General features: G+C 70.4%; 78 protein-coding genes and 3 pseudogenes. 38 read left to right on the forward strand and 43 right to left on the reverse strand.

All coding sequences use genetic code 11. From position 1 onward, the window contains the following. Together ACWD68_RS26815 and ACWD68_RS26820 are read left to right on the forward strand one after the other, a co-directional pair. A partial coding sequence (locus ACWD68_RS26815) for an AAA domain-containing protein (protein WP_451809017.1) occupies nt 1-3209 on the forward strand: 3209 nt, incomplete at its 5' end. Nucleotides 3210-3398: 189 nt separating this feature from the next. Further along, nucleotides 3399-3577 (forward strand): annotated as a pseudogene (locus ACWD68_RS26820) (IS256 family transposase); the annotation flags it as partial. Nucleotides 3578-3608: 31 nt separating this feature from the next. Here ACWD68_RS26820 and ACWD68_RS26825 read toward each other — a convergent pair. Next, a complete protein-coding gene (locus ACWD68_RS26825; RefSeq protein ID WP_451809018.1) occupies nt 3609-8912 on the reverse strand; it encodes a sacsin N-terminal ATP-binding-like domain-containing protein in 5304 nt (1767 codons plus the stop codon). 185 nt (nt 8913-9097) lie between these two features. Here ACWD68_RS26825 and ACWD68_RS26830 point away from each other — a divergent pair, with 185 nt between their 5' ends. Further along, entirely contained in the window at nt 9098-9781 is a 684-nt protein-coding gene (locus ACWD68_RS26830) for an NADP-dependent oxidoreductase (RefSeq protein WP_451809086.1), read from the forward strand. A gap of 66 nt (nt 9782-9847) precedes the next feature. Beyond that, nucleotides 9848-10267 carry a pyridoxamine 5'-phosphate oxidase family protein gene (locus tag ACWD68_RS26835; protein ID WP_451809019.1) on the forward strand — a complete coding sequence of 140 codons (420 nt, stop codon included), beginning with the start codon at nt 9848-9850 and terminating at the stop codon, nt 10265-10267. Between the two features lie 9 nt (nt 10268-10276). Here the strand turns inward: ACWD68_RS26835 and ACWD68_RS26840 are convergent, their stop codons facing one another. The 8 genes from ACWD68_RS26840 to ACWD68_RS26875 form a co-directional block, all read right to left on the reverse strand. Further along, nucleotides 10277-11263, reverse strand: coding sequence for an aldo/keto reductase (locus ACWD68_RS26840; RefSeq protein ID WP_451809020.1), 987 nt, complete (start codon nt 11261-11263; stop codon nt 10277-10279). 20 nt (nt 11264-11283) lie between these two features. Beyond that, nucleotides 11284-12246 (reverse strand): amidohydrolase family protein, encoded by a 963-nt coding sequence (locus tag ACWD68_RS26845; protein WP_451809021.1) that lies wholly within the window; start codon nt 12244-12246, stop codon nt 11284-11286. 54 nt (nt 12247-12300) lie between these two features. Then, nucleotides 12301-13887 (reverse strand): Na+/H+ antiporter, encoded by a 1587-nt coding sequence (locus ACWD68_RS26850; protein ID WP_451809022.1) that lies wholly within the window; start codon nt 13885-13887, stop codon nt 12301-12303. A gap of 67 nt (nt 13888-13954) precedes the next feature. Next, nucleotides 13955-14326 carry a DUF2255 family protein gene (locus ACWD68_RS26855; protein ID WP_451809023.1) on the reverse strand — a complete coding sequence of 124 codons (372 nt, stop codon included), beginning with the start codon at nt 14324-14326 and terminating at the stop codon, nt 13955-13957. Nucleotides 14327-14371: 45 nt separating this feature from the next. Beyond that, nucleotides 14372-14797 carry a nuclear transport factor 2 family protein gene (locus ACWD68_RS26860; RefSeq protein WP_451809024.1) on the reverse strand — a complete coding sequence of 142 codons (426 nt, stop codon included), beginning with the start codon at nt 14795-14797 and terminating at the stop codon, nt 14372-14374. 23 nt (nt 14798-14820) lie between these two features. Beyond that, nucleotides 14821-15837: a zinc-dependent alcohol dehydrogenase family protein gene (locus ACWD68_RS26865; protein ID WP_451809025.1), complete on the reverse strand. Its 1017-nt coding sequence runs from the start codon at nt 15835-15837 to the stop codon at nt 14821-14823. Between the two features lie 36 nt (nt 15838-15873). Then, nucleotides 15874-16281, reverse strand: a complete 408-nt coding sequence (locus ACWD68_RS26870; protein WP_451809026.1) for a (R)-mandelonitrile lyase — start codon at nt 16279-16281, stop codon at nt 15874-15876. 89 nt (nt 16282-16370) lie between these two features. Continuing rightward, complete coding sequence (locus ACWD68_RS26875; protein WP_451809027.1) at nt 16371-16709, reverse strand: carboxymuconolactone decarboxylase family protein; 339 nt, start codon at nt 16707-16709, stop codon at nt 16371-16373. A 459-nt stretch (nt 16710-17168) separates the two neighbouring features. Here ACWD68_RS26875 and ACWD68_RS26880 point away from each other — a divergent pair, with 459 nt between their 5' ends. Both ACWD68_RS26880 and ACWD68_RS26885 read left to right on the forward strand, forming a co-directional pair. Further along, nucleotides 17169-18038, forward strand: a complete 870-nt coding sequence (locus ACWD68_RS26880) for a helix-turn-helix domain-containing protein (protein ID WP_451809028.1) — start codon at nt 17169-17171, stop codon at nt 18036-18038. Nucleotides 18039-18142: 104 nt separating this feature from the next. Then, entirely contained in the window at nt 18143-19009 is an 867-nt protein-coding gene (locus ACWD68_RS26885) for a helix-turn-helix domain-containing protein (protein WP_451809029.1), read from the forward strand. Between the two features lie 121 nt (nt 19010-19130). Here the strand turns inward: ACWD68_RS26885 and ACWD68_RS26890 are convergent, their stop codons facing one another. Further along, nucleotides 19131-19484 (reverse strand): GDSL-type esterase/lipase family protein, encoded by a 354-nt coding sequence (locus tag ACWD68_RS26890; RefSeq protein ID WP_451809030.1) that lies wholly within the window; start codon nt 19482-19484, stop codon nt 19131-19133. Nucleotides 19485-19549: 65 nt separating this feature from the next. Between ACWD68_RS26890 and ACWD68_RS26895 the strand changes: the two genes are divergently transcribed. The 3 genes from ACWD68_RS26895 (at nt 19550) to ACWD68_RS26905 (ending at nt 22378) form a co-directional block, all read left to right on the forward strand. Then, nucleotides 19550-19756, forward strand: coding sequence for a hypothetical protein (locus ACWD68_RS26895; protein WP_451809031.1), 207 nt, complete (start codon nt 19550-19552; stop codon nt 19754-19756). A 61-nt stretch (nt 19757-19817) separates the two neighbouring features. After that, nucleotides 19818-20807 carry an aldo/keto reductase gene (locus tag ACWD68_RS26900; protein ID WP_451809032.1) on the forward strand — a complete coding sequence of 330 codons (990 nt, stop codon included), beginning with the start codon at nt 19818-19820 and terminating at the stop codon, nt 20805-20807. A gap of 608 nt (nt 20808-21415) precedes the next feature. Beyond that, nucleotides 21416-22378: an SDR family NAD(P)-dependent oxidoreductase gene (locus tag ACWD68_RS26905; RefSeq protein ID WP_451809033.1), complete on the forward strand. Its 963-nt coding sequence runs from the start codon at nt 21416-21418 to the stop codon at nt 22376-22378. A gap of 97 nt (nt 22379-22475) precedes the next feature. Here ACWD68_RS26905 and ACWD68_RS26910 read toward each other — a convergent pair whose 3' ends face one another. From ACWD68_RS26910 to ACWD68_RS26940, 7 genes are all read right to left on the reverse strand, one after another. Continuing rightward, nucleotides 22476-23408 (reverse strand): NADP-dependent oxidoreductase, encoded by a 933-nt coding sequence (locus tag ACWD68_RS26910; protein WP_451809034.1) that lies wholly within the window; start codon nt 23406-23408, stop codon nt 22476-22478. 178 nt (nt 23409-23586) lie between these two features. Further along, a complete protein-coding gene (locus tag ACWD68_RS26915; protein ID WP_451809035.1) occupies nt 23587-24456 on the reverse strand; it encodes a helix-turn-helix domain-containing protein in 870 nt (289 codons plus the stop codon). Between the two features lie 312 nt (nt 24457-24768). Next, nucleotides 24769-25212, reverse strand: a complete 444-nt coding sequence (locus ACWD68_RS26920) for a PPOX class F420-dependent oxidoreductase (protein ID WP_451809036.1) — start codon at nt 25210-25212, stop codon at nt 24769-24771. Between the two features lie 495 nt (nt 25213-25707). Then, nucleotides 25708-26406 carry a type 1 glutamine amidotransferase domain-containing protein gene (locus tag ACWD68_RS26925; RefSeq protein WP_451809037.1) on the reverse strand — a complete coding sequence of 233 codons (699 nt, stop codon included), beginning with the start codon at nt 26404-26406 and terminating at the stop codon, nt 25708-25710. Nucleotides 26407-26431: 25 nt separating this feature from the next. Further along, complete coding sequence (locus ACWD68_RS26930) at nt 26432-26824, reverse strand: nuclear transport factor 2 family protein (RefSeq protein WP_451809038.1); 393 nt, start codon at nt 26822-26824, stop codon at nt 26432-26434. Between the two features lie 53 nt (nt 26825-26877). Continuing rightward, on the reverse strand, nt 26878-27477 hold the full coding sequence (locus tag ACWD68_RS26935; protein WP_451809039.1) for a flavodoxin family protein: 600 nt from the start codon (nt 27475-27477) through the stop codon (nt 26878-26880). A gap of 36 nt (nt 27478-27513) precedes the next feature. Further along, on the reverse strand, nt 27514-28425 hold the full coding sequence (locus ACWD68_RS26940) for an alpha/beta hydrolase (protein WP_355491052.1): 912 nt from the start codon (nt 28423-28425) through the stop codon (nt 27514-27516). Between the two features lie 178 nt (nt 28426-28603). Between ACWD68_RS26940 and ACWD68_RS26945 the strand changes: the two genes are divergently transcribed. Then, nucleotides 28604-29032, forward strand: coding sequence for a MarR family winged helix-turn-helix transcriptional regulator (locus tag ACWD68_RS26945; RefSeq protein ID WP_451809040.1), 429 nt, complete (start codon nt 28604-28606; stop codon nt 29030-29032). Nucleotides 29033-29089: 57 nt separating this feature from the next. Here ACWD68_RS26945 and ACWD68_RS26950 read toward each other — a convergent pair whose 3' ends face one another. Continuing rightward, on the reverse strand, nt 29090-29254 hold the full coding sequence (locus tag ACWD68_RS26950; RefSeq protein ID WP_451809041.1) for a hypothetical protein: 165 nt from the start codon (nt 29252-29254) through the stop codon (nt 29090-29092). Between the two features lie 641 nt (nt 29255-29895). Between ACWD68_RS26950 and ACWD68_RS26955 the strand changes: the two genes are divergently transcribed. The 3 genes from ACWD68_RS26955 to ACWD68_RS26965 are packed head-to-tail and all read left to right on the forward strand — an operon-like array spanning nt 29896 to nt 32164. After that, the gene (locus ACWD68_RS26955) at nt 29896-30960 is read left to right on the forward strand and encodes an aromatic ring-hydroxylating dioxygenase subunit alpha (RefSeq protein WP_451809042.1); all 1065 of its coding nucleotides are present in this window, start codon (nt 29896-29898) and stop codon (nt 30958-30960) included. After that, a complete protein-coding gene (locus ACWD68_RS26960; protein WP_451809092.1) occupies nt 30957-31232 on the forward strand; it encodes a hypothetical protein in 276 nt (91 codons plus the stop codon). Before ACWD68_RS26955 ends, ACWD68_RS26960 begins: the two co-directional genes overlap by 4 nt. Beyond that, the gene (locus ACWD68_RS26965; RefSeq protein WP_451809043.1) at nt 31229-32164 is read left to right on the forward strand and encodes a PDR/VanB family oxidoreductase; all 936 of its coding nucleotides are present in this window, start codon (nt 31229-31231) and stop codon (nt 32162-32164) included. Before ACWD68_RS26960 ends, ACWD68_RS26965 begins: the two co-directional genes overlap by 4 nt. On the opposite strand, the gene ACWD68_RS26970 is transcribed toward ACWD68_RS26965, so the two are convergent. After that, nucleotides 32115-32930: an IclR family transcriptional regulator domain-containing protein gene (locus tag ACWD68_RS26970; RefSeq protein ID WP_451809044.1), complete on the reverse strand. Its 816-nt coding sequence runs from the start codon at nt 32928-32930 to the stop codon at nt 32115-32117. The genes ACWD68_RS26965 and ACWD68_RS26970 overlap by 50 nt on opposite strands. Before the next feature lie 186 nt (nt 32931-33116). Between ACWD68_RS26970 and ACWD68_RS26975 the strand changes: the two genes are divergently transcribed. Genes ACWD68_RS26975 through ACWD68_RS26990 form a run of 4 tightly spaced genes read left to right on the forward strand, consistent with a single transcriptional unit; the run spans nt 33117 to nt 36542 of the window. Next, on the forward strand, nt 33117-34088 hold the full coding sequence (locus ACWD68_RS26975) for an ABC transporter substrate-binding protein (protein WP_451809045.1): 972 nt from the start codon (nt 33117-33119) through the stop codon (nt 34086-34088). Further along, a complete protein-coding gene (locus ACWD68_RS26980; RefSeq protein ID WP_451809046.1) occupies nt 34085-34894 on the forward strand; it encodes an ABC transporter permease in 810 nt (269 codons plus the stop codon). Before ACWD68_RS26975 ends, ACWD68_RS26980 begins: the two co-directional genes overlap by 4 nt. Before the next feature lie 56 nt (nt 34895-34950). Then, complete coding sequence (locus ACWD68_RS26985; RefSeq protein WP_451809087.1) at nt 34951-35709, forward strand: ABC transporter permease; 759 nt, start codon at nt 34951-34953, stop codon at nt 35707-35709. 20 nt (nt 35710-35729) lie between these two features. After that, nucleotides 35730-36542 carry an ABC transporter ATP-binding protein gene (locus ACWD68_RS26990; protein ID WP_451809047.1) on the forward strand — a complete coding sequence of 271 codons (813 nt, stop codon included), beginning with the start codon at nt 35730-35732 and terminating at the stop codon, nt 36540-36542. An 87-nt stretch (nt 36543-36629) separates the two neighbouring features. On the opposite strand, the gene ACWD68_RS26995 is transcribed toward ACWD68_RS26990, so the two are convergent. From ACWD68_RS26995 to ACWD68_RS27045, 11 genes are all read right to left on the reverse strand, one after another. Next, nucleotides 36630-38231 (reverse strand): glycoside hydrolase family 13 protein, encoded by a 1602-nt coding sequence (locus tag ACWD68_RS26995; protein ID WP_451809048.1) that lies wholly within the window; start codon nt 38229-38231, stop codon nt 36630-36632. 39 nt (nt 38232-38270) lie between these two features. Beyond that, nucleotides 38271-39146 (reverse strand): carbohydrate ABC transporter permease, encoded by an 876-nt coding sequence (locus ACWD68_RS27000; RefSeq protein ID WP_451809049.1) that lies wholly within the window; start codon nt 39144-39146, stop codon nt 38271-38273. Continuing rightward, the gene (locus ACWD68_RS27005; protein ID WP_451809050.1) at nt 39143-40114 is read right to left on the reverse strand and encodes a carbohydrate ABC transporter permease; all 972 of its coding nucleotides are present in this window, start codon (nt 40112-40114) and stop codon (nt 39143-39145) included. Before ACWD68_RS27005 ends, ACWD68_RS27000 begins: the two co-directional genes overlap by 4 nt. Before the next feature lie 8 nt (nt 40115-40122). Then, nucleotides 40123-41472 carry an extracellular solute-binding protein gene (locus ACWD68_RS27010; RefSeq protein WP_451809051.1) on the reverse strand — a complete coding sequence of 450 codons (1350 nt, stop codon included), beginning with the start codon at nt 41470-41472 and terminating at the stop codon, nt 40123-40125. Between the two features lie 164 nt (nt 41473-41636). Continuing rightward, nucleotides 41637-42635: a LacI family DNA-binding transcriptional regulator gene (locus ACWD68_RS27015; protein ID WP_451809052.1), complete on the reverse strand. Its 999-nt coding sequence runs from the start codon at nt 42633-42635 to the stop codon at nt 41637-41639. A gap of 78 nt (nt 42636-42713) precedes the next feature. Continuing rightward, nucleotides 42714-43403 (reverse strand): GntR family transcriptional regulator, encoded by a 690-nt coding sequence (locus tag ACWD68_RS27020; protein ID WP_451809053.1) that lies wholly within the window; start codon nt 43401-43403, stop codon nt 42714-42716. A 104-nt stretch (nt 43404-43507) separates the two neighbouring features. Further along, nucleotides 43508-44509, reverse strand: coding sequence for a proline racemase family protein (locus ACWD68_RS27025; protein ID WP_451809054.1), 1002 nt, complete (start codon nt 44507-44509; stop codon nt 43508-43510). Nucleotides 44510-44555: 46 nt separating this feature from the next. Beyond that, nucleotides 44556-45455: a dihydrodipicolinate synthase family protein gene (locus ACWD68_RS27030; protein ID WP_451809055.1), complete on the reverse strand. Its 900-nt coding sequence runs from the start codon at nt 45453-45455 to the stop codon at nt 44556-44558. Nucleotides 45456-45592: 137 nt separating this feature from the next. Beyond that, nucleotides 45593-47182: an FAD/NAD(P)-dependent oxidoreductase gene (locus tag ACWD68_RS27035; RefSeq protein ID WP_451809056.1), complete on the reverse strand. Its 1590-nt coding sequence runs from the start codon at nt 47180-47182 to the stop codon at nt 45593-45595. Continuing rightward, nucleotides 47175-47474 carry a (2Fe-2S)-binding protein gene (locus ACWD68_RS27040; protein ID WP_385700107.1) on the reverse strand — a complete coding sequence of 100 codons (300 nt, stop codon included), beginning with the start codon at nt 47472-47474 and terminating at the stop codon, nt 47175-47177. The genes ACWD68_RS27035 and ACWD68_RS27040 overlap by 8 nt, the downstream gene beginning before the upstream one ends. Beyond that, nucleotides 47471-48622 carry an NAD(P)/FAD-dependent oxidoreductase gene (locus ACWD68_RS27045; RefSeq protein ID WP_451809057.1) on the reverse strand — a complete coding sequence of 384 codons (1152 nt, stop codon included), beginning with the start codon at nt 48620-48622 and terminating at the stop codon, nt 47471-47473. Before ACWD68_RS27045 ends, ACWD68_RS27040 begins: the two co-directional genes overlap by 4 nt. A 137-nt stretch (nt 48623-48759) precedes the next feature. On the opposite strand from ACWD68_RS27045, the gene ACWD68_RS27050 reads away from it, so the two are divergent. Next, the gene (locus tag ACWD68_RS27050; protein ID WP_451809058.1) at nt 48760-50169 is read left to right on the forward strand and encodes an aminopeptidase P family protein; all 1410 of its coding nucleotides are present in this window, start codon (nt 48760-48762) and stop codon (nt 50167-50169) included. A gap of 234 nt (nt 50170-50403) precedes the next feature. Here the strand turns inward: ACWD68_RS27050 and ACWD68_RS27055 are convergent, their stop codons facing one another. From ACWD68_RS27055 to ACWD68_RS27070, 4 genes are read right to left on the reverse strand one after another with little or no spacing between them, the layout of a single operon-like run. Then, nucleotides 50404-51219 (reverse strand): ABC transporter permease, encoded by an 816-nt coding sequence (locus ACWD68_RS27055; RefSeq protein ID WP_451809059.1) that lies wholly within the window; start codon nt 51217-51219, stop codon nt 50404-50406. A 10-nt stretch (nt 51220-51229) separates the two neighbouring features. Continuing rightward, entirely contained in the window at nt 51230-52120 is an 891-nt protein-coding gene (locus ACWD68_RS27060) for an ABC transporter permease (RefSeq protein ID WP_451809060.1), read from the reverse strand. 7 nt (nt 52121-52127) lie between these two features. Further along, nucleotides 52128-53336, reverse strand: a complete 1209-nt coding sequence (locus tag ACWD68_RS27065) for an ABC transporter substrate-binding protein (RefSeq protein WP_451809061.1) — start codon at nt 53334-53336, stop codon at nt 52128-52130. Nucleotides 53337-53362: 26 nt separating this feature from the next. Beyond that, on the reverse strand, nt 53363-54400 hold the full coding sequence (locus tag ACWD68_RS27070) for an ABC transporter ATP-binding protein (RefSeq protein ID WP_451809062.1): 1038 nt from the start codon (nt 54398-54400) through the stop codon (nt 53363-53365). Between the two features lie 122 nt (nt 54401-54522). Here ACWD68_RS27070 and ACWD68_RS27075 point away from each other — a divergent pair, with 122 nt between their 5' ends. Beyond that, nucleotides 54523-55341, forward strand: a complete 819-nt coding sequence (locus ACWD68_RS27075) for a FadR/GntR family transcriptional regulator (protein WP_451809063.1) — start codon at nt 54523-54525, stop codon at nt 55339-55341. Further along, nucleotides 55298-56077, forward strand: a complete 780-nt coding sequence (locus tag ACWD68_RS27080; RefSeq protein ID WP_451809064.1) for a cache domain-containing protein — start codon at nt 55298-55300, stop codon at nt 56075-56077. The genes ACWD68_RS27075 and ACWD68_RS27080 overlap by 44 nt, the downstream gene beginning before the upstream one ends. Nucleotides 56078-56099: 22 nt before the next feature. On the opposite strand, the gene ACWD68_RS27085 is transcribed toward ACWD68_RS27080, so the two are convergent. Beyond that, entirely contained in the window at nt 56100-56759 is a 660-nt protein-coding gene (locus tag ACWD68_RS27085; protein ID WP_451809065.1) for an MmyB family transcriptional regulator, read from the reverse strand. A 270-nt stretch (nt 56760-57029) separates the two neighbouring features. On the opposite strand from ACWD68_RS27085, the gene ACWD68_RS27090 reads away from it, so the two are divergent. The 3 genes from ACWD68_RS27090 to ACWD68_RS27100 are packed head-to-tail and all read left to right on the forward strand — an operon-like array spanning nt 57030 to nt 59489. Beyond that, the gene (locus ACWD68_RS27090) at nt 57030-57686 is read left to right on the forward strand and encodes a helix-turn-helix domain-containing protein (RefSeq protein ID WP_451809066.1); all 657 of its coding nucleotides are present in this window, start codon (nt 57030-57032) and stop codon (nt 57684-57686) included. Between the two features lie 32 nt (nt 57687-57718). Further along, nucleotides 57719-58249 carry a toxin-antitoxin system, toxin component gene (locus tag ACWD68_RS27095; RefSeq protein WP_451809088.1) on the forward strand — a complete coding sequence of 177 codons (531 nt, stop codon included), beginning with the start codon at nt 57719-57721 and terminating at the stop codon, nt 58247-58249. A gap of 13 nt (nt 58250-58262) precedes the next feature. Next, nucleotides 58263-59489 (forward strand): MAB_1171c family putative transporter, encoded by a 1227-nt coding sequence (locus ACWD68_RS27100; protein WP_451809067.1) that lies wholly within the window; start codon nt 58263-58265, stop codon nt 59487-59489. Between the two features lie 292 nt (nt 59490-59781). Here the strand turns inward: ACWD68_RS27100 and ACWD68_RS27105 are convergent, their stop codons facing one another. Continuing rightward, on the reverse strand, nt 59782-60783 hold the full coding sequence (locus tag ACWD68_RS27105; RefSeq protein WP_451809089.1) for an alpha/beta fold hydrolase: 1002 nt from the start codon (nt 60781-60783) through the stop codon (nt 59782-59784). A gap of 295 nt (nt 60784-61078) precedes the next feature. Here ACWD68_RS27105 and ACWD68_RS27110 point away from each other — a divergent pair, with 295 nt between their 5' ends. Continuing rightward, a complete protein-coding gene (locus ACWD68_RS27110; protein WP_451809068.1) occupies nt 61079-61315 on the forward strand; it encodes a hypothetical protein in 237 nt (78 codons plus the stop codon). A 205-nt stretch (nt 61316-61520) separates the two neighbouring features. On the opposite strand, the gene ACWD68_RS27115 is transcribed toward ACWD68_RS27110, so the two are convergent. From ACWD68_RS27115 to ACWD68_RS27130, 4 genes are all read right to left on the reverse strand, one after another. Further along, a complete protein-coding gene (locus ACWD68_RS27115) occupies nt 61521-61820 on the reverse strand; it encodes a hypothetical protein (protein WP_451809069.1) in 300 nt (99 codons plus the stop codon). Nucleotides 61821-62087: 267 nt separating this feature from the next. Beyond that, nucleotides 62088-62837 carry a GNAT family N-acetyltransferase gene (locus ACWD68_RS27120; RefSeq protein WP_451809090.1) on the reverse strand — a complete coding sequence of 250 codons (750 nt, stop codon included), beginning with the start codon at nt 62835-62837 and terminating at the stop codon, nt 62088-62090. Nucleotides 62838-62936: 99 nt separating this feature from the next. Continuing rightward, nucleotides 62937-63650, reverse strand: coding sequence for a 4'-phosphopantetheinyl transferase family protein (locus tag ACWD68_RS27125; RefSeq protein WP_451809070.1), 714 nt, complete (start codon nt 63648-63650; stop codon nt 62937-62939). Further along, complete coding sequence (locus tag ACWD68_RS27130) at nt 63598-64506, reverse strand: metallophosphoesterase family protein (RefSeq protein ID WP_451809071.1); 909 nt, start codon at nt 64504-64506, stop codon at nt 63598-63600. The genes ACWD68_RS27125 and ACWD68_RS27130 overlap by 53 nt, the downstream gene beginning before the upstream one ends. 256 nt (nt 64507-64762) lie before the next feature. Between ACWD68_RS27130 and ACWD68_RS27135 the strand changes: the two genes are divergently transcribed. From ACWD68_RS27135 to ACWD68_RS27145, 3 genes are all read left to right on the forward strand, one after another. Beyond that, nucleotides 64763-65968 carry an ATP-grasp domain-containing protein gene (locus tag ACWD68_RS27135; RefSeq protein ID WP_451809072.1) on the forward strand — a complete coding sequence of 402 codons (1206 nt, stop codon included), beginning with the start codon at nt 64763-64765 and terminating at the stop codon, nt 65966-65968. A gap of 148 nt (nt 65969-66116) precedes the next feature. Beyond that, nucleotides 66117-67805: a carbohydrate binding domain-containing protein gene (locus ACWD68_RS27140; protein ID WP_451809073.1), complete on the forward strand. Its 1689-nt coding sequence runs from the start codon at nt 66117-66119 to the stop codon at nt 67803-67805. Nucleotides 67806-67900: 95 nt separating this feature from the next. Further along, nucleotides 67901-68983 carry a pyridoxal-phosphate dependent enzyme gene (locus tag ACWD68_RS27145; protein WP_451809074.1) on the forward strand — a complete coding sequence of 361 codons (1083 nt, stop codon included), beginning with the start codon at nt 67901-67903 and terminating at the stop codon, nt 68981-68983. A gap of 133 nt (nt 68984-69116) precedes the next feature. Here ACWD68_RS27145 and ACWD68_RS27150 read toward each other — a convergent pair whose 3' ends face one another. Beyond that, nucleotides 69117-70457: a 6-phospho-beta-glucosidase gene (locus ACWD68_RS27150; RefSeq protein WP_451809075.1), complete on the reverse strand. Its 1341-nt coding sequence runs from the start codon at nt 70455-70457 to the stop codon at nt 69117-69119. 626 nt (nt 70458-71083) lie between these two features. Between ACWD68_RS27150 and ACWD68_RS27155 the strand changes: the two genes are divergently transcribed. From ACWD68_RS27155 to ACWD68_RS27170, 4 genes are all read left to right on the forward strand, one after another. Then, on the forward strand, nt 71084-71851 hold the full coding sequence (locus tag ACWD68_RS27155; protein WP_451809076.1) for an IclR family transcriptional regulator: 768 nt from the start codon (nt 71084-71086) through the stop codon (nt 71849-71851). Nucleotides 71852-72040: 189 nt separating this feature from the next. Further along, nucleotides 72041-73315, forward strand: coding sequence for a sensor histidine kinase (locus ACWD68_RS27160; RefSeq protein ID WP_451809077.1), 1275 nt, complete (start codon nt 72041-72043; stop codon nt 73313-73315). Then, nucleotides 73312-73980, forward strand: a complete 669-nt coding sequence (locus tag ACWD68_RS27165; RefSeq protein WP_451809078.1) for a response regulator — start codon at nt 73312-73314, stop codon at nt 73978-73980. The genes ACWD68_RS27160 and ACWD68_RS27165 overlap by 4 nt, the downstream gene beginning before the upstream one ends. Before the next feature lie 135 nt (nt 73981-74115). Further along, nucleotides 74116-76236 carry an MMPL family transporter gene (locus ACWD68_RS27170; protein WP_451809079.1) on the forward strand — a complete coding sequence of 707 codons (2121 nt, stop codon included), beginning with the start codon at nt 74116-74118 and terminating at the stop codon, nt 76234-76236. A gap of 254 nt (nt 76237-76490) precedes the next feature. On the opposite strand, the gene ACWD68_RS27175 is transcribed toward ACWD68_RS27170, so the two are convergent. Continuing rightward, on the reverse strand, nt 76491-79172 hold the full coding sequence (locus tag ACWD68_RS27175; RefSeq protein ID WP_451809091.1) for an FAD/NAD(P)-binding protein: 2682 nt from the start codon (nt 79170-79172) through the stop codon (nt 76491-76493). Nucleotides 79173-79501: 329 nt separating this feature from the next. On the opposite strand from ACWD68_RS27175, the pseudogene ACWD68_RS27180 reads away from it, so the two are divergent. Together ACWD68_RS27180 and ACWD68_RS27185 are read left to right on the forward strand one after the other, a co-directional pair. Beyond that, nucleotides 79502-80798, forward strand: a pseudogene (locus ACWD68_RS27180) (L,D-transpeptidase). A gap of 241 nt (nt 80799-81039) precedes the next feature. Further along, nucleotides 81040-82446 carry a glycoside hydrolase family 16 protein gene (locus tag ACWD68_RS27185; RefSeq protein WP_451809080.1) on the forward strand — a complete coding sequence of 469 codons (1407 nt, stop codon included), beginning with the start codon at nt 81040-81042 and terminating at the stop codon, nt 82444-82446. 190 nt (nt 82447-82636) lie between these two features. Here ACWD68_RS27185 and ACWD68_RS27190 read toward each other — a convergent pair whose 3' ends face one another. Continuing rightward, nucleotides 82637-83545 carry a helix-turn-helix domain-containing protein gene (locus tag ACWD68_RS27190; protein ID WP_451809081.1) on the reverse strand — a complete coding sequence of 303 codons (909 nt, stop codon included), beginning with the start codon at nt 83543-83545 and terminating at the stop codon, nt 82637-82639. A 145-nt stretch (nt 83546-83690) separates the two neighbouring features. Between ACWD68_RS27190 and tkt the strand changes: the two genes are divergently transcribed. From tkt to ACWD68_RS27215, 5 genes and pseudogenes are all read left to right on the forward strand, one after another. Then, nucleotides 83691-85766: a transketolase gene (tkt, locus tag ACWD68_RS27195; protein ID WP_451809082.1), complete on the forward strand. Its 2076-nt coding sequence runs from the start codon at nt 83691-83693 to the stop codon at nt 85764-85766. Between the two features lie 19 nt (nt 85767-85785). Then, a complete protein-coding gene (gene tal / locus ACWD68_RS27200) occupies nt 85786-86931 on the forward strand; it encodes a transaldolase (RefSeq protein WP_451809083.1) in 1146 nt (381 codons plus the stop codon). After that, nucleotides 86928-88586, forward strand: coding sequence for a glucose-6-phosphate dehydrogenase (gene zwf / locus ACWD68_RS27205; RefSeq protein ID WP_451809084.1), 1659 nt, complete (start codon nt 86928-86930; stop codon nt 88584-88586). Before tal ends, zwf begins: the two co-directional genes overlap by 4 nt. After that, the gene (opcA, locus tag ACWD68_RS27210; protein WP_451809085.1) at nt 88583-89518 is read left to right on the forward strand and encodes a glucose-6-phosphate dehydrogenase assembly protein OpcA; all 936 of its coding nucleotides are present in this window, start codon (nt 88583-88585) and stop codon (nt 89516-89518) included. Before zwf ends, opcA begins: the two co-directional genes overlap by 4 nt. Then, nucleotides 89511-89824, forward strand: a pseudogene (locus tag ACWD68_RS27215) (glucose-6-phosphate isomerase); the annotation flags it as partial. The gene opcA and the pseudogene ACWD68_RS27215, both read left to right, overlap by 8 nt.

Raw genomic sequence — 89824 nt, forward strand, 5'->3', positions numbered from 1 at the left:
GCCGACCAGGCGACGGCCGAACCAACGAACCTGAACACCCGTCAACCCGCTCTGACCAGCTGATCGGCGACTCCCGAGCAACGGGGGAACCTCAGCTCGACAGTCTGCGGCTCGCCGGGCCGGAAGACAGGTCCATCGAGAAGGACGGCTACAGCGTCTCCGAAACCGTGCAGAACGGATCCCTGCTCACCCTGCGCGTGGCTGAGTTCGCCGACATCGCCGACCCGCACCTGTGGATGCTGAAACAGCCTCCCACCTTCCTCGTGGAAGCCCTGCGCGACGGCATCGCCGGTCTGGGCGAGCACCCGCTTGCCGCCGCCCTGGCCGCCCGTACCATCGGCGGGGCACCGGCACACGAGCCGGACCCGCCCGGTTTCCACTCCGCCCAGGCCGACGCCTACCGGGCCTGCCTGGGTGAGGGCGTCCAGCTGGTGTGGGGGCCTCCGGGGACCGGTAAGACGACGGTCCTCAAACGCGCCATCGGAGACCTGATCGCGCGGGGCGAGCGGGTGCTGCTGGTCTCGGCGACCAATGTCGCAGTGGACAACGCCCTGCTGGGAGTGGTGCGGGAGAAGCGCCACGGCCATGGTGAGATCGTCCGGGTGGGCCCGCCTCACCTGAAAGAGGTCGCGGAGGACGCCTCGGTGTCTCTGCCGCTCATGGTCCGGGCACGATTAGCGGAGACGGCCGAGCGCCGCAGCGCCGTTGAGGCCGAACTGGTCTCGATCCGCAACCGGGCCGGCCAACTGGCAGCTCTGGACACGACGCTCGCCAGGTTCGACGCTTTCGCGTACTTCGCCGCGCTGAAGCTGTTGCGCACGCCGGGCCAGGACCACACGTCCGCACTGGCTCGTAGCGACGCGGCCGACGACCGGCACGCGCAAACCGTGCGCGCAGCGGCCGCGGCTATGGCCGCGGCCAGGACGGTGTCCGACCGTGCTGAGGCCGCGGAGCCCTCACGCGAGCTGTGGCAAGAGGTGGACCAGCTCTCCGACGAGGCTGACAGAGTCCGGCAGGCCGCTGAACACCGAGAAGCCGATGTCCTGCTCGCGGACGAAGAGTGCCGGCCACTGCGACATCACCTGAAGCAGTGGGAATCGAAGGGGTCAATGGCGCGGTGGCGCGCCCGGGAGACGATCGCCGCTCTCCAAGAGGAACTGCACGACGCCGAGAAGCGAGCGGAGACAGCTCGCGAGGAGTCCTTGAACGCCCGCCGCACCGCGAACGCCCGCATCGCGGTACTTGATGCCCGCATCACGGCGCTGTCCGACTCGGCCCCCCTCAGCAGGCAACAGATCGTTCACCTCGACGCCGAAGCCGGAGCCGCACGGGCCGCGAGCGAGCAGGCACAACAGCTCTGTGTCATAGCCGAGCAGGAGAGGAACCGGGCAAACAAGGCGGCTGTCGCAGCGCAGCAGGCACAGACGCTCGTCGACCGGGCCGCCATGAAAGACTGGCCGGCGCAACACAACCGGGCCGAACAGCTACGTCCGGTCGCTGCCGCTGACAGCTCCCGCCGCCCGCAGCTGGAGCAGCAGTACCAGGACGTTCAGGAGGAATACGAGCGGCTGGCCCGCAATGCCCAGGGCGAGATCATCAAGAGCGCGAAGCTGGTTGCCACCACTCTGGCCCGTTTCCGTACCAACCGGGCAGTATTCGAGGGCCCTTATGACGTCGTCCTGGTCGACGAGGCCGGCGCGGCCACACTCCCCGAAGTGCTCCTGGCCACTGGCAAAGCCGGTAGGGCTGCCGTACTGCTTGGTGACTTCATGCAGCTGGGCCCGGTCATTCCGAGTGGACTCAAGGAACAAGAACGCGACGACATCAAGCGGTGGCTGCTCCCCGATGTCTTCCAGCACTGCGGCATCTTCGAACCTGCGGATGCGCAGGCGCATCCGGCGTGCGTCACCCTCACCGAGCAGCACAGGTTCGGCCCCGCTGTGATGAAGCTGGCCAACAGCCTCGCGTACGGCGGGATGCTGCGCGGGAGCGCCCAAGCGCGCCCGGAACGGCCCGACAGCGATCCCGAGATCGTGCTGATCGACACCGACGGCCTAGACGAGCTTGCCCGGCCACACCTGACCGGCAGCCGCAAAGGGTGGTGGCCGGCCGGCTCTCTCATCGCCCGAGCGCTGGTGGAACTGCACCACGAGCAAGGCGAGGACGCAGGGATCGTCACCCCGTACGGGGTCCAGGCCGAGGCCACCCTGGAGGCACTACGCGACGTCGAAGGCTCAGGGCGCCGTCCGCTGGCCGAAGTCGGGACGGCGCACAAGTTCCAAGGCCGGGAGTTCGACGTCGTCATCTTCGACACCGTGGAAGGCGGTGCAGGCAGCCGCGAGCTATGGATGGCTCTCGCCCACCGGCAGCCCGACGCCGACGAGTGGAGACGCAACGGTGTCCGCCTGTTCAACGTCGCCGTCACCCGCGTCAGGACCCGCCTGTACATCATCGCGAGCGGGGAACGCGTCAGCGGAGCACGACCAGGAACGGTACTGGCCGAACTCGCAGCCATGATCGGCACGCGCGGCGTCCGCGTGCTCCACGCCAAGAACCTGATCACCCCGCCACACACGCCACCCACCCTCCGCGGCGAGTTCGGCATCGCACTGGCCGAAGTCCTCAGCCGCCACGTTGAAGTGACGGCCATCGACGACGAACGTGACTTCTTTCGCACCTTCAGCGCCGAGATCCGACAGGCAAAGCAGTCCCTCTGGCTCTGGGCGCCCTGGGTAGCCAACCGAATCCGTTCCCTGCTGCCCGAGCTGAAGGCAGCAACCGACCGCGGCGTACGCATCACGGTGTTCATCCGTGACGACACCGACCAGCTCCAGAAGAAAGACAGCAACCAGGCACTCATCGGAGACCTGCGTACCGTCGCCCAGACCGTTGTCCCCGTGTATGTCATGCACCAGAAGATCGCGGTAGTCGACGAGCGCACAGTCATGCTCGGCAGCCTCAACGCACTCTCGCAGAGCAACACACGTGAGGTCATGCTGACCATGCGAGGCGCCTACTTCGCCCGCAAGCTGCTCGCACACGAACACGCGGAAACCTTCGCCCGGCCCCCGAAGTGCGGTCGATGCAAAGGCACAGAAATCGAAATCCGGCGCTGGAAACACAAATGGGTCTGGCGCTGCTATGCAACCACATGCAAGACCAGTCCGTCAGGCAACACGAACGCCTGGACCCGCGACATCCGGTTGTAGAGGGCTCATCAACAGATGCGCAGGCCGACGCTACGGGGGATGCAGACACCCCACAACGTACGGGGTCAACACCGCCACCGAGTGGCACTGCTCAGCTCAGGCGTTGTCGGCGTCTCTTGAACCGTGGTTCTGGATCACATTGGGGCTGCAAAACATTCGGTGCAACTCCCGATCATGGAAAATGCATCGATGACCAGCGACAACACGACCAAGGCTGAACCTGTCGAGCCGTCTGAGACAGTGCTGGCGAAGCCCGTGGACCCCAGCTGATCGACGAGCTGGGGGTCCGGGCTCAAGCTCAGAGCCTTCAACTGACCGGCGAGGGCGGGCTGCTCCAACAACTGCCCAAGCGGCTCCTGGAGTCAGCTCGGCCTCGTTCGCCTACAGAGAAGGTTTCGGTCACCCCGGCGGTAGTTCGAACCGCAGACGCATGGCCGTGCCGACGAGGCGGTAGCCAGCGAGGCCGGGAGCGCTGAACGGGTTGGGAAGGGGCGTTATGCGTCGGTGGGTGCTGTCGAGGACGTGGGTGACGTAGACGATGGTGTAGGTCTCGTCCGGGCGGAGGTGACTGGCTCGTTCGACTTCGGACTCGCCGAGTTCGAACTCGCCCCGGTCCCCGGTCGAGGCCTTCACCTCGTACAGGAGGGTGCGATCGCCGTCGTGGATCAGGAAGTCGTAGCCGAGGCTGTCGTCGCCCGAGCCGTCGGCGAGGACGTGCTGGCGTAGCCCGGACTTCCAGGATTCTTCGCGGGGGACGCCGTACTGCCGCTCCAGCCAGGCGGCCACGGCCACCTCTCCGGCGAGTCCGACGGCCCTGTCCCTCTGGGGGTCCCGGGGGACGGCCTGGTATCCCCCGCCACGACCGGCGACCGCGGAGGTGGTTCGTTGTCTCGGGAGGGCGGGTGCCGACGGTGTCCCGGGCTGTGGGGAGGCAGCGAGTTGGTCGGGGGTGAGGTCGGCGGCGACCTGTCGGGCAAGGTCGCGCAGGTGGTCGGGGCCGATCGGAAGGGCACGGCCGTTCAGGAGAAGTGACGGGCCCGACGGCGCGGCAGGGAGCGAGGTGCTACCGACGGGCGGGCTCGGCGGGAGGGGCGCGGGTTCGTGCAGGCCGAGGTCGGCCGCCCGGTCCGTGGCGGGCATGTCCGCGGGCCAGTGACCGTGGGTCTGGAGCCAGGCGATGAGCGTGCGGGTGCCGATCGGCTCGAAGTCGAGCAGGCCTTCGGCGTCCATCGCCGACGCGACCTCGGTGGCCGACGGCAGGGAGGGGATCTCGCGGCCCTGGCGTTTCAGCCAGGCTTCGATGCGGACACGCAGGCGGGGAAGGCGCGCGTGGATGGTGTCGACGCAGTCCTCGTGGATCTCGGCCACCGTGCGCGGGTGGTGCTGCCGGGCCGGTGTCGGGGGCAGGTGCGTGACCGTCCATTCCTCGGCGTGGGCGTCGAGGAGGTCAGCAGGAAGGTCCCAGTGTTCGAGTCCCCACCGGGGGTCCGGCTCCAGTTCGGGGAGCGAGCGCAGCCGAACGTACTCCGTGAGGGGGGCGCCCGCCTTGTGCGTGGCCACGTAGGCGTCACGGACGCGGTCGGCCATTCGGGCCCGGTTCTGCTGCGACCAGGCCTGGAACTGGCGTTGGTGGGTCTCCGCGTTGTCGACGGTCAGCAGACCCAGTGTCTGCCAAGCCTGGTTGGCCTCGGCCAGGGGCACTCCCAGTGCGGACAGCATCCGCTGCCAGTCGGCCTCCTCCACGAGTCCCAGCAACTGGTCGGCGCGGTCGACATCGAGCCGGGTGACCAGCCAGTCGTGGAGTTCGCCGCGATCGTGCAGGGCCTCCTGTCCGCGTTGCAGTTCCTCGGCGAGGGCGAGGTCAACGCAGGCGAGAAGGGGGACGAGTCGGGCGCTGCCGGAGCGGATCGAGGCACGGTCGGCGAGCACCGCCTCCAGGCGCTGTTGCGGGATGGCGAGCACGGAGGCAATGTCCGCCTCGGTGACGTCCGCGACGGTCCGGTCAAGCCGGTTCAGTGCGATGAACGCCAGCTGTACCGCCGTGCTCAGGTAGGGGGCGCCGATCAGGGTACTCAGGGCGGTCGCGGCTACCTCCAGCACATGCCAGTCGGAGCGCTGCCCTGCGCACACCACGACGAGGCGGGGTTCGTCCGGATCGTCGTGGAGGAGGGAGCGGTCATCGCCGGAGGCGTCGAGGGCGTGCCCGGCGATATGGGTGACCGCGGTCCGCGCCACGACGACGCCACAGGATCGAAGCCGTTGCCTGACGCGGCGCGCCGCGGGGACCGTGGCGCGGGAGGACCGCTCCTCGTCGAACTCGACCAGGGCGACCATGAGGGTCTCCAGCCAGGGCCCGGCCAGGGCGAGCAGCGGTACTCGGGGTGCGTCGGCGATCGGCAGCTGGTCGACCCGGACGTCGAGTTCTGCTTCGCTCGTCGGCCGGATCACGAAACGGCCGTGCGCCTCCAGGTGCTCGTGGACGCGCTGGCCCAGAGCCCGGTCGTCGACCGGAAGGACGGGCAGGGGTGCCTGGTCGAGCAGCCTTCGCTGTTGGGTGCCGCGGATGTCGGCCACGTAGACCGGCTCCGGCTCGGAGTCAGCTGCCAGGACATCCAGTGTCCCGGCCCGGCTCACAAGGAGCTCGGGGAAGATCCCGGACCGCCACCCGCTGCCGAACCGGTCCGGAGGAAGGAGGTCCGCCCATGCCTGTTCGTAGGCCCTCCGCAGCAGATGCCCAAGGCTTCCCTGCCGTAGCCGGGGCGCACGGCGGAGCAGGGCGGGCAGGTGGCGGAGCCGGTCCGCGGCGGTCTCGGGATCGTCCCAGCGGCGTACGCCGAGCAGCTCCAGGCGTTTGAGCACGCGGTCCGACTGTCGTCTGCGCAGCACGGCGGAAGCGACGGTGAGGAAGGCGGGCGGCGCCTCCCCCGAGGCCCACCACCACGCATGGCCGGCAGTGGTGAAACCGGGGTGGTCTTCGTCGTCACCCGTCTGGGGAATCCACGGCACTCGGCTCAGGAAGGCCGCCAGCGGGGTGGGCCACGGTGTGCCCTTCTGATCCGAGCCGCCCGCGAAGCGGAACTCAAGTGCCTCGGGGGCCCAAGTGTCCAGGCCGTGGACAATCAGTTCGGCGTAGAGCCGACGGCTCTCATCGTCGAACGCGGCGTACTCCCGCTGGCCGGGGAGAACGGCCACCCTCTTGCGGGTCGGGCGGTACTCGACGGTCAGGTAGAGATCGTCGCGGCGCTTGGGCCAGCGCTGGGCCGTCGACTGCCATTGGGCCCGCTCATCCGGGTCCAGGTTCAGAGCCCACAGTCCGGGAAAGAGGGAGGGGCGGTTGAGATACTGCCCCTTCACCGCCTGGGACGTTGCCACGTAGGTCGGTAGCAGGCCGTGGCGGACGCCCTGCTGTTCGAGGAAGCGCCGCAAGGTCTGCGCGTCGGTGCGAGTGCCCGCACAGATGTCCTGGGCGGGGCGGACGACCCGGTCGGCTGCGGCGACAAGGTCACGGGAGACAGCTTCGGTACGGTCGAAGAAGCGGACCAGTGCCCGGTCGATCCCGCCGTGCCCGCCTGTCCAGCCATCTCCGAACATGGCCTCCGTGGCGGGCACCCAGGTCTTGCGGCCCGGCACCAACAGCCCCTTGATCACGGGCCGCTTGCCGTGCCGGTCCACGGAGGACGCCCATATGGCGCAGGCGAACAGGAGGTGCTCGCGCAGGGCCTCGTCGTCCTCACGGACCTTGCGCATGGCGTCGCCCAGCACTTCCAGCAGGGCTTTCGGGCTGTAATCCCGTACCAGCCCCTGTTCCTCCAGCCAGGTACGACCGCGGGAGCGCCGGCTGGTCTTCCGTCCCGCCCAAGCGATCTCCGTGTGGACGAAGGAGATGCTCTTCGCGAGTCCAGGTGGTAGGGCGGGCAGCGCGGCCGACGGGCCGTCCGAACGGCGGAAGAACACCCCGGGATCGCCGGCCGGAGCCCGCTTCCCGTCGACCGTGAGGACGATTTTCCTCCCCTTCAGTTCCTCGCCGGTGCGGGCGAAGCAGACCGAGAGGTCGTGGTAGTAGTCCGCCCACTTTCCGGCGTCGAACTCCCCCTGGGCGAGGGCCGTGGCTACGCTCTCCGCCCAGCCGGCGAGCACGCTGACAGGCGGGACGAGACCCAGTCCACGGGCCGTACCCAGCGCCGCCAGCCGCTCGGCGCGCCGGGGATGGACTTGTGGGTCGATGACGTGCCGGACCCCAGCGGCAGCCACGGCCTGCGGTGTCAACACGCGAGCCTGGTCGGGGCCGCGCCACAAGTAGCCGCAGCGGTACGCGGTGCGGGTGCCCGCGGGGTGCAGTACCGGCATGAACGGAACGTCGTCGAACTCACGGTCCTGTGCCTTGAAGGCCAGCTCCAGGCGCCGAACCTGGTCGTGTTCCCAGCACATCAGATCAATGAGGGTGCCTGCGGGCAGCACGACGCGTCCCTCATCGACCAATGCGGTCGCCCGTGCGCAGGCCTCGGCCGCGGTGTCGAGTAGCAGGTCATTCCATTGCGTGGACTCCGCCATGGTGCGTCGGCTCACGTCCGTGTGGAATGGCGCGTTGACGAACCCGCGTACCGGGCAGGTCCGTTGTGTCCCCATGGGCAGGAACGTGTAGAGCCTGCCGCGCTCCAGAGGGTCGCCCGCGGGTACCGCCACGCTGACCACGGCCGAGCTTTCTAGTGCCTGCCAGCCGTCCTTCAGCGGTCCGGATCCCAGGCCGGCGGCGATGGCTTCGCGTGCGCGCTCGCTGTCCACTGCGGCCGTCACCATGATCAGGCGGGTGCGACGGCGTAGCGTGATCTGCTGGATCTTCAGGTCACGAGAGGTGAAGAGGGTGTCCACCTTGCGTGTGTAGACGCTGGGGCGCCCCCGGCCGCCCACCCGGTGCGTGACGGTCACTTTGCCGAGGCGGTCCAGGAAGAGTTCGAACGGCGCCCCGTCATCGGTCAGTTCCCGCAGCTGACGTACCGCTTCCAGCCTCGCCTCGGCGGACCGCAGCGGGAGCCGGACCACGGTCACCATTCCCCGTCGGCGGAAAGGAGCCACCGCAGCCGGGACGTCGTCCACCGGCACCGGGACCTTCAACGATGACAGGTTCGCGCGCAGTTGGTCGGCAGCCTCCGGGTGGCCGGGCGCGACCTGGTCCGCCAACCAGTCGAAGTCGTCGTCCCGGGCAAAGCGGAAGCAGAACCCGTCGAAGGCCTTGGACGCGGAGCCCGTGACGCTGTACATCTCTGGGGCGGAGGTGAGCTGAAGCACGCTCTTGAAGCCGACCCCCTTGTGGCCGATACCCTCATCGGGTCGCTTGCTCGACAGGCCGATGCTGCACAACGCCTCGAAGTTCTTGTACCCGAGAGGCCTTCCGCCGTTCGCCACGTAGAGGACGCCGTGTTCGCCCTCTTCCTCGTCGAGGACGATCTCGACGCGGCCATCGCCGTGCCGGGCGCGGTGCGCGTCGTGGGCGTTCTGAAGGAGTTCGACCAGCACGCGCCCCTTGTACTCAGGAGAGAGCATCTGTTCGGTGACTTCTTTGAGTTCGCGAGCGGCACGGCGCCCGCGCTTCAGGTCGGCGAGACACCCCTCGGCCTCCATGACCGCCGTCGCTACGACCCGCTTGCGCCTGGCCGAACCGCCGCGACCCGTGGACCGCCTTGCTCGCTTCTGTCCGTCGGTCACTCTTCCCCCGGAAGCCTTCTGATAACTACTCTTCCCGACGATAGGGGTGACCACTGACATTCGGACGCACAACCCGAAGCACGGTGGTCGGCGAGGAGTCATCACCCCACCGACCAGTACGAACGCCGGTGCTGAAGGAGTGGCAGCCGGTTGCCGTGAAGGCGTACAGCACACCCCAGGCGAAGATCTCCGTGCGACCCGCGGTGCCGTCCCGGTGGTACCCGGGGCTCTGGACCGACACCGGAGCCTCTGCCGAGTACGCCCTGGCCTCGGACTTCGCGGCCAAGCCGGCCGGCCTGGACTGGGAGACGGCCGCCGCGCTGCCGGTGGCTGTGGAGACCTCCGACCGCGTGCTGGGCGAACTCGCGGTGGGCCCGGGTGAGACCCTGCTGATCCATGGAGCCGCGGGCGTGGTCGGCTCCGTCGGCGTCCAGATCGCCGTGGCCCGCGGAGTCACCGTGATCGGTACGGCGTCCGAGGCCAACCACGACTTCCTGCGCTCACTCGGCGCGATCCCCGTGGCCTACGGGGACGGCCTCGCCGACCGGGTCCGCGCGGTCGCCCCGCAGGGCGTCGACGCCGTCTACGACGTCGCCGGCATCGACGCTCTGGACGTCTCCGTGGAGCTGCGCGGCGGCACCACGGACCGCATCGTCACCACCAACGACTCGCGGGCCTTCGAGGTGGGCATCACCTTCTCCATCGGCGGCCGACGGTTCGGGCCGCAACTCGCCGACTACGCCCGCCAGGCCGCCGACGGTCGGCTGCGCGTGCGCGTGGACCGGAGCTTCCCGCTCGCCGACGCCGCCAGGGCGCACGAGCTGAGCGCGTCCGGCCATGCGCACGGCAAGGTGCTCCTGCGACCTTAGAGAAAGCTCCGATCTTCGACATCGGCTCCGTGGACGTCAGCGACAACCTGCGAACTGGAGATCGACATGAGCAGGTTCACCGCGCAGGAAGCCGCCTACCTGCGGGAGCACTTCCTGGGGCGGCTCGCCACGGCGGGCAGTTCCGGCAAGCCCCATGTGGTGCCGATCAGGTACCACTTCGATCCTGAGCAGGAGGTGATCAAGATCGGTCGGCGTGTGCTCGAAGGGAGTGGGCAGGAACGGCTGTACGTGCGTCACCTCACGGCCAACCCGCAGGCGGCACTGGTGGTCGACGACGTGGCGGACGGGCAGACCTGGCAGCCGCGCGGGATCCTCGTCAAGGGAACCACCGTGCTGCACACGGAGGGCGGGGAGGTACTGGGACCGGGGTTCGGTCCGAACTGGGTGGAAGTGGTACCCGACTTCGTCACGTCCTGGGGCGTCGGCGCACCCGCAGTCCCGCCCACCGCCTCCGACGAAAGTTGAGCAGGTCCCCTACTTGTCCACCAGCGACATGTGGTGCTCGTTGTAACGGTCTCCCTTGACCCCGATCCGGCCTGCGAGTTCGTTGAGGTCCGACAGTTCGTCTGCGGAGAGCGGGACGCGCGTGGCGCCGGCGTTCTCCTCTATGCGCGCGGTGCGCCGGGTTCCGGGGATCGGCACGATCGACGGATGCTGGGCGAGCAGCCAGGCGAGGGCCACCATCCCCGGTGTGGCGTGCTTCGCCTGCGCGAGGGTGGCGACGTGCTCGACGAGTGCCTGGTTCGCCGCCCGGTTCTCGGCCGTGAACCGAGGAATGGTGGTGCGGACGTCGTCGGCCGCGAACGGCGTCGAGGCATCCACCGCCCCGGTCAGGAACCCCTTGCCCAGCGGGCTGAAGGGCACGAATCCGATGCCGAGCGCCACGCACGTCGGAAGGACCTCCGGCTCGGGATCCCGGGTCCACAACGAGTACTCGCTCTGCACCGCCGTCACGGGGTGGACCGAGTGGGCACGTCGGATGGTCTGGGCACTGGCCTCCGAAAGCCCGAAGCAGCGGACCTTGCCTTCCTGCACGAGTTCGCCCACGGTGCCCGCGACGTCCTCGATGGGCACCTCCGGGTCGACGCGATGCTGGTAGAACAGGTCGAGCCTCTCGACTCCCAGCCGCTTGAGGGAGGCCGCCGCGACGGAGCGGATCTGCTCGGGCCGGCTGTTCAGTCCGACGCTCGCACCGTCCTCGATGCGGAATCCGAACTTGGTGGCGATGACCACGTCGTCGCGCACCGGGGCCAGGGCCTCTCCGACGAGTTCCTCGTTGACGTAGGGGCCGTAGACCTCCGCAGTGTCGAAGAACGTGACCCCCAGATCGACGGCTCCGCGGAGCACGGCGATCATGTCGTTCCGGTCACCGGGGTTCGGGCCGTAACTCTGGGACATGCCCATGGCGCCGAGGCCGATGGCGGAGACGCGGAGGTCGCGTCCTAGGGTTCGCGTGTGCATGCTTCCTCCTTGTGGATGTTTCACCGTGGGGGCGCCTGCGCGAACAGGCGCAAGGCGTTCGCTGTGGTGAGCGAGCGCCACGTGGCGCCTTCCGTGGGCGGCTCGGCCGCGTCGATCGCCGCGATGTGGGCATCGGCAAGCGGCGCCGGCGTCCAGCAGTAGTCACTGCCGAAGAGCACGCGGTCGGGGCCGACCAGCTTCAGCAAGGCCGGAACCTGGCGTGGGAAGGCCGTACCCGCCAAGTCGTAATACAGGGCGCCCAGTTGTTGAACGGCGTCGCGCGGGGGCGCCTGATGCGAAGGCACGAAGAGCCGCATGAACTCGTTGATGCGGTCGGCCAGGACCGGGACCGCGCCACCGCAGTGCGGGACGATCACCCGCATGTCCGGGTGACGGGTCAGGACGCCCGCCATCACCAGGTCCGTGACGGTGCGGGCCGTGTCGAAGATGTACTCGACCATCGGACGCGGCCTTCCGAGAGCGGACTGCTCCCAGCACACGGGTGAGGTGGGGTGCAGGAAGACCACGGCTCCCCGGCGGTCCAGCTCCGCGAACACCGGCGCGAGACGTTCGTCGCCCAGATACACCCCATGGGTGTGAGTCAGCAACGCCACGCCGTCGGCGCCCAGTTCGTCGAAGGCGAAGGCGATCTCCTCCAACGCGCCGTCTACGTCCGGCAGCGGAAGCGACACGAAGTTGCCGAATCGGCCCCGGTGGTCCCGCGCCACATTGGCGCTGTATTCGTTGACACGCCGGGCAAGGACACGGGCCGCCTTGTCGTCACCGAAGTGCACGCCGGGAGAGGACAGGGAGAGCATCGCGGTCCGGATGCCGTTGCGGTCCATCAGATCGAGGTGATCTCGCACAGACCATGATGGCCAGCCGCCCATGCCGTCGGGATGGGCATGGCCCGCCGCAGTCGCCTGCTCGACGTAGAAGTCGGGCAGGAGGTGGGCGTGGACGTCGATGAGGCCGGAGGTCATGGCAGCGGGTTCCTTCTCGTGGCTTGGGTCGTCGAGACCAGGTGGTCGCTGCGCCTACTCCACCTGCTCGGCTCCGGCCAGCCGGACCTCTTCGTTGTCCAGGGCGGCCTGGAGCCGGCGGAGCACGGTGTCGTCGATCCGCGACTCGTCCCTCAGGCGGACGACGGTCGCGCGCTTCGTGGAGATGAGGGCGAGGCGGAGGTCGGTGTAGTGGCGGTTGTGGAGCAGGGCGGGATCGTCGTCGGTGCCCGCGCCCCTTGCTCGTACGGTCGCCAGGTTGGCCTCGTACTCCTGGCGCAGCCACTCCGCGACCTTGGGGGTGGTGCCCAGTGCGGCCGCGAGTTGGGGAAGCGCCTTGATGGCCTCCTCGGTCGCCGTGGTCTCGGCGAGGATCTGCTCCTCGTCGACGGAGGTGTCGCGGGGCAGCCGGGCCCAGCGCACCACGCCCGGCAGCAGCAGACCCTGCACCACCAGGGTCACCACGATGACGCCGGAGGTGACGAAGACGATGAAGGCGCGGTCCGGGAAGGGCGCTCCGGAGTCGAGGGTCTCGGGCACGGAGAGGGCCACGGCCAGAGACACCGCGCCACGGAACCCCGCGAGCCCGCTGACGACACGTGCCCGGTCGCTCATTCTCCGCAGCCGTTGCTCGGGACGCCGGTCGATCGCGCGGACCAGGTAGGCGGAGGAGAACAGGAACGCGAACCGGACCGCGACGAGGACCGCGCTGACCGCCCCGATCGCGATGAGGGCGTCCGTGAGGTCGGACCGGCTCAGGTGGTGCAGTGCGTACTGCAGTTCCACTCCCACCAGGACGAACAGGGCGCCGTTGATGATGAACGTGGCCAGCGGCCAGAAGGCCAGTGCCTGGCGGCGGTGCTCGGCGCGGATGAGGCCGGGTGCCACCTGGGCCATGATCAGGCCGCTCACCACGACCGCGAGGACACCGGAGGCGTGGATCAACTCGGCCAGCAGATACGCCGTGAACGGGGCGAGGATCATGACCAGATTGCCGAGCAGGGGATCGTCCAGCCGTCGGCGCAGGTTCATGTTGACCCAGGCGACCGCGACGCCGACCGCGGCCCCACCGCCGTACGCCAGCAGGAACAGCGCGCCCACATGCGGAAGGGTGAGGTGCTCCTCGCCCACGGTGATACCGACCGCCAGGCCGAAGATCACCAGCGCGGTGCCGTCGTTGACGAGGCTCTCCGCACGCAGGACCGTGATCTGACGGCGCGGCAGGGAACCCGCCAGGGCACTCACCGCGGTGGCGTCGGTCGGTGCCACCGCCGCGCCCAGAGCCCACGCCGGCCCCCATGGCAACCCGAGTGCGTGCCCGGCGACCGCCACCGCTCCCGCGGTGAGGATCACCAGCACCGTGCTGAGCAGGACGATGCCGCGCAGGTTCGAGCGGATCTCCCGCATCGACGTGGTCAGGCTCTCCCAGTACAGCAGGACGGGAAGGAAGAGCAACAAGACCACTTCGGGCGGGAGTTGGGTCTGGCGGACGGCCGGGACAAGGCCGATGAGAGCGCCCAGGACCAGGAGTACAACGGGCGGGGCGACCCGGAGGCGCTGTCCCAGGACGTTGCCCGCCAACACGGCCGCACCCAGGACGACGACGAGTTCGAGACCGATCATGACACGTGCTCCGGGGCGAGACTGGCCGGCTGTGGCGGCTCAGCGGATTCGATGGGGGTCGTCCTGGTCATCTGGGCAGCAGCCGCAGCGTCGTGGAGCGTGCCGCCACCATGGGATCGACGTACGAGCCGCCGAAACGGCCGTACTTGCTTCGGTACGCCGCATCGACGCGGTCGTTGGTCTCGGGGTCCGGCACCTCGGCGAAGGTGACGTCCTTGTCGACGCCGCCGGAGCGGACGTGTCCCGCGTGGGTCGCGCGGGCGGTGCGCCACCAACCGCCGTCCGTACCGCGGAAGGAGCGGACGTACAGGTCGTCGCCGTCGCGGACGATCCAGATCGGTACCGGCTTGCGCACGGTGCCGTCAGGCCGGAGCGGCGCCATCTCCAGTTCGTCGGCCTCGGCGATGCGGTCGAGCTCGTCGCTTGTCCAGGTCGTCATCGGTGCGTTCCCGTCCTCGTGGATCCGGTGGAGAAGACCCCGTCGTCAGGTGGGAGTGGTGGTGAGGGGCTCACCGAGGTGGGCGCGGGTGATGCCGAGTGAGTCCTCGAAGACCCGGTAGTCGGTGATCAGGCCGTTCCAGACGGTGAAACGCATGATCATCTCACTTTCGAGGACCTGCCCCGAGGGATGGAACCGGGACGCGTACCGGCCCGGTGCCAGGACCCGTCCGCCGGCCTCCACCATGGTCCCCAGTTCGAACGCGAGCGGCTCGACGGCCGCGAAGAACGCGGTGAGGGACTGCCGGATCCCTTCCGGCCCGGTGCGGCTCCCGGCCCAGGGAGTCAGAGCCGGATCTCCCGGGATCGTCCAGGTCGCATCGGGTGGGAAGTGGGAGAGGACGCGCTCCATGTCGCGCGTGCCGAAGGCATCGAAGTATGCCTCGACGGTGGTGATGGCCTGGCTGGTCATGGCTGTCGGTCACGTTCTTCCGGTCACGGACGCAGCAGCGTCTTGATGGCGCGGCGTTCGTCCATGGCCTTGTAACCCTCGGCTGCCCTGTCCAGGGGCAGGGTGAGGTCGAAGACCTTGCCGGGGTTGATACGGCCGTTGAGGACGCGGTCGATCAGGTCGGGAAGGTAGGCGCGCACCGGCGCGGGGCCACCGCGCAGGCCGACGTGGGAGAAGAAGAGCTCCTGGCCGTCGATCTGCGTGCCGTGCGGGAAGCCGACGAAGCCGACGTTGCCACCCGGGCGCGCGGACTGCAGGCCCTGGTGCATCGACTCCTGCGTGCCGACACACTCGAGGACCGAGTCGGCGCCGACGCCGTTCGTCAGCTCCTTGACGCGGGCGACGCCTTCCTCGCCTCGCTCGGTGACGATGTCGGTGGCACCGAAGTCCAGGGCCAGCTTCTGCCGGGACTCGTGCCGGCTCATGGCGATGATGCGCTCGGCGCCCAGTTCCTTCGCGGCGATGACGCCGGACAGGCCGACCGCGCCGTCACCGACGACCACGGCCGTGGAACCGGGCCTGACCTCGGCGGCCTTGGCGGCGTACCAGCCGGTGCCCATGACGTCGGACAGGGTCAGCAGGCTCGGGATCAGCTCCTCGTCCGGCTGCTCCGGGGTGGCGACCAGGGTGCCGTCGGCGAGAGGGATGCGGACGTACTCGGCCTGGGCGCCGTTGACCCACTGCGCGTGCTGGCAGGAGGTCTGGTAGCCGGCCTGACAGACCGGGCAGACGTTGTCGGAGGCCACGAAGGAACCGATGACGAACTGCCCCGGCCTGACGGTCGATACGTCGCTGCCGACCTCCTCGACGATGCCGACGTACTCGTGGCCGATCGGCTGCGGCTCGGCGACCGGCAGGACGCCGCGGTAGCTCCACAGGTCGGAGCCGCACACGCAGGTGGCGACGGTGCGGATGACCGCGTCCGTCGGCGAGGTGATCTTCGGTTCGGGGGCGTTCTCCACCCGGATGTCGCCGGGCGAGTGGATGACTGTTGCTCGCATGAGGGGGCCTCGGGTCTTCCTTGGGGCTGTCGGGGGTCAGGCGCGGGCGCGGGTGCTGACGCGCGGGGCGTGGTACTCGTCGTCCGAGACGTGTTCGAGCCAGGTGGCGTCGTCCGTCTCCCAAAGGGCGATGTGGGTCATGAAACGGTCGGGCGCGGCGCCGTGCCAGTGCTCCTCGCCCGGGGGCGTGTGGATGACGTCGCCGGGGTGGGCCTCGATGATGTGACCGCCGCGGGACTGCACCAGCGCGATGCCTTCGACGATGTAGAGGGTCTGGCCCAGGCCGTGGGAGTGCCAGGCGGTGCGGGCGCCGGGAGTGAACCGGACCATGTTGGCCCTCAGCCGGGAGGGCTCCTCGCCGCGGTGGAGCACGTCGGCATAGGCGTCGCCGGTGAACCACTCGGCGGGAAGTCTCATGGTCGGGGGCTGCTTCAGCAGTTGCATGGTGTCTTTCTCTCCGGGAAGTGCCCCCGCCGCCTGTGTGGCGGCTGCGTGGGGGCGAGCCCGCGAGGGTGGTGCGGGTGGGGAGGACCTCAGCCGGGCTCGGACTGGTCGGCCTTGTCCACGATCTCCTTGAGCTGGGTCATCGCCGACATGCCGTTGGGCCATCCGGCGTAGAAGGCCAGATGGGTGATGGCCTCGATCAGTTCATCCTTGGTGACACCGTTCTCCAGCGCCTTGCCGAGGTGGAAGCCGAGCTGGTCGACCCGGTACAGAGAGGCCAGAGCGGTGACGGTGACGAGGCTGCGGTCGCGCGGGGACAACCCCGGCCGCTCCCAGATGTCGCCGAACAGGACGGTGTCAGTCACCTCCGCGAGCTTGGGGGCGAACTCCTGGATGGCCGGCGGCGCGAACTTCTTCCGTTCGGACATGAGGTGGTGCTCCTGGCGTGGTTTCGGGTGGGGGACTTCACGCTGCCCGGTCTCTATCGGGGGGGCTGGGCTCACCGAGCATCGAGGCGAGGGCGGAGACGAGGTACACGTGGGTTTCGAGGCAGCCGGCACGGGTGTCGGGGGCTTGCGGGTCACCGGTGAGCGCCGTGCCATGGCCGAAGAAGGGGGCATCCGTCCGCACCGGCTGTCCTCGCCTCCTCCGCCTGCCAGAGAAATACTGGATATCGGTGACGTCCGGTAAATCATTCTTTCCGGAGGTCGGTCGTTCCGCTCGTGGGGGTGTACGTTCCGCAGACCGATCCCGGTCACCGAACGCGCCACCGACCCTGTCACTGTCAGGTGCTCCTGCAAAGGGGAGAATTCCATCCGAGGAATCCCTTATCCAGGGGAGAAATCCTTACCCCCCTCCCGACGGCCCAGCGATGCCACACTGGCGTCATGACCGGCGACGCGCATCTGAATGAGCTGGGAGAGTTCCTCAAGGCGCGGAGGGCGGAGCTGACCCCCCGCACGGTCGGTCTGCCCGACACCGGTGGCCGACGCGTACCCGGCCTGCGCAGGGAGGAGGTCGCCCTGCTCGCCACCATCAGCACCGACTACTACACACGGTTGGAGCAGGGCCGCATCCAGCCGTCCGCGTCAGTGCTGGCCGCTCTCGCCTATGTGCTGCACCTGTCCGATCACCAACGTGACCACTTGTTCGAGCTGGGCGGCCGGCAACGGGCACGACACCGCCGTCCGGCCGCACAGAAGGCGCATCCGCAGTTGCGCCGCCTGCTCGACGACCTCACCTCGAGTCCCGGCGTGGTGATCGGCCGCCGTATGGACATCCTGGCGTGGAATCCGCTCGCAGTCGCCCTGTTCACCGATTTCGCGAAGGTGCCGGAAGGCAGGCGGAACTGCGTCCGCATCCTCTTCACCGATCCCTCCATGCGGACGCTCTACGCGGACTGGCGGGCCGTCGCCCGTGAATGCGTGTCCCATCTGCGCAGGGAGGCCGCCAAATACCCCGAGGATCCGCAGTTGATCAGCTTGGTCGGCGAACTCTCCGTGGAGGACAGGGAATTCGGTCAATGGTGGGGAAGTCGTCGCGCGCCGTCGCGCAGGGCGGGCGTCAAGAGGTTCCACCATCCCCTGGTCGGCGAACTCGTCCTGGACTGGGACACCCTCGTCGGCGGCGGCGATCCCGATCAGGAACTCGTCGTCTGGACGGCTGAGCCGGGCACGCCGTCGTACGACGGACTGCGCGCCCTCGCCTCGCGGGCCACCGGTCGGCCCGGCGGGCTCACGGCCGGTCAGGCCGGCTGATACGCCGGTCTCAGCGGCCCCGCGGATTCGCGAGGGACAGACGACAGACCTGGGAGAAAAACCTCCCCCTTACATTTCGGCTGAACACTGTGACACTCGCTGCTATGTACACCAAAGTGCAATTGTCTGAACTGGGAGAATTCCTCAAGGTGTGCCGGGCCCAGCTCAGCCCGCGGACCGTCGGTCTGCCCGAGTCCGGGACGGCCCGGCGAGTGCCAGGGCTGCGCCGTGAGGAGGTCGCCAAACTCGTGGGGATCAGCACCCACGCCTACGCGCGGCTGGAACAGGGGCGCGCCCCCGTGTCGGGGTCGGTGCTCGCCAGGCTCGCCCGCGTCCTGCATCTCGACGAAGCCCAGCGCGACCATCTGTTCGAGCTGGCGGCCAGGGGCACGTGCGAACCGCGCCGCCGACCGGTGCAGAAGGTTCACCCGCAGCTCAGACGCATCCTGGACGAGCTCACCACGACCCCCGCACTCGTCCTCGGACGGCGCCTCGACATCCTCGCCTGGAACCCCCTGGCGGCCGCTCTGCTCACCGACTTCGACAACGTGCCCGCCAAGAAGCGCAACTACGCGCGGCTGATGTTCATCGACCCCGCCTTCCGAGAGCTCTGCCTTGACTGGAGGACGAACGCCCGCACCTGCGTCGCCCATCTGCGCATGGAGGCTGCCCGGCACCCCGGCGACCCCGGACTGACCGCGCTCGTCGGCGAGTTGTCCGTCACCGACGCCGACTTCCGGCAGTGGTGGGCAGGACGCCAGATGAACGGCCGGCGGATGGGCACCAAGAGGCTGCGCCACCCGATCGTCGGCGACCTCACCCTCGACTGGGACAGCCTGACCTGCACCGCCGATCCCACACAGAAGCTGGTGATCGCGACCGCCGATCCCGGTACCCCGTCCCACGACGGGCTTCTGTTCCTGGCGTCGTGGACAGCGGAACCGGGCCCCGCACAGGATGCGGCAGTCTGAGGGGTCCGAGTCCAGGTGGCTCGCCGACAGCCACGGGGCTGTCGGAGCCGTTGAGGCCCCCCAGCGCGGCTGCCGGGCCCGCCGCCGTGGAGGGCCCGGACGAGGGAAGAGACGCTGCGGGTCAGTGCAGTTGCGCGAGGTCGATGGCGTTCGCCATCGCCTGGTCACCTACGGAGTTCGGGTGCAGGTGGTCTCCGCTGTCGTAGGCAGCGCGGAGCTTCAGCGGGTCGGACGGGTCGGCGACGGCCTTGGCGAAGTCGACGGTGCCGTCGAAGGCGTGACTGGTGAGGATCCAGTGGTTGACCTTCTGGCGGATCGCGTCGTCGGCGGCGGTGTAGTAGGGGCCGCCCTTGGTGTTGGTGTAGGTGGCGTCCTTGTAGGGCAGGAGGGTGCCGCCGTAGATGCGGACGTGGGCGGCGTGCGCCTTGGCGATCAGGGCGCGGTAGCCGTCGATGCGTCGCCACCACCACCCCACCCGCTACCTCGCTCGCCCTCGCGCACTACCCCGAGATCGCCGGCACCGCGTCCTCATTGCTCGGCATGGCGCGTTTCGCCTTCGGTGGGCTGGCCGCCCCGCTCGTCGGCCTCGGTGGCTCCGGCACCGCCCTCCCTCTCGGGCTGGTCACCGTCGCCTGCGGCTTCCTCGCCGTGCTCGTCTACCTCCTCGCCGTACACCCCCACACCCGGGCGGCGGAGCACACCGTCGCCCCCGGGCGGCCCGTCGACCAGGTGACGTCCGCCTCCTGACCCTCCCGCCGTGCGCGGAACGGGTACGTATCCGTCCCGCGCCGCCAAGAAAGGACACCCCATGCACTACGCACATCTCGGCCGCAGCGGCCTGAAGGTCAGCCGCCTCGCACTGGGCACCATGAACTTCGGCGACGCCACTGACGAGGCCACCAGCTTCAAGATCATGGATGCGGCGGTGGACGCGGGCATCAACCTGTTCGACACCGCCGACGTGTACGGCGGCCCGCAGTCACCCGACATGAAGCAGGGTGACGGCCTGTCGGAAGAGATCATCGGGCGCTGGCTCGCCCAGGGCGGCGGACGCCGGGACCAGGTAGTGCTGGCCACCAAGCTGTACCAGCCGATGGGCCCGGGCCCGAACGACAAGTACCTGTCGGCGTACAAGATCCGCCGGGCGACCGAGGCCAGCCTGCGGCGCCTGCGGACCGACCACATCGACCTGTACCAGATGCACCACATCGACCGGTCGACGCCGTGGGAGGAGATCTGGCAGGCCGTGGAACATTTGGTCCGCGAGGGCAAGATCACCTACGTCGGCAGCAGCAATTTCGCCGGGTGGCAGATCGCCACCGCCCAGAACGCGGCAACCGATCGCCACTTCACGGGCCTGGTTTCCGAGCAGAGCCTGTACAACCTCACCGCACGGACCAACGAGATGGAGGTGATTCCCGCCCTGCGCCACTACGGGATCGGGCTCATCCCCTGGAGCCCTCTGGGCGGCGGCCTCCTCGGTGGAGTCCTGCAGAAGATCGAGAACGGCCGCCGCGCTTCTGCCCAGATGCGGCAGACCATCGAGCGGTACCGGCCCCAGTTGGAGGCGTACGAGGCCCTGTGCGCCGAGATCGTCGCACAGCCCGCCGACGTCGCGCTGGCCTGGCTGCTGCACAACCCCGTCCTCACGGCCGTGATGGCGGGTCCCCGCACGCCCGAGCAGCTCGCGGCCAGCCTGCGGGCTCACGACGTGCAGCTGTCGGACGACACCCTGCGCAAGCTTGATGAGATCTGGCCCGGCCCCGGTGGCGAGGCCCCCGAGGCATACGCCTGGTAGACCACGCAACGGCCTGCGTGCAGCAGGCGGTCCCGGAACGCATCGTGACGGCCGGCCGTTCCTGTTGTCCGATGATCGAACTCCAGATCATCCGGCGCCCGGCTCACCCCTCAGGAGCGGATGGCCAACCTCGGCAGAACCTGGCCCGGCGTACGGAGCCCGCTTCATATGCAGGGCGCCGGGTGGGGGAGGAATTCATCCCCCGGAAGACCGGTACCGGGGAGGGAAAAGGACCCTCTTTACTTCTCCCTCGGCGAGGGAGAATTCACTGTCCAACGCGGAAGTGGGCGGCGGACCGAGCGCCTTCACCATGCCGTTGCAACCGGCCCGCACCCGGCGTACAGCACGCCGGCCCGCACTCACCTGGACACCCCAACGGGAACAGGATGAGCCGCGGCCGGAGCACTGCGCGGGTCCCGCTCGGTGATGTTGATCGGCCTGTTCGGCCGCACGGACTGCCGTCTCGCTGACCCGGCGCGGGCCTCGGCTGCGTCGCACTCCTCGCGTGGGCCTCGGCCGCCGCGGGCCGCTCCTCCCCGAGAGACGTGACTGAACGTCCTTCCCGAATGTCAGAAATTCTCCGCTGCTCTAGTTTGGAGTGTTCGAGCATGACCACTGCACAGCACAAGATCGGCTCCGGTTTCGACGCCACGAGCACCGCCGACGACGTCCTCCAGGGCATCGACCTGGGCGGGAAGTTCGCGATCGTCACCGGCGGGTACTCGGGCATCGGCCTGGAGACCACCCGTGCGCTCACGCGGGCCGGCGCCCGTGTCGTCGTCCCCGTGCGGAGGCCCGCAGACGCACGGGGTGCGTTGCAGGGGGTCTCCGGCGTCGAAGTGGACGAGCTGGACCTCGGCGACCTGGAAAGCGTGCGCGGCTTCGCGGAGAGGTTCCTCGCCTCAGGCAGGAGTGTCGACTTCGTCATCGACAGCGCTGGGATCATGGCATGCCCCGAAACGCGGGTCGGGCCCGGCTGGGAGGCCCAGTTCGCGATCAACCACCTCGGTCACTTCGCCCTCGTCAACCGTCTGTGGCCGGCCCTCGAAACCGGCGGTGCACGGGTTGTCTCCGTCTCTTCCGGAGGCCACCACATGTCCGGCATCCGCTGGGACGACATCCACTGGCAGCAGGGCTACGACAAGTGGCAGGCGTACGGGCAGGCGAAGACCGCTAACGCGCTCTTCGCCGTGCACCTGGACAGACTCGCCAAGGGTTTCGGCGTCCGCGCCTTCGCCGTGCATCCTGGCGTCATCATCACACCGCTCCTGCGCCACGTTCCGGACGCGGAGAGGGTGGAGTTCGGCTGGTTCGACGAGGACGGGAACCTGCGCGACCCCGACTTCTTCAAGACCCCGCAGCAGGGCGCGGCCACGCAGGTATGGGCGGCGACCTCACCCCAACTGGCCGACCTGGGCGGCCTCTACCTCGAGGACTGCGATGTCGCCGAGCCCGCTCCCGCCGACGGCGAGATGCGCGGTGTCAAGGACTGGGCGACCGACCCCGAGCAGGCAGCACGTCTGTGGGAGCTGTCGGCGGAGCTGACGGACGTGAACGCGTTCGCCTCGTAGCCCGCACGTGCGGCCGGACGTCGTGTGTCGTCCGGCCGCACCCGCGCGGTGGCGTCAAGGGCCGCCTCAGCGCCCGTACGTCCCCCACATCTGAACGTCAGAACGTCAGCACCAGTCGGCCACGCACACCGCCCGCGGCGAGGAGCCGGTGCGCCTCGGCGGCCTGCTCCGCCGGAAACGTCCTGGCGACCCGGAGCGTGATCTGGCCGTCCTCCACCTGCTGTCGCAGTCGGTCGAGCTTGTCCCGCTCCCGGGCATAGCGGAACACGACGATCGGCTCGTAGACGATGCCGCGTTCGCCGGGGCCGTCGTAGCCGAGCAGCGTGACCACCCGGCCCCCGTCACGTACCGCCCGGGCGGTGAGGGCGCCGAGCGAGGCGGCATCGAGGAGTCCGTCGACGCCTTCCGGGACCTCCGCGCGTACTCGGTCGGGGTATTCGGCGCCGCGCCGCAGGACGATGTCGGCGCCGAGTTCCTTGACCAGGGTCTCGTCCTGCTCCGACGCGTCGGCCACCACCCGCAGCCCGTCCGCCTTGGCCAGTTGGACGGCGTAACCGCCCACCGCGCCGGCCGCCCCGGTGACGGCGAGGGTCTGCCCGGCCTCCAGGCCGAGCGTGTCCAGGGCCAGGCGCGCGGTCAGAGCGTTCATCGGCAGCGACGCGGCCTGCTCGTCGCTCGCGCCGTGGGGTGCGCGGACCACCGACTCCGCCGGTACCACGACCTGCTCGGCATAGGCGCCGTGGGAGCCGTCGGCGAGCACGATCGCCATCACGTGGTCACCGACGCTCAGGTCCGTGTCGGTACCCGCGCCGATCTGGTCCACGACGCCGGCGGCCTCCATGCCGGGAACGAACGGCGGCCGGGCATCCGGGGACCGGGCAGGTCCGCTGCGCTGGAGGGCGTCGACAGCGTTGACGGTCGCGGCGCGCACCCGGATCCGCACCTCCCCCGGACCCGCATCCGGGGCAGGCAGCTCAAGGACCTGAAGCACGTCCGGGCCACCGAATTCCGTGAAACCTACAGCCTTCATGCGAAGCACCTCGTTGTCTGACACGCGGTCGTTGAGGTGCCCGACCTTTCCGTCTCGCGTCCGCTTGGAAAAGGGGAAACATCTTGGCTGGGATACGGTCGTAGGGGGGACGCATCTCTCCCCCTATGCGTGACATCACGCCGCCCGGTCAGCCCTTGCGGACGCGCGCAGAGACGGCTCAGGTCGCCGCGTCGGACGCCGTCTTGTTGTGGTCGACGGCCCAGGAAGCGAGGAGGCGCAGTCCGTCGTGGGAGGGGGTGCCGGCTTCGGCGTTCCACACGATGATGTGTTGGTCGGGGTCCGTGCCGCAGGTGAGGGTGTTCCAGTCGAGGGTCAGCTCGCCCACTACCGGGTGCCGCAGCTTCTTGACGCCCTGGCCCCGCATCGCGACATCGTGTTCGGTCCACCACTGCCGGAACTGCGCGTCACGGGCGGAGAGTTCCTCGACCAGGGCGGTGAGGGGCTGGTCGTCGGGGTAGCGCGCGCTCTCCATGCGCAGTTGGGCGATGGCCAGCCGGGTGACCTCTTCCCAGTCGACGTACAGCTCGCGCATCCAGGGTTCGGTGAACAGCAGCCGGACGAACACCCGCTCCTGCTCGGGGTAGCGCCCGAAATCGGTCCACAGGGCGGCGGCGAGCTGGTTCCAGCCGAGGATGTCGGTGCACCGGCCGATGACGAAGGCCGGGGAGGCGGTGAGATCGTCCAGCATGCGCTGCAGCTGCGGGTCCACCTGCTGGCGCTCGCGGTACGTGGACGGGCGCACCCGCTCCTTCGCCGCGAGGTCGAAGAGGTAGGTGCGCTGGTCGTCGTTCAGTCGCAGGGCCTGGGCGATCTCGTCAAGCAGAGGAGCCGACGCCTGGAGCCGGCCCTGCTCGATCCGTGTGTAGTACTCGGTGCTGATCGCGGCGAGGAGTGCCACCTCCTCACGGCGAAGACCCTTCACACGCCGCCGTTGTCCGCCGCGGAGACCGACATCGGAGGGGGTGAGCTCAGCACGACGCGCCTTGAGGAACTCACCCAGCTCGTTCAGATGAGGGTTGCGGTTCATGACCTTCAGCCTGACACAAACGCAGCATCTTGTGAGGGGGACAGATCCCTCCCCTGGCTGATCGGCCAGGGGAGGGACGATCCTCTTGAGTTCGCGGTCGGTCCTGCTAACGGCCGGTGGCCCAGGGCGCGCGTGCGCACCGGCCGAGTCCGCGCCCCGCCGGCTCCTACGAGGTGGCGGCTGACCAGCCGCAGATCGCCGCGGCTGTTGCGCAAACGCTGCTCGGTGGGTGGATGCCCAGATCTCCGGACACCTCAGGAACCGGCTTCCCGGACTCCGTCATCATCCGTACCGCCCCCTCGGGCGGGCACCTCACGACCCCGGAACACCGATGATTTTCCGCGGCACGACGCGGATGATCACGCGGTCCTCGTCATTCTTCGCGGCGGGCAGGTCGACGCCGAGGTACTTCTGCCAGAGCTCGCGCAGCAGGCGCTTGCCCTCGTCCGGGACGATCTCGGCGGTTCCCCGGATCTCGACGGCGGTGTGGGGGTTGGCGAGGTCGTAGACCGAGACACTGATACGGGGGTCGCGCCGCAGGTTGCGCACCTTCTGGCGGTGGTCGAGGGAGGAAAAGAGCACGGTGTCACCCTCGCCCTTGATCCAGACCACCGAGTTCTGCGGGGATCCGTCGGGGCCGATGGTGGCGACGCTGGCGTAGTTCTTGCCGTCGAGCAGGGCGCGGACCCAGTCGGCTAGGGAGGGATGGCCGTCCGCAGAGGAGGAGGGAGAGGAGAGGGAAGAGGAAGTCGTCATCGGGCCCGTCATCGTTGTATGCATGTGCATTTGAAATAGGTTCGCCGGATCTACAGCGGGTGGCCGCCTGATCAGCCGCTCCAGGCCGGGTGCCGGGGGCGTCGCCGGACCAGGACGTCGGCGATGCCGGCCGGGGCGGAGCAAGTCGGTCCGATGCGACACGGCGACACGCCGCCTCGTGGGTTTCCCCCGCACCTGTGGATCGGCAGACGTCGCGCGAGCAGAGCGGGGGTATGTTCGGCGTCCCCGCAGACCGCCACACGGCGGTCGCACAGCAGCAGCCGGTCACAGAAGGGCGCGACCAGGGCAGAGGTCCCGCATGACACCTCGGGCACGTTCGAGTCGCAGATCGTCATGAAGCGGCAGGCAGCGAAGATCCGGCTGCACTCGTTCACCGAGCTGAAGAACGGTGGCTTGGACGACGTGCTCACGTTGGTCTGCGACGGGTTCAACAGAACTCGGCTGCAGAATCAGGACCGCGCTTGCGTCAGCCCGTCAGCTGAGTGCTTTGACGAGTTCCTGGGCGAGGGGGACCGCCGAGACCGGGTTCTGTCCAGTGAACAGGGTGCGATCGACCTGGACGTGCGGGGTGAACGGGTCGGCCTCACGGTAGTCGGCCTTGAGTTCGCCCACGAGACGGTCCTGCAGCAGCCACTTCGCGCGGTCCGCGAGACCGTTCTGCTTCTCCTCCGCGTTGGACAGGCCGGTCAGACGGTAGCCGGTGAACGGGGAGGTGCCATCGGCTCCGATGGTCGCGAGCAGCGCCGCCGGGCCGTGGCAGACCAGGGACACGGGCTTGCCGGAGGCGAGCCAGTCGGTGAGCAGCCTGCCGGAGGCGGCGTCCTCGGGCAGGTCCTCCATCGGACCCCAGCCGCCTGGGTAGAAGACGGCCACGTACTCGTCGATGTTCACGTCCTCGATGCGCATCGGGTGCGCCAGCTCGGTCGCCTCCCGCAGCGCGGTCCGCATGCGCTCCGCGCCTTCCTCGCCTCCGTTGAAGTCCGCGGTGAGGCTGAGCGCGTCCGCTGTCGGCGGAACGCCGCCCGGGGTCGCCGCCGCGATCTCGTATCCGGCCTCCTTGAAGACCTGGTACGGGCCGATGGCCTCCTCGGCCCAGAAACCGGCCGGCTGGCGGGTTCCGTCGGCCAGCGTCCAGTGGTCGGACGCGGTGATCACGAAGAGGATCTTCGCCATATGGAGCTCCTGATGAAGAGGAGGATCAGCCCTTGAGGGCTTCCTGGAGGACGTGGCTGTCGGCGATCTGGCGCATCCGTACGGCCTGGCCGTCACGGACGGTCCACAGGTGCAGGAACCGGACGTCGGCCGTGTTCCCGGTCTTCGTCTCGGCGTGGTAGTGGCCGTAGACGAAGACGTGGCCTTCGTCGTCGGCGAAGAACTCCTCGGGCACCGCGCCGAAGGACTCGTAGTTCGGCATCGTCTTGCCGAAGAAGTCCGTGGCCACGCTGTCCCAGCCGTGGTAGACACCGCTGTTCGGGAAGCCGGGGGTGATGTCCCAGACGAAGTCCGCAGCCATCACCTCCTTGGTGACCTCGGGTGCCATTCGAGACTCGTAGACCCGGCGGATGAGGGCGAGGCTCGGGGAATCGGACATGGCGTACTCCTTGCGGGGGGTGGATGAAGCGAAAAGTGGAAAGGGCCCTGTGATCATGCGGCGAGGGCGGTCCGCCCCGCGCGGAAGATCGCGGCCTGGCGTGCGACACGCGCGCCCAGGTGCTCCGCGGTGGCGATGTCCGACTTGTGGACAGCCTCGGGGCCGGCGTCGGTCGGGCTCTGGGCGCCGGCGCCCAGGAAGAAGCCCAGCCGGTTGATGTCGTCCTCGCTGCCCTTGGTGGAGTCCCAGCCTGGCAGCAGACCCAGGCTGATCCAGTGCATGCCGTGCTGGGCGGCCAGGGTGGCGAAGTAACCCAGGGTGGAGGACTTGTCGCCGCTCTTGGCGCCGGAGTTGGTGAAGCCCGCGGCGAGCTTGTCCACCCAGGCGTGAGGGAACCAGCGCTTGCTGCTGGCCTGGGCGAAGGTGTGGAAGGCGGCGGAGGCGGTGCCCATGTACGTGGCGGAGCCGAAGACGATCGCGTCGGCGCCGTCCAGCTGCGACCACTGCTCGTCGGTGATGGTGTCGACGGAGATCGACACGACCTCGGCGCCGGCTCCCGCGGCACCACGGGCCACGGCTTCGGCGATGACGGCCGTGTGGCCGTAGCCGGAATGAAAGGCGATGGCGACGGTGGGCCGGCCGGGATGGGACATGGTGTTCGTGCTCCTCGAATTGTTTCTTCGGCGGGACTAAAGGACGGCGAAGAACTTCACCATTTTGGTGAGCGCCTGGTCCATGTACTCCGGAACGTCGTACATGGCGATATGAGTCGCGCCGTCGACGACGAACAGTTCCTTCGGGCCGTTGGAAAGCTCGTACGCCTGGTCGCTGAACAGCTTTGTGTCCGCCTTGCTCCCCGCGATGAGAAGGAGCGGCTGGGTCAGGAGTTCCGGAATCTGGTCGAACGTCGAGAAGGCGAACATCCTGTCCATGCTGGTCAGCAGGAACCGGCCCTTGGAACGGGGATGCTGACCACGCGGAGTCCGGTAGTAGTCGTATCCCTCACGCAGGAGGTCCGGTGTGTTGTCGTCGATCTCTTCCAGCGTCTCCGGGACGAACGGGGCGTAGACAGGCGCTGCGCCCCTCGCCTCCGCCGTGCGCTGCTGAGCGGCCATTTCCAGGGTCTTGATCTGCTCGGACACCGGAGACAGGTGCCCCAGGAAGGCCCGGGAGCCTTCGCCCGGCGGAACCGCGCTGACGGTGGCCACCGCCTTGAAACGGCGTTCGGTCTGCGCCACGCTGATCGCGTAACCGCCGCCGGCGCAGATACCGAAGACGCCCATCCGCTCGGTGTCGACGTACGGGAGCGTGGTGAGGAAGTCCGCCGCGCAGCGGGCGTCCTCGACTCTGGTCGTCGGGTCCTCCAGGAGGCGCGGTTCGCCGCCGCTTTCGCCCTGATAGGAGGAGTCGTAGACCACGGTGACGAATCCGTGGGAAGCCAGCCGCTTCGCGTACTGGCCGATGGTCTGTTCCTTCACGCCGCCGGCCGGGTGAATTCCGACGAGTGCCGGGTACTTCTTTTCCTTGTCGAAGTCGTCCGGCAGGTGAAGGTGGCCCGCAATTTCAACTGCCTTGTTCCTGAATGAAACAGTCTCGACCATGACGCATGTCCCTTTTTCGCCCCTGTTTCCGCCGACCGGCGGTCCGCACACCATGATTCGCCGGTGCCGAGATCATGTCCACTCATGATGGGGGGAAGAAACTGTCCCCTGGATATGAATTACCGGGTAGGTGATTCCTCGGGCACCTTCCACGGATCCCTAAGCGCGGTAGAGAGCGTTGCGTTCGCTCGACCTCACGACCGCGCAGCACAACGCTCTCCAGCACCTCGTCTGGACGCCGGGAATCTCCTCGGCGGAGATGGCTCGCCGGACCGGCTTCACTCCCCAGTCCATGGGTGCCGCTGTGAACGCGCTAGTCGACCGCGGCCTTCTGGTGCGCTGTGAACACCCTTCCAACCGCAGGACCGTCCCGTTGGCCATCACGGACGAGGGGCTCGAGCTCGCCGCACGGGCGCGGGATGTGGTGGAACGTCTCGACAGAGAAGCGCTCGCGGTTCTCACCCCTGCCGAGCGGTCCGTGGTCCATTCTCTGCTGCATCGGATGCTTGCAGAGCTCAATCCGGCTGCCTTGCCGTCGACGGTCCCTCGTAACTCGAACTACGGCACGGACCTGATCCCGCCGATTTCCGTTGTGCCGACGCGGTGAGCGTCCAGGGTGTGGATCGCAGAGTGGGGCGGCGGGATGGCTGGCGCCGCGGCCCGCTCAGGCCTCGCGAACCCTCTTGGCCACCCGGTTGAGCAGCGCCCGCAGGTCCGCGGTCCCGTCCGGGCCCAGGTCGTCGGTGATGTGCCGCTCGACATCGGCGATCACCGCGCGGAGCGGCAGACGAGTCGGGCTGTACGCCGGGTTCTGAGCTCGCAGCGGCACCTGACAACCATCTCGCTACCGCATCCCATTGGGGCAACCACCCGAGCTATGCCTCGCCGCATCCGCCGCCAGCCCCCTGGGCCCGAAGTTGCCGTAAACACCGTGCCCAGCCCACGAACACCGCCCGAAGATCCGGGCCGTGTCCGGAACGTGTGGAGCGACAAGGAGTGTCTGAAAGCGGTCAGTGGATATTCGACCAACGCCATCCAAGCCATCGGGGGCGACCGCTGACAAGTCTCAGCACCCCGCTGGCCTGCAACAACACTCAATCGGGACGAAAAACGGGCCCATTCGACCCGGATTCGACCCGAGGCTCACGCTTCCCCGGACCGAGCACAGGTGGACTGCAACGATGCAAAAAGTGCCGCTGTACCAGCCAAATACAGGCAGAAAAATATGCGCAAAACCTCGCCATCGGAACACAACCGTGCAAAATGCCTGCGCCGCGCGACGCAAGGCGCTATCCATGACCCTGAACCGGGTCGATGCCTTCGCGGTTGCTCGAACCCTGCTCTTGTGCGCAAGTGGCCCTCTGAGCAGGCAACTTCGAAATCCGCTTCCGTGAGACGGAAGCGGTATTGCGGCCTTGCGAGGCCCCTGCGAACGATGTCACCACGCCACAGAGACGGGAACCAGCCACCATGCCTCACACCACCGCCTACGCCAGGAACCAGTGGTACGTCGTCGCCTATGCCTACGAAGTCGGGCGCGAGCTGCTCGGACGGACGGTCCTCGGTGAGCCGCTCGTCCTCTATCGGGCGGAGGGGGACGGGACGGCCGTCGCCCTGTCCGACCGCTGTGTGCACCGGCGTTTCCCGCTCTCGGAGAGCCGGCTCGACGGTGACCGGATCGTGTGCGGCTATCACGGGTTCACGTACGACACGACAGGCACCTGCGTGTACGTGCCGGGGCAGAAACGGATACCGCGCACCGCCCGTGTCGCCTCGTACCCGGTCGTCGAACAGGACCTGTTCGTCTGGGTCTGGATCGGCGACCCGGCCCTCGCCGACCCGGGGGCCGTCCCCCGCGCCCCGCACATGGACTCGCCGGACTGGACGACGGTCAGCGGCATGGAACCCATCGACGCGGACTACGGACTCCTCGTCGACAACCTCCTCGACCTCTCGCACGAGACGTATCTGCACGGCGGCTACATCGGCACCCCCGAGGTCGCCGAGACGCCGATCGCCACCGAGGTCGACGAGGGCGCGGGCATCGTGCGCGTCTCGCGGCACATGGACGACGCCGAGTGCCCGCCGTTCTACGCCCGTTCGACCGGCATCGAGGGCCGCATCACACGCTGGCAGGACATCGAGTACCACGCGCCCTGCCTCTATCTGCTGCACAGCAGGATCGCGCCGGTCGGTGTGCTGCCGGAGGCGGACGGAACCGACCCGGACGCCTTCCACACCGAGATCACGTACGCGATCACGCCGTCCGGCGACGGCAGGGTGTACGACTTCTGGGCGGTCTCGCGTGACTTCGCCCGCTCGGACGACGAAGTCACCACCTTCCTGCGGGACTTCAACCACACGGTCGTGATGCAGGACGTCGACGCGCTCAACCTCCTCCAGAAGTCCCTCGGCACCGAACGCGACGGCTACCAGGAGCTGAGCATCAACATCGACACCGGCGGCCTCGCCGCCCGCCGCATCCTGGCCCGGCTGGTCGAGGAGGGCGACAAGCCCGTGGAGAGGGTCCTGTGACCGGCCCGACCGGCGAGATCTACCGCGTGGACTGGCTCCCGGGCACCGACGTGCTGCACGGAACCTGTCACTGCGGCGCCGAGCACACCGCCAAGGACCCGATCGCGATGTGGGAGTGGATGCTCGCCCACCCCGAGGGTCACGAGGCGCCGGGGAACGGCCTCGGACCACGGGCGGGCGACCGAGGACCCCGGGACGGCGGAAAAGGACCGCAGGGAGACCCGGGCGGACCGCGCGATGGCGGCCCCGCACCGCGGGGGAAGACCTCATGAACGCGTACGAGGCCGAACTCGTCGTCGAGCGACGGGAGTCCGTCGCCGACGGCGTGCTCGCACTGACCCTGCGCCATCCGCTCGGCGCGGAACTCCCGTCCTGGGAACCGGGCGCCCACATCGATGTCGTCCTGGGACCGGACCTGGAGCGGCAGTACTCCCTGTGCGGTGATCCGGCGGACCGCCGGGCGTGGCGGATCGCGGTGCTGCGCGAGCCGGACGGGCGGGGCGGATCGGCGCACGTCCACGGGAGGCTGGGAGAGGGTGACAAGGTCCGCGTTCGTGGTCCGCGCAATCACTTCGTGCTGGCGCCCGCCCCGCGCTACCGGTTCGTCGCGGGTGGCATCGGCATCACCCCGATCCTGCCGATGCTCGCCGCGGCCGAGGCGGCGGGCGCCGGGTGGACGCTGCTGTACGGCGGGCGCACCCGCGGATCCATGGCGTTCACCGGGGAGTTGGGGCGGTACGGGGACCGGGTCACCCTCGCTCCGCAGGACGAGGCCGGACTGCTGGACCTCGCCCCCGTGCTCGACGAGGTCCCCGACGGCACCCTCGTCTACTGCTGCGGCCCCGGGCCGCTGCTCGACGCGGTGGAGGAGCGGTGCCCGGCCGGGCTGCTGCACATGGAGCGGTTCCGGCCGAAGCCCCAGGAGACGGGCGGGGAGGCGGAGTTCGAGGTCGTTCTCGATCGGTCGGGGCACACGCTGACCGTCGCCCCCGGTGTCTCGGTCCTCGACACCGTGCGCGCCGCCGGCGTCGAGGTGCTCTTCTCCTGCACCGAGGGCACGTGCGGGACCTGCGAGACGGATGTGCTCGAAGGGACGCCGGACCACCGGGACTCGGTGCTCACGGACGAGGAGCGGGAGGCGGGCGGGACGATGCTCATCTGTGTGTCCCGCTGCCGCGGGAAGAGGCTCGTGCTGGACCTGTGACCGCGAGGTCTCCCTCGATCCGCGCGACCGTCGCCAGCAGGTGGGGAAGCAGGTCGCGGCGGACGGATTCGAGGCTGTTGCGGCTGGCGTGCACGGGGATGTTCGCGGCCCCCACCACGGCGCCGTCCCGGTCCCGCACCGGGGCGGCGACCGAGCGCAGGCCCTCCTCCAACTCCTGGTCGACGATGGCGTATCCGTGCCGTCGCACCCGGCCGAGTTCCGCCTTCAGGAGGTCCGGCGAGACGAGCGTGCGCGCCGTCAGCGGCCGGAGGTCGGCTCGCTCCAGCCGGGCGTCGATCTCCGCGTCCGTGAGGTGCGCGAGGATCACCCGGCCCACGGAGGTGACGTGGGCCGGGAAGCGGGTGCCGACGGTGATCGTCGCCGTCATGATGCGCCGGGTCGGGACCCGCGCCACGTACACGACGTCGTCGCCGTCGAGGACGCAGAGCGAGCTCGACTCCCCCACCTGTTCGGCGAGTTGCTCCAGATGCGGCAGGGCGATCTCCGGGAGGGTGAAGCCGGAGAGATAGGCGTAGCCGAGTTCCAGCACGCGCGGGGTGAGCCGGAAGACCCGGCCGTCCGTGTGGACGTACCCGAGATCGACCAGGGTCAGCAGGAAGCGGCGGGCCGCGGCGCGGGTCAGGTCGCAGCCGCGCGCGACCTCACTGAGGGTCAGTTCCGGTCGGTCGGCGCCGAATACACGGATCACGGCGAGTCCGCGTTCGAAGGACCGGACGAAGTGGGGTGCTCGGGCTGCTGTAGGCATCGTCGCCTCCAGAGGGACACACGGAGCGCTCTCCGCACAGGCCGAGAGCGCGTTTCGGTAACTGTCAACAATATTGTTAGCCAAGGCCATTGACCCGGCACGGACAGGGTTCTACCTTCGCGCTGAGCACCATTGTGCGGTGTGCGCACAACCTGTCGGAACACTTTCGTCTGCACAGGAGGAGCCATGCGTCGTCTGCTCGCCGGTATCGCGGTCGGATCCTTCCTGGTCGCCGCGTCGGCCTGCGGTTCGTCCGACGGCGGTGGCGCCTCGGACAAGAACTCTTCGTCCGGCGGTACCACCACCGTGAAGGTGGGGATCATCCCCATCGTCGATGTCGCCCCGGTCTATCTGGGCCAGAAGAAGGGCTTCTACAGCAAGCGCGGCCTGAAGCTGTCGATGACGGCCGCGCAGGGCGGCGCGGCGATCGTGCCGGGTGTCGTCTCGAGCCAGTTCCAGTTCGGGTTCTCCAATGTGACCTCGCTGATGATCGCCCAGTCCAACGGCGTTCCCGTGAAGGCCATCGCCAACGGCGTCGCCTCGACGGGCGTCGACGGCAAGGACTTCGGCGCCATCACGGTCAAGAAGGGCAGCGCCATCACCTCGGCGAAGGACCTGGAGGGGAAGAAGGTCGCCGTCAACACGGTGAAGAACATCAATGAGACGGCCGTGCGCGAGTCGGTGCGCAAGGCGGGCGGCGACCCGTCCAAGGTGAAGTTCGTCGAGCTCGCCTTCGACCAGATGCCCGCGGCCCTCGACAGCGGCCAGATCGACGCCGCCATGGTGGTCGAGCCCGCACTCGCGACGGTCAAGAGCCAGGGCGGCACCGAGATCGCCTCGTCCCTGGTCGACGTGGCCAAGGACCTCACGGTCGCCATGTACTTCACCTCGAACCAGTACGCGTCGCAGCACCCCGACGTGGTGAAGAAGTTCCAGGAGGCCACCGCGGAGTCACTCGCCTACGCCGACGCCCACCCGGACGAGGTCCGGGACATCGTCACCACGTACACGAAGATCCCGGCGGCCGTGCTGGCCGAGGTGACCCTGCCCAAGTGGCCGGCCGAGCCGAACCGGACCTCGATCGAGGCGCTGGAGAAGCTGGGCGAGCAGGACGGCCTCTTCAAGACGGCGCCCGATCTGGACAAGCTGCTGCCGTGAAGCGGAAGCAAGCGCGTGGCAGTGGCTCCGCCGGGTGGGCCGTGAACGCCGCTCTGGGCGCCGCCGGGCTCGCGGCCTTCCTCGTCCTCGGCGAGGTGGTGCCGCGGCTCGGCGTGGTCAAGGAGCAGTATTTCCCTCCGACCAGCCGGATCGCGCGAGCCCTCGGCGACGAGATCACCGACGGCGCCTTCTGGACCGATCTCGGCGACACCCTCACCGGCTGGGCGCTGGGCCTGGCGATCGCGGTCGGTGCGGGCATCGTGGTGGGCGTGGTCGTCTCGGTCGTGCCGTATCTGCGCGAGGTGACCGCCTCGACGATCGAGTTCCTGCGTCCCATTCCCTCCGTGGCCCTGATCCCGCTAGCCGTCCTCCTCTACGGCACCGAGCTGCGGTCGGTGCTCCTCCTCGTCGTGTACGCGTCCTTCTGGCAGGTCCTCGTCCAGGTCATGTACGGCGTGCGGGACGTCGACCCGGTGGCGGAGGAGACAGCGCGCTCGTACGGTCTCGGCACCTGGGCCCGGGTCCGTCATGTGCTGTGGCCGACGGCCCTCCCGTACGTCATGACGGGTGTCCGGCTGGCCGCGTCGGTCGCGCTCATCCTCACCGTGACCGCCGAACTCGTCATCGGCGCACCGGGGTTGGGCGCGCGCATCGCGGTCGCCCAGACCTCGCAGGCCGTACCCGAGATGTACGCGCTGATCGTGGTCACGGGTCTGCTCGGACTGCTGATCAACGTAGGTGCGCGGTCGGTGGAGCGGCACGCGCTGGCCTGGCACCAGTCGGTGCGCGGGGAGGTGGCGGTGTGACGGACATCCCGCCCGAACCGACGAGGCCGGGCCCGTGGGGAAGCCTGCCCCTGCGGATGCTGTTCGTCGCCGCGCTCCCCGTGCTGCTGATCGTCGTCTGGTGGCTCGCGTCGGACGGCAGCACCAACGTCTACTGGCCGCCGCTGCGCACGATCCTCCGGACGTTCCCCGACGTCTGGACGCGCGACCGGCTCCGCGCCGACCTGGTGCCCAGCCTGCTGCGGCTGCTCGGCGGCTACACGTCGGCGGCGGTCGTGGGCATCGCGCTCGGCACGGTCATCGGCTCGTACCGGAAGGTGCGGGCTGTGTGCGAACCGGTCCTGGAGTTCCTGCGGGCGGTGCCGCCGCCGGTCCTCGTCCCGGTGATCATGCTGTTCGCGGGCATCGGGGACACCATGAAGATCGTCGTGATCGCGAGCGGCTGCGTCTGGCCGATCCTGCTGAACACGGTCGAGGGAGTACGCGCCGTCGACTCCGTGATGTCCGAGACGGCCCGCTCGTACGGCATCACCGGACCGGCCCGGATGCGCGCCGTCGTCCTGCCGTCGGCGAGCCCGCAGATCTTCACGGGCCTGCGCCAGGCGCTGTCCATCGGGATCATCCTGATGGTCATCAGTGAGATGTTCGCGGCGAGCAACGGACTCGGCTTCGCCATCGTGCAGTTCCAGCGCGGCTTCGCGATCCCCGACATGTGGACCGGAATCCTCGTCCTCGGCCTGCTCGGCTTCGTCCTCTCGGTCGCCTTCCAGCTGGTCGAGCGACGGGTGCTCGGCTGGTACCACGGCCTTCGGGACTCCTCCCGGCGGTCCCCGTGACGCTCGCGAAAGGGCGGTCCATGCACGCGTCTTTGGTCGTATCCGGCCTGCGGAAGGTCTACGAGGGGTCAGGGCGCCGGGTGGAGGCGGTCCGGGACCTCACCTTCACGGTGGACGCGGGTGAACTCGTCTGTCTGGTCGGCCCGTCGGGCTGCGGCAAGACCACGCTGCTGAAGTGCATGGGCGGCCTGCTGACGCCGACGGGGGGCGAGGTCCTGCTCGCGGGCCGGCGGGTGAGCGGCCCGCCGCCCGGCATGGCGTTCGTGTTCCAGGAGTACGGACGCAGTCTGTTCCCCTGGATGCGGGTCGGCGAGAACGTCGAGCTGCCGCTGAAGCAGAAGAATCTGAGCAGGACGCGGCGGCGGGAGCTGGTCGCCGACGCGTTGGAGTCCGTCGGCCTGGCCGACGCCGCGGGGGCCTATCCCTGGCAGCTGTCCGGCGGGATGCAGCAGCGGGTCGCCATCGCCCGGGCTCTCGCGTACGAGCCCGAGGTCCTGCTCATGGACGAGCCGTTCGCGGCGGTCGACGCGCAGACCCGCGCCGATCTGGAGGACCTGGTGCGCCGGCTGTGGCGGCAGCGCGGAATCACGATCCTGTTCGTGACCCATGACATCGACGAGGCCGTCTATCTGGGCGAGCGGGTGCTGATCCTCTCGGCCTCCCCCACCGTCGTGCAGGAGCAGCTGAAGGTCGATCTCCCGGAGGAGCGGGACCAGTTGCACACCCGGGTCGCCCCGCGCTTCGCCGAGTTGCGGACCCATGTGTACGAGCAGATCCAGGCGGCGAAGCGCGGGGAGCCGGTCACGAAGACAGATACGCCTCCACCTCACTGAGCCGGCCGGCCGGTGTTGGCGGTGACGTTCAGCCGCCCGGCACGGGCAGCGTCCTGGTGCGGGCCGGCGGATACCGGCCCGGCGCTCTCAGGCGCGCAGCCACACCGCCGTGTCCGGCGGGAGGAATCCGTCGGCGTCCAACGGGCCGCCGGCGAGGAGGAGTTCGGAGTGATCCGGGAGCTCCACCGGTCCGTCGGCAAGGTTGACGACGCAGAGCAGACCGTCGGCGCGGGCGAAGGCGAGGACGCCCTCGGGTGCGGGCAGCCAGGTGAGGGGGCCGTCGCCGAAGCCCGGTTCGGTGCGGCGGATGCGGAGCGCGGCACGGTAGAGGCTCAGCATCGAGGCGGGGTCCTCGGACTGGCGGTCGGCGGCGTGCGCGGGCCAGCCGGCCGGTTGCGGCAGCCAGGGGTCGCCGCCGAATCCGGCGTACGGCGCCTCGGCCGCCCAGGGCAGTGGGACCCGGCAGCCGTCGCGGCCCGGGTCCGTGCCGCCGGAGCGGAAGTGCATCGGGTCCTGGATGCTCTCGAGCGGCAACTCGACCTCGGGCAGGCCGAGTTCCTCGCCCTGGTAGACGTACACGGAGCCGGGCAGGGCGAGCGAGAGCAGCGCGGCGGCGCGGGCCCTGCGGGTGCCGAGAGCCAGGTCGGTGGGCGTGCCGAAGGCCTTGGCGGTGAAGTCGAAGCCGGTGTCGGTACGGCCGTAGCGGGTGACCGTACGGGTCACGTCGTGGTTGCACAGCACCCAGGTGGCGGGCGCGCCCACGGGGGCGTGCTCGGCGAGGGTCTCGTCGATGGAGGTACGCAGCCGTGCGGCGTCCCAAGGGCAGGACAGGAAGGAGAAGTTGAACGCGGTGTGCAGTTCGTCGGGGCGCAGATAGCGGGCGAAGCGCTCGGTGTCGGGGAGCCAGACCTCGCCGACGAAGACGCCGTCGTAGGCGTCGGCGACCGCCCGCCAGGAGCGGTAGATGTCGTGGAGTTCATCGCGGTCGACGTACGGGTTCGGGTCGCGGCCCTCGACGTAGTCGGGCAGGTCGGGGTCCTTGGCGAGCAGCGCGGCGGAGTCGATGCGCACGCCAGCAACCCCGCGTTCGAACCAGAAGCGCAGGATCTCCTCGTGCTCCTGGCGGACGGCCGGGTGGGCCCAGTTGAGGTCGGGCTGCTCGGGGGTGAAGAGGTGGAGGTACCAGTCGCCGTCGGGCAGCCGGGTCCACACCGGTTCGGCGGAGCCCGCGAACTGGGACGGCCAGTCGTTGGGCGGGAGTTCGCCGTGTTCGCCGCGGCCGGGGCGGAAGTGGAAGAGTTCGCGCTCCGGGCCGCCCTCCAGGGCCGCCCGGAACCAGGGGTGCCGGTCGGAGACGTGGTTCGGCACGATGTCGACCAGGGTGCGGATGCCCAGTTCCCTGGCCTCGGCGATCAGCTTCTCCGCCTCGGCGAGGGTCCCGAAGGCCGGGTCGATGGCGCGGTAGTCGGCGACGTCGTAGCCGCCGTCGGCCAGGGGTGAGAGATACCAGGGGTTGAACCACAGGGCGTCCACGCCGAGTTCGGCGAGGTAAGGGAGTCTGGCGCGGACGCCCGCGAGGTCGCCGGTGCCGTCGCCGTCGCCGTCCGCGAAGCTGCGGACGTACACCTGGTAGATGACGGCGGAACGCCACCACGCGGACTGATTTCGGGCAGGGCGGGGCTGTCCCACGGTGCGTTGCCTTTCGTTCGGGGAGGTCACGTACAGGCGTCAGCCCTTGGTGCTGCCCGTGCTGATTCCGGCGATGATGTGCCGCTGGAACACCAGGAACATCACGACCATGGGGATGCTGGCGATCACCATGGCGGCGATGAGCACGGTCAGCTGGATGTTCTGCGACAGCTGGACGAGTGCCACGCTGATGGGCTGCTTGTCGGTGTCGGAGAAGACCATCAGCGGCCAGAGGAAGTCCTGCCAGACGGCGACCAGGGCGAAGATCGACACGACTCCGAGGACGGGCCGGGACATCGGCAGCACGATCGACCACAGGGTGCGCAGTCTTCCGGCGCCGTCGATCTCGGCGGCCTCCAGGACGTCGCGCGGGATCTGGTCGAAGAAGCGCTTGAGGAGATAGAGGTTGAAGGCGTTGGCGACGGCGGGCAGCCAGATGCCGAGCGGGTCGTTGAGCAGGCTGGTGTGGATGAGGGGCAGGTCGGCGACCGTCAGGTACTTGGGGACGACCAGGGCCTGCGCCGGGACCATCAGGGTGGCGAGGATGCCGCCGAGGATCACCTTGCCGAAGGCCGGCTTCAGCTTGGACAGGGCGTACGCCGCGGCGGTGCAGAGGACGAGCTGGAGGAACCAGGCCCCGGCCGCCTGGACGACCGTGTTCCACAGGTGCGTGGGCAGGTCCATGAGGTCCCACGCGTCGGTGTAGCCGGACAGGTGCCACTGGTCGGGTACGAAGGTCGGCGGAGTGCGCGTCACCTCGTCCGGCGACTTCATGGCGCCGGTGACCATCCAGTAGACCGGGAAGAGGAAGGCCAGCGCGAAGAGCAGGACGACACCGCTGAAGATCGTCCAGTAGACGGCCTTGCCGCGCGGGCGGGACAGGGCGAGCGGGGAGACCAGGGTGCGGGTGCTCATGTGTCGTCCCCTTCCGAGCGGGTCAGCCGCAGGTACAGGGCGGAGAAGGCGCTGAGCAGGACGAGCAGCATCACGCTCAGCGCGCAGGCCCCTCCGAAGTCGTTGTAGAGGAAGGCGTACTTGTAGATCAGGTACAGCACCGTGACGGTCTTGTCCTCGGGTCCGCCGCCGGTGATCACGAACGGTTCCGTGAAGACCTGCATGGTGGCGATGATCTGAAGGAGCATCAGCATGAGGATGATGAAGCGGGTCTGCGGGATCGTCACGTACCGGATCCGCTGCAGCAGGCTCGCGCCGTCCAGCTCGGCCGCCTCGTACAGCTCGCCGGGGATGCTCTGGAGCGCGGCGAGGTAGATGAGGACGGTGCCGCCGAGGTTGGCCCAGGTGGCGACGATCACCAGGGAGACGAGGGCGGTGTCGGCGCCGTTGGACCAGTTCGAGGTCGGCAGGTGCAGAAAGCGCAGCGCCTCGTTGGCGAGGCCCGCTCCGGGGTCGTAGAACCACTTCCAGAGCAGGGCGCTGACCACCGGCGGGATCATCACCGGCAGATAGACCACGACTCTGAAGAAGGCCTTCGCGTGCCGTAGTTCATTGAGCACCAGCGCCATCACGAAGGGGACGGCGAAGCCGATCAGCAGGGCGAGAAGCGTGAAGGTCAGGGTGTTGCGCCAGGCGGCGGTGAACTCCGGGTCGTGGAAGACCCGGGTGAAGTTGGCGGTGCCGACCCACTCGCCACCGCTGCCCGGCGTGTACTTCTGGAAGGCGATCACGACCGCGCGGATCGCCGGGTACCAGGAGAACAGCGCGAAGCAGAGCAGGCCGCCGATCAGGAAGGCGTAAGCGCGGGACTGGTCGGCCAGGCGCCGGCGCCAGGGGGTCCCGGGCCGGCGTCCCGCCGACCGCGGCGCCTCCGGCACGCCGACGGCGGCCGGAGGGAACGCTGCGGGGGGCTTCGATGCGGTCTTCATGAACGGTGTCAGCCTCGGGCCAGAATGGAGTCGATCTTGCCGGAGGCGTCCTTGAGGAGCTGGTCGATGTCGGCGTCCTTCTTGGTGAGGACCGCGGACACGGCGCCGTCGAGGACGGAGTAGATCTGCTGGGCCTGCGGGGGCTCGATCTTCATCTGCAGGCTCTGGTTGCCGTCCAGGAAGGCCTGGTAGTTCTCCACGGGCACGTTCGCGTTGGCCTTCTTGACCTCCTGGTCCTTGGTGTCCGCGGCGCCGGTGAACAGGCGCGGCTCGGGCAGGCCGACCGGGGCGTTGTTCTGCTTGGCGCGGGCGTAGTCACCGAGGAAGCCCTTCCCGGGTGACAGGAACATGTGCTCGAGCCACTTGAGGCCGGCCTTGATCTGCTCCGGGCTGGCCTTCTTGTTGAACATGTAGCCGTCGCCGCCGATGAGTGTGCCCTTGCCGCCGGGCATCGGCGCGAGGGCGAGGTCCTTGTAGTTCCCGCCCTTCTCCTTGACGAGGATCGGGATGTTGTCGGGCGCGGAGAGGTACATGCCGAGCTTGCCGGAACCCATCATCTGCTGGACGTCGTTGATGACCAGCAGCTGCTTGGTGCCCATGGAGTTGTCGCTCCAGCGCATGTCCTTGAGGTTCTGCAGGACCGCCTTGCCCTCGGGGCCGTCGATCGTGGACTTCTTGCCGTCCTCGGCGACGACGTTCCCGCCCTGCGAGTAGAGCTCGGCGGTGAAGTGCCAACCACCCTGGTTCTGGGCGCTGTAGTCCGCGTAGCCGACCGTTCCCTTGCCGAGCGCGGCTATCTTCTCGGCGTCCGCGCGCAGCTCTTCCCAGGTCGCCGGGGGCTTGTCGGGGTCGAGGCCGGCCTTCTTGAAGAGCGCCTTGTTGTAGATGAGGCCCATCGAGTAGCCGGTGCGGGGGATGCCGTAGATCTTGCCGTCGACGGTGTAGATGTCGCGCAGTTGCTGCTGGATGGTGTCGTAGCTCTTCAGGTCCTTGACGTAACTCGTGATGTCCGCCGCCTGGTTGACGTCGACGACGTGCTTGGCGTCGGTGAAGTACGTGTAGAACACGTCCTCCATCTGGCCGCCGGCCAGCTTGGCGTCGAAGGTCTTGGGGTCCTGACACGGGAACGCGTCATGCGCGACGACGTCGATGTCCGGGTTGGCCTTCTCGAACGCCTTGATGTCGGCGTCGAAGAACGCGCGGTCGACCTTGGCGCTCTTCGGCGGCTCGCAGTTGACCGTGATGCGGGTCTTTCCGTCGGCCGTGTCGTCGTCGCTCGAACCGCAGGCGGTGGCGGCGAGCGCGAGGGAGGACGCCATGAGCATGACGGCGGTACGGCGGAACCCGGTGCTTCTCATTGGTGGACCCCTTTGGGCAGGAGCGAGGAAGGCCCACGGCGGGCGTGCCGCCGTGTTCTGGCGCCGCACACTCAAGCACCGCCGACATCTGTCCGCAAGATGTCGCGCAGAATCTGTAATTATTTGACAGCAGAAGGGGTCTCTGCGGCGGGTGCTTGCGGTCCTCAGCCGCGGGGCGCTTGCGCGGTCGACCCGCGCACCACCAACTCCGGTTCGAACAGGAGCTCTTCGGCGGTCACGCTGCTGCCGCCGATCTGCGCGTTCAGCAGTTCCACCGCGGCGCGCCCCATGGCCTCGATCGGCTGCCGGACCGTGGTCAGCGGGGGTTCGGTGCAGTTCATGAACGCCGAGTCGTCGTACCCGACGACGGAGATCTCGCCCGGAACACTGAGCCCCTTGCGCCGGGCGGCCCGTACGGCACCGAGCGCGAGCGGGTCACTGGCGCAGATGATGCCGGTCACCCCCCGGTCGAGCAGCCGGGTGGCCGCGGCCTGACCGCCCTCCAGCGAGAACATCGCCCGGGCGACGTGCTCGTCGGGCAGCTCCGGCGCGAGGGCGCGCGCCGCCGCGAGCTTGCGGCCCGAGGGCATGTGGTCGCCGGGGCCGAGGACGAGCCCGATCCGCTCGTGGCCGAGCGAGTCGAGATGGCGCCAGGCCTGCTCGACGGCGACGGCGTCGTCGCAGGAGACGCAGGGGAAACCGAGGTGCTCGATGGCCGCGTTGACCAGCACCACCGGAATGTTGCGGTCCGCGAGCTGGCGGTAGTGGTCGTGCGGCGCGTCGGCCTGCGCGTACAGACCACCGGCGAACACCACGCCGGAGACCTGCTGCTGGAGCAGCAGCTCCACGTAGTCGGCCTCGGAGACGCCGCCCTTGGTCTGGGTGCACAGCACCGGGGTGAGGCCGAGCTGCGCGAGTGCTCCCCCGATCACCTCGGCGAAGGCCGGGAAGATCGGGTTCTGCAGCTCGGGCAGGACGAGGCCGACGAGCCGGGCGCGTTCGCCGCGCAGCTGGGTCGGCCGCTCGTAACCGAGGACGTCGAGGGCGGAGAGCACCGCCTGCCGGGTGGAGTCGGAGACTCCGGGCTTGCCGTTGAGCACCCGGCTGACCGTGGCCTCACTGACCCCGACCTTCATGGCCACCTGAGCAAGTCGTCGCGTCATGCGCGCAAGAATAGCGCAAGAAATGCAAGCTGCTTGCGTAAAAGTTCGTCCACTTCACGCTCGCGTCAGCGGCCCCTGTCAGGGTGCCGCCCACAGACCGCGGACATGGCCCAGGTGGCGTGTCATCACCGCGCGTACGGCGCGCTCGTCGCGGTCGAGCAGGGCGTCGAGGAGTTCCAGGTGCTCCTCCGCCGAGGCCTCCAGACGGCCGGCCTCGACGAGGGCGTTGAGCCCGTACAGACGCGAGCGCTTGCGCAGGTCGCCGACGACCTCGACGAGATGGGAGTTGCCCGCGAGGGCGAGCAGGCCGAGGTGGAAGCGGATGTCCGCCCCCACGTAGGCGATGAGGTCACCGGCCGCCGCCGCGGTCACGATCTCCCGGGCGGCCGGACGCAGCGCCTCCAGCGAGACGGGGTCCGCCGTGGTGGCCAGCCGGACGACGGTGGGGATCTCGATGAGCGAGCGGATGTGGGTGTACTCGTCGAGCTGCTTCTCGGAGACCGCCGTGACCCGGAACCCCTTGTTGGGCACCGTGTCGACCAGACCCTCCTTGGCCAGGTCGAGCATGGCCTCGCGGACGGGCGTCGCGGAGACGCCGAAGCGGGCCGCGAGCGTGGGCGCCGAGTAGACCTCGCCGGCCCGCAGTTCGCCCGCGATCAGCGCGGCGCGCAGCGCGTCGGCCACGCGCTCGCGATAGCTGCTCTTCTTGCCGCCCAGGGTGGGCAGGTCGGGAGCGGCTGAGGGTGCGCTGCTGCGCTGGGCGGCCATCGGGGTCTCCTCGTACGGGCCGGTGCGCCTTCTCGCCGCACCGGCCATGTGCCATATCACGTGTTACTCGGGCTACCAGTATCTACGTCCCGGAGCGGGGCCGCTCACAGGACGAATCCGGCCGGGAACGGGTCCGTGGGGTCGAGCAGGTACTGGGCTGTCCCCGTGAGCCACGCGCGCCCCGTGAAGCTCGGCAGCACGGCGGGCATTCCGGCGACCTCGGTGGTGCCGAGCAGCCGGCCGGTGAACCGTGTCCCGATGAAGGACTCGTTCACGAACTCGGTGTGCAACGGGAGTTCGCCACGGGCGTGCAGCTGGGCCATGCGCGCGCTGGTGCCCGTACCGCAGGGCGAACGGTCGAACCACCCGGGATGGATCGCCATCGCGTGCCGCGAGAAGCGGGCCGTCGCCCCGGGCGCGTACAGGTGGACATGGTGGCAGCCGCGGATGGACGGGTCCTCGGGGTGCACGGGCTCGCCCTCGGCGTTGACCGCGTCCATCAGCGCCAGTCCCGCCGCGAGGATCTCGTCCTTGCGGGAACGGTCGAAGGGCAGGCCGAACTGTTCCAGCGGCAGGATCGCGTAGAAGTTTCCGCCGTAGGCGAGGTCGTACGTCACCGTGCGCCCGTCGGCGAGCGTGGCCGAGCGGTCGAGGCCGACGGCGAAGGACGGCACGTTCTTGAGCGTGACCGCCTTGGCCGCGCCGTCCTCGACGGCGACCTCCGCGACGACGAGGCCCGCCGGGGTGTCCAGCCGGATCGTGGTGACGGGCTCGACGACCTCGACCATGCCGGTCTCCACCAGCACGGTCGCCACCCCGATCGTGCCGTGCCCGCACATCGGCAGATAGCCCGACACCTCGATGTAGATCACGCCGTAGTCGCAGTCCGGACGGGTGGGCGGCTGGAGGATCGCGCCGCTCATCGCCGCGTGGCCGCGCGGCTCGTTCATCAGGAGCTGTTTGATGTCGTCGCGGTGCTGACGGAAGTACAGCCGCCGCTCGTTCATGGTCGCGCCCGGGATCGTGCCGATCCCGCCGGTGATCACCCGGGTGGGCATGCCCTCGGTGTGCGAGTCGACGGCGTGCAGGACGAGTTTGCTGCGCATGGCACTCCTGGGTGGTGTCGGCGGGGGACCGGCGGACCCGTACGGCTCAGGCGAGACCGGCGGCGACGGCCTGCTCCGTGGCGAGTCGCACGGCGGCCTCCTGCTCGGGCAGCAGCGGAACGCGCGGCGGCCGGACCGGACCGCCGTGGCGGCCGACCATGTCCATGGACAGTTTGATGGCCTGGACGAACTCGACCCGGGAGTCCCAGCGCAGCAGTGGGTGCAGCTGACGGTAGAGCTTGCCCGCCGTGTCGAGGTCACCGGCGACGGCCGCGCGGAAGAGCTCGACGCTCGCGCGGGGCAGAGCGTTCGGGTAGCCGGCCACCCAGCCCTTGGCGCCGGCGACGGCGAGTTCGAGCAGGACGTCGTCCGCGCCGATCAACAGGTCGAGCTCCGGGGCGAGTTCGGCGATGCGGTAGGCGCGGCGCACGTCGCCGGAGAACTCCTTGACCCCCTGGATGGAACCGGCCGCGTGCAGCTCGGCGAGGAGTTCGGGCACCAGGTCGACCTTGGTGTCGATCGGGTTGTTGTACGCGACGACCGGGACGCCCGCCCGGGCGACCTCTTCGTAGTGCCCGAGCACGGAGCGCTCGTCCGCGCGGTAGGCGTTGGGCGGCAGCAGCATCACGGCACCGCAGCCCGCGTCCCTCGCCTGCTCGGCCCAGCGGCGGGCCTCGGCGGAGCCGTACGCGGCGACGCCGGGCATCACCCGGGACCCGCCGATCGCGGCGACGGCGGTCTCGACGACCTTGGCGCGCTCTTCGGGCGTGAGCACCTGGTACTCACCGAGCGAGCCGTTCGGTACGACGCCGTCGCAGCCGTTCTCGACGAGCCAGGCGCAGTGCTCGGCGTACCGGTCGTAGTTCACGGAGAGGTCGTCGTTCAGCGGGAGCGCGGTGGCGACGAGGACTCCGCGCCAGGGGCGGCTGTCGGGGGTGACGGTCATGAGGTGCTCATTCCTCTCAATAGGGTGTGACATTTCACAGCGGCGGGGTCACGGGCGAGGTCGAGGTCGCGGTCGCGGTCGCGGTCGCGGTCGAAGCCAGGAGCGAGGTCGAGTCGCAACGGGGTCGTCGTGGGGGGTCACTCCCGGGCGGGGGGCGAGCCCGCGCCCGGGGTTCCGTCGTCGCCGTCAGTACCGGCACGGGCGAGCACACCGAGCGGTACCGGGCGCGCCAACAGCCGTCGTGCGGGCGTCTGTTCGCAGCCGACGAGCCCGGCGACCGCGGGCTCGCACATCCGGCCCTGGCACCACCCCATCCCGGCCCGGGTGAGCAGCTTGACCGTCCGCAGGTCGCCCGCGCCGAGGTCGGTGACGGCCTCGCGGACACGACCGCCGGTGACCTCCTCGCAGCGGCACACGACGGTGTCGTCGGTGACCTGGTCCGTCCAGTGCGCGGGCGGTGTGTACACGGTGTCGAGCGCGGCGAAGAACGTCCGCATTCTCGTACGGGACCTGACGGCTCGCGCCGCCGCGCGCGGGTCGGGTCCGGTGCCGGAGAGCCGGGCGGCGATCGACCGGCCCGCGATGTGCCCCTCGGCCAGGGAGAGGGCGGAGCCGCCGATGCCGGTGGTCTCGCCCGCGGCCCAGACGCCGGGCACGTCGGTGCGCTGCTCCTCGTCCACATCGACTCCCAGCCCGTCGATACGGCAGCCGAGGGCTTCGGCGAGATCGGTGTGCGGGATCATCCCGTGCCCCACGGCGAGCGTGTCGCAGGGGATGCGGCGCCCGGTTCCGGTCCTGACCCGCCCGTCGGGGCCGAGCGCGGCGACGGTGACGGCTTCGAGCCGCGCCTCGCCATGGGCCTCGACGACGGTGTGCGACGGGACGAACGGCACACGGTGACGCAGGAGTTGGAACGCGTACCGGGCCCCCTCGGCGAGCTTGCCGGGATGAGCCGCCAGCGCCCCGGCCCTGCGGACGAACGCTCTCGGGCCGGCGGACTCCACGAGCGCGGCGACCTCCACGCCGGCGGCCGCCAGTGCGGTCGCCACGGGCAGCAGCAGCGGTCCGGTGCCCGCGACGACGGCGGTCCGCCCCGGCACGACGAGGCCGCCCTTGAGCATGGCCTGGGCGCCTCCCGCGGTCACGACACCGGGCAGGGTCCAGCCGGGGAAGGGCAGCACCTTCTCGTACCCACCTGTGGCGAGGAGCACGGCGTCGGCGCGCACGGTGACGGAGCGCTCCTGGAGGAGGGCGTGGACGGTGAATGCGGGCCGTGCGGCGGTGGTGGTGGTGCGCCCGTGCCCGGCGAAGGTGTCGTGACCGGCGGCCCCGGGCCCGCCCCCGGCGCCGGCACCGATCCCTCCGCCGCCATCAGCACGATCACCGCCACCGCTACCACCATCAGCACCGGCACCGGCACCGGTGTTCGTCGCCCCGGCCCGTTCGACCAGCCACACATGATGGTCCGTCAAGTGCGTGACCGTGCCCGCTTCCAGGTGGGCCGCGAGCCCCTGTTCCAGTCGCTCCCAGGTGCGCCACTGGTGGTGCAGCGCGCGGGGCCGCCGGGCGCCGAGACCGCTCGCGGGCCGGCGGTAGAACTGCCCGCCCGCCGCCGCGGCCGAGTCGATCAGCGTCACGCGGACGCCGCGTGCCGCCGCGGCGAGGGAGGCGGCGAGACCGGCCGGGCCCGCGCCGATCACCGCGAGGTGGTGGCGTCCGTCAGTCATCGTGGCCCGTGCCTTCCTGCGTGCGGATCGTGTCGCCCGGTGCCAGCGGAACCAGACAGGCCCGCTGATTGGGGCGGTCGTTGACGGTGACGAGGCAGTCGAAGCAGACGCCGATGCCGCAGAAGACGCCACGGGGCCGGCCCGCGTCACGGGTGGTGCGCCAGGAGGTGACGCCCGCGGCCCACAGGGCGGCGGCGACGGTCCGGCCGGGCAGCGCCTCGATGTCCCGGCCGTCGAGGGTGACGGTGAACGCGGGGCCGGGTTCGGCCCGTACGAGGTCCAGAGGGTTCACGCGGCCTCCTCGGGGAAACGGTCGGGCCGGAACGGCGCGAGGTCGAGCCCGGGTGTCTTGCCGGCCAGGACCTGCGCGATGAGCTGTCCGGTGCCGGTCGACAGTCCGATGCCCGCGCCTTCGTGCCCGCAGGCGTGGAAGAGACCGGGTGCCCGGGGGTCGGGGCCGATCGCGGGCAGATGGTCGGGCAGGTAGGGCCGGAAGCCGAGGTAGGTCCGCAGGGCGCGTACCTCCGACAGGAAGGGAAAGAGCCGCGTGGCCCCCGCGGCCAGTTCGCGCACGGCGGGCAGCGAGAACGACCGGTCGAAGCCGACCCGTTCCCGGCTCGCGCCGATCAGGATCGGGCCGGCCGCGGTCCCCTCCACCACCGGCGACGTCTGGAGTGCGGCGGAGTCACTGGCGACGTCGGCGACGTAGTCCGCGGCGTACACCTTGTGGCGCACCCGGCGCGGCAGGGGTTCGGTGACGAGGACGAAGCCTCGGCGGGGCAGGACGGGAAGGGTGACACCGGCGAGGGAGGCCACCGCCGCGCCCCATGTCCCGGCCGCGTTGACGACGGCCGGCGCGTGCAGATCGCCCCGGTCGGTGCGTACGCCGCGGACCGAGCCGTCCCGTGCGCGCAGCACCTCGGTCACGGTGCGCCCGGTCAGCAGCCGCGCCCCCGAAGCCCGTAGAAGATGCGCGGCGGCCAGGGCGGGCATCACCTGGGTGTCCTGCGGATAGCGCACGGCGCCCGCGAGTCCGGGCGCCAAGTACGGTTCCAGATCGTGGAGTCGGTCGGCCGTGACCGGTTCGGCCAGCACACCGGCCGCCCGCTGGGTCGCGGCGAAGGTCTCCAGCGCGGCCAGCCCCTCGGGCGTGGAGGCCACGACGACGCCGCCCTTGGCCTCGTACTCGATCGCCTCCGCCCGTTCCTGGGCGAGGTCGGCCCACAGGCGCCCGGAGAGCAGCGCGAGGTCGAGCTCGGGCCCGGGTTCCTTGTCGGAGACGAGCAGATTCCCCTCCCCCGCGCCGGTCGTGCCGCCGGCCACCGGGCCGCGGTCCACCACGGCGACATCGAGGCCCGCGCGAGCCGCGTACAGGGCGCAGGCAGCGCCCACCATTCCGGCTCCGACGACCACGACATCGCAGGTAAATGGCTTGCTCACATCAGTACTATGTCACATGCTTCTCTCGCACGGAACGGTCGACGCCCCGCGCGCGGACGCTCCACCCGGACGTCCCGTCGGGTGCGCCCCGGACGACACGACCTGCGCGACACGACCTACACGAGAAGGTGCCTGACGTGGCCAAGGGCCGAAAGAACGGTCTCTACCGAGGAATCTCCGACGAGCTGTCCGCCCTGATGCGCACGGGCTGGGCCGACACCGAGCGGCACGATCTGCGGCCGGACGAGCAGGCGGCGCACGCGGCCCGCCGCCGCGCCGCGCTCTCCGGCCTCTTCCCGGGCGAGCGGCTGGTCATCCCGTCCGGAGAGCTCAAGACCCGGTCGAACGACTCCCACTACCCGTTCCGCCCGTACTCCGGCTACGTCCATCTGACAGGCGATCAGACCCGTGACGGCGCGCTCGTGTTGGAGCCGCGCACCGAGGGCGGTCACGAAGCGCACTGCTATCAGCTCCCCCGCGACAGCCGGGACAGCGACGAGTTCTGGACGGGCATGACGGCCGAACTGTGGATGGGCCGCCGCCGCTCCCTCGCCGAGTCGGAACAGGTGCTCGGACTCCCCTGCCGTGACATCCGCACGATCTCCGAGGACCTGGCGGACACGGGTGTCCCGACCCGCGTCGTCCGCGGCCACGCGCCCGCGATCGAGGCCGCGCTCGTCACGGACGAGGAGCGGGACGCCGAGCTGGAGGAGGCGCTCTCCGGACTGCGGCTGGTCAAGGACGCCTGGGAGATCGGCGAGCTGCGCCGGGCGGTGGACTCCACCGTGCGCGGATTCACCGATGTCGTACGGGAGTTGTCGCAGGCGGTCGCCACCTCGGAGCGATGGATCGAGGGCACCTTCTTCCGCCGCGCCCGCGTCGAGGGGAACGACGTCGGCTACGGCTCGATCTGCGCGGCCGGCGAGCACGCCACGATCATGCACTGGGTGGACAACGACGGACCGGTCCGCCCCGGCGAGCTGCTGCTGCTCGACGCGGGCGTGGAGACCCGCACGCTCTACACCGCCGACGTGACCCGCACCCTCCCGATCAGCGGCACGTTCACTCCGCTCCAGCGCCAGGTCTACGACGCCGTGTACGAGGCGCAGGAGGCGGGCATGGCGGCGGTGAAGCCGGGTGCCCTGTACCGCGACTTCCATGACGCCGCCCAGTGGTCGATGACCGAGCGCCTGGTGGCCTGGGGCTTCATCGAGGGCCCGGTGGAGCGCGCCTTCGAACTCGGTCTCCAGCGCCGCTTCACCATGGCGGGCACCGGGCACATGCTCGGGCTCGATGTCCACGACTGCGCCCGGGCCCGCAACGAGGACTATGTCGGCGGCGTCCTGGAGCCGGGCATGGTCCTCACCGTGGAGCCGGGCCTCTACTTCCAGCCGGACGACCTGACCGTGCCCGAGGAGTGGCGAGGCATCGGCGTCCGGATCGAGGACGACCTCCTGGTCACGGCGGACGGCTACGAGAACCTCTCGGGCGCGCTCCCCCGCTCGGCCGATGAAGTGGAGTCGTGGATGCGGGAGTTCGCCGGATAGCCCTCCTTCCGCCCGCCGCCCGGCCCGCCCGAAGACCGGAGCCGGGGCGGGGCGGGGGCGGGGGCGGGCGGCTCAGCCGGGTAAACACGCAAACGCCTGAGACACCTACTGGATCAATTCGGCCGCGCCCGTGGTCGCGTCGCGCCGATTCCGGCCGCACCCTCCCCGACTCGGGTCCGACACAGCGGCGTTGGCCCCGCACACGCGGGTGCGAAGGCGAGCGGCCCCGGAGGCTCAGATCCTGCTCTCGGCCGCCGTATCGGCGGACAGCCGCTGGGCCGCGTAGATCGGAATCACCGAGAGCAGGACGAGCACGGCGGCCACGACGTTCACGACCGGTGCCTGACGGGGTCGGGTCATGTTGTTGAAGATCCAGATCGGCAGGGTCTCGATGCCGGGCCCGGCCGTGAACGTCGTCACGACGATCTCGTCGAAGGACAGCGCGAAGGCGAGCAGTCCGCCGGCCAGCAGCGCCGATCGCACCAGTGGGAAGGTGACGTCGGCGAAGGCGCGGAAGGTGTCCGCGCCCAGGTCCATCGCGGCTTCCTCGTAGGTGCCGGACGTACGGCGCAACCGGGCGACGACGTTGTTGAAGACGACGACGATGCAGAAGGTGGCGTGGCCGACGATCACGGTGAACATGCCGAGTCCGACGCCGAGCGGTTCGAGCACCGTGCTGAACGCCGAGTTGAGCGCGATACCCGTGACGATGCCGGGCAGCGCGATCGGCAGGACGACCACGAAGGAGATGGCGTCGCGGCCGAAGAAGCGGTGGCGGGCGACCGCGAAGGCGATCAGCGTGCCGAGGACCAGCGCGATGGCCGTGGCCCCGAGGCCCGCCTTGACCGAGACCCACAGCGCCGCGCGGGCGCCCTCGTTGGCCCAGGCGACCGACCACCAGTGGAAGGTGAGCCCGGTCGGCGGCCAGCTCGCGCTGCGGTCCGGGTTGAAGGAGTTGACCAGGACGAGCGCGAGCGGCACGTAGATGATCGCGAAGCCGAGCCCGGCGGCGACGCGCAGCGCGATGCGCGCGGAACGGGAGAGTTGCACAGCGGGCTCCTCAGAGACTGCTCAGGGCGCCCGTGCGGCGCATCGCGAGGAGGTACACCACGATGACCACGACGGGGACCGTGCCGAGTGCGGCGGCCATGGGCAGGTTCAGTTCGATGTTGGAGTAGACGACGTTGCCGATGAGCTGGGTCTTGCCGCCGACGATCTGCACGGTGATGTAGTCGCCGAGGCTGAGCGAGAAGGTGAAGACCGAGCCGGCGGCCACGGACGGCAGGACCATCGGCAGCACGACCGATCGGAAGGTGCGGCCCGCCCCGGCTCCCAGGTCCGCCGACGCGTCGAGCAGGTTGGCCGGAAGCTGCTCCAGCGCGGTGTGGATCGGCAGGATCATGTACGGCAGCCAGAGATAGGTCAGCGCGATGATCGCCGCGGCCTGTCCGTATCCGGGGCCGCTGAGCCCGAAGGGCTTCAGCATCCAGTCGGCGAGGCCGCCTTGGGAGAGGATCAGCCGCCAGGCGTACACCTTGACGAGGTAACTCGCCCACAGCGGCGTGAGGATGGCGACGACGAGCAGCGGACGCCGTGCGGGCCGGGCGATACGCGCCGTGTAGAAGGCGACCGGGAAGGCGATCACCGCGCACAGGACGGTGACCGCGAGGGCGACGCCGATGCTGCGCAGGATGACCTGCCGGTACACGGGCGTGGTGATCAGCTGGTGGAAGTTGTCGGTCGACCAGACCTTCACGACCTCGGAGGTGAAGGAGTCCGTCGTCCAGAACGCCGAGACGAACAGCACGGCCAGGGAGCCGAGATAGAGGACCGCGAGCCAGAGCAGCGGTGCGGTCAGGAGCAGGGACAGCCGCAGCCGGGAGTGCCGGTGCAGGGTCCCGGCGAGCCGCCGGACGGGGGAGCGTCCGGCGGCCTGCGGGGTGGAGGTCATCGCTTGTTCAGCCCTTGATCTCGGTCCAGGCCTGGACCCACTTCGCGTACGGGACGCACTTGACGTCGGTGCGGCCGTCGAGGCACTGCTCGATGGGCGTGTTCCAGAACGCGATGTTCTTCCAGTAGCTCTCGTCGGTGGCGTGGTAGGTGTCGCAGAAGGTCTTGTCGCTGGTCTCCTCGCACGCCTCGGCGTTGGCCGGCGCCTCACCGAAGTACTCGGCGACCTGGGCGTTCACCTTCGGCGAGATGATCCAGTCCAGCCACTTGTAGGCGCAGTTGGGATGCTTGGCCCTGGCGGAGACCATCCAGGTGTCGGACCAGCCGGTGGAACCCTCCTTGGGCACGAAGGCCTTCACCTCGGCGCCCTCGTCGGCCGTGAGGTTGGCGATGACCTGCCAGGTGGTACCGACCACGGAGTCCCCGCTCTTGAACGCGGAGATCTCCTTGAGGTAGTCGCTCCAGTACTCCCCCACGTTCGCGCTCTGCTTCTTCAGCAGCGCGACGGCCGCGTCGAACTGCTTCTGGTCGAGCGCGTAGGGGTCCTTGATCTTCAACTCGGGCTTGGTCGCCTTCAGATACAGCGCCGCGTCGGCGATGTAGATCGGCGAGTCGTACGCGGTGACGTGGCCCTTGTTCGCCGAGGCGTCGTCGAAGACCGCCGACCAGGACGTGGGGGCGGGGGTGACCTTCTGGGTGTTGTACATCAGGAGGTTGGCGCCGCGGCCGTGCGGGATGCCGTACATCTGGCCGTCGACGGAGTTCCAGGCGCCCTTCTTCAGGCCGCTGAAGACGTTCTTGTAGTTCGGTACGAGGGCGGTGTTGACCGGGGCCGCGTCGCCCGAGGCTATGAGCCGGAGGGAGGCGTCTCCGGAGGCGGAAACCGCGTCGTACTGGCCGGTCTTCATCAGCTTGACCATCTCGTCGGAGCTGGCGGCGACCTTGGAGTTGACCTGGCAGCCGGTCTGCTTCTCGAAGTCGCCGACCCAGTCCACCTTGGGATCGTTGGAACCGTCCTCGACATAGCCGGCCCAGGCGATCAGGTTCACCTGGCCCTCGGTCTTGCCGAGTTTCGACTGCGCCTTGAGGTCGGGCGGGTTGAGGCCGGTGGACGAGGAGGAACCGGTGTCGGACGATCCGCAGGCGGTGGCCGCGAGGAGCACCGCGACGGCGGTGGCGGCCTTGAGGGTTGGGGTGAGGCGCACGGCGTACTCCATACGTGACGGGGGACTGAGCGGGGGAGTCAGCGGGGGTCGGGGACCTGGAAGGAGTGGCGGCGGTGCCACTGGAGCCGGACCCGGGTGCCGCGGAGGGCGGCGACGTCCTCGGAGGAGGTCTCCAGGTTCTGCTGGAGCGCGGTGAGACGGCCGCCCGCGTCGAGATCCACCAGGAAGCGGGTGGAGTCGCCCAGATAGACGACCTCGGCGACGGTGCCGGTGGCGGTGGAGTGCTCCGGCTCGTCCGCCTCGGCGGACTCCTTGAGGACCCGGATCTTCTCGGGCCGGATGCTGTAGGTGCCCGGGGTGCCGACGACCTGTTGCGCCGACTGGCCCTCGAGCAGGTTGGACGTGCCGACGAAGCCCGCGACGAACGGGGTGGCCGGGCGTTCGTAGATCTCGGCCGGGGTGCCGACCTGTTCGATGCGGCCCTGGTGGAAGACGGCGATGCGGTCGCTCATCGTCAGGGCCTCCTCCTGGTCGTGGGTGACGAACACGAAGGTGATGCCGACCTCGCGCTGGATCGCCTTGAGTTCGACCTGCATCTGCTCGCGCAGCTTGAGGTCGAGGGCGCCGAGCGGCTCGTCGAGCAGCAGGACGCGGGGGCGGCCGACGAGGGCCCTGGCGAGGGCGACACGCTGGCGCTGGCCTCCCGAGAGCTGGCCCGGACGGCGCCGGCCGAACCCTTCGAGCCGTACGTCGGCGAGCGCCTTGCGGGCCCTGACCAGCCGCTCGGCCTTCCGCACCCTGCGGACCCTGAGTCCGTAGGCGACGTTCTGTTCGACGGTCATGTGCGGGAAGAGGGCGTAGTCCTGGAAGACCGTGTGCACGTCCCGTTCGAAGGGGGCGAGACCGGTGACCTCCTGGCCGGCCAGCTCGATCCGGCCCGCGGTCGGGCTCTCGAATCCGGCGATCATCCGCAGGACGGTCGTCTTGCCCGAGCCGGACGGGCCGAGCATCGAGAAGAACTCGCCGTCGGCTATCTCCAGATCGACTCCGGCCACGGCGGTCGTGTCACCGAACGCTTTTCGCAGGCCCTGGAGCCGGATCGCCTTTGCCTCCATGGGCGGGGAACCTTTCTGGTGCAGGTGTGCGTTGCAACACTGACCGGAAAGATATGAAGCCATAGTTCAAATCTCAAGACCCCTTTAGAGTAAAGGTTGAGTCAACGCACAAGGTGGTGACCGTGAAGCAACACAGGGGCGACGGCGTCCGCAGAGCCGTCTTCACTCCCGTGGACAACCGCGCGCGCGTCGAGACGGTCGTACACCGGCTCAGCGACGCCATCGAGCTCGGGCTGCTCGCCGACGGCGAGCAGCTGCCCGGCGAGATGGAGCTGGCCGGACAGCTCGGCGTGTCCACGGTCACCCTGCGCGAGGCCCTGATGGCCCTGCGGCAGCAGGGTCTGGTCACCACGCGCCGGGGGCGCGGGGGCGGCAGCTTCGTGTCACTGCCCGAAGTGCCGGGCGAGGAGCGGCTGAAGGCCCGGCTGGCCGGCTGGAGCACCGAGGAACTGCGCGACTTGGGCGACCACTGGGCAGCCGTGTCCGGAGCCGCCGCCCGGCTCGCGGCGCAGCGGACGGAATCGGACGACCTCAAGGCGCTCCGCCGCACGCTGGACGATCTGGCCGCCGCCGAGGACGCCGCCGCCCGCAGCCGCGTCTACGGCCGCTTCCATGTCGAGCTCGCCGCGGCCGCGCAGTCCGCCCGGCTGACCCGTGAACAGGTCGTGCTCCAGACGGAGGTGGGGGCGCTGATGTGCCTGGTGCTCGGGGACGACGAATATCGTGAAGAAGTCGCAGACCGTCACCGCTCCGTAATCTCCGCCGTGCAAGATGGGGCCCACGATTCGGCCAGAGCGCTGGCCGAGCGGTGCGTACAGGACTCGACGGCGCGGCTCATCAACCTCCGCCTCGCGATGCCGCGTGCCGCGTCCGGTCCCCGTCCGCTGGAGGGCACCCATGAGCAGGAGCCCAGGCCCGGTCGGCGCGACGGCGACGCTTGACGCCACCGCCGAGGCGGCCGTCGCCACGCAGGTCCGCTCCACGCTCGAGGCCGTCTTCGAAGCGGTCGCCGAGACCCGGGCCGACACGACCGCTCTCCTCACCCGCGTCGCCGCGCAGGGCCGCCGCCCCGCGACGGCGGATCTGGCGGCACTGCGTCCGGGGCTGCATCTGCGGCTCACCCGGCAGGAGTTGGTGTCGGGCGCCGGCTTCGTGGCCGCACCGGGCCTGCTCGGTGACGTACCGGCGTGGCTGGAGTGGTGGCAGCAGAGCTCCGACGGCGGCGTACGACCGTTGCTGCTCGACCTCGATCCGGCGCACTCCGCGTACTCCGACTACACGCACTGGGACTGGTTCGCACTCCCCCGCGACACCGGGCGGCGCGCGGTCGCCGGGCCCTACGTCGACTACCTCTGCTCCGACGAGTACAGCCTGACGCTGTCCGCGCCCGTCCATCTGGAGGGCCGGTTCGTGGGGGTCGCCGCGGCCGACGTGTATCTGCGGCACTTCGAGGGCGCGGTCGTCCCGCTCCTCCAACGGCTGCCCGGAGCGGCCTACTTGGTGAACGCGAGAGGTCGGGTGGCCGCGTCCGCCGACCCGGGCCATCTGGCCGGATCCCTCACCAGGGGACCGGACTTCGCGGCCGTGCTGTCGACGGCCCGGAGCACTCGCTTCGAGGGAATGCGGCTCGTCCCGTGCGACGGCGTGCCACTCGTCCTCGTGACGCCGGCCGGCTGAGTCCCGCGACCCCTCGGGCGGGTCACACCGCCCGCAGCTCCGCCGCGCCGTTGCGTGTCTTGCGGGCCTTGCGCGGTGGGCCCGCGACCGGCCGTACGGCCTCGCGCAGCACCAGGGTCATCCGCGTGTAGCCCATGTCCTGAAGGGTCTTGGGTGTGTCCTCCACGATCCGACAGTCCGTGCTGCCCCAGCGCGGGTCGGGATGCACCAGCGGGCGGACGGCTCCGTCGTGCTCGACGGCGCGCGGACCGACCGCGCGGATCCAGTGCGGCAGACCGTGCCGATAGGCGGCATCCATGATCGGGTCCTGGGCGATGTCCCGGCGGATCGACTGGAGTCCGCGGTCCTGGCCGTGCCGCTCCACCGCCGCGGCGAAGTGCGCGAGCATCGGCAGGCACCAGCTCGACTCGTGCTCGCCGAGGATCGACCCCGCGTCCGGATGGAACAGGACGAACCGAAGGAAGTTGTCGCCCGGCATGGCGGTCGGATGGGTACCGACGCCGTCGAAAAGTGTCTCGAATGCGGCGTTGGACAGAACGACGTCCCAGCGGTGGTCGAAGACGACGGAGGGGAAGGGAACGGCCTCAAGCAGCGTGGCGTAGTCCTGGAGGTACGCCTGAGCTTCGAGACTCTCGGGGACAGGTCGCGGCTGGGACCGCTGCCTTCCTGCCTGGTACGCCATCGGGAGGTCACCCCTCTTGCCTCTGCGGCCTTCACGCGGCGCCCCGATCCTGATACCCCGGACACAGGCGTGTCAACTATCGTGGCATTTGGCGCCCGTTGACGGCTGAATCTCGCCACAGTTGTGGCGAGACCTGGATGTGAGTTCGAGCGAGGGGCTACGCTCCGGATGGTCCCCGGTCTTGGTACCGGGATGGTTTTCTGACCTTCGTGTCCACATGGTTCCCGACCTTCGTGAGAGCCACCTGAGAGAGACGTAGGAGATCTGTCGGTGACGGATGGCTTCGAGGTTCCGGGCGCCACGGCGACGGTTCTGCTGCAGGCCGTCGTGGCCCGGGTCACCGCACTCGCCGACCGGCTCGGCGTGCTGCACGCCGAAGTCTTCGACACCCAGCGGCTGTCGGCCGAGTCCGGCGTCCCCGAACCCGTGGTGAAAGCCCTGCTCAGCGGCCGCCGCGCCGGGGAGCCCGATCTGCAGGCACGGTTCCTGCAGCGCCTGGACCTGTTGCGCCGCACCCGGCTCAAGCCCAACGGGCGCCGCTACACCCAGCAGGAGATCGCGGACGGCGCCGGCATGTCGCGCCAGCAGGCGGGCGCCCTCATCAACGGCGACCGGCGCCCCACCATGGAGCACTGCGACGCCATCCAGCGCTTCTTCCGGGTGCACGCCGGTTTCCTCACGGCCGAGGACTCCGAAGCGCTCGTGGGCGCCCTGCAGCGCTCGGAACAGGAACTCCTGCAACGGCTCGCCGACCGCGAACGCGCGGCGGCCACCGTCGCCGACGATCCCCTGGAGCGGCTGCTCCTCGACCACGGGGTCCGCGGAATCGCCTGGCGGGCCGCGCAGTTGCCCACCGACCAGCACCGGGACAAGGTCGCGGAGTGGCTGGACATGCTCCTGGAGAGCGTCAAGCGGCCAAAGTCGTGAGCCGGGGGAGATCAGTGGGCATCGGAAGGGAAATGCGCCGCCTGTGCGGCGAGTTGGTCTCGGAGCTCTCGCTCCCGGCGCCGGCGGCACCCGCCGACCTCTACACGGCGCTGTGTTGCGCGATGAGCAGACGCCGCGGCCGCCCCGTCCAGTTCCGTACGGCCGTGTTCCCGCCCGGCACCGCCAGCGGCCTGTGGCTCGACATGGCCGAGCAGGACCTCGTCGTCATCGAGGAACGCACCGCACCTGACCACCAGTTGGTCATCCTCGGCCATGAGCTGTGGCACATGAAGGCCGGGCACTGCAGCCATCACGTCGGGGGCGCGGCCGTCGCGGCGCGCTTACTCAGCGACACCGCGGACCTCGAGGCCACCGTCCTGAGAGTGGCCGCGCGCACCCGCTTCGACCTCGCGGACGAGAAGGAGGCCGAGAGCTTCGGTCTTCTGCTCGCCAGCAAGTGCCGTACCTGGCTGGCGGGTTCGTCGCTGCGCGGTCCGGTGCAGCAGCACGGTCTGGCCGGGCGCATCGAAGCGTCCCTGGGCTGCCGCGGGCCACGGGGCTGACGGTCCCGGAACCATGGACGGATCCAGCTACTACTTCCCCGCGGTCGCCATGGGCGCCGCCATCACCTTCAAGGGACCCGCGCTCCTGCGTGGCTGGCGCGACCCGCTGCTGCGCTCCGTGGGTGTACTGCTCGCCCTGGCCGGCCTGGTGTTCCTCTTCGCCGCCCCGCCGACCATCGCCGCGGTCAACGACATCACCGGGATACCCAACGTCTCGGCCCCCCTGGTCTACTGCCTGCTGAGTGCCTACAGCGCCTCATGCCTGGTGCTGATCATCAACTGGCGCGGCGCACCGCCCGAGGTGACCCGAAGGCTCTCACGCCGCTGGATCCTCGGTTACACCGTGGTCGGCGTGGCCCTGATCGTGCTGTTCGCCCTCGGGGACGCCTCCGTCGAAAGGCTGCGGGACCTCGACACCTACTACGCCAACACCCCCTTCATCCGCGAGATGATCGTGCTCTACCTCGTCTCGCTCACCGCCGCGGGTGTCGCGATGAACGTCATGTGCTGGCGCTGGGCCGCCCAGGTGCGCGGCCGGCTGCGTGCCGGGCTGGTGATCATCGCGTTCGGTTCTCTGTGCAACATCCCCTACTCGGCGGCCAAGTTTACCGCCGTGGTGGCCCGTTGGAACGGCGCGAACCTCGACGGCCTGAGCACCAACACGGCGCCCGTACTGGCGTCGGCGGGGGCCCAGATCACCGCCGTCGGCTTCTGTCTCCCGCTCGCCTGGCAGCGCGTCGGCGACAGCTGGAACACCTGGTCGACCTATCGCAGACTCGGGCCGCTGTGGCGCGAACTGAGACCGGTCTCCGTGCCGGAGGACCGCGCGGTGCGGATCTCCTGGTGGTCGCCCGCCGAACTCCAGGTCACCCAGCGGGAGTCCGACATCCACGACGGCATGCTGAGCCTCTACCCCTACTTCGACCCCGCGGTGCGCTCCCGCGCCTATGGCGCCGCGGTCGCGGCGGGCTCCTCCCCCGCCGAGGCGCACGCCGAGGCGGACGCGGCGATGGTGACGGTCGCGGTGCGGGCCAGGGCCGCCGATCCGGAGGGCCGGGTCATCAGCTCGGCGGAGGGGGCAGCCGCGCCGCCGGAGGCCGGATCGTCGTTCGCGCACACCGACGGCCCACGGGACCTCGTGCGCATGTCCATCGCGCTGCGCCGGTCGCCCGTCGTCGCGGCGGCCCGGGGCCGGACGGCGACCAGGTCGGCGAGCGGCTCCCGCGAACGAACGGGATGACCCGGCGACCAGGTCGGCGAGCGGCTCCCCCGAACGAACGGGACGACCGCTCCGGGCACACCGCCGCGTCCGAAGGCCTGCCGGTCCCGCCGACGGGGTGACGGTGACGCCGGGTGCCTGCCGCCCGGCGCGGGCGGCACGCCGGGCCGCAGTGACCGCCCGCCCTCGGGACCGCCTCAGGTCGCGCTGCGCTCGCTCGCCTCGCGCAGGTCCCGCTCCACCACGCGGTTCTGGACGGTGTCCGGTTGCCCCGCCGCCGTACCCGGGCGTCCCGTGCGCACTCGGGACCGCCTCAGGTCGCGCTGCGCTCGCTCGCCTCGCGCAGGTCCCGCTCCACCGCGCGGTTCTGGACGGTGTCCGGTTGCCCCGCCGCCGTACCCGGGCGTCCCGTGCGCAGCAGCCCCCGCCAGCGCTCACGGCTCCAGTCGGCCGCGCTGGTGGTGGTCGTGAACTCCTCGACCAGGGCGAGGAAGCGCGCCGGATCGCTGTGGAAGGGGAAGTGGCCGGCCCCCTCGAAGATCTCCAGGCGGCTGCCTGGCATCGCCTCGTGCGCCCCGTGGGCGTGCCGCACCGGAACCACGCTGTCCCGGTCGCCCCAGAGCAGCATGGTGGGCATGCCCTCGGTGAGATAGCAGCGGTCGAGCATGGTGACCGCCTGGCCGCGCCAGTCGACCACGGCCCGCAGGGTCCGGATGAACGCGCTGCGGGAGGTCGCGTCGGGCAGCGCGTCCACGAGGTTCACCAACTCCGGCGCGTCCTGCGCCAGATCGGTGTCGAGCAGGCGTATCAGACGGAGGAAGAGGCCCATGTGGAGGCGCATCCCGGGCAGTCGCAGCGCGGACAGCATCAGATGGGCGCCCGGCAGCGACACGGCGCGCAGGACGGGGTTGACCTCGCCCCCGACACCGCCCGCGCTGACCAGGATCAGCCGCTCGGTGCGCTCGGGGAACTGGTACGCGAACTGCATCGCCACTCCCCCGCCCAGCGAATGCCCCACCAGCGTCGCGGACTCGATGTCGAGCGTGGACAGCAGATCGCGCACGCCGTTGGCGTAGGCGGCCACCGAATAGTCGGCGCGCGGTTTGTCCGAGGCGCCGTGGCCGAGCAGGTCGGGCGCGATCACCGTGTGGGTGCGGGCGAGGTCGGGGATCAGCTCCGCCCAGGTCGCGGAGGAGTCTCCGATGCCGTGGATCAGGACGAGCGCCGGGCCCTCACCGGCCATCCGGTAGGCACGCCGGTAGCCGTGCACGACGCGGTGGTGCAGCCGCAGTTCCCCGTCACCGACGGAACGCAGCCGCGGGGTGCGCCGCGGTTGGCGGGACTGTAAGTCGACCACGGGCAGACCTCCCGTTCCCAGGCCGCCGCGAAGGCGGCTCCCGAGCCGCCGGAACGACGGCTCCGGGGCCGTCCGGTAGGCGGCCCCGGCATTCATCACCAGCGTAGGGCCCCTGTCCCACAAGGGATTTCCGTGATGTTTCGCCTCCGCTAAGCGGGCGAACCTCCACGCACCGAAACCGGATTGTCAGTGGTGGACGGCAAGCTGGGGTCAGGACCAGTGTCACGACAAGCCAACCGGGGAGAGCCGTCCGATGCCGACCGCCGTACTGACCGAACACGAACGCGCCGCCGTGCAGGCCTATCTCCGCCTCCTCCAGACGGTACGAGCGGCTTTCGACGGCCCGCCGGACGGATCCCGGCCACCCATGGTGCCGCCCACCGTGCTCGCCGAGGCGGAGCGGGCCCTGGCGGCGGCCGGCCTCGCGGGCAACGAGGAGGCGTTCTTCGAACTACTGCACTCGTGGTGCCCGGAGCCGGGCTGGGCGTGAGACGCGGACGGCGGGGTCCCACCGCCGTGCGGCCGAGGCCGACGACCGGGACGCCTCCGTGATCGCGGACACCGTCTGCCGGGCGGGCGGGGACAGCGAAGCCCCCGGGACCGAGCCACCGGGGGGCTTCGTCGTCCGGGTGGGCGGGGTCGGGCGCGCAGCCGCACGCCTGGTGGCCGCCGGGCCGTAGCGGCGTGCCGGGCCCCTACGCGGCGCCGCTGACGTCGGGGGCGATGAACCGCCGGTGGAGCGGACTGAAGCTCGTCTCGGGCGTGCCGGCGATGCCCGCCTTCTGGACCGCGGGGGCGAGCCGTTCGGCGAAGAAGGCCTCGAACGCCTGCTGGGATTCCCAGACGTCGGTCACATGCAGGCCGTCGGCGTCGAACCAGGCCACGTGCACCTGGCCACCGGCCGCCGGGACCTCCTCCCAGTCGACCGCGTCCCGCACTATGTCGTACTGCTCCGGTGTGGCTCCTGCCCAGTGCATCGACATCACCATCGCCATGTCCAGCCCCTTACCGCTCGTAGTGGTGTACGCCGTTCTCGGACCAGCCAACATCCACCCGCTGCCGCACACATCTCCACGGCGGCCAATGGTGTCCCGCTGCCGGTGCCGAGCATCGGGATCGTTCCACTCCGCGAGCAGTGCCGGACAGAGCGCGCGGAGGCATTCCGGAGCCCGCGGAATGCCTCGTACGCTGGTCACGCGGTGGCGCCCGTCCGCGCCGGGTTCGCCGTCGCCGACGCGTGCCCTCTCGCGAAGCGGTCCGGATCAGGACTCTCCCGGTGTCCAGACGTAGGGCGTGGCGGTGGTCGCGGCCCGGAAGCCCAGGCGTCGGAGGGTCGGGGCGCTGTCCTCGGACGCGTCGACGTGCAGGTACTCGACTCCCCGGGCCACGGCGAGCCGGGCTCGGGCCGCGATCAGTGCCCGGTAGATACCGCGGCCTCGCCAGGCGGGCACCGTCGTACCGCCCCGGAGGCCGGCGAACACGGTTCCGGGGCTGAGGACCAGCCACGCGGCCGAGACGACCTGGCTGTCGGCCTCGGCGACCAGGACGGCGATGTCGTCCGGTGCCGCCGCGATCTGCCCGCTCAGGAAGCCGTGGAGCCGGCGCGGGTCCATGCCCCACACGCTGGACTCCATCACCGCGATCCGGCGGATGTCGGCGTCCTCGGCGACCCGACGCAGCACGACGCCTGCCGGTACCACCGGCTCTCTCGCCGCCTCGGCCGCCTGTCCGATCAGCACGGTCTCTGGCTTCCCGGGGACGAATCCGGCGGCCCGGAGGCGGTCCGTGAGGTCCGCCGGCCTGTCATGGGCGCGGGTCTTCCACTCGACCTCCTCACCCCGTCCGGCGAAGTAGTCGCGCTGCCGGACGATCAGCCGGTCCAGGTCGGCACCGCTCAGCCCGAGGTCGCGCGGGGCGATGACGAATCCGCGGAAGTGTCCGACCACGCGCAGGAGCGGTCCGTCCTGCTCGCATCCGACCCCGGCCGGGAGCGCCGGGAGCACTCCTCGCATCTGCGCGTCGTACGCGGCCAGCAGCGTGTCGATGTCCTGCGTCACGGCATCGAGGGTACGCAACCGTCAACTCCGTTGCTCCAGAGCCCTGTTCAGGTGTCAGGTCCGGACCGCGGCGCCGGTCCGGGTGTGCGGGACCGTGACCGCCGACGCGACCAACCCCCGCTGGACGGTCCAGCGTCCGTCGAAGGCCTGGACGGGAATGCCGTCCACCACCGGCCCCGGTACGAGGAGTCGGGCGTGGAAGCTTCCCGAGAGGACGGCGGTGGCGGGCGTCGGGCCCACGGAGATGTCGATGTCCGCCTCGGAGAAGTCCAGCCACTTGCCGGTGAGCGGGAACCACGCCTTGTAGACCGACTCCTTGGCGCTGAACAGGAGCCGGTCCCAGTGGACGTCGGGTGTCCGGGCGCCGAGGCGTTCCAGGCGGCCCCTCTCGCCGGGCAGGGCGACGGCGGCCAGGACGTCCTCCGGGAGCGCCAGGTGGGGTTCGGCGTCGACGCCGAGGGAGGCCAGATCGGTGGCACGGGCGAGCGTGGCGGCGGCATAGCCGTCGCAGTGCGTCATGCTGCCGATCAGACCCGCCGGCCACTGCGGGGCTCCGCGCTCGCCCGGCAGCACGGGGCCCGGGGCCACGCCCAGCTTCTCCATGGCGCGCCGGGCGCAGGCACGCACGGTGGCGAACTCGCGGCGCCGCTTCTCCACGGCGCGCGTCACGATCACCTGCTCCTCGGGGTACAGGGTCGCGATCGCGGCCTCGTCGTCACCGTGGCTCTCCACGGTGACGACCGACTCCGGAAGCAGCTCCTCCATCACCGGCTTTGACCTCCATCGGCAGAATGCGGCGCAGCGTCCCGGGCGGCCCCGGTCGCTTCCGCCATTCTCGGGGATAGCCCACCGACACCTCTTCGAACCGGACACCGTCGTGCCAGGTGGTCCGGGGGATGTGCAGATGTCCGTAGACCATGGCCTCGACGCGGAACCTGCGGTGCCAGTCGGCGGTCGCCCGGGTGCCGCACCACATGGCGAACTCGGGGTAGCGCAGGATGTCCGTCGGGTGGCGGTCCAGCGGATAGTGGTTGACCGGGATGGTCGGCAGGTCGTCGGGGAGTTCGGCGAGCCTGCGTTCGGTCTCGGCGACCCGGGCCCGGCACCAGGCCTCGCGGGTCGGGTAGGGGTCGGGGTGGAGCAGGTGCTCGTCCGTGCAGACGACGCCCGTCCTGTGGGCGTAGGCCAGCCCCTCGTCCTTGGTGGCACAGCCCTGCGGCAGGAACGAGTAGTCGTACAGCAGGAAGAGCGGCGCGACGACGGCGGGGCCGCCCGGTCCGTTCCAGACGGGGTAGGGGTCCTCCGGGGTCGTGACGCCCAACTCCCGGCACAGGGCGACCAGATGCTCGTAGCGGGCGACACCGCGCAATTGGACGGGGTCCTTGGGATGGGTCCACAGCTCATGGTTGCCGGGCACCCAGACCACCTTGCGGAAGCGGCCGCTGAGCGTCTCCAGGGTCCACCTGATGTCGTCGACGACCTCGCCGATGTCACCGGCCACCAGAAGCCAGTCGTCGTCCGACTCGGGACGCATGTTCTCGACCAGCGCCCGGTTCTCGGCGTAGCCGATGTGCAGATCGCTGATGGCCAGCAGGTTCCCGTCGCCGCCGTCTGTCGGCCGCACGCGCCACCCCCGTAGAAAGCGAATGGCAACACAAGAACACACGTGCCCGGCGCCGGACAAGCAGGCCCTCCGGCCGGCACATCGGTGAATCCGTAACATCCCTGTAGCAGCACGGGGGTCCCGCGCACCCTATGATCGCCCCAACACCACCGCCCCGAATCCGCTCCGGCGTACGGCGGCGCTTGGTGCACCTCCCCTACCCCTGGCCGGGCCCGGCCTGCTCCGCCGTGCCCGCAAACCGTGAAAGGTGGCTTGCATGGGCTCTCGCGTACGCGTCTGGCTCAACCGCACGTACGCGGAGAACGTGTTCTTCATGGATCAGCTGCGAAGTAATCCGCAGCATCGCGCGGTCGAGATCCATGCCACCCACGGCGACGCCGACTCTCCCGTACTGGCCGCCGCCGACACCGCCGAAATGGAGCCGGAGGGCCTGTCACCGCGCGCCTATGTCGAGTACGCCCTGGACATGTGCGCACGGCGTTCCGTCGACGTCTTCGTGCCGGTCCTGTACCAGGCGGCGATCGTCGCGCAGCGCGCCGAGTTCGCCGCGCTCGGTACGGCCCTGCTGGCGCCGCCCTCGGAGGCGGTCGCGGTCTTCCACGACAAGGCCACCGCGTACCAGGCCGTCGAGGCCGTGGGCGTTCCGGTGCCTCCGTGGTGGCGGGTGCGCACGGAGGAGGAGCTGGTCGCGGCGGTGGAGCTGCTGGAGGCCGCGGGTCAGCGGGCCTGCTTCAAGCCCGCGGCCGGAGCGGGCGGGGTGGGCTTCCGGGTGATCACCCGCACCCCCTTCTCACTCATGCACCTCAACGGGTTCCCGAGCCCGTACGTGCCTCTGGACCTGGTCGTGGAGGCGCTGCGCGCGGCCGAGGAGCCCGTCGACTGGCTGGTCATGCCGCACCTCGGACAGCCGGAGGTGTCGGTGGACTGCCTCACCGGGCCGGACGGCCGGGTCCGCATGGCGATCGGCCGCACCAAGAACGGGCGGCGCCGCGGATTCACCCTCGACCCCGCCTGGATCGAGCCCGCCACGCTGCTCGCGGAGGCGTTCGGGCTGCACTATCTGTCGAACATCCAGTTCCGTATGTACGGCGACGAGCCGGTCCTGATGGACGTGAACACCCGTCCGGCGGGCGGGCTGCACCAGCTCTCCCAGTGCGGGGTCAACGCCCCTTGGTCAGCAGTGCAGTTGGCGCTGGGCGAGGAGACGGGCGAGGTGGTCCCGCCGTTCCTCGGACAGGACTACACGGTGGTCTCGGGGCCGCGTCCGGTGCGTCCGGTGTCGCTGCCTCAGCAGCGGACCGAGGCGCCCGTACCGACGTTGTCCGAGGTGCCTGTACCGACGCTCCCCGCGGTACCCGCGCAGGCCACGGAGTCCGCGGCCTGCACCCCGGTCGACGCGACCGCCTCCGCCGCTTCCGCCCAGGCCACCACGCCCGCCTCGGCGGCCATCGCGCCCGCCTGATCCCCCGGGCCGCTCACGCCGAACCCCCTGCACCCCTACCGGTCTGGACCAATTCCGCTCAGCGTCTTGACAGCGGGATTGGTCCATACCAACTTGGTTGCGCACCTCTCTGCACTCCCGAACACCCCCATATCTCCAGGGAGATCGCGTGCGCATCACACAGCTCAGACGTTCCAGACATCGCTTCCTCGCCCTGCTGGGCACGGCCGCTCTGGCCCTCGCCGGGGCGGTCGCCCTGCCGGGTACGGCCCAGGCGGCGAACATCCTGTCCAACCCCGGCTTCGAGACGGGCAGCCTCTCCCCCTGGTCCTGCTCCGGCAACCTGGGCTCGATCGTCTCCAGCCCCGTACACGGCGGCTCCAAAGCCCTTGCGGGGGCGGTGAGTTCGAGCGACAACGCGCAGTGCACCCAGACCGTCCCGGTCCAGCCGAACACGACGTACAGCCTCTCGGGCTGGGTCCGCGGCAGCTACGTGTACCTCGGCGTGGACGGCGGTGCCTCGACCTGGACGACGTCCCCGTCGGCGTACAGCCGGCTCAGCGTGTCCTTCACCACCGGTGCCTCGCAGACCAGCGCCAAGATCTATGTGCACGGCTGGTACGCGCAGGGCACCTACTACGCCGACGACGTCAGCCTGGACGGTCCCGGCGGCGGCGGTGGCTCCGACAGCCAGGCGCCGACCGCGCCCACCAGCCTGACCTCCACCGGCAAGACCTCCTCCAGTGTGTCGCTGTCGTGGGGCGCGTCGAGCGACAACGTCGGTGTCACCGCGTACGACATCTACAGCGGCTCCAACCAGGTGCTCAGCGTGTCGGGCACGAGTGCCACGGTCAGCGGACTGTCCCCGAGCACCGCCTACTCGTTCACCGTCAAGGCGCGGGACGCGGCCGGGAACACCTCCCCGGCCTCCAACTCCGTGAGCGTCACGACGAGCGCGGGCGGCGGTGGCGGCACCGGCTTCAAGCAGGCCGCTCCCTACCTGTTCGAGGGCTGGGGCGACCCCCCGAACCCGACCACGGTGATGAACGCGACCGGGATCAAGTGGTTCACGATGGCGTTCGTGCTCGACTCGGGCGGCTGCAACCCCGCCTGGGACGGCAGCCGGGCGCTGACCGGTGGCGTCGACCAGACGGCCATCAACCAGATCCGTTCCGCGGGCGGTGACATCGTCCCGTCGTTCGGTGGCTGGCAGGGCAGCAAGCTCGGCGCCAACTGCTCCTCGGCGAGCGCGCTCGCCGGCGCTCTGCAGAAGGTGATCGACGCCTACAGCCTCAAGGCGATCGACATGGACATCGAGAACACCGACGAGTTCGAGAACGAGGCGGTCCAGGCGAGGATCCTGACCGCGCTGAAGACCGTCAAGGCCAACAACCCCGGTCTGAAGACGATCGTCACCTTCGGCACCTCGACGACCGGCCCGACCTACTACGGCAACCGGCTCATCGAGCAGGCGCAGTCCCTGAACGCCAACATCGACGTCTTCACCATCATGCCGTTCGACTTCGGCGGCGGCTCCGACATGTACGGCAACACGGTCAACGCCACCGAAGGGCTGAAGGCCAAGCTGAAGTCGACCTTCGGCTGGGACGACGCCACAGCCTACTCCCACATCGGCATCTCCGGCATGAACGGCCTGTCCGACCAGCAGGAGAACACCACCCCGGCGATCTGGATCCAGATCCGTGACTGGGCGAACGGCCACCACATCGCCCGGCTCGCCTACTGGGCGGTCAACCGCGACCGGGCCTGCCCCGGCGGCGGCGTGGTGAGCAACTGCTCCGGCATCAGCCAGAGCACCTGGCAGTTCACGTCGATCACGGCCGGCTTCACGGGCTGAGAACGACGGCGGGCAGAGCGGCGGGCCGCCCGGATCTCCGGGCGGCCCTTCGCGTTACGCTCCCCGCACGATCGGCGTCGGCAGAAAGGCCCGCGGTGACCACCACCCGCTCCGGGGAGAGCTTCCCGCCCCGCACCCGCCTGGGCAGCTGGCCCACCCCTCTCGAACCGGCTCCCCGGCTGGCCGTGGCGCTCGGCCTCGGTCCCGGCGACCTGTGGGTCAAACGCGACGACCTCACCGGCCTGGGCGGCGGCGGCAACAAGATCCGCAAGCTGGAGTGGACCTGCGGCGCGGCGCTGGCCGACGGCGCCACGGTGCTGGTGACGACCGGCGCGCCGCAGAGCAACCACGCCCGGCTGACGGCGGCCGCGGGCGCCCGGCTGGGCCTGCGTGTCGTGCTCGTCCTCGCGGGCTCGCCCCCGGCACCCGGTACCTCCTCCGGAGCGCGGGAACCCGGTTCGGCCACCGTCGCCCCGCCCGCCGCGCCCGCCTCCGGCAACCTCGCCCTCGACGGGCTCTTCGGCGCCCATGTCGTCTGGGCGGGCGACCGTGACCGGCTCGCCGCGCGGGCGGACCGGGTGGTGGAGGAACTGCGGGCGAGCGGCGAGGTACCGGCGCTGATCCCGTTCGGCGGATCGAGTCCGCTCGGGGCCCGTGGCTATGTCGACTGCGCGCTCGAACTCGACGACCAGGCACCGGACTTGGCGAGCGTGGTCGTGGCTCTCGGCTCGGGCGGCACGATGGCCGGGCTCGTCGCCGGACTGGGTGGCGGCCGCGTGCTCGGCGTGCACGTCGGTGCCGTGGAAGCACCCGCCCGCACGGTCGCGGAACTGGTCTCGGAGCTGTCCGGAAGCCCCTGCGACCCGCGAGCCCTGCGGGTGCGCCACGACCTGGTCGGAGCGGGCTACGCCACGCTCACCGAGCCGGTCATGAGCGCTCTGACCCTCGCCGCGCGAACGGAGGGCCTCGTCCTCGACCCCATCTACACGGGGCGCGCGCTGGCCGGTCTGGCCGCGGCCGTCGAGGACGGCGACATCACCCCTGGGCAGCGCACCGTCTTCCTGCACACCGGCGGGCTGCCCGGACTCTTCGGCCATCCCGCGACGGTCGCCAGGGCGGAGGCCGGACTGCTCAGCCCTCCGGACAGCCCCACGATCGCGCCGGCGCCCGCACCCTGAGAGGTGGTTCGACCGCCGGACCGGCGGCGCGACGGAACAGCGGCGAAGGGCGACGGCACGGCGGCGCGGGCCCGTCGCGGCGGGCGGACCGCCTGCGTGTGGCCCGCGCACGGCCGTACGTCTCCCCGACCGGTCACGGCTTCAGATAGGCCAGGCCGGGATGTACGGCCGTATAGCCGTCGACCAGGGCGCGCGCCACGTTCACGGAGTCGACGAGCGGATGGAGCGCGAAGGCCTTCACCGCGGTCGCACGGGACCCCGACTCGGCGGCGGAGAGCACCTCCCGCTCCACCGCCTTGACCGCGCACACCAGTCCGGTGGCGTGGCCGGGCAGCGGGTCGACGGTGACAGGGTGCGCGCCGTTGGCGTCGACCAGGCAGGGCACCTCGATGACGGCCTCGTTGTCGAGGACGCTCAGCGTGCCGCGGTTGCGGACGTTGAGGATCAGGGTGGTGCGTTCGTCGCGGGCGATGGCCCGCATGAGGGCGAGCGCCACCTTCTCGTAGCCGCCGGAGAGATCGTCGGCGTCGCGCTCTCCGGCACCGGCCGCGTCCCGGTTCTCCGCCATGTACGTGGCCTCGCGCTCGGCGCGGGTGCGGTCCCAGGCGGTCAGGGCCGCGGCGTCCGGGCTCTTCATCTCGTCGTAGAAGCCGGCCTGTTGGTCGCGCAGGAACGCTCCGCGCGTCTTGTCGGCCTCCTGGTAGGCGCGGACGGTCTCGCGGTTGAAGTAGTAGTAGTGCAGGTACTCGTTCGGGACGGCGCCCAGCGACTGGAGCCACTCCGGGCCGAAGAGCTTGCCCTCCTCGAAGGAACCGAGCAGGCCGGGGTCGGCGAGCAGCCGCGGGAGTTCGTCACGGCCCGCGACGCGCAGGCCCCGTACCCAGCCGAGATGGTTGAGCCCGACGTAGTCGATCCACGCCTCGCGCGGGTCCGCGCCGAGGACCTTGGCGATCCGGCGCCCGAGGCCGACCGGCGAGTCGCAGATGCCGATCACGCGGTCGCCGAGGTGGCGGGACATCGCCTCGGTGACCATGCCTGCCGGGTTCGTGAAATTGATGACCCAGGCGTCCGGCGCGAGCCGGGCCACCCGCCGCGCGATGTCCTCGGCGACGGGCACCGTGCGCAGACCGTACGCGATACCGCCGGCGCCGACCGTCTCCTGGCCGAGGACACCCTGGTCGAGGGCGACGCGTTCGTCCGCCGCGCGCCCCTCCAGGCCGCCTACGCGGATCGCGGAGAAGACGAAGTCGGCGCCGCGCAGGGCCTCGTCGAGGTCGGTGGTGACGGTCACCTCCGGCGCGTCGGGGTCCCCCGCCGCCTGCTCGGCCAGGACGCGGGCCACGGCGGAGAGCCGTCCGGCGTCCAGGTCGTGCAGCACGACCCGGGTGACGCGGCCCTCGGCCCGGTCGCCGAGGAGCGCCCCGTACACCAGGGGGACGCGGAATCCACCGCCGCCCAGAATGGTCAGCCTCACGCAAGTACCACCTTCGCAGTTCGTGCGGGGACACGGTTCGCGCGACGAGGGATCACGCCACGGCCACCGGGACGCCCGCGTCGTCCAGGGACCAGCGTGTCACCAGGTCCACCGGCTCGTCCGCCACCACCACGTCCGGTGTCGCTCCCGCACACCCTCGCAAGATCGATGCCGGGCACGAAAGGACCCTTCACGTGGTGCGGGCGCCCGGCGTGAACGCGGCTGCCCGCCGGGGACGGCCGGCAGTACGACCGGGTGCGGCCGCGAGACGGAAGCGGTGCGGCCAGGAGAGCGAAGCCGAGGGCAATAGTCGTTGACGTCGAGAGTTCCTGCCGGCCGGGCCGTACGGCATGCTGGGGCCGTCCGTCCGAACCGCCCCGCCCGGGGCCCGGCCCCAGGGAGCCCGTCATCGCAGGCCGGCCGAGCGCCGCGGAGCGTCCCCGAGGAACCGTCCGCATCGACGCCCAGGAGCCGTGGACGTGGGGCCCGCTCGCGGACACCGGCTGTCTGCCGCACCGGCTGGGCCTGCGCCCGGGGCAGCTGTTCAACGCGTTCCTCCAGGAGTCCGGACTGCGGCTGCGCCATTGCGCGTTGCCGCGACGCGTCGCGGACGCCGAACGGAACTCATGACCGCCCTGTCGGCTCCCGGCCGCCTCCTCGCCGTGCTCGCCGCGTTCGACCACGAGCACACGGCGCTGTCCCTCACGGACATCAGCCGTCGTGCGGGGCTCACCCTCACCACCGCCCACCGGCTGGTGACCGCGCTCACCGAGTGGGGCGCGCTGGAGCGGGACGCCGACGGCCTGTACCACGTGGGCCTGCGCCTGTGGGAGATCGCGGCGCTCGCTCCGCGCGGTCTCGCGCTGCGGCAGATCGCCTTGCCGTATCTGGAGGACCTGTACGAAGCGACGCACGAGAACGTGCAGTTGGCGGTCCGCGACGGCGCCGAGGTCGTCTACATCGAGTGGATCTCCGGGCGTTCGTCGGTCGGCGTGCGCATTCAGGTGGGCGCCCGCTGGCCGCTGCACGCGACAGGCGTCGGGCTCGCGCTGCTCGCGCACGCGCAGCCCGCGTTCCAGGATGCCTACTGCGCCGGGCCGTTGGCGGCCTTCACGCCGTACACCATCACCGATCCGGCCCGGCTGCGGCGCGTTCTTGCCGAAGTCCGGCACACCGGTGCTGCGGTGAGCAGCCGTCAGGTGACCGACGACGCCCTGTCGGTGGCCGCGGCGGTACGCGGCACGGACGGAGCCGTCGTCGCGGCCGTGTCGGTCGTCGTGCCCCAGGCCGACGCGCAGGTACCGGCGTTGATCCCGGCGATACGCCTGGCGGCCCGCGGAATCTCACGGGCCCTCGGATGGCGGCCGACGGCCCGGACGGATCCGCACGCCTGACGCCGCACGCCGCACGCCGACGCAGGCACCGGCACCGGCACCGGCACCGGCACCGGCATGAGGATCGACGCCGGGGCGAGCACGGTCGGGAACCCGCCTCCGGACGGGGCGGGATATCCCTCTCGCCGGTGAGGCGTCCACGGGACCGGATCGGGATACTGGGACGGCCCTTGTCCAAAGGAGCCGCGTATGCCCGCCCAGTCCTGGTCAGCGCCCGTCGCCTCGCGGTGGCGGACGGCCGTGTCACCCGCCGTGTCCCGATGGCGGCCGATCGTCGCACGGTTGCGGACGACGCATCCCTATGTCCTCGACACCGCGCTCGCCGCTCTCGTGCTGTTCGCCGCCTCGCTCCAGTGGATGTTCCCCGACGAGGGCGACGACCGGCTGTCCTGGCAGGGGTTCCTGCTGGCGGCCGGTACGGCGGCGCCGTTGGTGTGGCGGCGGCGGGCACCCTTCCTGTCCGCGCTCGCGGTGTCCATCTGCACACCGGCCATGGCGCTGTACCACGCGCCGCCGCCGAACGTCGCGTACGGCGGACTGGTCGTCCTCTACACGGTGGCCACGCTCTGCCCGCCCGCCCAGCGCCGGTTCATGCTGGTGACCTGGCTGGTCGGCGCCTCGCTGACGATGACGACCAAGGAGCACGCGCAGCCCTTCGAGTACGCTTTCCACCTCACGAGCTTCCTCAGCGCGTACGCCCTCGGCGTCCTCACCCGCGTACAGCGGGCCTACACGGCGGAGTTGGAGGACCGGGCCCGCCGGCTGGAGCGCGAGCGTGCCTCGGACACGGCGCGCGCGAAGACCCAGGAACGCGCCCGGATCGCCCGCGACATGCATGACATCCTGGCCCACGCGGTCAGTCTGATGGTGGTGCAGGCGGAGGCGGGACCCGTGGTCGTGCGCAGCGATCCGGAGCGGGCCGAGGCGGCCTTCGACGCGATCGCGACGAGCGGACGCGACGCCATGACCCAACTGCGACGCATTCTCGGGGTTCTCAAGGAGGACCCGGTGAACGGCGCGTCGGCCCGGCTGCCGCAGCCCGGCATCACCGCGCTCGGTGAACTCGCCGCGCAGGTCGCGGAGTCCACCGGACTGCGGGTCGACCTGCGGACCACCGGCGAACGGCGCCCCCTGCACCCGGACACCGAGGTGGCCGCGTACCGGGTGGTGCAGGAGGCCCTCACCAACACCGTGAAGCATGCGTACGCCGCAACCGCACGGATCGAACTCGACTGGACGGAGGACGCGTTGACGCTCACGGTGACGGACGACGGACGGGGGCCGGTGCGCCCCCCCGGCGGACGGGATCTCGGACCCTCGGCAGGCGGACACGGGCTGATAGGCATCCGCGAGCGGGCCGCCGCCTGCGGAGGCAGCGCACACGCGGGCCGCGGCCCCGACGGCGGCTTCCGGGTCGCGGTGCGCCTGCCGGCCGCGGCCGACCGGCAGGCGGCCCTCGGGTGAGCATCCGCGTGGTGGTAGCCGACGACCAGGAGCTGGTGCGCAGCGGTTTCAGCATGATCCTGGAGGCCCAGCAGGACATCGAGGTGGTGGCCGAGGCGGGTGACGGCCTCCAGGCGGTGGCCGCCGTGCGGGAACACGCCCCCGATGTGCTGCTCCTCGACATCCGCATGCCACGCATGGACGGTCTGGAAGCCGCGCGCGTGGTGTGCGCGGAGTCCGGCTGCAAGGTCGTCATGCTGACCACGTTCGACCTCGACGAGTACGTGTACGAGGCGCTGTACGCGGGGGCCAGCGGCTTTCTGCTCAAGGACGTCCGCCGCGACGACCTCGTGCACGCGGTGCGGGTGGTCGCGGCCGGCGACTCGCTGCTCGCGCCGACGGTGACGCGCCGGCTGGTCGCGGACATCGTGCGCCGCCGGCTGGCGGAGAGCGCCGTCGAAGTCCCGCCCCAGCGGCTGGACGTCCTCACGGCCCGCGAGGAGGAGACCCTGCGGCTGCTCGCCCGCGGGCTGTCCAACGCGGAGATCGCGAAGACCCTCTTCGTGAGCGAGCACACCGTCAAGACCCATGTCAGCAACATGCTGAGCAAGCTCGGGCTGCGGGACCGCGTGCAGGCGGTGATCTGCGCGTACGAGACCGGCCTGGTGACCCCGGGCTCCTCCTAGCGAATGAACCGCCGGGGCACCTCCCTCCCGCGAGGGATTCCCGGAAACCGCTCCCTCCGGCGATCCGGTGACCCCCGGTCCGGTACGACGCTGATGGCGTTGTCAGGAACCGCATCAACCGCCGGGAGGCGCACCGTGCTCGCCACGATCTCCCGGGCGGCGACCCGCCGCCCGATCACCGTGATGCTCGTCTGGCTGCTCATGCTGCTGATCGGCTTCGGCCTCGGCACGGGCGTCTTCGGCCGGCTCGTCGACTCGGTGCCCGATGTCCCGGGCACCGAGTCGGAACGCGCCGCCGCCCATCTCGACCGTGTCGACACGAGCGGTGAGTCGATCACCGCCGTCATCGCGGGCACCTCCGTCTCGGACCCCGCACTGCGGTCCCAGGTCGTACGGGCGGTCGCGGACCTGCGTACGGTCCCGGGAATCGCCGAGGTGCCCGACCCGTACACCACCCGGGGCCTCACCTCCGAGGACGGCAGGGCGCTCGTCCTTCCGGTGACGCTCAAGGGCGACATGAAGTTCCGGGACGAGAAGAAGGCCGTCGACACGGCGGCCGAGCGCATCAAGCGGATCGACGCGCCCGACGTCCACGTCAGCGGTGGCCTGCTGCTCGGACAGCAGATGAGCGGGCGGGCCCAGGAGGACGTGCAGCGGGCCGAGTTGATCTCCCTGCCGGTCGTGCTCGCTCTCCTCCTCGTCGTCTTCGGCGGGCTGCGGGCCGCGAGTCTGCCGCTGGTGATCGCGATCAGCGGAGTCGCGGGCGCGTTCCTCGCGCTGTTCGCCTTCAGCCAGTTCACCGACATCTCGGTGTACGCGATCCAGATCACCACCATGCTGGGGCTCGGACTGGCCATCGACTACGCCCTGTTGATGGTGGTCCGCTTCCGCGAGGAGCGGCGCCACACCGAGGACGTCGTCGACGCCGTGCACCGCACCGTGGCCGGAGCCGGACGGACCGTCCTGTTCTCCGGGCTCACCGTGGCCGTCAGCCTCACCGGGCTGCTGGTCTTCCCCAGCCCGTTCCTGCGCAGCATGGGCCTCGCGGTGGCCGCCGTGGTCGTCGTCGACATGCTCGCGGCGATCACCCTGCTGCCCGCCCTGCTGGCCCGCTTCGGGGCACGGATCGCACCGGCACGCGCGAAGACCGGGACAGCCGGAGCCGGCCCGGACACCGAGGGGCGCGCCTTCGCCCGCCTCGCCCGGTTCGCCACCCGCCGTCCGGTCGTCGTCCTCGCCGCCCTCGTCCCCGCCCTGGTCGTCCTCGCACTGCCCGCCGTCGGCATGAGGATCTCCATCGGCGACGCGAAGCAACTGCCCGCGAGCACCGAGGCACGGCAGTTGTACGACACACTGGGCGCCCACTTCCCGCCCGGCACCGGGGTGTCTCCGGTGTCCGTGGTGGTGGCTTCCGGTGCCGGTCCGGGCACGGTGGACCGCATCCGTGCCATCGCCGGCACGAGTGACGCGCGGGCCCTGCCGGACGGCAGCACGCTGGTGCACCTGCAGCCGACCGGAAGCGTCGACGGCGGGGCGGCGACCGATCTCGTCGAGCGGGTACGGCAGGTACGCGGCGACGAACCCGTCGAGGTGACCGGCGTGGCGGCCCGTCTTGTCGACTTCCGCGCGATGCTCGCCGACCGGGCGCCCTGGGCGGCGGTCACGGTCCTGGTCGGCATCTTCGTCCTGCTGTTCGCCTTCACCGGTTCGGTGCTGATCCCGCTACGGACGATCGCGACGACGCTGCTCAGCCTCGGGGCCGCTCTCGGGGCGGTGGTCTGGGTCTTCCAGGACGGGCATCTGGCAGGGGTACTGGGCGCCGAGGGCCTCGGTTCGCTCAGCCTGACCGCTCCGCCGCTGATCATCGCGATCGCCTTCGGACTCGCCATGGACTACGAGCTGTTCATCCTGGCCCGGATGCGCGAGACCTGGCTGCGGACCGGCGACCACCAGGAGGCCGTCGTCACCGGGTTGCGCCGTTCGGGCCGGGTCGTCAGCTGCGCGGCCCTGCTTCTCGCCATCGTCTTCGGCGCGTTCATGACCGGCGGGTTCTCGCCCATCCTGCAGATCGGCCTCGGCCTCACGCTCGCGGTCCTGATCGACGCCACGGTGGTCCGCATGCTCCTCGTACCGGCGACGATGGCACTCCTCGGCAAGCGCGCGTGGTGGGCCCCGGGCGCGCTGCGCAGGGCGCACGACCGGCTCGGCGTGAGTGAGGAGGAACCGGCGGACCGGCCCCAGCTCGCCGGCGTCTGACAGCGGTCCCGCGCGCGCCCGGGAGCGGTCGCAGGCGGTCCGGCACCTGCCTTCCGCCCCAAGGGCAGACGGAAGCGACGGTACCCGCCCTGCGCGGCCTGGAGCGGGACGAAGCGGTCCGACCCCCACCCCCCGGGATCGGACTGAAGCGGTCCGGCACCCGCCCTCCGACGGCGGATGCCGGACCGCTTCGCCTCGCACACGGACGGCGTCGCTGTCATCCGACCGAGCAGCGTCTGCCCCTGGCAGTCCGCTCAGTTGGGCAGCTCCGCCAGCAGACGGCTGTCCCGGGGCGAGGGACCGCGGTCCAGGCGGGTGTCCAGGAGACGGCGGGCCGCTTCGCAGCGGCCCGCCGCGACCAGGGCGTACAGCAGGGTCTCCTCGACGACCTCGCGTTGGGCCGCGCTGCCGCCGACCCGGCCGAGGACCGGGAGGAGCGCGTCCAGGCCCCGGGCGGCTTCGGAGAAGCGTTCCTCGACGAGGGCGGCGAAGGCCTCGCAGAGGGGGACGACGACCTCGCGCTGCACGGGGTCGGCGCCCGCGGCGTGGTCGCGCAGCCGGCGCAGCGCCGCGAGATCGCCGGCGGCGGTGAGGGCGACCGCCGCGTGCAGCGCGGTGAAGGCGGTCGCGGGCCGTTCCACGATCTCCCGGGCGACGCTGTCGAGGACGTCCGCCGCCGGTATCCGCCCCCGCCAGCTGTCGCTGAGCCGGGCCCGCCACAGCAGCGACCCCGAGTCGACGAGGGCACGTACGCCGGTCACCCGCCCCGGCGCGAGCTGGGCGAACCAGCGCCTGCGGACGGCGGCGGGATCGTCCAGGGCCAGTTCGTGCAGGGCGATGTGCCAGGAGAAGTGCGCCCGGTGGACGGTGCCCCGTCCGTGCCCCGACACCCAGGCGTCGAGCCAGTCGCGGCCGGTCTCGTGGGCTCCGGACTCGTAGTGGACGTGGGCGAGCGCGTGCACGGCGTGTCCGGAGGCCGGTTCGACGGCGAGCGCGCGGCGGGCCAGTTCGGCGGACTCGTCGTACCGGCCCTGTTCCTGGCGCAGGAAGGCGAGGAGCGAGGCCGGGAACCAGTGCCCGTCGTAGGCGGGCGAGGCGCGCTCGACCAGGCGCAACGCGCGGCCGGTGTCGAGGTCGTTGATGCCGGAGAAGGCGATGGTGGGCACGGCGGCCGCGAGCGCCAGCGCGTCGGCCGGGTGTGCGGCGAGGTGCCCGGGCAGGGACCCTTCGCCCGCGTCCCGGGACTCACCGTGCACGCGGCGGGTCACCACGTCGACGAAGGAGCGCTCGCGTTCGTCGGCCCGTTCCCGCGCGCAGCGCTGCGCGTCGGCCAGCGCCCTCGGTACGTCGACGTCGGCGCCGCACTCGTGGCCGAGCAGGGCGAGCGCGGCGTGCCCGAGCGCGAAGCCGGGGTCGAGGGCGACGGCGCGCGCGAAGGCGTCCTCGGCTCCGGCCCTGACCTTGAGGACCCGTTCGAGGCCGGTGCGATGGGCGGCGGCCGCCTCGGCGTGGGTGGACAGCGCGAGTCCGTGGGCGTCGACCGGCCGACGGCGCGCGGAGCGCCGCGGGGGTGCCTGGGGTGCGAGCAACTGCTCGGCCAGGTCGGCGGCTTGGACGCGGATCTCGGGGATGGCGGTCGTCTCCCACAGTTCGCCGCGGCGCGGGGCGCCGAGGGTGTACACCGGTAGCCCGGCCCTGCCCTCGGCGTCGAGGAGCCTGCCGCCGCGGGTCGCGACGCCCAGGCCGAGCGGGCCGGGCACGGCGGCGCCCGTGTCGAACAGCGAGCGCCACAGGGGGTCTTCGGGTCGAGGGCCGGGCCCGGTGCAGTCGATCACCCAGCCGGCCCGGATGTCACGGCCGTCGGAGAGCGTGACCAGTACGGAGCCGTCGGGCCGTACGACGGCGTCGGTGATCCTGCCCGTGTGCACCCGCAGGCGCCGGGCCGTACGGGCCCGGGTCACCGACTCGGCCGTCACCGGCGCCATCCGGTGACGGTGGGTGTTCCACAACGCGCCCTCGCGCTCCAGGAACAGGGCCCGTTCCTCGGGCGTGAGGCTGTGCCACAGCCGAGCGGTGTGCGGGCGCAGACTGTCGAGCGCGGGGCGCCAGTCGCCGTGGGCGCGCACGGAGCGGCCGATGTGGCGGTAGACGGTCCGGCGCAGCGTGGACAGCGTCGGCGCGTCGAGCCCTTCGGGTGCGGCCATCTCGGCGGCGGGGCTCAGCGCGTGCGGTTGCGGCAGCAGGCCGGTGCGGGAGAGCGCGTGCACGGTGCGTCCGGGCCGGTCCAGGCTGATCGCGAGGTCGACCGCGGTGAGCCCGGTGCCGACCAGCAGGACGTCGGCGTTCGCGCAGTCGCTCGCGCGGGCGGCCGGCTCGGCGAGGGGTCCGTCGAGGGCACCGGGCGCCCAGGGGGAACCGATGAACCGTTCGGAGGTACGGAGTCCGGGCGGGACCCGGTCGCCTGTCGGGACCGCCGGTCCGGTGGCGAGGACGGCGCTGTCGGCCGACAGGCTCTCCCCGTCGGCGAGTTGGAGCTCGAGCCTCCCGCCCGGGGCAGGGACGCAGCCCTCCGCCCGGGTCCGCAGCCGGTGTACGGCGACGGCGCCGTGGGCGTGGACGATGGCCCGGGCCAGGGTGTCGGCGAGGTAGGCGCCGTAGCGGTAGCGGGTGGCGAAGTCGGTTCCCCTGACGGTGGGTTCGCCGTGCCGGCACAGCCAGCGAGTGAAGTGTCCGGGGTCGTCGGGGTAGCAACTCATGCCGACGGCGGGGACGTTCAGCCGGTGCCGGGGATCGGGGGTGGCGTACGCCGTGCCGCGTCCGGCTTCGGGGGCCGGGTCGACCAGGACGAGATCGAGGGGGGTGCGGCGGCGGGTCGCCGTCTCGCACAGCTGCACGGCGGTGAGCGTTCCGGCCGCGCCCGCTCCGACGATGGCCACGGTGTGCCGCTCACGGGCTGGATTCACGGATACCTCCGGCGGGATCTGCTGCGGAACCGTCAAGCGGAGCTCCTTCTTCACTCCGGCGACCGGTGAGGTCGAAAGGGGCTCCCGGAAGGGGATCTCACGGAAAACTCAGGGGTCCGGTCGGCGCTTCATACTCTGTTCACAAGCGAAGGCGGCCCGGCAACCGTGGATTTTGGCCGTCTCTCCCGGCGTCTTCACAGGAATCTCAGGTTGGAGCCGTCGGATTCAAAGAATCAACCCATGGAAGTCACGCAGGATGCACCCGCAATGGTGGTGAGCGAAGAACCGAGGAAAGGCGTTCCGTGGGCGTCCCTGAGATATCGAACCGGCCCGACTCAGCACCGGACGCCTCGGGGGCCGCGCGGCTCCGGCCGGGGCGTCCGGCCTGGTCACGGCGGGGAATCCTCGCCGCCCTCGGCGCCGCGGTACCGGCCCTCGCGCTGACGGGGTGCGGCGACTCGGCGGACGCCGCCGAGGGGACGGAGCCGACGGCGACCGGCGGGACACGGGCCGGGATCGAGGCATCGCCCCAGGTGAAGACGCCGGCCATCACCGTCAGCCCCGCCGACGGCACGAAGAAGGCCGAGTTCACCAGCCCGGTCGAGGTCTCGGTGACCGACGGCACCCTGTCGACGGTCGAGGTGTCCGGCAATGACGGTTCCGCTCTGGCCGGATCCTTCAACGACGACCGCACACGATGGACCTCCACCCGGAATCCGTTACTCGGGCACCAAATACACGGTCACCGCGAAAGCGGAGGGTGCCGCGGAGCACACCGCGGCCTTCGTCACGAAGTCCCCGGGCGAGACCTTCGTGGGCTATTTCACGCCCGAGGCGAATTCGACCTCCGGCGTCGGCATGCCCGTGTCGATCAACTTCACGAAAGCCGTGACGGACCGCGCGGCCGTCGAGAAGGCCATCACGGTGGCGGCGGAGCCCGCGGTCGAGGTGGTCGGTCACTGGTTCGGGAACACGCGGCTCGACTTCCGTCCGGCGCGGTACTGGGCGGCAGGCACGAAGATCACGCTGAGCCTGCGTCTCAAGGACATCGAGGGCACGGACGGCGTGTACGGCGTGCAGTCCAAGGACGTCACCTTCCGCATCGGCCGCCACCAGGTGAGCACGGTGGACCTCGCGCGGAAGACCATGACGGTGGAACGGGGCGGCGCGACCCTCGCCACCTACCCGGTCAGCGGCGGCGACGCGGACCACACCACGTGGTCCGGGATCATGGTGATCAGCGAGCGGTTCGAGGCGACCCGGATGGAGTCCTCGACGGTCGGGCTCGGCGACGAGTACGACATCGCGGATGTGCCGCACGCCCAGCGCCTGACCACCTCCGGCACCTTCATCCACGGCAACTACTGGGCCTCGGCCTCGATCTTCGGCGGCAGCAACACCAGCCATGGCTGCATCGGCCTGCACGACGTGAAGGGCGCCGGCGACACCTCCGTGCCGGGCTCCCGGTTCTACGAGAGCTCGATGCTCGGTGACGTGGTGGTCGTCAAGAACTCGGGCGAGCGGGCGGTGGAGGCGTCGAACGGCCTCAACGGCTGGAACCTGTCGTGGGCGGACTGGAAGGCCGGCAGCGCTCTTTGAGGGTTCGCCCCGAGGGGCGGGCACCGGCGGACCGCGCCGGGCCCGCCCCTTCCGCATGCCCCCTTCTTTCACGGCGTGAACTCCCTTGTGCCGTAAGGACTTTCTCGGCTTCACCTCTTGACGGCCGGAGTGACAGAGAGCACATTGGCCGCGCAGCTGCTGTGAGAGCGCTCTCAAATGCCATGGGAGCGCTCTCACGACCACCCGCGCACCCCACACTCCGTACCCGAAGAGGCACCCCATGAGTGAAACTTCCGGCACACCTGTCAGACGCGGCCCACTGCGGCGCGTGCTCATCGCCGTGTTCAGCACGCTGAGCCTGGCGGCGGTGGCCGCCACGGCGGCCACCCTCCCCGCGAACGCGTCCGCCCCCACGCCCCCCTCCGGCTGGTCCCAGGTCTTCCTCGACGACTTCAACGGGTCCGCCGGAACCGGCGTCAACACCGCCAACTGGCAGTACACGACGGGCACGAGCTACCCGGGCGGTCCCGCGGGCTTCGGTACCGGCGAGATCGAGACGATGACGTCCAGCACCAACAACGTCGCGCTCGACGGCACCGGCAACCTCCGGATCACCCCGCGGCGCGACGCCGCGGGCAACTGGACCTCGGGCCGGATCGAGACGGTCCGCACCGACTTCCAGCCGCCCGCGGGCGGCAAGCTCCGCGTCGAGGCCCGCCTCCAGATGCCGAACGTGACCGGCGCCGCCGCCAAGGGCTACTGGCCCGCCTTCTGGATGCTGGGCGCGCCCTTCCGCGGCAACTACTGGAACTGGCCGGGCATCGGTGAACTGGACATCATGGAGAACGTCCAGGGGCTCAACACCGAGTGGGCCACCATGCACTGCGGCACCTCACCGGGCGGCCCCTGCAACGAGACCTCCGGCATCGGCGGCAACACCCCCTGTGCGGGCGCCACTTGTCAGGCCGGGTTCCACACGTACGCCGTCGAGTGGGACAAGTCGACGAGCCCCGAGGAGATGCGCTTCTACCTCGACGGCGTCAACTTCCACACGGTCCGGGCGAACCAGGTCGACGCGGCCACCTGGACGAACGCCACCAACCACGGCTACTTCCTGATCCTGAACGTCGCGATGGGCGGCGGCTTCCCGGACGCCTTCGGCGGCGGCCCGGACAGCGGCACGGACCCCGGCCACCCGCTCGTGGTCGACTACGTCCAGGTGCTCCAGTCGGGCAGCGGCGGCGGTGGCGGCACCACTCCGCCGCCCACCGGCAACCGTGACGCGTACAGCGCCATCCAGGCCGAGTCCTTCGACGGTCAGGCGGGCGTCGGCACCGAGACCACCACCGACTCCGGCGGCGGCCAGAACATCAGCGCGCTCGCGAACGGCGACTACGCGCTCTACAAGGGCGTCAACTTCGGCTCCACGGCGGCCAAGCAGTTCTACGGGCGGGTCGCGAGCGGCGCGGCGGGAGGCGTCAGCGGCCTGGTCGAGGTGCGCCTCGACAGCCGTACGAGCACCCCGGTCGGAAGTTTCGCCGTGGGCAACACCGGTGGCTGGCAGGCCTGGAAGACCGTGCCGGCGAACATCAGCTCCGTCACCGGGACCCACGACGTCTATCTGACCTTCACCAGCGGCCAGCCGGCGGACTTCGTGAACGTCAACTGGTTCGACTTCGGTCACTGACACCCGAGTTGACGGGTACTCACCCGACCCCCGGCCGGGCCGGCCGCGTCACGCCCCGAGGCCAGGCGGAAAGCCATCGGTGCAGAACGTCGGCGACGTGAGCCCGCCGACCGGGGCGACACTCGGCATCGGCCGGTGACCCGGCGCCGCACGGCCGGCTGAGAGGGGCGGACCACACGGTCCGCCCCTCTCAGCGCAGTTCGGCCCGGAAGGCCACCGGGGTCGCCCCCGTGTGCTGGTGGAAGAACTTGGAGAAGTTGGCCGCGTCCGGGAAGCCGACGGCGACTCCGATGCGCCCGATCGGCATGCCGGTGTGGGCGAGGAGCCGCTTGGCCTCCAGGACGACCCGCTTGTCGATGAAGCCCTTGGGCGTCTCACCCGTGGCGGCGCGCACCGCGCGGACCAGGGTGCGGCGCGAGTATCCGAGGGCGTCCGCGTAGCCGCTGACACTGTGGTTGGTGGCGAAGCCCTTCTCGACCGCGTCCCGGAAGCGGGTGAAGGTGGTGTCGGTGTGCTCGCGGGCCGCCTCGGCTGAGCTCGCCGCGAGATGGGCGAGGCGCAGCAGGAACGCGGTGAGCGAGTGCCGCAGCACCGAGGTGTGCAGACTGAGCGGCAGGGTGGTCGTGTCGACGTACTCGCGTTCCAGCTGGGCGAGCGACTGCTCCAGGGCCGCCAGCCGGCCGGCGTCGGGGCGCAGCAGCGGGGGCAGGTCGTAGCGGTAGAGGCCGGTCGCCTCGACGGTCGCCCGGGGGAGGAACCCGGGCTGCATGGTCAGGACGGTGCCGCGGTAGCGGTCGGTGCTGGAGAAGCGGTGCACCTGACCTGGCCGGATCCACAGGACGTCGCCCGCGCGGGCCTCGTACTCGGCGAAGTCGATCATGTGCCGGACGGGGCCTTCGTGGAAGAGCATCACGACGTGGAAGTCGATGCGGTGCACGCGCTCCAGCGGAGCGTCCGCGTGCCAGGTGCGCCCGGTCCCCATCGCGCCGACCTGCATGCCCACGCCGGACAGGCTCAGATCGGCCGGGAAGGGGAAGGTCCTGATCCCGTCCTGGCCGCCTTCACTCCCGGTACCGCCTTGGGTGGTTCTGTCTGCCATGTCCTTCTCGCGTCGGCTCGCCACGACTCTGCGTGTCCCACTTTCACCGAAGGCTGACACACGGGCACCTTCCCCGGCAAAAGTCTGACTTTTAGGTTTGAACGCGTAGACCAGCGTTCGCCCATTCAGTGAGGACTTCTTGAAGATGAGTACGCAGAGCTCCGACGGCTTCACATGGACCGAGCTCGACCGTCGCGCCGTCGACACCGCCCGCGTTCTGGCCGCTGACGCCGTGCAGAAGGTCGGCAACGGTCACCCCGGGACCGCGATGAGTCTGGCCCCGGCGGCGTACACCCTCTTTCAAAAGGTGATGCGTCACGATCCGGCCGACCCCGAGTGGACCGGCCGCGACCGTTTCGTCCTCTCCCCCGGACACACCTCGCTGACCCTCTACACCCAGCTCTTCCTGTCGGGCTACGAACTCGGTCTCGACGATCTGAAGGCGTTCCGCACCCACGGGTCCAAGACGCCCGGTCACCCCGAGTACGGACACACCGCGGGCGTGGAGACCACGACCGGTCCGCTCGGGCAGGGTGTCGCCAACGCGGTGGGCATGGCGATGGCCGCCCGTTACGAGCGCGGCCTCTTCGACCCCGAGACCCCCGAGGGCGAGTCCCCCTTCGACCACACCATCTGGGCGATCGTCTCCGACGGCGACCTGGAGGAGGGCATCTCCGCCGAGGCCTCCTCGCTCGCCGGCCACCAGAAGCTCGGCAACCTCGTCTTCGTCTACGACGACAACCACATCTCCATCGAGGGCGACACGGCGACGGCCTTCTCCGAGGACGTCCTGAAGCGCTACGAGGCGTACGGCTGGCACGTGCAGCGGATCGAGCCCGCGCTCGGCGGCGACATCGACGTCCACGCGCTGCACACGGCGCTCGAGGCGGCGCGGGCCGAGACCGGGCGCCCCTCCATCATCGCGATGCGCACGATCATCGCCTGGCCCGCCCCGAACGCGCAGAACACCGAGGCCTCGCACGGCTCGGCCCTGGGCGCCGAGGAGATCGCCGCCACCAAGCGGATCCTGGGCTTCGACCCGGAGCGGACCTTCCAGGTCGACCCGGAGGTGCTGGCCCACGCCCGCCAGGCCCTCGACCGGGGCGCCGAGGCGCACGCCGCATGGGACAAGCGGATCGGTGCGTGGCGTACCGCGCAGCCCGAGCGCGCCAGGCTCTTCGACCGGATCGTCGCCGGCCAGCTACCCGAGAACTGGGAGGCGGCGCTGCCGGCGTTCGAGGAAGGCACGTCCGTCGCGACCCGCGCCGCCTCCGGCAAGGTCCTCCAGTCGCTCGGCGCCGTACTCCCCGAGCTGTGGGGCGGCTCCGCCGACCTGGCCGGCTCGAACAACACCACGATCGACAAGACGTCCTCCTTCCTGCCGAAGGGCAACCCGCTGCCGGAGGCCGACCCGTACGGCCGCACCGTGCACTTCGGCATCCGCGAGCACTCGATGGCCGCCGAGATGAACGGCATCGCGCTGCACGGCAACACCCGTGTCTACGGCGGCACCTTCCTGGTGTTCTCCGACTACATGCGCAACGCCGTCCGGCTGTCGGCGCTGATGCAGCTCCCGGTGACGTACGTCTGGACGCACGACTCGATCGGCCTCGGCGAGGACGGTCCGACACACCAGCCGGTCGAGCACCTCGCCTCGCTGCGCGCCATCCCCGGCCTGAACATCGTCCGCCCGGCCGACGCCAACGAGACCGCGATCGCCTGGGGCGAGATCCTCAAGCGGCACGCCACGAGCCCGGCCCCGCACGGCCTGGCCCTCACCCGTCAGGGCGTGCCGACCTACCCGGCCAACACCGACGCGGCGCGCGGCGGTTACGTCCTGCGGGACTCCTCCACCGAGACCCCGGACGTCGTCCTCATCGCGACCGGCTCCGAGGTGCAGCTCGCCGTCGCGGCGCGCGAGCGGCTGGAGGCCGAGGGCGTGGGCACCCGTGTGGTGTCGATGCCGTCCGTCGAGTGGTTCGAGGAGCAGTCCCCGGAGTACCGGGCGAGCGTCCTTCCGCCGTCCGTGAAGGCCCGCGTGGCGGTCGAGGCCGGGATCGGTCTGACCTGGTACCGGTACGTCGGTGACACAGGACGCATTGTCTCGCTCGAGCACTTCGGCGCCTCCGCCGACGCCGGAACCCTGTTCGCCGAGTTCGGCTTCACCGCCGAGAACGTCGCCGCCGCCGCGCGGGAATCCCTGGCCGCCCTCCGCGGTTGATCCGTTCGCACGAAGGAAGATGATCACTGTGACCGAAGCGACCGCGACCGCGGTAACCCTCAAGCGCCTCTCCGACGAAGGCGTCTCCATCTGGCTCGACGACCTCTCCCGCAAGCGGATCGAGTCCGGCAACCTGGCCGAACTCATCGAGAACCGTCATGTGGTGGGCGTCACCACCAACCCGTCCATTTTCCAGGCCGCCATCGGCTCCGGCGAGGGGTACGAGGAGCAGCTGGCCGACCTCGCCGTGCGCGGAGTGACGGTCGACGAGGCCGTCCGCATGATGACGACCGCGGACGTGCGCGCCGCCGCCGACGTCCTGCGCCCGGTGTTCGAGACGACCGGCGGCCGGGACGGCCGGGTCTCCATCGAGGTCGATCCCCGGCTGGCGCACGACACGGCCGCCACGATCGCCGAGGCCAAGCAGCTCGCCTGGCTGGTCGACCGCCCCAATGTGATGATCAAGATCCCCGCGACGAAGGCCGGCCTCCCGGCGATCACCGAGGTCATCGGCCTCGGCATCAGCGTCAACGTCACGCTGATCTTCTCCCTGGAGCGCTACCGCGCGGTCATGGACGCCTACCTGGCGGGCCTGGAGCGGGCGCACGCGGCGGGCATCGACCTCGCCGGCATCCACTCCGTCGCCTCCTTCTTCGTCTCGCGGGTCGACAGCGAGATCGACAAGCGGCTCGCGAAGGTCGGCACGGACGAGGCCCTCGCGCTCAAGGGCAGGGCGGCGCTCGCCAACGCGAGGCTCGCCTACGAGGCGTACGAGGACGTGTTCAGCGGTGACCGCTGGACGGCGCTCGCCCCGTCCGGCGCCCACAAGCAGCGTCCGCTGTGGGCCTCCACCGGCGTCAAGGACCCCGCGTACAAGGACACCCTGTACGTCGACGAGCTGGTCGCGCCGGGCACGGTCAACACCATGCCGGAGGGGACGCTGAACGCCACCGCCGATCACGGCGACATCCACGGCGACGCGGTGACCGGCGGCTACCCCCAGGCGCGGGCCGATCTGGCCGCGGTCGAGGCGCTCGGGATCTCCTACGACGAGGTCGTCGGACAGCTGGAGGACGAGGGCGTCTCGAAGTTCGAGGCCGCCTGGGAGGATCTCCTCGACGCGGTGGCGACCTCGCTCCGTGGCAAGGAAGTTGAGGGGGAATGACCAAGGGTGAGGCGCTTTCCGACGGCACTCCGCAGGCTGCGCCCGCCGCGCCGCAGGGACCTGGTGACACGGCCGTGGAACCGGGCGGCCTGAGCCCCGAGGCGCTCGGCGAGGCGCTCGGCGTCCCGGCGGCCGACGAGGACAACCCGCTGCGCGACCCGCGCGACCGCCGGCTCCCCCGGATCGCGGGCCCCTCCGGTCTCGTGATCTTCGGTGTCACCGGTGACCTGTCCCGCAAGAAGCTGATGCCGGCCGTGTACGACCTCGCCAACCGGGGTCTGCTGCCACCGGGCTTCTCGCTCCTCGGGTTCGCCCGTCGTGAGTGGGAGGACCAGGACTTCGCGCAGGTGGTGCACGACTCGGTGCGCGAGCACGCGCGGACGGAGTTCCGCGAGGAGGTCTGGCAGCAGCTCGCCGAGGGCATGCGGTTCATCCCCGGTGACTTCGACGACGACGCGGCGTTCACGCAACTGCGTTCGGCGGTGGAGGAGTTGGACTCCTCCCGGGGCACCAGCGGCAACTACGCCTTCTACCTCTCCGTACCGCCGAAGTTCTTCCCGAAGGTGGTCCAGCAGCTCAAGAAGCATGGACTGGCCGACGCCCCGGAGGGCTCCTGGCGGCGCGCGGTCATCGAGAAGCCGTTCGGCCACGACCTGGCGAGCGCGCGCGAGCTGAACCGGATCGTGCACGATGTGTTCGACCCGGACCAGGTGTTCCGTATCGACCACTACCTGGGCAAGGAGACCGTCCAGAACATCCTGGCGCTCCGCTTCGCCAACCAGATGTACGAACCCGTCTGGAACCGGTCGTACGTCGACCACGTCCAGATCACGATGGCCGAGGACATCGGGATCGGTGGCCGGGCCGGCTACTACGACGGCATCGGCTCCGCCCGGGACGTGATCCAGAATCACCTCCTCCAGCTCATGGCGCTGACCGCCATGGAGGAGCCGGCCGCCTTCGACGCCGAGTCGCTGCTCGCGGAGAAGCTCAAGGTCCTCAGGGCGGTGAAGCTGCCGGAGAACCTGGGCGAGCACACCGTGCGCGGCCAGTACGCGGCGAGCTGGCAGGGCGGCGAGAGGGTGCGCGGCTACCTCCAGGAGGACGGCATCGACCCCGGGTCGACGACCGACACCTACGCGGCCGTCAAGCTCCAGGTGGACAACCGCCGTTGGGCGGGCGTCCCCTTCTATCTCAGGACCGGCAAGCGCCTGGGCCGACGGGTGACGGAGATCGCGGTGGTCTTCCAGCGCGCCCCGCACTCCCCCTTCGACTCCACCGCCACCGAGGAACTCGGCGCGAACGCCATCGTCATCCGCGTCCAGCCCGACGAGGGCATGACGGTGCGCTTCGGATCCAAGGTGCCGGGTACCTCGATGGAGATCCGGGACGTCACCATGGACTTCGCGTACGGCGAGTCGTTCACCGAGTCCAGCCCGGAGGCGTACGAACGACTGATCCTGGATGTCCTGCTCGGCGACGCCAATCTCTTCCCCCGTCACCAGGAGGTGGAAGAGTCCTGGAAGATCCTCGACCCGATCGAGGGGTACTGGGAGAAGCACGGCACGCCCGCGCAGTACCCCTCGGGCAGTTGGGGCCCGAAGGAAGCCGACGAGATGCTCGCACGAGACGGACGGAGCTGGCGCAGGCCATGAAGATCGACCTGACCGACACCACGGCAAGCAAGATCAACAAAGCGCTCGTACGGGGGCGCCGGGCCATCGGCACCCCCGCCGTGGGCATGGTCCTGACGATGGTCATCGTCACCGACGAGGAGAACGCGTACGACGCGATCAAGGCGGCCGAGGAGGCCTCCCGCGAGCACCCCTCGCGCACGCTGGTCGTCATCAAGCGCGTCGCCCGCACCCCGCGCGACCGCACCAACTCCCGTCTGGACGCGGAGGTGCGCGTCGGTTCCGACGCCGGCACCGGCGAGACGGTCGTCCTGCGGACCTACGGCGAGGTCTCCGACCACGCCGACTCGGTGGTCCTGCCGCTGCTGCTGCCGGACGCCCCGGTCGTCGTCTGGTGGCCCGTGGACGCGCCCGACAACCCGGTCAAGGACCCGCTGGGCGCCCTCGCGCAGCGCCGGATCACCGACATGTACGCCGTCGAGACCCCGCTCCAGGCGCTCGACGCCCGCGCCGCCTCGTACGCGCCGGGCGACACCGACCTGGCGTGGACCCGGCTGACACCGTGGCGCTCGATGCTGGCCGCGGCCCTCGACCAGGCCCGTACGAAGGTGATCTCGGCGACCGTCGAGAGCGAGGCGCACAACCCGAGCGCCGAACTGCTGGCCCGCTGGCTGGAGGCCCGCCTCCAGGTCAAGACCGAGCGCGTCGTCACCGCGGGCCCCGTGGTGACCGCCGTCCGGCTCGGCACCGCGAACGGCGAGATCGTGATCGACCGCCCCGAAGGCCCCCTGGCGACGCTGTCCCTGCCCGGTCAGCCCTCCCGCACCCTCGCGCTCAAGGTGCGCTCCACCTCCGAGCTGATCGCCGAGGAACTGCGCCGCCTCGACGCGGACGAGATGTACGCCATCGCCCTGCGGGGCGAGGCCACCAAGGAGACCTCCCGTCATGCCTGACTCCCCCAAGCCCACACGACGCCCGGAGTGGGTGGCCCTGGAGGACCATCGCGCGACCGCGCTGCTCCACCCGAGGCTGCGTGAGCTGTTCGCCGCCGACCCCGCCCGCGCCGAACGCTATGTCGTACAGGTCGGTGACCTGCGGATCGATTACTCCAAGCATCTGATCACAGACGAGACCCTCGCCCTGCTCCAGGAACTGGCGACCGCCACCGATGTGTTCGGGTTGCGGGACGCGATGTTCCGGGGCGAGAAGATCAACGTGACCGAGGACCGTGCGGTGCTGCACACGGCGCTGCGGGCGCC

This window comes from Streptomyces sp. NPDC005141 (genome assembly GCF_053599975.1).

Excerpts from the sequence above, each read along its gene's own strand:
- ACWD68_RS26835 (WP_451809019.1), top strand. The coding sequence starts at position 9,848 with ATGAGCAGGTTCACCGCGCAGGAAGCCGCCTACCTGCGGGAGCACTTC.
- ACWD68_RS26840 (WP_451809020.1), bottom strand. The coding sequence starts at position 11,263 with ATGCACACGCGAACCCTAGGACGCGACCTCCGCGTCTCCGCCATCGGC.
- ACWD68_RS26845 (WP_451809021.1), bottom strand. The coding sequence starts at position 12,246 with ATGACCTCCGGCCTCATCGACGTCCACGCCCACCTCCTGCCCGACTTC.
- ACWD68_RS26850 (WP_451809022.1), bottom strand. The coding sequence starts at position 13,887 with ATGATCGGTCTCGAACTCGTCGTCGTCCTGGGTGCGGCCGTGTTGGCG.
- ACWD68_RS26855 (WP_451809023.1), bottom strand. The coding sequence starts at position 14,326 with ATGACGACCTGGACAAGCGACGAGCTCGACCGCATCGCCGAGGCCGAC.
- ACWD68_RS26860 (WP_451809024.1), bottom strand. The coding sequence starts at position 14,797 with ATGACCAGCCAGGCCATCACCACCGTCGAGGCATACTTCGATGCCTTC.
- ACWD68_RS26865 (WP_451809025.1), bottom strand. The coding sequence starts at position 15,837 with ATGCGAGCAACAGTCATCCACTCGCCCGGCGACATCCGGGTGGAGAAC.
- ACWD68_RS26870 (WP_451809026.1), bottom strand. The coding sequence starts at position 16,281 with ATGCAACTGCTGAAGCAGCCCCCGACCATGAGACTTCCCGCCGAGTGG.
- ACWD68_RS26875 (WP_451809027.1), bottom strand. The coding sequence starts at position 16,709 with ATGTCCGAACGGAAGAAGTTCGCGCCGCCGGCCATCCAGGAGTTCGCC.
- ACWD68_RS26880 (WP_451809028.1), top strand. The coding sequence starts at position 17,169 with ATGACCGGCGACGCGCATCTGAATGAGCTGGGAGAGTTCCTCAAGGCG.
- ACWD68_RS26885 (WP_451809029.1), top strand. The coding sequence starts at position 18,143 with ATGTACACCAAAGTGCAATTGTCTGAACTGGGAGAATTCCTCAAGGTG.
- ACWD68_RS26895 (WP_451809031.1), top strand. The coding sequence starts at position 19,550 with ATGGCGCGTTTCGCCTTCGGTGGGCTGGCCGCCCCGCTCGTCGGCCTC.
- ACWD68_RS26900 (WP_451809032.1), top strand. The coding sequence starts at position 19,818 with ATGCACTACGCACATCTCGGCCGCAGCGGCCTGAAGGTCAGCCGCCTC.
- ACWD68_RS26905 (WP_451809033.1), top strand. The coding sequence starts at position 21,416 with ATGACCACTGCACAGCACAAGATCGGCTCCGGTTTCGACGCCACGAGC.
- ACWD68_RS26910 (WP_451809034.1), bottom strand. The coding sequence starts at position 23,408 with ATGAAGGCTGTAGGTTTCACGGAATTCGGTGGCCCGGACGTGCTTCAG.
- ACWD68_RS26915 (WP_451809035.1), bottom strand. The coding sequence starts at position 24,456 with ATGAACCGCAACCCTCATCTGAACGAGCTGGGTGAGTTCCTCAAGGCG.
- ACWD68_RS26920 (WP_451809036.1), bottom strand. The coding sequence starts at position 25,212 with ATGACGACTTCCTCTTCCCTCTCCTCTCCCTCCTCCTCTGCGGACGGC.
- ACWD68_RS26925 (WP_451809037.1), bottom strand. The coding sequence starts at position 26,406 with ATGGCGAAGATCCTCTTCGTGATCACCGCGTCCGACCACTGGACGCTG.
- ACWD68_RS26930 (WP_451809038.1), bottom strand. The coding sequence starts at position 26,824 with ATGTCCGATTCCCCGAGCCTCGCCCTCATCCGCCGGGTCTACGAGTCT.
- ACWD68_RS26935 (WP_451809039.1), bottom strand. The coding sequence starts at position 27,477 with ATGTCCCATCCCGGCCGGCCCACCGTCGCCATCGCCTTTCATTCCGGC.
- ACWD68_RS26940 (WP_355491052.1), bottom strand. The coding sequence starts at position 28,425 with ATGGTCGAGACTGTTTCATTCAGGAACAAGGCAGTTGAAATTGCGGGC.
- ACWD68_RS26955 (WP_451809042.1), top strand. The coding sequence starts at position 29,896 with ATGCCTCACACCACCGCCTACGCCAGGAACCAGTGGTACGTCGTCGCC.
- ACWD68_RS26965 (WP_451809043.1), top strand. The coding sequence starts at position 31,229 with ATGAACGCGTACGAGGCCGAACTCGTCGTCGAGCGACGGGAGTCCGTC.
- ACWD68_RS26970 (WP_451809044.1), bottom strand. The coding sequence starts at position 32,930 with ATGCCTACAGCAGCCCGAGCACCCCACTTCGTCCGGTCCTTCGAACGC.
- ACWD68_RS26975 (WP_451809045.1), top strand. The coding sequence starts at position 33,117 with ATGCGTCGTCTGCTCGCCGGTATCGCGGTCGGATCCTTCCTGGTCGCC.
- ACWD68_RS26985 (WP_451809087.1), top strand. The coding sequence starts at position 34,951 with ATGCTGTTCGTCGCCGCGCTCCCCGTGCTGCTGATCGTCGTCTGGTGG.
- ACWD68_RS26990 (WP_451809047.1), top strand. The coding sequence starts at position 35,730 with ATGCACGCGTCTTTGGTCGTATCCGGCCTGCGGAAGGTCTACGAGGGG.
- ACWD68_RS27000 (WP_451809049.1), bottom strand. The coding sequence starts at position 39,146 with ATGAGCACCCGCACCCTGGTCTCCCCGCTCGCCCTGTCCCGCCCGCGC.
- ACWD68_RS27005 (WP_451809050.1), bottom strand. The coding sequence starts at position 40,114 with ATGAAGACCGCATCGAAGCCCCCCGCAGCGTTCCCTCCGGCCGCCGTC.
- ACWD68_RS27010 (WP_451809051.1), bottom strand. The coding sequence starts at position 41,472 with ATGAGAAGCACCGGGTTCCGCCGTACCGCCGTCATGCTCATGGCGTCC.
- ACWD68_RS27015 (WP_451809052.1), bottom strand. The coding sequence starts at position 42,635 with ATGACGCGACGACTTGCTCAGGTGGCCATGAAGGTCGGGGTCAGTGAG.
- ACWD68_RS27020 (WP_451809053.1), bottom strand. The coding sequence starts at position 43,403 with ATGGCCGCCCAGCGCAGCAGCGCACCCTCAGCCGCTCCCGACCTGCCC.
- ACWD68_RS27025 (WP_451809054.1), bottom strand. The coding sequence starts at position 44,509 with ATGCGCAGCAAACTCGTCCTGCACGCCGTCGACTCGCACACCGAGGGC.
- ACWD68_RS27030 (WP_451809055.1), bottom strand. The coding sequence starts at position 45,455 with ATGACCGTCACCCCCGACAGCCGCCCCTGGCGCGGAGTCCTCGTCGCC.
- ACWD68_RS27035 (WP_451809056.1), bottom strand. The coding sequence starts at position 47,182 with ATGACTGACGGACGCCACCACCTCGCGGTGATCGGCGCGGGCCCGGCC.
- ACWD68_RS27060 (WP_451809060.1), bottom strand. The coding sequence starts at position 52,120 with ATGACCTCCACCCCGCAGGCCGCCGGACGCTCCCCCGTCCGGCGGCTC.
- ACWD68_RS27065 (WP_451809061.1), bottom strand. The coding sequence starts at position 53,336 with ATGGAGTACGCCGTGCGCCTCACCCCAACCCTCAAGGCCGCCACCGCC.
- ACWD68_RS27070 (WP_451809062.1), bottom strand. The coding sequence starts at position 54,400 with ATGGAGGCAAAGGCGATCCGGCTCCAGGGCCTGCGAAAAGCGTTCGGT.
- ACWD68_RS27080 (WP_451809064.1), top strand. The coding sequence starts at position 55,298 with ATGAGCAGGAGCCCAGGCCCGGTCGGCGCGACGGCGACGCTTGACGCC.
- ACWD68_RS27085 (WP_451809065.1), bottom strand. The coding sequence starts at position 56,759 with ATGGCGTACCAGGCAGGAAGGCAGCGGTCCCAGCCGCGACCTGTCCCC.
- ACWD68_RS27095 (WP_451809088.1), top strand. The coding sequence starts at position 57,719 with ATGCGCCGCCTGTGCGGCGAGTTGGTCTCGGAGCTCTCGCTCCCGGCG.
- ACWD68_RS27100 (WP_451809067.1), top strand. The coding sequence starts at position 58,263 with ATGGACGGATCCAGCTACTACTTCCCCGCGGTCGCCATGGGCGCCGCC.
- ACWD68_RS27110 (WP_451809068.1), top strand. The coding sequence starts at position 61,079 with ATGCCGACCGCCGTACTGACCGAACACGAACGCGCCGCCGTGCAGGCC.
- ACWD68_RS27115 (WP_451809069.1), bottom strand. The coding sequence starts at position 61,820 with ATGGCGATGGTGATGTCGATGCACTGGGCAGGAGCCACACCGGAGCAG.
- ACWD68_RS27120 (WP_451809090.1), bottom strand. The coding sequence starts at position 62,837 with ATGCGAGGAGTGCTCCCGGCGCTCCCGGCCGGGGTCGGATGCGAGCAG.
- ACWD68_RS27135 (WP_451809072.1), top strand. The coding sequence starts at position 64,763 with ATGGGCTCTCGCGTACGCGTCTGGCTCAACCGCACGTACGCGGAGAAC.
- ACWD68_RS27155 (WP_451809076.1), top strand. The coding sequence starts at position 71,084 with ATGACCGCCCTGTCGGCTCCCGGCCGCCTCCTCGCCGTGCTCGCCGCG.
- ACWD68_RS27160 (WP_451809077.1), top strand. The coding sequence starts at position 72,041 with ATGCCCGCCCAGTCCTGGTCAGCGCCCGTCGCCTCGCGGTGGCGGACG.
- ACWD68_RS27185 (WP_451809080.1), top strand. The coding sequence starts at position 81,040 with ATGAGTGAAACTTCCGGCACACCTGTCAGACGCGGCCCACTGCGGCGC.
- ACWD68_RS27190 (WP_451809081.1), bottom strand. The coding sequence starts at position 83,545 with ATGGCAGACAGAACCACCCAAGGCGGTACCGGGAGTGAAGGCGGCCAG.
- tkt (WP_451809082.1), top strand. The coding sequence starts at position 83,691 with ATGAGTACGCAGAGCTCCGACGGCTTCACATGGACCGAGCTCGACCGT.
- tal (WP_451809083.1), top strand. The coding sequence starts at position 85,786 with ATGATCACTGTGACCGAAGCGACCGCGACCGCGGTAACCCTCAAGCGC.
- zwf (WP_451809084.1), top strand. The coding sequence starts at position 86,928 with ATGACCAAGGGTGAGGCGCTTTCCGACGGCACTCCGCAGGCTGCGCCC.
- opcA (WP_451809085.1), top strand. The coding sequence starts at position 88,583 with ATGAAGATCGACCTGACCGACACCACGGCAAGCAAGATCAACAAAGCG.